We start from the raw sequence: 114557 nt of genomic DNA, 5'->3' as shown, positions 1-114557 counted from the left end.
ATTAGCGAACCGCTGGATGTCGCGTTTGACGCCGCCTTCAATCTGGCCTGTCCGGCTTCGCCTCCGCACTATCAGCGTCTGGCGCTGGAAACCATCGAAGCCTGCACTCTTGGCGTGCGCAACCTGCTGTCGGCGGCGCTGCGCCAGGGCGCGCAACTGGTGCATGCGTCCACTTCGGAAGTGTACGGCGATCCCGAGGTTCATCCGCAACCGGAACAGTACCATGGCAACGTGGGAACCTTGACCGAGCGGGCCTGTTACGATGAAGGCAAGCGCCTGGCCGAAACCCTGTGTTATGAATATCACAAACGGGGTTGCTCGGTCCGGATTGCCCGTCTGTTCAACACCTACGGTCCCTTCATGCATCGGGACGACGGCCGGGTGGTGTCCAATTTCATCGTCAGCGCTCTGAGCGGCCGCCCCCTGACTGTCTACGGCGATGGTTCCCAGACCCGCTCCTTCTGTTTTGTCAGCGACACGGTGGAAGCCCTGTTGCGTCTCATGGCGCTGCCGGCGGTGCATCTGCCGGTATTCAACCTTGGCAACCCCCGGGAAATGAAGGTGATCGACCTGGCCAGGCTGGTATTGCACCTGACCGGCAGCGACGCCCCAATCCATTTTCTGCCGCCGGCAGCCGCTGACCCCGGGCGCCGCAGGCCCTGTATCGAACGGGCCCGCCGGGCACTGGACTGGCAGCCGCGCGTGTCCCTTGAAACAGGCCTGCAGGAGACCATCGGGTATTTCAGGGAGGTTTTGCAGGTCGCTGGTGACGGCTTTGAAGCGGCATCTTTTGTGGCCTGCCCTTGAGAAAAGTCCAATAGTCCGACGGACTGTGCGGTGCTTTGTTGCTGGAGGGGGATATGTTTGTCTCGGTGCTGATCAACAATTACAATTACGCGGACTATCTGGAGGACGCTGTCGCTTCGGTGTTGCGACAGAGTCACGGGGATTTCGAGATCATTCTCGTCGATGACGGCTCCACGGATCATTCCCGGGATCTGATCGGGGAGCTCGTGCGCCGCGATGCGCGGGTCGTCTCCTGCCTCAAGGCCAACGGCGGTCAGCTGTCCGCTTTCAACGCCGGTTTTGCCCGGGCCCGTGGCGAGGTGCTGTTTTTTCTCGATGCGGACGATCGCTACCATCCGGATTACCTGGAAAAAGCCCTGGCCGTTTATCGAGAGCACACCACGTGCGACTTCCTGTTCTGCGCCTACGAATGTTTCGGCAGCGTCAATGAGCCGGTGTTGCTGGATTATCCCGCGTCGCTGACGGACCTTGGTTATACCGGGCTGCTCACCTATCATCGGCGCACGTGGATCGGAGCGCCAACCTCCACTCTGTCCCTGCGCCGCTCCCTGGCGAAGCGGTTTTTTCCCATCCCCTTCGAGGAGGACTGGCGGATCTGTGCCGATGAATGCCTGATCCTGCTGGCATCCCTCTACCATGGCCGCAAATTCTGCCTCAACGAGCCCTGTCTGGGCTATCGGACCCACGGCGGCAATCATTTTTTCGGCCGCGACAGGCACCGGGACGCCGAGCTGCGCCGTAAACTCAACGCGGCACGGCTTGTCGCCCGGGCTGGCGAGGACCTGGGACAGTACCGTTATCTTGGCGGTACCGACCTGGCCCGCTTGCTGCTGCAGGAGGCAGCCACGGGCAATAAGAATCGTCGCCTGCTGCAGGCCTATGCCCCGGTGCTCGAACCGCTGCTGCCGAAACCCTTGCTGCGCCCCTGGCGCCGCCATCGAAAGCTGCGCCAGCTTGTGCAGAAAGCTCCGCTTCCCTGACGGGACAACCTGGCGGAACGAAAATTCAAATCCTGGTAAAGCAGATTTTTACCTCTGCGGTTCGGTTCCGGTCTCGATCTATGTTTTATTCACCCGAAGGATTTTTATTCGGCAGTAGCTGATGCACTTTAAAGTGACTTGGGTCATTTGTATCCTTATTTTGAGGGCTGTGGTATGAGCATTTTTTGTTAAGAACAAAGGCTGCAAGATTTTAATCTTGCAGCCTTTGTTTACACTTTGGAAAAAACCGGGAATTAGAAGGGAATGTCGTCATCCGGGTTGAAGGGCGGCTCTTCATATTCAGTCTGCCGGGGCTGGTTGTTGCTGCCGCCACCACTGCGTTCCTGACGCGGCTCGCGGCGCTGGTATCCGCCGCCACCACCACCACTGTTGTCGTCCCCGGCGCGGCCGAGCATCTGCATCTGATCGGCGACGATTTCGGTGATATAGCGCTTGTTGCCGTCGCGGTCTTCGTAAGAGCGGGTCTGGATCTTGCCTTCGATGTAGACCTGACGGCCTTTGGTCAGGTATTTGCCGCAGATTTCGGCGAGTTGGCGCCATGCCACGATGTTGTGCCATTCGGTTTTTTCCTGGCTGTTGCCGTCGCGGTCCTTGAATCGCTCGGTTGTGGCCAGGGAGAAGTTGGCAACGGCCGTGCCGGACGCCGTGTAGCGCAGTTCGGGATCTTTGCCGAGATTGCCGACCAGGATGACCTTGTTTACCGACATGAGCTGTAGCCTCCATGAGTTTTTATTTACGTTTGGTTCGTCTCGCGAGTCTAGCGGAAACGGGCGGGGGTGTAAAGTTCAAAAAGGTTTGACTCCCCTTGGCGAGGTCTCGTAAACTGGCGCGATTAAATGCTTATCGGGAGAAGAGGCCTATGCTGCGTACCTTGTTTTATATTGTCACGTTTGTCCCCTGGACCCTGTTTATTATGGTGACGGGCATACCCTGTTCTTTCATCCATGCCAATCTTCTGCATAGTTATGCGCGGTTCTGGGCCAGGATCAGTCTGTGGCTGGCCGGTGTCCGAATGGTGGTGGAAGGGCGGGAAAACCTTCCCGGGGAGCTGTGGTGTATATGCCCAATCACCAGAGCAATTTCGATATTCTGGCGCTGTTTGCCGGGCTGCCCGGCCAATTTCGCTGGCTGGCCAAGGAAGAGCTGTTCCATATCCCCCTGTTCGGCCTGACCATGCGCCGCGCCGGTTATATTGCCGTGGATCGTTCCAACCGCAAGAAGAGTGTGGAAAGCATGCGCCGCGCCATCGAGCGCATTGCGCAGGGTACTTCGGTCGTGGTCTTTCCTGAAGGGACGCGCTCGCCGGATGGTCATCTCAAGGATTTCAAGGCCGGCAGCTTTACCCTGGCGATTCAGGCGCAGGTGCCGGTGGTACCCATCGCCATTACCGGCACGCGGGACGTCATGCCGAAGCACAGCTGTTGGATTCGGGGCGGCAAGGTGACGGTGACGATTCTGCCCGCCGTGGCGACTGCCGGCCGGGCGGTGCAGGAGCGCAATGAACTGATGCAGCAGGTGCGGGAGCCCATCGCGGCGCTGGTCGAAAAGGCCTTGCGGTCATGACCGACATGCCGAACACGGGCTGGGGCGAAATCCCGGCGGACGCCGTGCGGATTCTGCCTCTGGGCGGGCTGGGGGAGATCGGCCTGAACATGATGGCGGTGGAGTACCTCGGGGAGCTGCTGCTGATCGACTGCGGACTCATGTTTCCGGAACCGTATATGCCTGGCATCGATCTGGTGATTCCGGATGTTTCCTGTCTGGAAGGTCAGACCGGCCGCATTCGCGGCCTGATCCTCACCCATGGACACGAGGATCATATCGGCGCCGTGCCGTTTCTGCTGGCAAAGCTCGGGTTTCCGACGGTTTACGGATCTCCGCTGACCCTTGGTCTGCTGCGTCACCGGCTTGAAGAGCACGAGCTTCTCGGCCAGGCTTCTCTGGTGGAAGTGCAACCCCGCCAGGCCCTGGATCTCGGTGTCTTTCATGTCGAAGTGTTTCGCGTCGCCCACTCCATTGTCGATGGACTCGGAGTGGCGATCCGCACCGCCATGGGATGGATTGTCCACACCGGCGATTTCAAACTGGACCAGACGCCGGTTGATGACCAGCCGACGGACCTGGTGCGGCTGGCAGCTTATGGGGAGCAGGGCGTTCTGCTGCTGATGTCCGACTCCACCAATGTGGAGAAAAAGGGGTTTACCCTTTCCGAGCGGGAAGTCGCGGCAGCCTTCGCCGAGATCGTGCCCCGCGCCAAGGGAATGGTGGCGGTTGCGACTTTTTCATCGAATATCCACCGCATTCAGCAGGTCGTGCAGGAGGCTGTGCGCTGCGGGCGCAAGGTGGCGATTGCGGGGCGCAGCATGGTAGCCAACACCCGCATTGCCCGGGAGCTGGGATATCTTGACATCCCCGATGATGTGCTGATCGAGCTGCGCCAGGCGCGGGATCTGCCGCGACATCGGCTGCTGCTGCTCACCACTGGCAGTCAGGGGGAGGCGCAGAGCACCCTGGTGCGGATGGCCATGGAGGAATTCAGGGCGTTGCCGCTGGAACCGGGCGATACCGTGATCCTCTCCTCCAAATTCATTCCCGGCAACGAAAAGGCCATCAATCGCCTGATCAATCATCTGTACCGGCGCGGCGCAGAGGTTTTTTACGAAACCACCAGCGAGGTTCATGTATCGGGCCATGCCAGCCAGGAAGAGCTCAAGATTGTGCTGTCGCTGGTGTGCCCCCAAAACTTCGTGCCGGTGCATGGCGAATACCGGCATCTGGTCCGGCACGCTGAACTGGCACGCGGCATGGGGGTGCCCGCGGAGCGGGTGACGGTGCTGGAAAACGGCTGCCCGCTGGTGGTTTCCGCCGCCGGTCTTTCGCGGGAGCCTCGCCTTGAGACCGGCCGGGTACTGGTCGATGGCCGCGGCGTCGGCGATGTCGGCCTCATGGAGCTGCGGGACCGGCGCCACATTGCCAACCACGGTCTGGTGGTGGTGCTGCTCGCCGTCAGCCCCGTGGACGGCCGCATACTTTACGGTCCCGAGCTTTTGTCCCGCGGGTTTGTTGCCGAGGAGGAAACGGATATTCTCGATCTGGCCCGTCGGCAGGTTTGTGACATGCTTGCCGGCATGGCGCCGGAAACGGCGACCGAGCAGGAGACCCTGGAGGTGGAAGTGCGCAAATGTCTGCGGCGCTTTTTCAACCGTACGGTCGAGCGGCGACCTCTGATTCTGCCGATTATTCTTGAACAATAGTCCCGTCCGGCCGGGCGGCGATGTACCCTTCGAATCAAAAGAGAGTGTCAATGAGTTTTCTGCATGCTATGGTGTTGGGCCTGCTCCAGGGTCTGACGGAGTTTCTGCCGGTGTCCTCCAGCGGCCACCTGGTCATCGCGCAGCATCTGCTGCCGGGTTTCGATCAGCCGGGGGTCTTGTTCGACGTGCTGCTGCATGGCGGCACCATGGCGGCGGTGGTGGTCTATTTCTGGCGCGATTGCCGCAACCTGGCCACGGCTTGTTTTGTTCAACACGACGAGGCGCATCAGTATCGTCATCTGTTGCGGTTGCTGGTGATCGGCTCGATACCGGCGGCGATTGTCGGTCTGAGCTTCAAGGAGTTTTTCATCGGGGCATTTGACAACCTGTTGCTGGTGTCGAGCATGCTGATGGTTACCGGATGTCTGCTGTATCTGTCCGAGCGCTTTCGCAAAAACGGGCGCGACGCAGGCAGACTGCGTGTCCGGGATGCCCTGATTGCCGGTGTGGCCCAGGCCGGCGCCATCATGCCCGGCATTTCACGGTCTGGGTCGACCATATCCGCGCTGCTTTTCCAGGGGGTTTCCGGTGAAACGGCGGCGCGATTTTCCTTTTTGATGGCGCTGCCGGCCGTGCTTGGCGCGGCATTGCTGTCCCTGTCTGATCTGCAGGCGGTGCGGTCCGCCGATATCCCGGTCTATGCCGTGGGTACCTGCATGGCCTTTGTCAGCGGCCTGGCATCCATTCATCTGCTGCTGGGCGTGGTGCGCCGCCGACGCCTTTATGCTTTTGCTCTGTATTGCTGGGTGGTGGGAGGTATATTTTTTGCTGTATCCCTTTAAGGTCCCTGACGGTTCGATTTCCGTGGCCAGCTGCAAAGAAGCGGTTTTCGGCAATCACCAACCGCATCGGGACGGAGGAGTATCATGAGCAAGGAACAGACAGGCAAACAGGCGGCTACGTTCAGGGAGCGCTTCCAGCGGGAGTTGCTCGGCTTGTTCTGGCTGGCCACCGGACTGTTTCTGGCTCTCGCCCTTGTTTCTTTTCAGGCTGGTGATCCATCCCTCAACAACGTTTCCCGCGCGGGGGACGTGCACAATCTGGGCGGGTTTGTCGGTTCTTGTCTGGCCGACCTGTTGTTCCAGGGGTTCGGGTTTGCCGCGCTGCTGCTGCCCGTTGGCGCTTTCGGCCTGGCCTGGCACTCATTCGCCTGCAAGCCCCCCGCTTTCAATGGCTGAGGGTGGCGGCGTTTTTCTGCATGCTTCTGTCGCTGGACGGTCTTATCTCTTTGCAATTCCACGGTGCGTCCTGGTTCGGCGAGCCGATCGGCGAGGCGGGAGGGTTGGCCGGAAGGATGCTGGCCAATCTGTTTACGGCGGGGGTCAACACTGCTGGCGCGGTGATCCTGCTGACCGTCATGTTACTGGTTTCGCTGATGGTGGCGGTGCGCTTTTCCCTGGTTTTGATGGTGAGCCGGGGGGTCGACCGCTGGCGCGGCTTTCTGCAAAGCCTCCGGCGGCAATGGTCGGCACGCAAAGCGCGGATGCCGGAAAAACCGGCCAGGATTGTCGAGGGGCCGGTCATCGCGCCCATGGAGAAACCCGTTTCCTTGCCGTCGAAACCTAAAACAAAACCTCTTGCCAAGCCTGTCCAGGAGAGTTTCGATTTTATCGAGAGCACCGGCAGTTATCAGCGGCCGCCGCTGAATCTGCTGGATCATGAAGAGGACGGCGGGGTGCCGGTGGATCGCGAGGCGCTGGCCAGCAACGCCCGCACTCTGGAGAAAAAGCTCAAGGACTTCGGTGTCGACGGTGCCGTGACCGAGGTCAAGCCGGGGCCGGTGGTGACCATGTACGAGTTCGCGCCGGCGCCGGGGGTCAAGGTCAATAAAATTGCCGGCCTGGCGGACGATCTGGCCATGGCTCTGTCGGCCATCGCCATTCGCATCGTGGCGCCGATACCGGGCCGTCCGGTGGTTGGCATCGAAATCCCCAACAAACAGCGGGAAACGGTATATCTGAAAGAGATTCTCACCGCCGAGACTTTTCAGAAGTTCGGCGGGCGGCTGCCCATGGCGTTGGGCAAGGACATTTTCGGCCACACCGTGGTTTCCGATCTGGCCAAGATGCCGCATCTGCTGGTGGCCGGAGCTACCGGCAGCGGCAAGTCGGTGTCCGTCAACACCATGATTCTGTCCCTGCTGTACTGCGCATCGCCGGAAGATGTGCGGATCATTCTCATCGATCCCAAAATGCTGGAGCTGTCCATTTACGAAGGCATTCCCCATCTGCTGCTGCCGGTGGTCACCAATCCCAAAAAGGCGGCTCTGGCCTTTGCCTGGGCGGTGCGTGAGATGGAGCGGCGCTATCGGCTGATGGCCGACAAGGGCGTGCGTGATATCGACGGCTATAACAAGCGCTTGCAGCAGGAGGCGCAAAAGGCGCCAGCTGCCGAGGCGCAGGCGGAGGCGGAGGCGGAGGCAGAGGGTGCGGAGGAGATGCCGGTCGAGGTCGTCGCCGACGGTGAAGTGCTCGATCACGGTCATCTGCCGCGCATCGTGGTGATTGTCGATGAGCTGGCGGACCTGATGATGGTGGCGGGCCGCGAGATCGAGGAATCCATCGCCCGCCTGGCGCAGATGGCCCGCGCCGCCGGCATTCATCTTATCCTTGCAACGCAGCGCCCGAGCGTCGATGTCATTACCGGCCTGATCAAGGCCAATCTGCCGACCCGGATATCCTTTAAGGTCTTTTCCCGTATCGACTCGCGTACCATTCTCGACCAGATGGGGGCCGAAAACCTTCTGGGCATGGGGGACATGCTGTTTCTGCCGCCGGGCACCGGGGCGCTGCAACGGGTTCATGGCGCTTTTGTTTCGGAACGTGAGGTCAAGCTGGTGGTCGACTTCCTGTCCCACCACGGCAAACCCCAGTATGATTCCTCGATCCTCGAAACGCCTGCGGGAGATGCCGGTGGCGGTAGTGATGAAGAGGAGGTCGACGAAAAATGGGACGAAGCTCTGGCCATGGTGGCCGATACCCGCCAGGCCTCCATTTCCATGCTGCAGAGACGTCTGCGGGTGGGCTATAACCGGGCCGCGCGCATGATCGAAAAGATGGAGCAGGAGGGGATCGTCGGCCCCTCCGATGGCACCAGTCGGCCGCGCGAGGTGTATATCAACAAGCTTTAGACAGGTGCGCGTTCTTTAGTGGACCGGAGGGATCATGCAGCAGATTCTGTGGTGGTATTGGATAGCGTTCGGCCTGGCGCTGATTGCGCTGGAGCTGATTGTACCCTCGTTCACGATCATCTGGTTCGGACTCGGCGCCTGCTGCGTAGGGCTGGTGATGCTGCCCTTTGCGGGGTTGCCCCTTGCCGGACAGATGCTCCTGTGGGCAGCAGCTTCCACCGTCTGGACGGTGCTGTGGTTCCGCTGGCTCAAGCCGCGCATGGCCGATCGCACCAAGGCGGGTATGTCCAAGGATGCCATCATCGGCGAGATCGGCATTGTCGTGCAGGCCGTGCAGCCGCCGCACGTCAAGGGGCGGATCCGCTTTGTGGTGCCTGTGCTCGGTGATGACGAATGGCCCTGCATCAGCACCGAGGCTTTGCAGCCGGGAGACGAGGCGCGGGTGGTCGACATCGACGGCCATGTGCTGCGTGTTGTGCGCAAATAGGGTTGGCGAGAGGTGTTGCTCGGTTAGCGGTTTCGGCTTTTTTCTTCAAGGAGGATTACGCATGGGTTTCATTTTGGCCACCGTACTGATGTTTCTGGTTGTGCTGACCATTTTTCTGGGGGTGCGCATCGTTCCCCAGGGATACAAGTTCGTGGTGCAGCGCCTCGGGAAATACCACAAGACACTCAATCCCGGATTGAATTTTGTCATTCCGTATCTCGACACGATTGCCTACCGGGTTCTGACCAAGGATATTTCTCTTGATATCCCCAGTCAGGAAGTCATCACCAAGGACAATGCGGTGATTATGACCAATGCCATTGCCTTTATCAGCATCATCGATCCACCCAAAGCGGTCTACGGCATCGATAATTACCGCATCGCCATCACCAATCTGGTGCAGACTTCCCTGCGCAGCATCGTCGGCGAGATGAATCTCGACGATGCCCTGAGTTCGCGGGACATGATCAAGGCCCGCCTCAAGGAATCCATTTCTGATGATGTCGCTGCCTGGGGCATTGTTGTCAAAACGGTGGAGATTCAGGATATCAAGCCTTCCCAGACCATGCAGATCGCCATGGAGCAGCAGGCCGCGGCGGAACGTTCGCGGCGGGCGGCGATCACCGAGGCCGAGGGCAAGAAAGTGGCGGCGGTGCTCAATGCCGAAGGCGCCAAGGAGGCTGCCATCCGCGAGGCGGAAGGCAAGCTCGAGGCGTCCAGGCTGGACGCCGAGGCCAAGATGATCCTGGCGGACGCCACCCGCGAAGCCATCTCCCGGGTCACCGCGGCGATCGGCGACAACCAGCTGCCTGCAACCTATCTGCTCGGCGAACAGTATGTCAAGGCGATGCGTGATCTTTCCGCTTCCGGCAACGCCAAGACGGTGGTGCTGCCGGCCGATGTATTGCAGGCCGTGCGCGGTTTGCTGGGAAAGTAAAAAGGCCCTCTTTTTTCGGGCAACGCAAAAGGGGAACAGCCTGGCTGTTCCCCTTTTGCGTTGTTTGGCTGGTGCGGCCCTGATCCGGACGGCTTTGCGCGCCTTTGAACCGGATCAATTGGAAGAGGTCTCCTGGGTTTCCAGGGGGGCCTCGGTCGAGGTTTTGTCCGGCGGCTCGGCACGCGCAACCCGGCGCAGTTGATAGATCCGGACCGCCTCGTTGTGTTCTCGCAGGGTGCGTGAAAAAAAATGGGTGCCGTTGCCCTGCGCCACAAAATACAGATAAGACACGCGGGCAGGGTTTGCTGCCGCACGCAGCGCCCGGGCGCCGGGGTTTGCAATAGGCCCGGCGGGCAGGCCGCGTTGCGTATAGGTATTGTAGGGGGTATGGGTCCGCAGATCGCGGCGGGTGAGGTTGCCGTTGAAGTCCTCGATGCCGTAGATCACCGTCGGGTCGGCCTGCAGAGGCATGTTTTTTTTCAGACGATTATGAAAAACGGCCGAAATGACAGGCATTTCGGAGATCTGGGCGGTTTCCTTCTGGATGATAGAGGCCAAAGTCACCAACTGGTGCAGGTCGAATCCGAGTTTGGCCGCCTCGTCAACGAGGCTTTGCGGTACATGCTTGTGGAACTGATCCACCATGAACCGGAGCAGGTGTCGACTGGGGAGGCTGGCGCCGAAGCGGTAGGTTTCGGGAAACAGGTAGCCTTCGAGTGTGGCCGCCTCAACGCCGAGTTTTTGCGCGAAGTGGGGATCCGTTGCCAGCCGCAGGAATTCTTCATGATCGGCGTACCCTGCATCGCACAGGCGCTGGGCAATCTGCGCAACGGTCAGTCCTTCCGGCAGGGTGACCCGCAAGCGAAGCGTATCCCCCTGGATCAATCGGTCGAGAACCCGGCCGGGCCGGCTGGCCGCTGCGAAATTGAAGTCCCCGGACTGGATGTGGCGCGCGGCTCCGCGCAGCACCGCCAGGATTTTGAAGTTGAAAGCGCTGCTGATGATGCCTTCGCGTTCCAGTTTGGCCGCTACGCCACTGAAGGATTCGCCGGGCTGAATGGTGATGATTTTGGGGGTGTCCGGCAGCACCGGATGCAGCAGGAACAGCCCCAGCGGCAGTCCGAAGACAAAAGTCGCCGCCAGCAGCAAGGCGATGCCGGTTTTGATCAGAGATTGTTTTTTCATAGCTCCACGGGGCTTGCCCGGATGCGGTCGCTTCAGACGCGTTGTTCGCATCGGGGATCAGGCCTTGAAACGGTTTTCGCTGCCGTTAAGCAGGCGCGTGATGTTCTGACGGTGACGCCAGATGACAATCAGGCTGATGAACAGGGTTGTCGCCACCATGGCCAGCCTGCCGTCGATAAAGTAGATCAGCAACGGGATGGCGGCGGCGGCGGCAATGGACCCCAGGGAAACGTAGCGCCATTTCCAGAGAAGCACGGCGAAAATGGCAAAGGCTCCGAGTACGGCAAGGGGGCACAATACCAGGAAAATGCCGAGGGCAGTGGCCACTCCCTTGCCTCCCTTGAAGCCGAGGTAAACAGGGTAGCAGTGCCCGAGAAAGGCGGCGACGGCGACGACTCCGATATGAGCCGGCGCCAGCCCCGGCAGCTGCATGGCTGCCAGTACCGGGATCGCGCCCTTGAGGGCGTCTCCGACCAGGGTCAAAATACCCAGCTTTTTGCCAGCCACCCGGTAAACATTGGTGGCGCCGATATTGCCGCTGCCCGACTTGCGGATATCGGCGGCTCCGCTCAGCCGTGTCAAAAGGATGCCGGTGGGTATCGCGCCAATCAGGTAAGCGGCGATCAGCATCAGGTAAAAACTCACCATGCATGTCTCCATAAACAGCAAAAGCGGCATCAGCCGCTTTTGTCTATGTAAGTTCCCCGGAAGGCTGGATTGCGCCTGCGGCCTCCGGATATCGCTCTCCGTCAAGGGGCCGGAAAGCGATTTTTTCAATAAGGCGAACCCACCTTATACCATTTTCGGAATTTAAAAACAAGAAATATTGACTGACCCCCGTGGAAGGTCGCCCGTTCGTCATGCTTCCGCTTTTGCATACAAATAAAAAGCCCCACTCCCTGTCAGGGGGTGGGGCTAACCGTTTTCGGGAAAACGGAAAATTCTGGTCGGGATGACTGGATTCGAACCAGCGGCCCCCTGCTCCCGAACTTAGTGAAATCCTCGGTAATCGCGGCTGTTTTGCCTAGGTTGAAACAGGATTTTCGTACATGAGCATCGAAAAGGCAAGACTTTCCTTGGCTCTCGCTACGCACCCGTCGTAATCCTATTTCTTACCTATGAACTCCGGCCTAACACTCCGCACTGGCAGCTGTGACCGATTGCGACTCTTCCGACTTTCCAGAAGGGTTCGCCAGTTTCGTGAGAATACCCGGCACCTGTCTCCGGTTTCTGCACAACCAGGCGGCGGCGGAAGAGTGGCGGCAGCAGGCAAAACGCCCCGGACGGGGACCGGAGAAGGTATCAGGTGCCAGGCGATGCCTCGGGCGGGTGTGCCGTGCGCCGGCTACGGCAAGAAAGCGGCCGCCATGCACATCACATGGCGGCCGTCGTGGTCATGACTTAGCGAGTTGTCCCGCTAGCGCTGGTGGCGGGTTGTGACTGTGCTTTCAGGTCTGCACGAGAGCAGCTGTACCGACACTGCCACGCTCCCCGACGGAATCCCCCCCGGTTTCGTGGTTGCTGAGTGCCTGCTTCCACAGACCTGGCATTCCATCAAACCAAGGGTCGGTTCTGCCAGCTTCATTGGGCCTTTCATGGCGTCCCCATATTGGAAAGAGTTATTGGTAACTAACTCCTCGCCATGCCAAACCTCTCCACGCCAAACCTCTCCACGCCAAACCTCTCCACGCCTTGCTATGCCACTCAGATACCTATCGGCGCACGGTCCAAATATGTCAACCAGAAACCCATTTCTACAATCTTTAAGATTAGCCGGCCACTTTTCTAGATGACTAGCAGGTGGGCGCAAACATTTTCCGCTTTGAATTGAGCTATGCCAGCCTTAGTATTGCTAACCAGGCTGGTTGCGGAGGACGCTATGGATAGCATCAATGGACAGATGACTGTGGATATTCAGAGATCCCTTGGGCAAGCAAAGCTAAAGGCAGAAGGGTTTCTACCCCGTGCCCGAGGAGAAGACCTCAGGGTGTTGCTGCTTTCGATTCGGAATGCAATCGAGGATGAAGGTGTCATCCGGGAGGAGGTGACAGGTCAATCAGTTGATGACCGTCATCTGTTGTTTCAGAGTTTTCGTGAGTTCTACACTCACGATAACTTTTTCGAGGAGGGTGGGCCGCTGGATTCAACTAAGGACCCCCTCGGGGAGAGGATGTCGAAACGGCTTGCCGGATTCGCCCTGATACGTATTCTGGATGCCGAAGATGCCCTAACCACCGGAAGTCAGGTCCCCTCACTGAGTGGAGCAGGATTCTTGACAGTATCCTCTGCCCTGATTGATGCATGGCAGGCGCTCTCACTCGCACAGACCAGGATTGCCGGTAGTGCAGATCCTGACGAAGCGACGCTTGATAAAAAGTACAGGGTGAAGAATAAGAACCAGCCTGAAATTCAGGCACGGCGAGCCATAAGGCAGAAGCTACTGGTCCGAATACGTGAGCTTAGCGATGCCTGCGTAAAGAAAAATGCTTGGGCCAGGACTAATGTTGACATTGCTGGGGACATTTATGAAGAAGTCATAGCCTACGCCCAAGAGATTAAGTACCCGTTCAGGAAAGATGCTGCAGTAACGGAGGGCGATGACCAGCCTCTTGTCTACAGGATAGAGCGTCTGATCGGTGAGGCCAAACGTATGAAATAGAACTGTAGTACTGAAATAACTGCAAGTGAGAGCCGGACGATTCCATCGTTCGGCTCTTTTTTTTGTCGCTGAGTAATTCCTAAAACCCAGTCGCAGCAGGGAGATTTCGGGCGAACTATAGTCTGCTGGTCATGACACGCATCCAGGGATGATTGGCTATCATCAAACAGGGCGGAACTGGGGTGCCACTAACCTTCACTCAGCAATGAAAGGAACGACAATGGCAAAAAAAGACAACGGGTTCGACATCGCTAGCCTGAGGATCGGGCAGCAGCTGGCAGCAAAGTTGGCCCCGGCGGAGAAGGAGATCACCGTCGGATATCCCGGCAAATTGGATTTTTTCCGAACCCCGGAAGGCACCGATTACCGGGGAACCTTCCTCTTCATGGACGATCCGCGTACCCGTGACGGCTATCTGATCCATCCTGGCCTGGAGGAAGAGCTCGCCGGTGACGCCGCAATGGCTGAGGTCGGACTGGCAGCAAATCAGCACGGCGACCAGTTTGTCTGGGTGGTGAAGCACCCGGCGTACGACGGCGAACCATACGGGGAAAGCAAGCTCGACGCCCTCGATCGTGCCCGTACACAGTGGGTGCGGCTGCGCAAGCGGCAAGATCGGCAGGGGTACGACGTTCTGACGGCCCAAGGGACCTTTCCTGAACCGGAGTGGCCGGACAAGCCCTTCGATGACATCCTCGCCGCCGTTTTCGCCGGCCGCATCGTCACGTCACTCGACCACCCGATCATCAAGCGCCTGCGGGGGGAAGCGGCGTGATGGTCGATCTCGGTCGCTACAAAGTCGCCTGGGTCGTGGACGCCGAGTACCGTCAACACGGCGGCGAACAACCAATGCCTCATTGCATCGTTGCGAAGCGGATCAATAGCGGTCAAGTCACCCGTATCTGGATGGAGGAGGGGCAGCCGGCCCCTCCTCCTTTCTACGGGCCGAATGACCTGATTATCACATACCTGGCAAGCGCGGAGCTGAACTGTTTCCGCGCCCTCGGTTGGGCCATGCCGACGCATGTCCTTGACCTGTTCGCCGAATTCCGCAACCACACCAACGGCCTCTATGTTGCCGGTGGTAACGGTTTGGCGGCGGCTCTACGTTTCTTCGGGCAAGACATCCTCGACGTCATCGAGAAGGAGGAGATGCGCGGGCTGGCACTGCGCGGTGGCCCGTACTCCGATGAGGAGAAGGCCGCTCTGCTCGACTACTGCGGGCGCGATGTGCTCGGTCTGGAACGCCTTTTTCACTGCCTGAGGCCTGGCCTCGACATTGATCGGGCACTTCTGCGCGGTCGTTACATGAAAGCCGTCAGCCAGATAGAGATGACCGGCATTCCCATCGATACCGTGGCACTCAATTGCCTGAGGCAGAATTGGGAGCCGCTTCGACATTACATGATCGACACCATCGGGGCCAAATACGGGGTGTACATCAACGGTTCCTTCAAGCACGCAGCGTTCGATACCTGGCTCGCAGCAGAGGGAATCCCCTGGCCGCGAACCCGCACCGGCAAGCCGAAAACTGACGAAGACGCCTTCAAGGAAATGGCCGTTAAATATCCGCAGCTGAGGGTTCTCAAGGACCTGCGTTATCTGTTATCGAAGCTGCGCATTCACAAGCTTCAAGCCGGTTCAGATAACCGCAACCGCTACATGACCGGTGTCTTTGGATCTAAGACAGGGCGAAACCAGCCTTCCGCAAGTAACTGCGCTTTCGGATCGGCAAGCTGGCTGCGCGGACTTATCCAGCCTGGTCCCGGCTTTGGTCTCGGTTATCTCGACTTCGAGCAACAGGAATTCGGCTCTGCCGCTGCTCTGTCCGGGGACCGGGCGATGATGGACGCCTACGCCTCGGGTGACCCGTATCTGGCGTTCGCCGTACAGGCGGGTGCGGCACCGGTGACCGCCACCAAGGAATCCCATCGCCAGATACGCGATCAGTTCAAGACCGTGGCTCTTGGCGTGCAGTACGGCATGGGGGCAAAAACCCTCGCCTTGCGCCTGAACAGTCCTGTTTCGCGGGCGGAGGAGATGCTGGCCTTGCACCATCGTACATACCAAGGGTACTGGGCCTGGTTGGATGCGATAGAGGACGAGGCGATTCGGGATGGTTTCATCCAGACCGTATTCGGCTGGCGGCTTCGGGTTACGCGCCAGACCAAGGACCGCACTTTGCGAAATTTTCCAATGCAAGGTAATGGGGCCGAGATGCTGCGAATCAGCGTAATCTTGGCCACAGAACGGGGCGTGCGGGTGGTGGCGATGGTGCACGACGCTCTTTTGATCGAGGCACCGCACGAGGAGCTGGACGGCGCGATTGCGGTGGCTGCCGAGGCGATGACCGAAGCAAGCAGCATCGTCCTCGACGGTTTCCCACTGCGGACGGAGGTCAAGACGGTCTTCCACCCCGAACGACTGCTATCTGCTAATGGCCGGCCCATGTGGAACCGTGTCTGGCAAGGCATCAAAAACATCACCGGTGAAGTCCCCCCTGGTGTCTCTATTGAGGAGGAGAAGTGAGCGAGAAAAAGCATACCGAAAAACGGGTGGCAGCCGACCGATTGATCGATTTGGCTTCCGGGATCTTTCTGTTCAAATCGCCTGAAAAGGAACCGTACGCCATCTACCTGGTCGATGGGGCCAAACACTGTGACCCAGTCGAATCGAAGGCCTTCGGCCATTATCTGGCCCGCCTCTACTACGAGGCCGAAGGCTCCGCCATCACCGCCACGGCCCTCGATACGGCAGTACGACAGCTGGCGGCAAAGGCTCGCTTCGAGGGGCAGACGCTTCCGCTGTTCGTCAGGACCGCCCCCTGTCGGAACGGACTGGCCATCGACCTCGGCGATGACTCCAGGCTGGCCGTGCTGGTCACCCCCAACGGGTATCAGATCGGCGAGCCGCAGTTCCCGTTCCGTCGGGGGAGCAACACGGCGACTTTTCCGGCACCGGAGCCGGGCGGGGACCTCGCAGAGCTATTCGATTTCGTCAACATCACTAACCCGTCGGGGCAGCGGATGATCATCGCCTGGTTGCTCCACACGTTCCTCACCGGCATACCCCACGTGGTGCTGGTGCTGGAGGGAGCGCAGGGAAGCGCCAAGTCGACGGCATCCTGCCAGCTGGTCTCCCTGACCGACCCGAGTCAGGCCCCGTTGCTGGCGCTGCCGAGCTCGGAACGCGATTTGATGATTTCGGCGGCAACGAGCTGGGTGCTGGTTTTCGACAACCTGCGTCGCCTGCCGCCAGAAGTTTCCGACCAGATCTGCCGGCTGGTCACCGGCGGCGGACTGCGCACCCGCAAGCTCTACACCAATGATGACGAGATGCTGTTCACCGCAAAACGGGTGGTGGTTCTCAACGGAATTCACGGAATCGTCAAGGAACAGGACCTGCTCAGCCGGTCGCTGGTCGTGACCCTTGCCCCCTTCGGTGATGCCGGCACCCGTAGCGACGAGGAGGTAGCAGAAGCCTTCGAGCGGGTACGGCCGAGGATCTTAGGGGCGCTGATGACGGCTTTGTCCGGGGTACTGCGGGAGTTGCCCGCTGTGCAGGTCACCGACGCGCCCCGAATGGCTGACTTCGCCCGGGTCGGGGTTGCCGCAGAGCGTGTGCTGGGGTGGCCAGAGGGGGCGTTCCTCGCTGCGTACCGGCAATCGTTGGGGCACGCGGTCAGCGCCAGCTTGGAGGACGACGTCGTCGCCCAGTCTCTCGGGGAACTGGTCACCCGGGAGGAGGTCTGGGAAGGCACTACGGGCAAGCTCCTCCAGCGGCTTGGGCGGCTGGTGCCCAAAGACGTGCACCGCAGTCGGGAGTGGCCAAAGAGCCCGAACTGGCTGTCGAACCGTTTGCGCAGGCTGGCCCCGGGGCTGCCAGCTCTCGGCATCGCTATCGAGTTCGACCTCTGCCTCGGGGGCGAAAAACGGGTCCTGCGAGTGACCCGGGTGGAAGAAACGGCTTCGCGGCCAGAAGTCGCGGCTGACAACGAGGATGCGCCGGCAGTTGTGGCCGGCGACGAGACCTTGCAGACCAAGGAAACGGTCGCAACGGCCGCAAATACTTCCCCTTCCTTAGAGAAGGATAAAGGAGGTATCGCAGCACTACGTATCAGGAGGTGATAGTGGGCTAACGGGTGTTGTGGCCGTGACGAGGGAGATTCCAGTTCGGGCTTGGAGACCGTCACGATCGCAACGCCGGCCAACAAGAAAGGGCGGGCCGGAATCCTGACAGCAGGTTTCGGTCCTACGACAACCAACGAGCAACAGGAGATAAGACGATGATTACCAAAACATCAACGCGGCCGAACGGCGGCTGCGACCGGTGCGGTGCCTATACCGACGAAGGTCATAACGTTCTCAAAAACTATCTGGTCAGGGAAGACGACGTCTGGCTGTGCCGGTCTTGGGTGGCAGAACAACACAAATCAACCCAGACCAACAACGAAACCTGCTAGCGTGAAAGGAGAAAAAGATGAGCAATAGTGAACTTGTAACCTGCGAAGAGTGCGAACTCTTCGATGAGTGCGAAGGACAGAATCCGGAGTGTGAATCTCTCGAAGAGGAGGAGATCGACGATAGCGATCTGGTCGAGAAGTATGCGGCATACACAGCGGAGACGATGCTGACCGTGATCGAGCTGCTCAACGGGTTGGCGGATATGAGTGAGAATCGTGACCTGCTTTGGGATATCGCTAATCTGCACGGCGAGCTGGCCGAACGGTGCGAGACCGCCAACCGTATGGCCATGCAGCTGGGGCTTGCCTGTTACGAGTGATGGGGGAAACTAAGCACCCGGTCTGATAATGGATAGGATGCGCCGGTTCCACCGCGATGATATGACCGCCTCTAGATACTGCCGGGGGCGGTTTTCTTTTGGGGAATCGTGAGAAAAATGGTACTCTACCCAACGCAAAGTTGGCTTGTTTTTTCATGTGGTTAGGGGGGAGTATGGCATTTTTTGATAACCAGTCCCTGAAAATACCCAGACCAGATTCTGTTGCGGAGGGGGCGAGGGAATGAAAAATCCTCGCGGGCTTAGGAGCAACTTCGCTATTCTTCAGGAGCATGACGAGCAGCTTCTTCGCCTTGGCATGCTTGCTGAGAAATACTTCCCGGAAGATCCCAATACCTCAATTCTCAAATTGCGGCAGCTCGCCGAGCTGCTTGCACAGATGGTGGCGACGAAGGTCGGACTCTATCTTTCTCCCGAGGAATCCCAGTATGACCTGCTTCGCCGGCTCCAGGACCGAGACATCCTCCCCGGGAAATCGCACAGCTTTTCGGAGAGATTCGCCGCGTTGGGAACGCCGCCAACCATGCTATTGCTGGCGATCACAGGACTGCTCTTGCAGCGCTGAAGATTTCTTGGCAGTTGGGGCTTTGGTTTCATCGCACATTCCGGAACCCTTCGTTTCAGTCCGGCCCGTTCATTCCACCGCAATCACCGACGCAAGAAACTGATGACCTACGTGAGGAATTAGATCGCCTTACCCAGGCCCTTGATGATTATCGCATCGCGCACGAGGAGAAGACCCAGAAGCTTGAAGAGGCCGAGGCCAGGCTCGTCGAAGCCAAAAACGAGCAAGCATTTTGGGAGCAGATGGCGGCTGAGGTTGAATCGGAAAAGGCCGATTTGGCGAAGCGGCTTTCTTCTCAACAGGCACTGTCTCTTCTGCAGCCCAAAGAATCCTTTGCCAAATTTGTTCAAGCCTCTAACGCGGCTGCATCTGAGGTTCACCTGGATGAAAGTGAAACCCGTAAGCTTATTGACCAACAATTGCGTCAGGTAGGATGGGAGGCAGACTCCGCGACTCTTAAATACTCAGCCGGGGCTCGTCCTGAAAAAGGGAAGAATCTGGCTATCGCCGAATGGCCAACATTGACCGGGCCAGCTGATTACGTGCTTTTTGTCGGCTTGACGCCAATGGCTGCTGTCGAAGCCAAACGTAAAAATATCAATGTTTCTGGGTCCCTCCAACAGGCCAAACGCTATAGTCGAGGATTCAAGCCTTGCGATCAAACCTCAATGCATGCAGAAAACTGGGGCACTGAGAACGAGTACCGGCTTCCATTCGTATTTTCATCGAACGGTCGCCCTTACCTGCGCCAGCTTGCGACACACAGCGGAATCTGGTTCTGTGACGTTCGTCGACCCGAAAACCTTGGTCATGCCCTTGATGGTTGGTACACCCCGGAGGGGTTAACCGCTCTTTTGAAACGCGACGAAGAGCAAGCCCACAAACAACTTGTGGATGAGCCGTTCGACTATGGGTTTACCCTTCGGGATTATCAAAAACAGGCCATTCAAGAAGCAGAATCTGCTATCGGCCGAGGGCAACGCGAAATGCTGTTGGCCATGGCGACCGGCACCGGAAAGACGAAGACCTGTATCGCCTTGATCTATCGCCTGCTAAAGACGAAACGCTTCCGCAGAGTGCTTTTTCTGGTGGACCGCTCTGCACTCGGGGAGCAGGCCGCAAATGGATTCAATACCACGCGGATGGAAAACCTTCAGACCTTTGCCGACGTTTTCGGTATCAAGGAGCTGGGCGAGCAGAAACCCGATACCGATACGGCAGTACACGTAGCAACGGTACAGGGGATGGTGCAACGCGCACTCAATCCGGGCGAGGGAACCACCCCAGCGACAGTTGACCAGTACGATTGCATTATCGTTGACGAGTGCCACAGAGGTTACTTGCTGGACCGCGAATTGTCCGATACTGAACTCGGTTTTCGCAGCTACGATGACTACATATCCAAGTATCGGCGCGTTCTCGATTATTTCGATGCCGTCAAGATTGGCCTCACAGCGACGCCGGCGCTACACACTACTCAGATTTTCGGTAAGCCGATCTACACCTACAGCTATCGTGAAGCGGTTATTGATGGGTTTTTGGTCGATCACGAGCCGCCGGTACAGATAGAAACTGAACGGTCAAAAAACGGTATCAAGTGGAAGGTCGGTGAACAGGTGCCGGTCTATCACCCGCAGCGAAACAGGGTGGAGCTTTTTACGACTCCAGATGTGATCGATCTAGAAGTTGATGTTTTCAACCGCAAGGTCATCACTAAGCCGTTCAATGAGGTTATCTGTGCCTTTCTGGCGCAGGAGCTAGACCCTTCATCGCGGCAAAAGACCCTGATCTTCTGTGCCAACGATGCCCATGCTGACCTGGTTGTCGATCTCCTCAAGAAGGCATTCAAAAACCAGTATGGCAGTATTGATGACGATGCCGTGATCAAGATTACCGGTGCAGCTGATAAGCCGTTGCAGTTGATCCGGCGCTACAAGAATGAACGCAATCCGAATGTTGCCGTCACCGTGGATCTCTTGACCACCGGGGTCGACGTCCCGGAAATATGCAATATCGTATTTCTACGGCGCGTAAATAGTCGTATTCTTTTCGACCAAATGCTGGGGCGGGCAACCCGCCTGTGCGACGAAATCGGCAAATCAACATTCAGGATTTTCGACGCAGTAAAGATTTACGAGGCGCTCCAAGGGCTGACGGCTATGCAACCCGTGGTCGTCAACCCAGGTATAACCTTTAGCCAGTTGGTGCGTGAACTCTCCGAGGTCCCCAGCGATGAGGAACGTGCTTTGGTGCGGGACCAGTTTATTGCCAAGCTGCAACGCAAGAAATGTCATCTTAAAGAGCAAGCTGCTCAAGATTTTGAGACTCGCGCCGGCATGCCTCCTGAGGAATTCATCCAGCAGCTAAAGACAATGACATTGGCTGAGATTGGGACCTGGTTTACCCAGAATCCGGACCTCGGGGAAATCCTCGACCGAAAAAACGAAGCCGTTGCCGCTCCCGTGTTCGTGTCCAATCATGAGGACAAGCTTCTTGGTGTGGAGCGAGGCTACGGGAAGGCGAAAAAACCCGAAGACTACCTCAAAGAGTTCTCGGCCTTCATCAACAGTCATCGTAACGATATCCCGGCCCTGCTTACCGTGCTGACACGCCCGCGTGAACTGACCCGTAAGCAGTTACGAGAACTGGCCCTGGAACTTGACCGGGCTGGGTTCACCGAGGCCAATCTTTCCATTGCATGGCGGGAGATGACCAACCAGGACATCGCCGCACGCATCGTGGGCTATATTCGTCAGGCCGCTATCGGCGACCCGCTTATGCCTTATGATCGGCGCGTGGATACCGCGCTGCAAAAGATCCTCGCCTCGCGGGCCTGGACCACGCCGCAGCGCCAGTGGTTGCAAAAGATTTCCGCGCAGACCAAGGCAAACCTGATTGTCGATCATGCCGCGCTGGATGATCCCGATCTTATCTTCAAACGCGAGGGGGGTGGTTTCGATCGTCTTAATCGCATCTTCGACGGCCAGCTGCAACAGGTGCTGGATTCGTTCAATGAATCACTTTGGCAGACTCCTGCTGCCTGATACTGGAAAGGACCATAGAAGTACATGAGCAATGTCACTCACGACATCGTTGGTAAACTCTGGAATCTGTGTAACATTCTCAAGGATGACGGCGTTACCTACCATCAATACGTCACCGAACTGACCTATCTGCTGTTCCTCAAGATGGCAGAGGAAACCGGTACCGAAGACCAGATTCCCGAGGGACACCGCTGGCGAGATCTGGAGGCCAAAGCGGCCCCCGACCGGCTGGAAGCTTACAAAGTCACCCTAATCCACCTTGGTAGCCATGGGTCGACTCTGGTCAAAGAAATTTTCGCGAATGCCAGTTCTTTCATCAAGAAGCCGGCCACCTTGTCGACCCTGGTCGCCGAGATCGACAAGCTTGACTGGTATAACGCCCGTAAGGAAGGGATGGGGGATCTCTATGAGGGGCTGCTGGAAAAAAATGCCAACGAGAAGAAGTCCGGGGCTGGGCAGTACTTCACTCCCCGCGTGTTGATCGACAGCATGGTTGCGGTGATGAAGCCAACCCTCGACGACATCATCCAGGACCCGGCCGCCGGCACGGGTGGTTTCCTGATTGCCGCCAATCACTACCTGCGCGAGCACAGCGATCCCGACTCCTGGACCGAGGCACAGCAGCGCAAATACCGGCGCAATACGTTTTTTGGTATGGAGCATGTGCAGGATACCCATCGTCTGGCCTTGATGAATCTGATGCTGCACGGCATCGACTCCGACCCCAATGCCGGCGGTATCCACTACGGGGATACTCTCTCGCCCGAGGGGCAGGCTCTGCCCTTGTCAACGCTGATCCTCACCAATCCCCCCTTCGGGACGAAAAAAGGGGGCGGATTGCCGACCCGAACCGACTTCACCTATCCGACCAGCAACAAGCAGTTCTGCTTTTTGCAGCACATCTATCGTGGTCTCAAACCCGGTGGTAGAGCCGCCGTGGTGTTGCCTGACAACGTGCTGTTTGAATCGGGTATCGGTGCCCAGATTCGCCGCGACCTGATGGACAAGTGCAACCTGCACACCATACTGCGCCTCCCTACGGGAATCTTCTATGCCCAGGGGGTGAAAACCAACGTTCTCTTCTTCACCCGTGGCGAAAAGGACAAGGGAAACACCAAGGAAGTTTGGGTTTACGACCTTCGCGCCAACATGCCCCAGTTCGGCAAGCGCACTGTGCTGACAAAACAGCACTTTGCCGACTTCGAAGCAGCATACGGAGACGATCCGCTTGGGGGGCTAAGAGTCTCGCCAAACGTAAAGACACGGGTGAACTTGGCCGCTTCCGGCGTTTCATGCGGGATGAGGTCGCTACTCGTGGTGATAGCCTAGACATTGCTTGGTTGAAGGATGATAACGACACCAATGGTGACGAGCTGCCGGAACCGGCAATGTTGGCTCAGGAAGCGCTGATTGAGTTGGGTGCTGCAATGGAGGAACTGCGCGGAATTTTAGCGGAGTTGGGTGAAGACATTCTGGAGGTGGAAGGGTGAGCAAGCTTCCAGATTCTTGGACCGCCTGCCTTTTGGGCGATGTCGTTTCTTATGGGGTGACCCAAAAGGTTGAGCCGGGGATATCCCTGAGGATGCTTGGGTTCTTGAACTTGAAGATATCGAAAAGGGTACTTCAAAAATTCTTCAAAAGGTCACATTTGCGGAGCGTCAATCCAAGAGTACAAAAAATTACTTTGCTGCCGGAGATGTCCTTTACGGAAAGCTTAGACCCTACCTGAATAAAATCGTACGCGCAGATAGTGAGGGCTACTGCACGACCGAAATTGTGCCGCTATCTCCATCACAGTGGCTCGATGGCCGGTATCTTTTCTATTGGTTGAAACACCCGAAGTTTCTCGAATATGTCACTTCCGTTAGTCACGGATTGAACATGCCACGGCTCGGAACCGAAGCTGGTCGCGTCGCTCCCTTTGTGCTTGCTCCTTTCAACGAACAAAAACGCATCGCCGATAAACTCGATTCGCTCCTTGCTCGTGTCAATGTCTGCCGCGAACATCTCGACCGCGTACCCGCTATTCTGAAGCGTTTTCGTCAAGCTGTACTTGCCATGGCTACTTCAGGGAAGTTGACGGAGGTTTGGCGGAAAGGGAAACAACCTAAACACTCCTGGAAGGAAGTTAGACTAGTGTCTATCCGGAAAGTCATAAGCTGTTGTAATTACGAACAAAATACACGTTTTTGTACTTGAATTCTTGAGCGTGGCATGACAATATAACCCTCTAACTCGTTGAATTTATTCAACTTCAATACGGTCAGGAGGGCTTGTGAGGCGAAAAATCAATCGACAAATGTCCATCTTCGAGCTCATGCATACCAGCGCCATCGCCAAAGAGCTGCGCTGCATTTCGCAGATTCTGGATCACACGCCGGATATCCTCGATGCTGTTCACCGCGATCTGCTTCAGGGTCGGCGCGAGGATACCGGGCGCTGCGGGCTGACGGCTGACCAGGTGCTGCGCTGCGCCGTTCTCAAACAGTATCGCGAGCTGACCTATGAGGAACTGGCCTTCTACCTGGAAGATTCCGTCGCCTTCCGCTCTTTTGCTCGCCTTGAGATGGGCGTTTATCCCCGCAAGTCGATCCTCCAGGACAGTATCAAGAGCTTGACGGAGTCAACCTGGGAGGCCTTGCACCACCTGATCCTCGGCTACGCCGCCGGGACGAGAATCGAGACGGGCAAGAAGGTGCGCATCGACTCCACCGCCATTGAGACCAACATCCATCATCCCACCGACTCCTCGCTGCTGTGGGACGGTATTCGGATCATGACCCGTTGGATGGTCGAGGGCCATCAGCTCAGGCCTCGTCCGGATTACCCATTTTCCGATCATCGCCGGGTAGCCAAAAAGCGCGCCCTAACCATCCTCAATGCCCGCAAGCAGGAAACCCGCGTGGCCGCTTACCGCGACCTGGTGGAGGTAGCCCGCAAGGTCTGCGGCTATGCCCGGGAGGCGATCCCCGTTCTGGGCGCCTACCAGGGCGGCAGCTTCCAAGACGGCTGCACCGCGCACCTTCTGGCACAGCAGCTGGAGCGCGCCCTGCGCATTCTCGAAAAGGTCATCGACCAGACCGAGCGGCGTGTTTTTCGCGACGAAAAGGTTCCGGCCTCGGAGAAAATCATCTCCTTTTTCGAGAGCCACAGCGACATCATCGTCAAGTCGCGCCGCGAAACCGAGTACGGTCACAAGGTCTTTTTTACCGGTGGCGCCTCCAATCTGATTCTGGACTGCGTGATCGCCCGCGGCAATCCCGCCGACAGCGATCAATACATCGACATGCTGGAGCGCCATCAGCAACGTTTCGGCACCATGCCGCGCCAGGCCAGCGCCGATGGGGGCTTTGCCTCCAGGGATAATCTGTCGTTTGCCAAAGAGCATCAGGTCAAGGATGCCGTCTTCTCCAAGCGGCGCGGCCTTGGGGTGCTCGACATGGCCAAGAGCAATTGGGTCTACAAGCGCCTGAAGCACTTTCGCGCCGGGATCGAGGCCAATATTTCCGCCCTGAAACGGCGCTTTGGCCTGACCCGCTGTACCTGGAGCGGATGGCGCGGATTCAGGCGCTATGTCTGGAGCAATGTCGTCTCGTACAACCTGCTGGTTCTGGCACGCATCGAACTGGCCCAGGGCTAACGCGACAAAAAAGGCTGTAAAACTCGCCCCCGACAGGAATCGTGCGTCCTTATGCCGCACTTTTGGGATAAATCGGGGGTGCTATGAGACTCAACAATTTCGAAACCCTGCGGATCTGGCATTTGTCTTGCCGCCAGAGTGGCCACGCCTGACAAAAACCGGGGTTTCCGGATGGACACTAGACTAGCTGATGTTGGAGAGCTCGGTCGCGGGAAATCAAAACACCGGCCGCGAAACGATCCTCGATTGTATGGTGGCTCATACCCATTTATTCAAACTGGTGCCGTTGCGCAGTCAGGCGGTTGTATTACCCACCACGAACAAACATACAGCGAATTTGGCCTCTTACAGAGTAAACTGTGGCCCACTGGCACCGTCTGTATCACCATTGCGGCCAATATTGCAGATACCGCAATATTGACATATCCTGCGTGCTTTCCAGATAGCGTTGTCGGTTTTGTAGCGAATTCATCTAAATGTGTTCCAGAGTTCGTTAAATGGTCGATTGATGTAATGAAAGACAATCTGGAATCCTTTGCTCCCGCAACGGCACAGAAAAACATCAATTTAGCGGTACTCAACAATATAACGCTGAAGTGCCCACCAATAGATGAACAGCACGAAATTGTCCGCCTTGTCAAATCTCTTTTTGCTTATGCTGACCGGCTTGAAGCCTACTACGCAACGGCCAGTGCACAGGTCGAATGTCTGTCTCCTGCACTATTAGCAAAAGCATTTCGTGGCGAGTTGGTGCCCCAGAATCCCGAAGACGAACCTGTCGGACGCCTTTTGGAACGTATCCGAAATAATAGTGAGAAGGTAAGAGATAAGCGTGTATCACGAAAAGCTGTCGGCCGCCCGAAAAAAACAAAGAAAGCCGAGGTTATAATGTTGAATCGTAAAAATATTAAGGACTCCCACTTGTCCACCATCCTTCAGGATCGTGGCCCCCTCACTGCTGAGGCGTTGTGGTCAGCCTCAAAACTCGAAATCGATGATTTCTATGATCAGCTTAAAGATGAGGAAGAACGTGGCTTGCTCAAAGAATTCCGTCCTAGTGAACCAGATGGGCCCAGGTTGTTGGAGTCGGCAGCATGAGAATTGATCGGCTGCGTATACCAGATCGCAATAATCTCAAATCCTTTGAGATTGACTTTGATGAGGACCAATCCACAACGGTCCTTCTGGGTCGCAATGGTACCGGGAAATCAAATCTTATCGAGGCGATTGTTGAAATCTTTCGCGAGCTTGAACTAGGGCTACCGACCGCTTTCGCCTATGAACTTGACTATTCCTGTTTCGAAAAGACTATTCATGTTGAATGCGACCCCGAAAAGGCAACTCGTCGACTCACTATCAAGATTGATGGGAAGAATGTAACCGTTGCCAAGTTTCGAGATCAGGCCCATCAATATCTACCTCTCCATGTCTTTGGCTATTATTCCGGTTGGAGTAGCCGCCTTGAAAAACAGTTTGAACCTCCAACACGGCGTCGCTACCGTGCACTTCTCAAAAATGCTGACGATGATGCGCCACTAAGACGGTTTTTCTTCTGTCGTAAAGAATATAGTCAGCTAGCATTACTCGCTTTTTTCCTTTCCGAAAATGAAAAAGCTAAGAAGTTAATTACAGATTATTTGGAGATTGATGGTTTCGAATCAGCCCTTTTCGTCTTGAAACGGCCCTGGTGGGGTGGCAGTAAAAGCATCCGTTCAGGTGTTGACGTTGAGCCCCGGCTCTGGAATGCTACGGGTGCGTTTCTGCCGTTTTTTCGTCGGCTCTGGGATTCGGCTTTGGCTCCGATAAGGAGCAATGAAGAAGTCGAACGCCCAGTCCCACGTGACAAGGAGCCGACCGAAAGAATCTATCTATTTATAAAGAACCAAGAACAACTGGAGGAACTTAAGGCCCCGTTCGAAAGTGTCAAGTCCTTCTTCGCGAACTTGGAAGGCCTTTATCTGTGTGACCTTGTGGATGAAGTTCGGGTAGTTGTGCGGAAAAAGAATGGCACGAAAGTTCGGTTTGCGCAGCTAAGTGAGGGAGAGCAGCAACTACTCACGGTGCTTGGCCTTTTGCTCTTCACCCAAGACGACCAAGTATTGTACCTGCTTGATGAGCCCGATACCCATCTTAACCCAGTATGGACCTACGATTTTCTCAAACTCCTACAGGAGAATATCCACGCCGAGAATGGCCAGCTAATCGTTGCAACTCACAATCCTTTAATGATCGGAAGCCTGCATAAAAACCAAGTGCGTGTTCTTTCGCAAGAGGATGAACGTCTTTTAGCCTCAGCGCCGGATTATGATCCTCTCGGCATTGGCGTTGAGGGGCTTCTTAAATCAGAACTTTATGGGTTGCGGTCAACCCTGGCACCAGAAATTCTTCGAAATTTAGATCGGCACTATCTGCTACTTGGAAAGAAGGACAAGACCGAAGCTGAACAAAGGGAGTTAATGCAATTGGCCACGGAGCTAAATGATCTTGGTGTCTCTCGAACACACCCAAATCCGTATTTTGAGCTGTTCGCGAATGCGATGGCAAGACGAAGACTTCCTGAGAAGGAAGTGGCTCTTTCAAAGGAGGAGATTGCTGAGCAAACGGAACTTGCTGATGAAATTCTGAAGGAAATCATGGCCGAGGAGCAAGGCGATATAAAAGGAGGAGAAGCGTGAGGTATATTCCTCTTCTTGAACAAACTCCTGACCCAGCATGGATGGCGAAAGCAGACGCTCTTCTTACCTCACTTCGTTCTGCCGCAAATGATACGGCACGTAAAAAGATTATTGACGATAACGACCATGTCTGGGGGGAGCTAAAACAGTGGCTGTTGACTTTATCTCATCAAAAATGTTGGTTTTCAGAAGCAAAAGACTGTTTTAGCCACTGGGATGTCGAGCATTTTCGTCCTAAAAAATCCGCGAAGGATGCAGACGGAACTTTGCATGACGGATACTGGTGGCTGGCGTTCGCCTGGCAGAACTTCAGAATTTGTGGAAATGCTGGGAACAGAAAGAAGGGGACCTTCTTCCCTTTGCGACCAGGCTGCGCTCGATGTGCTCCTCTTGGTGATATCCGTAACGAAGATGCACAGCTTCTTGACCCAATTGATGAGGACGATCCCGGACTATTGTCGTTCAATATGGTCGGCCGCGCAATACCAGCTGCCCACATTAACGATCCATGGGAGAAGGCCCGGGTCGAATATTCGGTAATAAGATATAACCTCGATTTTCCTCCACTCATGGACAAGCGCAAAGCTGTTTGGGCTGATTGCTGGGCCGGGATACAAGAATATCTAAAAGAGCTAGCTCTTTATCAACAAGACAAGACCAATATTATTGCAAAAGATCGTTTCAAACAGGCAGCTAAGCGTGTTCGTGGAATGATGAATGAGAAGAAGGAGCTTTCATCTGTTGCTCGTGCCTGCGTCCTAAGTGCCGGTGACCAACGATTAGTGGGTTTGTTACAGTCGGCCTAGCATGGCACCTAATTCACAAAATCTTCAATCTGGTACGATCATACATCGGCAGGCATTTAATCTTAGGACATCTCATTTTCAGGGGAAATTTCATTACATGCCACCGAAGCCCTTTTACGAAATAAATTCCCAGGCCTACCTGTTTGGGAAAACAGACGAAACCCCCGAGGAAAAGGTCCGGCAGTGGGCATTATTTGAGCTTTTGTCGACCTACGGGATCTGCATCAACAACTTGGAGGTCGAGCGTCAGGTGAAGGTCGGCACCCGCTACCACCGTGCTGATATCGTAATCCTTCGCGAGAGCGCGCCGTACGTGGTCATTGAATGCAAAAAGTGGGAAGACAAGCACAAAGACAGGGGAATGCAGCAAGCGCTCAGCTACGCCGACGCCAACACGATGAAGGCCAGATACGCGGTCTATACCAATGGAGACGTGTGGGAAGTCCGGAGAAAGATGGGTGAAGAGTGGGTTGAGATTCCCGATTTGCCATCGAGGATCGATGACAATTACCTGGTTGAGCTAGATGAGCTGATTCGTTCCATCAATGACTTCAAGCCCGCTTTCTATTGGCTCAACCAGACCGTGCCAGCGACATCTGCTCGGGCCTACTTTTCTTGCTTGCAGGTGTTGTTCAATGGAACTCCTTATCCCTTGAATTGTCTCGACAAAGACCTGTGTTTTGGTACTGATAACTTGCTTAGGGTGATTTGTGCCAGAGGGGATCACCAGGGATATCTACACGAAAAAATGGTTGCGGCGTGTAAGAGCTTTTCGGCCTTTTTCGAAAGACGACTTAACCAGGGGTACAAGGAGGAATTTCTCAGTGATGACGATCTTCGACATCTAACCCTTATCTCCAAGATGAAGTTCGAGAGGATGGTTGAAAATACTCGTGGCCTGAAGGGGGCTGAGGCCCTCCATTTACGCTTCATCGCAACACTATTGCAATACCTCTTCAACCAAATTCATCTGACAAAGAAAAAAGAAAACTTTCTGGATGTCCCAGCAGTTCTGACCAGAGAATTTCAGGAGCTGGTTGGGTTTATATTTCAGATTCACCTCAAGGTCAGCTTTCCAGACCCGGTTCTTGAGGAGAGTGGTACCTACCTGCGACATTTCTGTTTGCCGGCCTGGGAAGAATTTAAGAAGGAAGATGACAGAACGGGGAGATAGCGCTTTTTCTCTGGATCTCAATAAGAAATTCGTCAAGTTTGGTTTGAAATGGAGGGACTCTTGAACATCACGCTTCTGAAACAACACATCGACAGCTACAAACAGGAACTCTCCAAAAATCCAGAACAGGCAACCGAAGCATTGGTTGAGCGCAAGGAGCGTTGCGCCTATTACCAAGGATGGACCCGGGAACGCATTCTTTCAATGTCGGAGGAAGATTTCTTGCAGTATATGGCAAAGCTTTGGGCCATGCTCATCTGGGGTAACAAGAAATATGTCGTGGATAAAATGATATTGGATAATGGCTTCGATGCGTTGCGGAAGGAGTTGGCGGATCTGGTGTGGGGTGACGCCCCTCTGTCCAAAAGGTGGGACACTTTCAAGAAAAGCGTCAAGGGATTCGGCCCCGCGATGATGAGCGAAATTCTTTGTCATGCCCACCCCGATCAATGCATGCTCTGGAACCGACGGGCGTACGTTGGATTTGACTATCTCGGAATCAAAGACCTTCCTCGCTACAACTATCAGATGGCTGGGAAAAAGTACGTGGAGCTTTCGGAGCAGGCGAAAAAGATTGCTGATATCTTGAAAGACTCTGGCATGCCCGAAGTCAATCTTCTTACCGTGGACTACCTGATCTGGGATGAGCTGCAGGTGGTCGACAACCTGAGCAAGATTCACGAAAAGGCCGCGACACAAAAGAGTGAGCCGCCACCTGCGATTGTCGACAAAGAGACGTCGACATTCATCCACAACGAGATCCGCGACAAACTGGCCACCATCGGAGAATGGCTGGGATTCAAGAGTAAGACGGAAATCAAAGTTGCCGATGGCTCGCATGTTGACACCATCTGGGAAGCGACTATTGGCAACATGGGGCGGGTCATCTACGTATTCGAAGTGCAGACCAAAGGGAGTATCGACAGCCTCATCGTGAACCTACTCAAAGCCCTCAATAACCCGGCCGTTCAGGGGGTCGTTGCCGTATCTGACAGCACCCAACTTGAGAAAATTCGCAAGCACGCCAAAGAAGTGCCCAATCTCGGGGCAAAGCTAAAATGCTGGGACTATGAAAAGGTATTAGAAACTCACGATGCCTTGGAAATGGTGAACGAAACGATCAATAGTCTGGGATTGGTTCCGCAGGGATTCTAGCGGGCATAGGCTAGGCGATGCGATGTGAGGGCTATGCGTTAGGGGAATTATGGGCGATCAATTTCGTATAGTTGACTCTGGGTGGAGGGTGCCTCAGGTTGAGTTGGATGAGCTTGACTGGCCGACAGTGCCAGGGCAGTGAGTGCCGCCTCAGGTAAGATTTCGATCCGCATTGTGGCCGCAGAAAAATATCTGATCTTAGGGTGTTAGGGGTCGCGGCCACAAAATCCGCAAAACATTCTTTTTCTGTAGAAAAAAAGAGAGGAAAGAAGAGGGTTTCTTTCCCTGATTCCTGCCGTTGTGGCCGAGAGGGTTGTTTCCTAGGAAAGTCACGAAACAACCAGGTCCACAATCTTGATCGGAATTCGACACGTCGAAACATTCCCGGAGCCCACTTGGGGCTCCGGGGTTCATTTCTATCCTGCCACCATATTGTCGATTACCTGGGCCATGTTGTCGGTAGCGCGCCGCTGGCTCTCGTCGACCATGTGGGCGTAGCGCTGGGTCATGGCGATGTCCTGGTGTCCCAGCAGCTTCTGCACGTCGTACAGGCTGGCACCTCCCTGGATGGCCAGGGTGGCGAAGCTGTGGCGAAGGTCGTGGATTCTCAGCCCTGTGATGCCAGCGGCCTTGCACACGTTGGCAAAGGTTTTGCGCATGTCCCGACGGTAGGGAAGCTTGGTCCCACTCCGGGAGGGGAATACGTACTCATCTTCTTTTCCGCAATCCTGCAATTCCTCCAGCACCTTTATTGCCCGGGGATTTAGCAGCACCGACCGACTCCGGTTGTTCTTGGTAATCGGCAGGTAGAGCCGCCCCTCGTCCAATAGTACCTGATCCCAACGCAGCGACATCACTTCGTTCCGCCGGCAACCAGTGTAGAGGGCTAGAGACAGGGCAGCGGCGGCCTCCCGATCCCGGAGGTCCTCCAGGGCCTTGAGGAAGCGCGGGAGCTCCTCCTTTGTCAGGTATCGCTCGCGGTGGGGCGGGGCCTTGAATTTCTCGACACCGGCCGCCGGGCTGCGTTCGAGAAATCCCCACTTGACAGCCAAGTTGAACATTCGCTTGATCAGGGTCAGGTGGTGGTTTGCTGTAACGGCCGAAGAGCGGGACTTCTCGGCACTGTGGAAGGCTGCCACGTCTCGTGTTGTGACGCTCGATAGACGAAGATGTCCCAAAATTGGGATGAGCCGGCGCTCGATCTTCCACTCGTCCTCCTGCCAGGTCTTCTTGTGCTGCTTTGCATGGGGCATGTAGTGGTCGCGGCCGTATTCTGCCAGGGTCGGCTCACTCCGCCTCTGTTCCCGCTCATCGGCAGGGTCGATGTCCCGTGCCAGTGCCGCGCGCTGTTCTCCCACCCTAGTACGGGCATCCTGGATGGAGACGTGCGGGTACTCTCCCAACGACAGGCAACGCTTGCGGCCAAGGTAGCGGTAGCGGTGCTGGAAGAATTTCCGGCCGTTCTTCGAGACCCGGAGTTGAAGGCCCACACAGGACTGGTCCGTGTACTCCGTCTCCCGGCTCGGGCTGTCCGGATCGTGGGGCGGAAGCGCATCGAGCGCCCGTTGGTTGAAGGTGAAGCGATTTGATTTTGGGCGGGAGTAGTTTCTCATTTCGTTTTCCTCTCTTCTTTTTGGCGGTTCCGGTTGACCTTTTTCCTGTTCCGAGTCTTAGGAATCCGGTGTGCTATCGAATGAGCACAAGAGCCCACAATATATTGTTCGCTTTTTCCGCAAAACTCCGGTCCCCTTCCGGTCCACAGGGGTGCTTTGGGGGGTGACTCGTCATCTCCGGGAGGCCGGGGCGAAAAAGTTTCCCGGTCATCCCGGTCTTTCCGGACTCATCACAGGGGGCGAATTTTCACCTCATAGACGCTCATGCGGTAGTAGATGCAGAAGTTGCGTTGCCAGAGGGCGAACAAGTCGGCGCCCATTTCTAGGGGGTAGTCCACGCCGCCTTGCTGGAACAGCCCCAGACAGGCATCGAAATCGAGCTCTTTTACAAGCTCAACGTAGGGCGGTTGGCCGACCAGGACGAAGTCTGTGATGTATAGGACTCGCCCCGTGCTGCTCAGAGCGATTTCTACGGGGTGGTAGCCGCCCCGGATCACGTCGTAGGTTCTGTCTCGGAAGGAGATAGTTAATCCCTGGTTGACGGGCAACTCCACCTTGGCCAGCTCTGTCTTCAGGATCATTTCAAGTTTGCGATCGATGGGAAGAGGAAACGATTGAGCATCGAGGTTCATGAAGTATCTCCTTGATGGGTATCAATGATGGACTAAGGCCCTCCACCCTCAAATCAGGCCCTGACTGGCAATGGCAATGAAGCCGACTCCAAGGATGATGTGGTCTGGAATGCCTAGGCGAAGCATCGCAATGGCCTGCTAAAACCAGGCGGTAATCGGATGATTGTTTGGAGATGAGGGAGGGGAGAGATTGGATTTTTACTGAATGTCAGTGTATTTACGCAGCCAGTCCAGCACGTGGCCGGGGACCCAGGGGAGGTGGGGTAACAGGTGGGTATCTCCAGTGTCATCATCCACAGCAACGAAAACTGCGAAGTATTCGCCTGTCTCAGTGACGATTTGCTCCACCTGTTCGGCTATCGGCAGGCGATACGACTCCCCGGGGATGGTGTAAAAGAGGCCGTGCGATGGGTTGAAAAGATCATCGAAACACTGGTGGACGATGAATCGACCGCCGTCAAGGCTTGGATCGCGATCAGGATATTCCTCTTCCAGAGTTCGCAGGGTCGGCTCCATATAGTCGAGTAGCTCAGGATGAAGCCGCTTCGACTGGCGCAGTTCGGTCAAGTCTTTAACGCTGGCAATGATCAGCACGACAGTTCTCCTTTCGGAAGCGGCAGGAAGCGCCTATTGGTCTCCGACTCAAGTACACTCCTAAGGCGTTGGTCGAGCCAGGGACCGTCAGGGAGGATGAGCGCCAGAGTCCGGTCGTTGTCGAGAGGGATGACTATCTCGTAAATCGTCCGACCGTTTTCATCGAATGCCTCTACGTAGTCAAAGCTGCCCCGCTCGCTGTCAATGATCTCAAAAAGTCCTCTGGGGCCAACCTCCGGAATCTTTGAGATATCATCTCTTTCTTGAATCACCATGATGTATCCGTGGACTTTTGGATTGTAGCGACCGTCCTTGCCCTCGAAGTGGACCATGCGTTGAACAGCCAGTTCTGGGATCGTGCCTCTTAAGTTGAGGGCTTGCCGTGCCGAAGTCAGTCGGATCATAGATTTTCTCCGTGTCGTTGATAGTATTCGAGAGGGATGAATTACATCTGCCCCCGGTCGGCGAAGGAATGGAAGTCGGAGCCACCGAGGACTAAGTGATCGAGTACGCGGATGCCGAGCAACTCACCGGCCTGCTGCAGTCTTTTGGTGATCTCCAGATCTTCGCTGCTTGGGCTCGGGTCTCCGGAAGGGTGGTTGTGCAGGAAAATCAGGGCGGCAGCCGAGGAAAGCAGGGCAGACTTGAAAACTTCTCTAGGGTGGACCATGGCGGCACTCAGGCTACCGATGGAGACTATTTCCAGGCAGATCAGGCGGTTCTTGCTGTTGAGGTGGAGAGCCAGGAAATGCTCCTTGGTCTCCCGGGAAAGGAATCCGAACAATTCAGCGATTTGAGCCGAAGAGGAGAGGGCCATGTTGTCCAGGTAGTCCGCTGCCACTTCGGCCACCTTGAGGGACTCGTAGATAGGACGAATTACCTTTAGCCGCAGGGCGCCACGCTTCTTGTGGTCAACTTCGGGGCCGAATAGGGTTTCGATAGTCATGGTTCTGCTCCATGGAAAAATAAAGGACCACTCCCCGGGAAAGAGGAGTGGTCCTTTGGTGTTGAGTCACGGAATTCGGGAGGGATTACGTTGTCGTTTGGGGCTCTTTTTCAATTAGACTGGCAGGCATCTTTTTAAGCGCTCGGGCACGTATGTCTTCGGTGACCAGGGTGTCCAGGCTGGCCAGGACGTATCCCATGGCGGCGAGGTCGTCGATGAACCCGACGCCGGGAATGAGGTCCGGAATCAGATCGAACGGCAAAATCAGATAACCGAGTGCGCCGATGATGGTTCCCCGGACCCACAGCGGGGTTGCTCCATCGAGGAGCAGCTCCCTCAAGAGCAGCGCTTTCTCAAGCACTTGTCTTATGGATGACCGGGGAATGGTCTGGAGTTTTCCCCAGAAGCTGGTTTCACTGTAGTGTTTGCCGTAAGACTCTACGTTCTCGGGAACAGGTGGTTGCTCGGCGTTGTTGGTGTCAGACATAAGTAGGTTCCTTGATTGAAAGGGTTGTCGGTTGGTATCGGTCGGGGACATTAGAGTTGATCGAGGAGCCAGGTCCGCCACTTATCGTCGAGCCATTCGGCGTCGGGAATGACCAGGGTGTCGCAGCGGGAGTTGTTACGGACCACATACGCGATGAAGTGCTCTTCTTCGGGATGGTGGAGGATTTTCTCGAATGGTAAGGCCATCAGAGGTGTCCCGAATGTTTTAGCTACCGATAAATCATTGTCCGTCTTTTGAAGGAGCCACACGCTGCCATCGTCGTCGGGGTTATAAGCTGGTCCGGCAATTTCCTGCTCGCCGCAAAGTGCGCGACGCAAGGCGCCGAAGACACCGCCCTGCAGTTGGGATTGCCGGAGCTCTTTCATGGTCGTAAATCGTTTCACTGAAGCCTCCTTAGTGTTAGTGGTGATCATCACTAAGGAAGTAATATGTGTTTGATTTTCGGGTTATTACGGGGGAGGGGCTTGGCAGGGACATACAGGCTGTTTCAAAGGATCCCTTCCAATCAGGCATAGACGCGACAAAATGGCGAATGTTTTGTCGGGGTTTCTTGGCGCACGGAGAAAATTGCTTTATCCCTGAGACTATTCGGGCAATTTTTTCGTATCCCCTCCAGTGGACCTATGTGATGGAAGCTTTGAAAGAGTTTTTCGTTGAGGGCAAGGTCGACTCTTTCAAGGGCTTTTTATTGACACCGTTGGCCCCAGGTTTGTACTTCCCGGCAGGTTGTCAATAAATTCAGCGGAAGCGCGACTTGAACGATAAGCTTGGTTTTTGCCATGGCACAGATTTGATGCAACTGGTAAGACAAATTGGCATTGATATGCTATAGATAAGGGCCTGGTTGACAATGGCTCATTTGAGTGGTTTTAATATGAGGATGCGCCCAGAAGTAAAGAGTGCTATTTGGGGCTTTAAGGAGGCTTAGTGATGAAATTGATAGGCATCGATCCCAAGACCGGCAATGAAGTTAACGTCCAGGTCGATAGAATTGAAGGCAGTTTTTTTGAATCGATGAGGAGTTTTGAGATGTCTGAGGATGCCATTAAGCGTCTGATTGACAAACTCGATATCTCTGCTGATGCCAAGTCGCTCCTCTATACCTTTTCAAAGGCGACTATTAAGGCAGGTGAGTATGTCATCAAGATTGGCCGGAAAATTCTCGATTATGTCTGTCTAGTATATCGAGAATATCCAAATGTCACGTTCGGTATCGTTTTCGGCGCTATCCTTGGTGCGCTGATCTCGGCAATTCCGTTTCTCGGGATTGTCTTGGGTCCAATTGTTACTCCCATTGCCATGGCTATCGGGTTGGTCGGCGGTCTTGCTCTAGACGTTCAGAATAAGGTGATTGAGCATCAAATTACTAAAATTGTTTCCTCTTTTGCTCCCCTTTCTGCGAAGTGATGCATTATGAGTGGTAATAGGCTGAATAAATGGTTTGAGGGCATTGAGACTGTCGTCGCAGAACCTTTGAAGTTTAAGGCAAAGCTGGCAATCGGAGAAGATGCCTATACCTCATTGCGTCTGAAGAACGCCACCTTTAAGCTATGGGATGTAGCAGGAGCTGCAAGTTCGGCAATGGCTGTCGCCAAATCATCAGCTGTAGCATCAGCTTTCTTTGCTCCGAAGGGCATTTTGGCATTAGGGGGCTTATTTAGTGCGGCGACAACTCCGATTGGCTGGGTTGTAGCGGCTGGGGTATTGGCTGGTGGTGGTTGGATAGGGATCACCAGTTACCTAAAGAACGCCACAAGTAGCAGAGTGACGGTCGTTCCGAACTTTATTAACACGCCAATGGATGTGCTTGCTTTGGGACTTTTTGATTTAATGGCTCCCTTGGCACTCAAGGTCGCATTGATTGATGGGGAAATTGATGCGGAGGAGAGAAATACAATAAGCTCATATTTTGTAGAAAAGTGGGGTTATAGCAATAATTTCGTTTGCGAAGGTATGGCTTACATCGAGAGTAGGCTGGTGGATTTTTCAATCAAAAAAGTTGCACAGTCGCTTGGAGAGTTCAAGAAACAAAATAAAGACTGCAATTCCAAGGAAATGTCCCGTGAAATCGTGTGGTTTCTGACAGAGGTTATTGAGGCGGATGGTCGTATCGATGAGCGGGAAGAGATGGCGCTTGAAAATGTTCAGAAAATTTTCGATGAAGCCGATCGGTTAAGCTTAAAAAAATTCACTAAAGACGGGATTAGTTCCTTCTGCGGTGTTGCAAAGAAAATCCCTCTCCCGAAAGTTTTAAACAAAAAAACAAACGATTAAATGGATGCAGCATTTTAAGCGTAAGTTTTTGAATCTGTCGGTATAAGCCAACTGGCGGTTTTTTGATTTTAATGGAGAGGTGCAGGGTTAAAAAGTCATTCCATATGTGGTTCTCAACCCCTATGGTTTTCGCCTAGGCGTTAACCAGTCAAAATGGAGGAAATAATGTTTGTGTCTATTCATTCTTACTCAAACGAAAGCTGGGACGGGAAAACGTACAAAGTCCAATCTGAGGCTTTCGACATTGAAAAGGAGAATAATGAAAAAATAAAAATAACTGCTTCAAACTACGAAGTTCCAAATACTGGAGCCAAGGGTGGCATATGTATTGAGCGCCATCGCGATTTAATTATTTTACTTTCAAATAAAGAAATCGCAAAGATTGCGCAATTTGCTATCGATAACAATATTCTTGAAATGAAAGCGGCGCCCAAAGAATAATTGGATAACAATTGAACAGATTGGGGGTCACTCCTCATGTTTACCATAAATCATAATTTCCAAAATGCCTAACACCCCAACCAAGTTTCCATTGGTTGGGGTGTCTTGCATTATGTTCTGAATTCAGTCCTGACTTATCTAAGATTTATCAGATGGTTTCCATGGCTATAACTGGCCGCTGCTTTTTGTTAATAGCTGGCGGCTGGCGTGAGATCAAGCGGTCCAAATACTAGGGCAGGGCCCCGTCATTTGAAACCTGCAGTGCCTGGGTGGATGTTCTGATCCCTCCCAAAATCTGTTCTTTCCGATCATCCGGACTTCCCGGGTATCCCGGACGCTTATGCTGGGTTCTTCCGCAACCGGGGCCTGCGCCCCGGAAGAAGCCCGGAGCTGTTTTGGCGTACCGGAGGCCGTAAGGTTGGCTGAAAGGATTGGGAAGGGTTGGTTCTAACCCTCTGAAAAAGTATATGAAAAATTACCTGTCGGGTCTTCCGGTTGGATGGAACGGAAGTGTCGCGGAGAAATGCCAATGGGCAAAAGGGAAAAAGGTGCGAGGACCGGAGGAAGACCGGAGGCTAAAAATAAAAAGCCCCACTCCCTGTTAGGGGGTGGGGCTAACCGTTTTCGGGGAAACGGAAATCTTTGGTCGGGATGACTGGATTCGAACCAGCGGCCCCCTGCTCCCGAAGCAGGTGCGCTACCAGGCTGCGCTACATCCCGTTTTGAATGGACGCAAATAACTAACATGGCCCGGCGCAAATTGCAACCTAAAATTTCCCTCTGGCCACACCGGCACGGAGTTGCCGGTCAAGGGAGATAACAGGAAAATAGCCGTCCTTTAACCATGCAATAACATGGAGTACGCATAGTCCACTCGCCCGGTGAGCGGATCGTGCCGCAAGGCGCAACCTTCCAATTTTGTGTTTTTGCATGACGAAAGGAGTACCAACCGTGAAAAAATGGCAAGTTCTGGCTGCGGCCCTTTTGGGGACGGCCCTGGCAACCCCGGCCATGGCCTTCGATGTGGAGTGGCACGGGGATTTGAACAACCGTTTTTCCTACAGCGATCAGGCCGATGTGTCGGTACGTACCGTCAAGGATAGCGCCAAATACGTCAGCATTGGCGGTGCCAGCAGTTTTTCCAGCCTGGCTGACTCGGGTTTGACAAAAAAGAGCGAAAATGACAGCGACTTTTTTGGTGAACTGAAGTATCGCATGACGTTGCAGGCTTCTGATGACGAAAAAAGGGTAAAGGGCGTGGTCGGGTTCGAATTCGGATCGTCCAAGTTTGGCGGCAGCGGCGCCGATTTCGGCGGAGATGACAACGTGTTCGAACTGCGATGGGCCTACACGGATTTACAGCTGCCGTTTGATCCGGCGTCCCGGCTGATTGTGGGCTTGCAACCGGTGACTTACAACGAGTTGCTCTGGTCGGACAATGCCGCCGGTGCCAGGTGGGCACGCAAGAGCGGTCCCTGGGCCTATTCGCTGGGCTGGTTCCGCAATGACGTGGCCAGCAATTCATCCTCGGGCGGAGATGCGAAATCCGACTACGATGATGCGTATGCAGCGGACCTGACCTATACCTGTGAGGGAGGTAGTGCGCTGAATGCCTTTGTCGTTTTCATGGACGCCGGAAAAGTCGATACCGATGTTAAAAATGTCGTCACCAACGCCCAGGATTCGGAAATCTGGCTGGGCCTTTCCGGTACCGGCAAATGGGGAGCCGTATCGGCTACCGCGACAGGTATTTATCTGGCCGGCGAACTGTCCGCCGATCAGGGCGATTATGACCGCAGCGCCTTTCTGTTCCATGGTCAACTGGATTACACCGTCGGTAAAAACACCTTCATCCTGGGCGGCATGTATGCTTCTGGCGATGACGATCCCAACGATAACGATCTGGAAAACTTCGATGTCATAGATATTTCCACGTCCATGTTCGGCTCGGTCGTTATCTTCGACAACTACGCCGACGACAACTCTTTCAGCCAGGCACCCTATCTTTTCGACCAGGGTTACAAGCTCATCTATGCTGGCCTGACCCACAAGCTGAATAAAAGCACCAAGCTGTGGACCCGATATCTGTGGCACAACACCGCTGAAGACACCTTGCTCGGTGACGACGAAATCGGCCACGAATTCGTGCTCGGTGCCAGCTATGTCATCATGAAGGGACTCACCGCTGATATCAACGTCGGTTATCTTGCCGGAGGCGATGCCTGGGATGCCATGGGCAGCGATGGCGACAGCGACGATGTATTCCGGACCGATGCCCGCGTCCGCTTCAAGTTTTGATAGCGGTTCCTCCATCCCTCAAGCCCGGTCCTCTTCTCATCCCTCCGGACCGGGTGGTTTTCCCGCCGTTGGCCATCCGCTTTGCGGATGGCCCTTTTTAGCTTGTATTCATCCTGAAACTCCGGAGGGATGCAAGCTTGTCTGTACCCGCAGTCAAGGATGCTCTTCGATAATTTTTTATGGTCGATGCCTGGCGTGAGCGGCGCGTGCGTATAATCTAATACGAGCCTAACAATTGTGGGGTAGAGATGCTGGAGATGGGGGCAACTGAGAGGGAGGAAAGAATTTCTGCCATGGCGAAAAAACACATTCTGGTGGTCGAGGACGAGGAGGATATCCTCGCGCTGCTGCATTACAATTTGTTGCGGGAAGGGTTTCGCGTCTCCCTGGCCGCATCCGGTGAAGAGGGACTGACGGTCGTCGCCGAGGACCCCCCGGACCTTGTGGTGCTCGATTTGATGCTGCCCGGCATGGATGGCCTGCAGGTTTGCCGCGCCCTGAAGGAAAATGCCGATACCCGGCAGATCGCCGTGGTCATGGTGACAGCCAAAGGCGAGGAAGCGGATGTGGTTGCCGGTCTGGAACTGGGTGCCGACGACTACGTTACCAAGCCGTTCAGCCCCAGGATTCTCATCGCCAGGATTCGCTCGGTGCTGCGCCGCAGGGAAGGTGTCGAGGAGGCCGCCGCAGACAAGGTCGTGCTGCACATCGATGATCTGGTCATTCATCCGGGACGCAATGAAGTGACGGTGGCTGGCGTCCCCGTCGATCTGACGTTTACCGAATTCCGGGTGCTGCATTTTCTGGCCAGTCGCCCGGGGTGGGTGTTTACCCGCTATCAGATCGTCAATGCGGTGCGGGGCGATGATTATTCGGTGACCGACAGGGCGGTCGATGTGCAGATTGTCGGCCTGCGCAAGAAACTGGGGGAATGCGGAAAATACATCGAAACCGTGCGGGGGGTAGGTTACCGCTTCAAGGGGTGATTATGCGAAGAAGGCCATTGTTCTGGCAGATTTACCCGTCTTACATCCTGGTAATTCTGCTGGCGATGATTGCGGCGTACTGGTTTTTTTCCCGGGAATTGCGCCTGTTTTACCTGAACGAGGTCAAGTCGGATCTCGAAATCAGGGCGGTGTTGTTCGAGGAGCGGATCCGCCCTTTGCTGCTCGCAAAAGATGAGGTTGCGCTCGACCGCCTCTGCAAGGAGCTTGGCACGCGAGCGGGCACCCGCTTTACGGCCATCGCTTTTTCCGGTGAAGTGGTTGGCGATTCTCTCGAAGATCCGGGCAGAATGGAGAATCATGCCGGGCGGCCGGAGGTGTCGCAAGCGTTGCGCGGCCAACGGGCGGACATGGTGCATTTCAGTCGCACCCTGCAGCAGAACATGATGTATGTGGCGGTGCCGATACGCAGTGGGGATCGGATTGTCGGTGCCGTGCGCGCTGCCCGGGCTGTGGAGGATATCCACTGGAACCTCGAAAAAGTCATGCGCGAGATCGTTTTCAGCGGTCTGTTGGTCGCATTCGCCGCCGCAGTGGTCGGCTGGTTTCTGTCACGCCGGCTGAGCCGACCCCTGGAGATGATGAAGCGCGGTGCCGAGGAATTTGCCCAGGGCCGCTTCTGTAACCGGCTGCCAGCCACGGGGTCCCGGGAGATTTGCGCCCTGGCCGGCGCCATGAACCTGATGGCTGCTCAGCTCGACGATCGTATCCGCACCATTAGCCGGCAGCGCAACGAACAGCAGGCGGTTCTGACCAGTATGGCGGAAGGAGTTCTGGCGCTCGATAACGACGAGCGCATCATTCATCTGAACCGTGCCGCGGCAGAGCTTTTCCAGGTGTCGCCGGAGGCGGTGCAGGGCCGGCGGATTCAGGAAGTTGTGCGCAAGGCCGACCTGCAGCGGTTCGTGGAGCGGGTTCTGACCAGCAGGGTGCCGGTGGAAGGCGACATCCTGTTGCCCGCAGCCACGGGGGATCGCCACCTTCAGGCCCATGGCACGCTGTTGCAGGACGGAGAAGGGAAAAGGCTCGGAGTGGTTGTCGTACTCAACGATGTCACCCGGCTGCATCGCCTGGAGAACCTCCGCAGGGATTTTGTCGCCAATGTGTCCCATGAGTTGAAAACCCCCATAACCTGCATCAAGGGCTCGGTGGAAACCCTGATGGGCGGCGCCATGGATCGTCGGGAGGATGCGGATCGTTTTCTCGGCATCATTGCCAAGCAGGCGGAGCGGCTCAATGCCATTATCGACGACCTGCTCGATCTGTCCCGCATCGAGCAGAACCAGAACGAGAAGGCGATCGAACTGGTGCCTTCGTCGCTGCGGCCGGTGCTGCAGGGGGCCATTTACGCCTGCGATATCAAGGCCCGGGACAAGGGGATCGAGCTGGTGCTGTCGTGTGCCCCTGAAATAACAGCCGACATCAATCCGCCGCTGCTGGAGCAGGCGGTGATCAACCTTGTGGATAACGCCATCAAATACAGCGATGCCGGTGGCACCGTGTGGATCGAGACCCAACGCGACGCAGATCAGGTCACCATCCGCGTTCGGGACCAGGGGTGCGGCATCGGGCAGGAACACCTGCCGCGCCTGTTTGAACGTTTCTACCGGGTGGACAAGGCCCGCAGCCGTCGTGTCGGCGGCACCGGACTCGGGTTGTCCATCGTCAAGCATATTGTTCAGGCCCACCATGGCAGGGTGACGGTTGACAGTGTGCCGGGGCAGGGCAGCACCTTTTCCATTGTGTTGCGCGCCCTGTGAAGCGGACCACAAGGTCTGCAGTGTCGGGATCGTGCCGCATCACGCTTGCGAACTCTTCATGGGCCGCTAATAGGACGCTAACATTTGGCAACCAGAATGACGCTCGTTTCAGACGCAAAAAAGTTTTCCTCGGATCGTCAAAAGCATTTACAAATTGCCAAAAGGAGAAAATGAAATGAGCATCGATGCAAGCAAGCGATGGAAAAAAGCCGTTGGCATGGTGTTGGCCGCTGCGGTCGCGGTGCCGCTGGTGGCGGTGGGCGGGCACGCCGAAACCATCAAGGTGGATCCCGGGCTTGGCGGATACGCCAAGGTGCAGGGTGTGTCGGGCAACCTGAACTCCATCGGTTCGGACACCCTGAACAATCTGATGGCGCTGTGGTCCGAAGGGTTTCGCAAAAACTATCCCAATGTCAATATCCAGGTTGAAGGCAAGGGTTCCAGCACCGCACCGCCGGCTTTGGTGGAAGGCACCGCGCAGATCGGGCCCATGTCCCGCAAGATGAAGCGGGAAGAGATCGAGGCTTTCGAGAAAAAACACGGCTTCAAACCGACCATGGTAGGGGTCGCCCTCGATTCGCTGGCTGTCTACGTCAACAAGGACAACCCGATCGGCAGCCTTTCCCTGTCACAGGTCGACGCGATTTTTTCCAAGAACCGCAAGGGAGGGTATCCCTCGGATATCGTCACCTGGGGACAGGCCGGCCTGACCGGTTCCTGGGCACGGCAGCCGATCAGCCTCTACGGTCGTAACAGCGCATCGGGTACTTATGGCTATTTCAAGGAAAAAGCCCTGTTCAAAGGCGATTACAAAGATATCGTCAAAGAACAGCCCGGTTCGGCCTCCGTCGTGCTGTCGGTCACCGAAGACCGTGGCGGTATCGGTTATTCCGGCATCGGTTACAAAACCTCCGGGGTCAAGGCTATCGCCCTTTCCAAGGAAACTGGCGCGAAGGCATACGCACCCAACTACGAAAATGTTCTGAATGGCCATTATCCGCTGGGCCGCATGCTCTACCTCTATGTGGCCAAGGCCCCCAACAAGCCGCTGCCTAAAAACGTCCAGGAATTTCTGAAATATGTCCTGTCGAAAGAGGGTCAGGAAATCGTGGTCAAGGATGGCTACCTGCCTCTGCCGGCGGATGTGGCAGCCAAACAGCTCCAGGCTCTGAAGTGAGTCGTTTTTCCTGATCGGCAATCCGCCGGATGGCACCTCGCTGAAGCCTGCCGGTCCCGGGGACCGGCAGGCACCATTGCGTTTTGACCGGATTTTCATAGGTAAGGCATCGATGAATCACAAAATCCTCAAGCGGGTAAAACGAAGGGATCGTATCGCGCGGCTGGTCATAACCGTGGGCGGCATGGGCATTATTTGCAGTGTTGTTTTGATCCTGTTTCTTATCGCCCGGGTCAGCCTTCCCTTGTTTTCGAAGGCGCGCGCCGAGCTGGTTGCCCAGTTTCCCCTGCCGGCATCGATGCCGGCAAAGCACCTTGTTGAAGCGGGCCTGGACGATTATCTGGAACACCCCTTTGTGGTGGATCAAAGCGGAATGGTGCTTTTTCTTGCGCCACCGCATGGCGATATCGGTCAAAGAATCAGCCTGCCGCCTCCCACGGCCGGGGCATCGGTGCGCAGCGTCGAGCGCTTCGCCGGGTTATTTTTCGGCGTTCTGTGGTCCGATGGTACCCAGACGCTGGAGCAGGTGCGTTTTACGACCCGTTTCGACGAGCAGGGGCAGCGTCTTCAGGGACAGGAGGTTGTACGCCTGGCTTGCTTCGCGCCCCCGGCTGACGGTGTCGTTTCCCGGGCCCGGGTGCGGCTGGCCGATGACGGTCGGCGCAGCCAGGTAGCTTTGCTGAAGGACGGCCGGTTGCTGGTGCGGCAACAGCTGGAGACTGAGAACCTGTTCGGTGAAACCGAATCGCTGAACCATGCATTTACCCTTTCAGGCTATCCGGACGAAGCGATTACCGCAGTTGCCTTTGACAAAAGCGGACATACCTTTTACGCCGGAACGGATCAGGGTACCCTGCTGCGCTGGGATCTTTCCGAGGCTGGCGACGCCGTGCTCGTGGATCGCTTGCCGGCCTATGCCAGCAGGCGCGCAATTACCGCGCTGGCCCTGGTTTTCGGGGATGTTTCGCTGGCTGTCGGCGACGCCGAAGGCGGGCTTTCCACCTGGTTCCCGGTCAGAGGGTCCGCGGGAGAAAGCCAAAAACATCTGCAGCGCATTCATACCCTGTCCAGCCACCCCTCCGCCGTGAAAACCATCTATCCTTCGCTGCGCAACAAGTCTCTGGTCAGCCTCAATGCCGACGGCGTTCTGCACCTCGATCACATGACCAGCGAGCGTCACCTGCTGCGTATTGCTGCCGGCAAGCCGTTGCTGCACAGCTGCCTGTCATCCGACGGACGGGGATTGTTCGGTATCGATGCCGATGGCATGGCCTACCTGTGGCGCCTGCAAAGTCCCCATCCGGAAGTCAGTCTGAAGACCCTGTTCGGCAAGGTCTGGTACGAGGGTTATGACAGGCCGGCGCATGTCTGGCAGTCGTCCGCCGCGACGGACGATTTTGAGCCGAAGATGAGTCTCACGCCCCTTATTTTCGGCACCGTCAAGGGGACCTTTTATGCCATGCTGTTTGCCGTGCCGCTGGCCATTTTCGGCGCCATTTATACCAGCCAGTTTGCCAATCCCCGCCTGCGCGGCATGATTAAACCGGCGGTGGAGGTAATGGCGGCGATCCCCTCGGTGATCATCGGTTTTCTGGCAGCCCTGTGGTTTGCGCCCCTGTTGGAAAAATCGATTCCGGCCCTGTTCATGAGCCTGGCCTTTGTGCCTGTGTTTCTGCTGGCGTCGATTCTTCTATGGCAGGTCGTCTGTAAACATCCATGTTTTAAAAAGCTCGATCGCGGTGTGGAATTTCTGCTTCTGGCGCCGGTGCTGGTGACCGCGGTGGTTTGCGCCATCAAGCTCGGGCCGGTGGCGGAAGCGGCTCTGTTCGGCGGCAATTTCAAACTCTGGTTGTTTGGCGAAACCGGCATCCGTTACGACGCGCGCAACAATATCATCATCGCTTTTGCGCTGGGATTCGCCGTCATACCGATTATTTTCACCATTGCCGAGGATGCGCTGTCCAATGTCCCGGGCAGTCTCAAGGCCGCTTCCCTGGCCCTGGGGGCCAGTCGCTGGCAAACGGTCTGGCGGGTGGTTCTGCCTTCCGGTAGCCCGGGAATTTTTGCCGGCACCATGATCGGCTTCGGGCGTGCCATCGGAGAGACCATGATTGTCCTCATGGCAACAGGCAATACCGCCATCATGGACTGGAGCATCTTCAACGGCATGCGGCCGCTGTCCTCCAATATCGCGGTGGAAATACCCGAAGCGCCGGTGGGCGGCACGCTTTACCGGGTGCTGTTTCTGTCTGCCGTCCTGCTGTTTGTGATGACCTTTGTGCTCAATACCGTGGCCGAGCTGGTTCGCCAGCACCTGCGGAAAAAATACGGCCGGTTCTGACAGGATCTGACATGAACAAATTCTGGAAAAATGGGGAACCCTGCGTCTGGCTGACCGCCGCGGCGCTTTCGATCACGCTGCTGATGGCTGCGACCCTCATTGTCGTGGTCCTGGTCAACGGGCTTGGTGTGTTCTGGCCGTCACGGGTGGCCACCGCCACCCTGGATGACGGCAGCATGGTCATGGGCGAGATCGTGCGTCGCGAGCCGGTTTATGAAGGCCGGGGCGAACGACTGCAATTCAAGGTCGGCAACCGGGATCTTTACGGACTGGATTTCCGGTGGGTGGATGAGACCGCTATCGCTGATCTCGACTATGCCGGGGATACCCTGGCGCTGGAACGCATGGAGTATGGGAATTTTTACGGACGACTGATCGCCCTGAGCGATGTGGCTCGAACAGGGGTGAGCGGCGCGACGCCGCTGGAGGCCCTGCGCCTTGCGCATCGCCATGTGATGGATAAGAAAAAAGAGCTGGCGGCGCTTAAAGAGCGGGTCACGGCCCTCAACCAACGCATGGACCGGATGGCTCGAAAAGAGCGGGATCTTTTATTCCGTGGCCGCACCGCGCAGGATCCGGCGATTCTGGAACTGGAACGGCAGCAGTCTGTGTTACACCGGGATTTTGAGGAGCTGCTGCAGGTCCAGTCGGAACTGACCGCCAGTCTGCTTGCCCATACGGCCACCTTCGCCGATGTATCGGGGCGCGAAAAGACCCTGCCGCTTCTGGAGCTTGTGCGGTTTTACCGGCCCAATAGCATGTCTTTTTTCAGCAAGGTACGCTACTACGCGGTCCGACTGGCGGAACTTCTGTTTGATGAGCCCCGTGAGTCGAACACCGAAGGCGGACTTTTCCCGGCCATTTTCGGCACAGTCATGCTGATTTTCGTCATGAGCCTGTTTTCCTTTCCCCTGGGCGTGCTGGCGGCGATCTATCTGCGCGAATATGCCCGTGACGGGCTGGTGGTGCGCATGGTACGCATCGCCGTTAACAATCTGGCCGGAATCCCGTCCATCGTGTACGGGATTTTCGGCCTGGCATTTTTCGTCTATGGCATCGGCGGCAGCATCGACCGCCTGTTTTTCCCCGAGCAGCTGCCCACTCCGACCTTCGGCACCGGGGGCATCCTCTGGGCAAGCCTGACGCTGTCGCTGCTCACGGTGCCGGTGGTAATCGTAGCCACCGAGGAGGCCCTGGGCGCCATCCCCAATGGCGTGCGGGAAGGATCTCTGGCACTCGGCGCCACCAAATTCCAGACATTGACCCGGATTCTGCTGCCCATGGCTTCGCCCGGCATCATGACCGGCCTGATTCTGGCCATGGCCCGCGCCGCCGGCGAGGTCGCGCCGCTGATGATCACCGGTGTAGTCAAAATCGCGCCGGCCTTGCCGCTGGATGGGCGTTTCCCCTTTCTGCACCTGGACCGCAAATTCATGCATCTGGGATTTCACATTTATGACATCGGTTTTCAGTCGCCGAATGTCGAGGCAGCCAAGCCCATGGTTTTCGTGACCACCTTGCTGCTGGTGCTGATTGTGCTGGTGATGAGCAGCGTGGCTATCCACCTGCGCAACAAGATGAAAAAACGCTATACTTACGGAACTTTTTAAATCAGGTGAGGCTATGAGTGAAACACGTGCCGTCACGGTGACGGATCCGATCGTTCAGGTCAATGATCTGGCCTTTTATTATGGCAGTTCCAAGGCTTTGCACGGCATTGACCTGGATTTTCCCCGCAATAAGGTTACGGCGTTGATCGGGCCTTCCGGTTGTGGCAAATCGACGCTGCTGCGCTGTCTCAACCGGATGAACGACCTGGTCGACGGCGGCCGTGTCGAAGGCAGCATTCTGCTCGATGGTACGGAAGTAAACACGCCGGCCATGGATGTTATCGAATTGCGCCGCCGGGTCGGCATGGTTTTTCAGAAATCCAATCCCTTCCCCAAATCGATTTATGAAAACGTTGTCTACGGCCTGCGCATCGCCGGGATAAAGGATCGGGCGCTGCTTGATGAAACCGTCGAAAAAAGCTTGCGCCACGCGGCGTTGTGGGATGAAGTCAAGGACCGTCTGCAGGAGTCGGCCCTCGGTCTGTCCGGTGGCCAGATGCAGCGCCTCTGTATCGCGCGGGCTATTGCTGTCAATCCGGAGGTGGTGCTCATGGACGAGCCCTGTTCAGCGCTCGATCCCAAGTCCACCGCCCGGGTCGAGGAACTGATCAGCGACCTGCGGGAAAAATACACCATTATCATTGTCACCCACAACATGCAGCAGGCGGCCCGGGTGTCGGACTATACCGCCTTTTTGTTCGAAGGGGTGCTGGTGGAGTTCGGCGTCACCGAGCACCTGTTTGTCAAGCCGCTGCACAAGCAGACCGAAGACTACATCACCGGCCGCTTTGGATGACCCGCGGTGCCGGGCCGGGGCAGAAAACCGCAAAGCTTTTGGCAAACAACCAGTGTTTGTCCGGATTTGCCGGATGAATACCCCCCAGACAGATAGAGGACAGGATGCACATAGCGCGGGAAATAGAGAATCTCAAAAAAAGATTGCTGGCCTTGAGCGCCATGGTCGAGGAAAGCTTTGAACGTTCGGTGCTGGCGCTTAACCGGATGGATGGCACCCTTGCGCGGCAGGTGATCGGCGGGGATGTTGTGGTCGATCAGACCGAAGTCGATATCGAGGAAGAATGCCTCAAGGTGCTGGCGCTTCATCAGCCGGTAGCCAACGACCTGCGATTCATTGTTTCCATCCTTAAAATCAATAACGACCTGGAACGCATCGCCGACCTGGCGGTGAATATCGCCGAGCGGGTCATCGATCTGCAGCAGATGGAACGGACGCCGCCCCCCTTCGATTTTGTCACCATGTCGGCCAAGGTTCACGACATGGTCAAAAAAGGCCTCGATTCACTGGTCAATCTCGATCCGCACCTGGCCAGGGAGGTTATCAGCCTCGATGACGAGGTCGATCAGATGCACCACGAAACCTACGGTCTGGTTATCGAACAGATCAAGCAGCATCCCGACAGGATTCACGGCCTGATCTGCTACCTGGTCATTTCCCGATACCTGGAACGGATTGCCGACCAGACCACAAACATTGCCGAGGATACCCTGTATCTCGTCGAAGGCAAAATCGTTCGGCACCAGCTGTAAGCGCCTCAACAGGTCATATCAACAGAAAAGCCCCGCTGCCCGGCGAGGCTTTTCTGTTGATAACCGCGCAGAAGCAAGCAGTTAGGCCTTTAGCGTCCCGCCACCTTGCCCCTTGCCCCTCATACCTGCCCGTTATAAATTATCCCTCCGCGTCGCCGGTATTCTTGCAACACGGCCACTGCCTGGTCGCGGCAGATGTCCCGCAATACACGGATACCGCGCTTTTCCAGGAGATCCGGCCAGTTTGACGGCTTGTCGCCTTCATCGAAGCCGACCGCGCGGGCGTCGGCATCGCGGGCGCCGCAGGCCAGTTGCCGGATGCCGGCCCAGGGCAGGGCGCCGAGACACATGGCGCAGGGCTCGGTGCTGCTGGTCAGTTCAACGTTGCGGCCGTCGGCAAGCAGGGAAAAGCAGCCAATGAGGCGCTGCGCCGTCATCAGCGCCATGAGTTCGGCATGGGCCACGGAGCAGTTGGCGGCGGTGACGATGTTGACACCGGCGGCAATAAGCCGACCGCTGTCAAGGTCGAAGACCGCAGCGCCAAAGGGCCCCCCTGTGCCATGGCGGATATTGCTTTGTGCCAGCGTAAGGGCCAACGTCATGCGGCTTTCGGGCGAGGTAAAGACCTGGTCGGGCGGCGGCAGCATGTCGGCAACCCAGGGCGGAAGGCTAAGGCAGATGGCAGGCAAAATCATGCGCCGTGCCGAGGCAGCTGTGCCTCGATTCCCTGCAACAGCTCGCATTCCTCGATACAGCGGGGGCTGTAATGACGTTTCAGCCAGAGGCTCAGTCCGTCGAGGCCGGGGAACATGACCCGCTCGGTGATGTTGGATTGATCGAGTTTGTCGCGGATTTCCCACTTCAACTCGGCGGGGATGATGATTTTGCGCCAGATTCCGGGATGTTCATGGAGAAAATCACACAGGGTTCGCTGCGGGTCGGACATCACCGAAAAGAACGCAAACTGGTTGACGATGCGGTCTTCCATGGATGGTGGTTCGAGAAACAGGGCGGCATTGTCGCGAGACAGAGCCTGCAGGTCCTGCAGGCTGGGGATCGCTTCATTGAGCATTTCGACGGTAAAGACGTTGGCTCCTTCCGCTTCGAGCCGGTCGCGCAGCGGTTGCGGCAGGAGCTGGTGGGTCTTGACGTAATTGACCGCCCAGATGGCGCCGTCAAGGTTAAACTTGCAGATGTTGGCGGTGGCGAAGTGCATCGCCACCAGGGGCGAATAGGTCCAGTCGAGCATCCGGGTAGGCAATCCGTAATGCTGGGCCACCGACATCCAGTTCCAGAAGGCGTCGGCGTCCACGGCCGAACGATGCGCGTACTTTTTGAAGTTGCGCATCAGGTGACGCTCCAGGGTGGCGTAAGGGCCGCCGAGGCGCATCAGGGTCGTTTTCAGGACATAGCGCGCATCCGACAGGCCGCGAAAGGCGAACCGCGAGCGAAACCGACCGATATCCCGGTTCCATGAGTCGGCAAACAGCTCCTTCTGCAGTTCGTCATAGCTGCGAACGCGGATTTCATTCATCGGCCGTTGCCCTCCGTCGGCATGCCGGGACCGCAACGGTCAGACGACTCCGAGAATGACGCTGGATTCCTGCACGACCGCCCAGGCTTCATCCCCCTCACGCAGGTCGAGACTCTGATCGCTCGCCAGGGTCAGGGTGGCGCTGACGGTGGTGCCACCGGGCAGCTCGAGGGTGACATCGCAGTCGACCTGCCCTTCGATAATGCGCTGGACCGTGCCTTGCAGGATGTTGCAGGCGCTGAGCCGGGCCTTGCCAAGCTCCTTGATGACCATCACCGCCGGCGCCTTGGCCATGGCCACCACCGGGGCGCCGATTTCAAGGCCTAGAGACTCGACGCTTTCATTGGTGATGAGGGAGCAGATATGGTCGCCACCTTTGAGGGCCACGGTTACCAGGGTGTTGATGGCCCCCTTTTGCATTTGCGCGATGTCGCCGGACCAGATGTTTCTGGCACTGACTTTCATGTTGATTTTCCTCAGAAATTGGTAAAACCCCTCGCCGTCTTGCAAATGGTTGCCGATGGAGTTCAAAAATCGTTCATGCTCCTGCTGAATCAAGCGGAAACGACGGATGACTTCCTCGCCGGCCTCGGTCAGCCGGGTGCCGCCACCTCCTCGGCCGCCGGTGGTTTTGACGACCAGCGGGCGGTCCGAAAGGTTGTTGAGCATTTCCACCTGCTCCCAGGCCGTTTTGTAACTGATGCCGACCGCTTTGCCGGCCTTGGTGATCGAGCCCAGCTCGCCGACCTTTTCCAGTAGCTGGATGCGGCGGCTGCCAAGAAATTCCTGCCCGGATTTCCTGAACCAGAGGTCTCCGGTCAGACTGATATCCATTGCTTTTTTCTTTTTCACGTGAACTCCTTGCTGCCGAGGCGGGTGCATGGCTTTTCTGATAATTTAGTGGTTTTGCAGCCAGAAGGCAAATGATAATCACTTTTTTAGCGGTGCAATTACCGTGCGATGCAGATGGCTGGCCCGGTATCAGAAGGGGGTGCAAGGTCCGTGCGGCAGGGCATCGCTGGCTGGTCCGGGGTGTCGTCGAGAAACGATGCCAGGGTGTTTTTATCGCAGGGTTTCAGGAACAGGTGCCCCTGCCCCTGTCGGCAGCCCATTGCCAGCAGCAGGTGATGCTGGGCCCAGGTTTCAATGCCCTCGGCAACGGGGGTCAGTCCCAGATTGCGTGCCATGGCCAGAATAGCGCCGACCATCGCGGCGTCGTTCTGGTCACTGGACAGATCCCCGATGAAATGCCGGTCGATTTTCAGGTAATCAAAAGGCAGGTCTTTCAGTTTCTGCAGGGAGATATAGTCCCGACCGAAATTGTCCAGGCCCCAGTGCAGTCCCAGTTGGCCGATGTCGTGCAGGATATCGCACGCACAATTTTCATGATTTTGCAGGGTTGATTCATCGACTTCAAGCTGCAGGCAGGCCGCCGGCAGATTGGCATTTTGCAAGGCGGCGACAAGACCTTGTTTCAGGCCGGGGTGTCCGAACTGGCTTGCCGACAGGTTGATGGCCAGCGGCAGGGGGGCTCTGCCGGGCACTTGCCAGGTCCGGCAGGTTTCGCAGGCCTGTTGCAAAAGCCCTTCGCCGAGGGGAACCATGAGGTCCAATTTCTCAAGCCGTGGCAGAAAGGATTCGGGATTGCGGGGCGTGCCGTCAGGATGCCGCCATCGCAACAGCGCCTCAACCGCTACAACCTGCCGGGTTTGAAGATCCAGACGCGGTTGGAAAAGCAGAAAAAAATCCTTCCGGCCGACAGCCTGGCGCAGTTGCGACTCGAGTTCGAGTTGCGCAAGCAGGGCAAGGTTCATTTCCGGGGAAAAGAACCGGTAACTGTCGCCGGCTTCTTTTTTTGCCACATACATGGCCGTATCGGCATGGCGCAGCAACTGCTCCGGGTTTTGGCCGTCTTCGGGGAAAAGGGCCAGTCCGATGCTGGCGTTGAGGCGAATCCGGTGTCCTTCGACGCAATATTCCGGTGCCAGGCTGGCGAATATTTTTCGCAGTATTCCCGGCATGTTTTCCGCTTCACGGAAGCCGGACAACACTACAATGAACTCGTCACCGCCGAATCGCGCAACCGTGTCATTGCCGCGCAGGCAGTCCTGCAGACGCTTTGCCGCCAGTTTGAGGACCTGATCGCCGACGGCGTGGCCCAGATTGTCATTGACCTGCTTGAAGTGGTCCAGGTCCAGAAACAGCACCGCCAGCGGATGCTTGAAACGCCTGGCTTCCGCCAGCGATTGCTGCAGACGTTCTTTCAGCAGTGCCCGGCTGGGCAGGCCCGTCAGGGGATCGTAGTAGGCAAGCTGTGGAATTTTTCCGGGATTGACGGAAATTTGCGCGGTCTCGGTGAAAAGAACGGCCGTATAGCTCCGCTGCCCCGTGGAAAACGGCGCGACGCAGAAGTCAAAGGATCTGACCGTCCCGTCCTTGCGCCGGCAGACCAGCGTGTGGCTGCCTTCCGTAAAAGCGGTCGTTTTCCGGTTTGGCTCCGTGGCGACTTGCAGAGGTGCAATCGCCGTTGGCTGTTCGGGGGCGAGGATGGCCGGCAACTGGTGCCGATACACCTCGGATCGGTTGTATCCGGAAAGCCGGGCAGCATGCCGACTCCAGTGCCGTACCTGGCCCTGTTCGTCGAGCAGGGCCACCGCGGTGCGGGTGTTCGCCGCCATTCGAACCAGTGTCCGCAGGTTTTGCCGGCACAGTTGTTTGTTGCGATAGCGGGCGGTGATATCGCGGAAACTTGCCTGGATGGCGGATTGCAGAACCGGCATGCCGGCTGAAAAGCGGCCATGGAGATAGCGGACCTGCCCACTCCGGTCCCGACAGGCGAACAGCGCCGAGGTGCCGGGCAGGCGGCGAAGTTTTTCAAGAACGCGCTGCCAACGATTTTCCTGCTCGGGCAGCAGGATATCGTGCAGGAAGGCAGGCGGAGGGTGGTCGAATTTATGTTTGAGAAAGAGCTTCCACGCCTGGTTGCCGCCAAGGATGAAGCCATCGCGGCGCAGAATGCATAACAGTTTGTCCGGATCTTTCATGGCAGTCATCCCGGCATCGGGGCATGTGGGGCGGCGAGAGTTTGAAATAACAAATACCTGAAAATTATCAGAAGTGTGATGTAAATAATAAGAAACAGCTAAGGGCAAATTATTTATGTTTGTCTGGCTCTTGTCAATAAAAAAGTCGGGCCTGGAACTGCCGCAGCCAACGGCCCGGGGCCTTGCGGTCCGGAACGATTCCCGATATGCTGCCGGGGGCTGCAAGGGAAGCAAGAAAGGGCAGAGAAGATGGTACAGAATGCGAAGAATGAGGCCGGAGCAAGGGGCAGGCACGACCAGACCGGTGGGGAGAACCTTCTGCAGGATTTTGAATTTCATCAATTGCAGTGCATCTTCTCCGCCACCACCAACCTGGTCATGGTCGCCGACCATCAGGGAATGGTTTTTCAGCTCAACCCCGCCGCCGAGCATTTTTTTGTCGAATATGCATGGTGTGGCGTGCCTTTCTGGGAGTTGCTCGAATTGCCCGCAGCTGATCTGGAGGCAGCCTTGCGCGCCTATGCGCCGGATACTCACCATGAGATTTTTCTTTCGCGGTCCGGGCAGTGGTTCAATCTGCGGCTGGTTGCCTATGCGCCCCATGCCGACGGGCCAAGGGGATTTATCCTTATCCTCAACGATATCACCTGGCTGGTCGACAACCGTCAGCATCTCGAGAAGCTGGTCGCGGAGCGGACCCAGGCTCTGGCCAATTCCGAGAAAATGCTACGCCTTATCTTTCAGTCCGTCGGCAACGGCATTGTGCTGCTTGGCGACGCTTACCGGATTGTCAAAGCCAACCAGCGCGCCGGCCAGATTTATGGTTGCGACCCGCAACAACTGCTTGGCCGGGATCTTAGGGATCTGATCGATAATCACGGCCGCTGGACGCTGATGTCCTGTGTCGCGGCGCTGTCTGGCGAATCGAGCATGAGCGCCGAAATGCAGGTGCGGCGCTGTGACGGCGGCATGCTTCCGGCCAGTTTTATGGTAACCCGCGTCGAGATCGACGGGCACTTGTTCTGGCCGGTGATCGTGCGGGACATTTCCCGCCAGAAAGCCCTCGAAAGACGTCTGCGGCTGGAAAAACAGCAGGTGGAAGAGATGAACGTTACCTTGCGCAACGTCATGAAGAGCGTCGACGGGCAGCGCAAGGAATTCGAGCAGAACCTGGCGCGACGCATCCGTTCCCATCTGCTGCCGGCGCTGGAACGCATTGCCAGTGAACCGTCGGAGGCCATCCGCTCCAGTTATATCGACCTGGTGCGGGAGCAGCTCATCGGCCTGACCAGCGGTACCGCGGCGGAACTCGATGCGGGGCTGATGAAACTGAGCAGAACCGAAATGCGCATCTGCCAGTTCATTCAGGCCGGATGCTCCACCAATGATATTTGCGAAGCCATGAATCTGGCCTTTGAAACGGTACAGACCCATCGGAAAAACATCCGCCGCAAGCTGGGGCTGCGCGGCAAAAATGTCAACCTGCACTCCTATCTTATCGGACGTCGTGTCTCTGCCGGCCAAGAAGATGCCGGCTGAGCAACATTGTTCGCCTGCCTGGCAAATCTTCCCATGGGCTGCATGTGACCCGCCAATGTATACACCATCGAACAGGTTATCCGGCGTATTTATGTTTGATCGGGTATGCTTTCATACCCTTAAAATCCCCGATTGATCACCTGTCGGGCCGATGCTCCTTGTGCTATAAAACCCCCGAACGATATATCTGGTCCCGATGTGTTTAACTGCCGTTGCGGATGCCGGAGATCGTTTCAATGTGCGCCAGTCTCCGAGCCAGTCTTGCCTAAGGGGAAGGCCCCCAGGGCAGGCGGCCAAAGGGTTCCGCTGGAAACGGCGGTGCCTCCCGCGCTTGGAAAGGAGATATGCCCGGAATTCCGTTCCATTTATTTATCGCATGGGGAGGAAAGATTTTATGCACATCGTTCGCGTCAACATGTCCGATCTGACGGTCAAGACGGAGGAAGTCCCGGCCGAATGGAAAACCCTCGGCGGTCGTGCCCTGACCACCACTATCGTGGCATCCGAGGTTGTCCCGACCTGCCATCCTCTGGGACCCAACAACAAGCTGGTGTTTGCGCCCGGCATGTTGTCCGGCACGCCGGCCGCCAACTCCGGCCGTATGTCCTGTGGCGGCAAAAGCCCGCTGACCTACGGCATCAAGGAATCCAACTCCGGCGGAACCACCGCCCAGCAGTTCGCCAAGCTCGGCATCCATGCCATGATTATCGAAGGCCGTCCGGCCGAGGATAAATGGTATCGGCTGCACGTGGACAAGGACGGCGTAACCATCCACGAAGAGACCGAGGTGGTCGGCATGCAGAACTTCGCCGTTATCGCTGAAATGGAAAAACGTTTTGGCGACAAGGTCGGCGTCATGTCCATCGGCATCCCCGGCGAAAAGCGCATGGCGGCGGCCAACATTTCGGTGAAGGACCCCGACCACAAAATCCGGTCTCATGGCCGGGGCGGCATGGGCGCGGTCATGGGCTCCAAAAAAATCAAGTGCATCACCGTCGACGGTACCGGCGCCGGCAAGGTCGAAATTGCCGATCCCGAGAAATTCAAAAAAGCCGCCAAGGTGTTTGCCAAGGCGTTGCTGGATCATCCCGTTTCCGGTCAGGGGCTGCCGACTTACGGCACCAACATCCTGGTCAATATCCTTCATGAAGCAGGTGGTCTGCCGACCAAGAACTTCCGTTACGGCCAGTGCGATCATCACGACAAGATTTCCGGCGAGACCATGCATGACACCATCGTCGAGCGCAAGGGACACCCCAAGCACGGTTGCCATGCCGGATGTATGATCCAGTGCTCGCAGGTCTACAACGACAAGGACGGCAACTATCTTACCTCCGGTTTTGAGTACGAGACTATCTGGGGACTTGGCGCCGACTGCCTCATCCAGGATCTGGACGATATCGCTACCTGTGACAATATCATGGATGACATCGGCATCGACTCCATCGAGGGCGTGGTCACCATGGGTGTGGTCATGGAGGCCGGCATCATCCCCTGGGGGGACGGTAAAGGGGCCATCCGCCTGCTGCGCGAAGAGGTCGGCAAGGGCACGCCGCTCGGTCACATTATCGGCAACGGTACCGGTTCGGTCGGACAAGCCTACGGACTGACCCGGGTTCCGGTGGTCAAAAATCAGGGGATCCCGGCCTACGACCCCCGTTCGGTCAAGGGCATCGGCATCACCTATGCGACCTCGACCATGGGTGCTGACCATACCTCGGGCTATTGCATCGCCACCAATATTCTCAAATGTGGTGGTTTCGTCGATCCTCTGAGCAAGGAAGGCCAGGTTGAGCTGTCACGCAATCTGCAGATCGGCACTGCCGTCATCGACAGCACCGGCATGTGCGTTTTCGTGGCTTTCCCGATGCTCGACATTCCCGAGTGCGCCGAAGCGCTGAATGATATGGTGGCCGCCCGTTTCGGCATTGAGCTGGATAATGACGGCGTTGTCGCGCTGGGCAAGAAAATTCTCAAGATGGAGCATGAATTCAATCTGGCCGCCGGCATGAGCAACGCTGATGACCGCCTGCCCGAGTTCTTTTCTCTTGAGACAGTGCCTCCGCACAATGCCATCTGGGATTTCACCGACGCAGAAATCGATGAATTCTGGAATTTCTGAACAAGCGGAAGCCTGATGCTTTCGCCAGGTCGAGGCAGGGGGGCCCTTCCGGGTGGGCCCCTTTGCCCCGGCTGTCTTGTGTTTCCTGTCGTACCACCGAAACCTGTTCTGGCCGTCCGGACCCCTGGTCCGGGCGGCATTTTTTTTAACATCCGCCATCTTTCATAAGCTTCGATTGTTGGCCCCGCATGCCGGAATCCCCTGCGCGGCCTGGCAGTGACTTGCATTGCCGGGCGAAATGCCGTAAAACAGCCTATTCAAACCCTACGAAGGAGCCTGTTTTGCCGATTGTCGAAGATAAGCTGTTTCGCAAGATAAAAAAACTGGCCGGCAGGGCCATCGGGGATTTCAACCTCATTGAAGAGGGGGACCGAATCGCGGTGGCCGTATCCGGCGGCAAGGATTCCTGGACCCTGCTGCATATTCTCGACAGCTTGAGGCGCCGGGCGCCGGTGCGTTACGAACTGGTTGCCGTCAATGTCGATCCCGGGTTTTCCGGTTATCGTACGGATATCATGGAAGCGCATCTGAAGGAGCACGGCTTCGCCTACCACATGGAGCGTACCGATTGCGCTGCCATTATCCGGGAGAAATTGCGTCCCGGGTCGTCTGTTTGCGCGTTTTGTGCCCGGTTGCGGCGGGGTGCTTTGTATTCGGTAGCCGATCGGCTGGGGTGCAACAAGTTGGCGTTGGGGCATCATCTGGACGATTTCATCGAGACGCTGCTGCTCAATCAGTTTTTTGTCGGCACCCTGGCCGCCATGAGTGCCAGACTGCTGGCGGACAACGGCCGACATACGGTGATCCGCCCGCTGGTCTATGTGGAGGAAAGCGATGTTGCCGCTTTTGCGCGGAACAACGACCTGCCCAGCATTCCCTGCGGTTGTCCTGAAGAGGTTCGCACCGACCTTAACCGCCGCCGTATGAAACAGCTGATTGGCCAGCTGGCGCAGGAAATCCCGCATCTGCGCAGCAGTCTTGTCGGCGCGCTGGGCAACGTGCAGCCCAGACATCTGCTGGATGCCAACCTCAAGGATTTCGGTAGTGACAAGCCGGGCTGATCACCGCCCTGGATTGCGGTAGAATAAACACAGGGCGGCCTGGCAGTCGTTGCGGTTTTTGACCGCGGGAGCCGGCCGTTTCTCTTTCGGCGTTGCGCGCCCGATTCAACTCGGGGCGGATCAATCAAGGGCGGAGATGATGACCACGCAGTTCCATAGCAAGGCAGATCTCGATCTGGCCAGTGAGGTTCAGCAACTGTTGTTCCCCAAAGGGTCGCCGCACTGCAATTGGTGCTGTATCGGTATCGAGAACCGCATGGCCCGTGGACTTGGCGGCGACTATTTCGATTTTATACCGCTCGCCGACGGCTGCGAGGTTATCTTTCTCGGAGATGTCACCGGTCATGGTTTGCAGGCATCGGTGATCATGTCGCTTTTGTACGGGTTCATACATCGCGGCACCGCCGACAACTGCGATCCTGTGGACATGGCCTCCCGGGTCAACGATTTTCTGTTTTCCTTTGCCCGGCGTTCCCACCGGCTCGATCATTTTTTTTCCACTACCCTGTTCTACGGGGTGATCGATCCTGCCACGCTGGAAATGCGCTATATCAACAATGGTCAGGTGCAACCCCTGGTAAGGCGCGGGCACAAACTCATTCATCTTGCTGCCACCGGGTCGCCATTGGGGTATTTCGAACACACGGAAATTGCCGAAGCCCGTTTCCATTTCAGACGCGGCGACCGTTTCCTGCTGTATACTGATGGCCTGGTCGAGGCGTTCAATCCCCGGGGGCAGGCTTTTGGCATGCCGGGGCTCGAACGGTTGATGCGCCATCACAAAGGCGGCCACACCGATTTTCTCGACAAGCTGTTCGGTGCCCTCGCAGCATTCGGCGCTCCCGATCCACCCCAGGACGATTGCACCGCGATCGCCATAGATTTTGGTCTTCCCGGGAGATAAGGCCGTTGCGCAGATCCTGCAAAAGGTTTTGTGCGGCCCGGTAACTTCTATTGGATCCGCGCCCGTTGCTTCCGGAGTCATGCTGGTGTGGTTTTTCACGGCCCGCATCGCCGGCCCGTCATTTCAACGATTACCGGCTATTACCGGTTTTTATCAAGGAGAGGCTTCATGGCAGAAAGTCATTATCGCGCAGGGGACCGGCAACACGGTTTTCTGATCACCGCCGTATCGCCGCTGCCGGAACTGCATGCAACGCTGGTGCAGTTGCAACACGAACGGACCGGAGCGCGCATGGTTCATCTCGACCGCGACGATGACAACAATCTGTTCGCCGTCGGTTTTCGCACCACGCCGCAGGATTCCACCGGCGTGGCGCACATTCTGGAGCACACCGTCCTGTGCGGCTCGCGACGCTACCCGGTACGGGATCCCTTTTTCACGATGCTCAAGCGCAGTCTCAGCTCCTTTATGAATGCGCTGACGGCCAGCGACTGGACCTGCTACCCCTTTGCTTCACAGAACCACACCGATTTTTACAACCTGATGGGGATCTATCTGGACGCGGCTTTTTTCCCGTTGCTGCGCGAGCGGGATTTTCGACAGGAAGGACATCGCCTGGAATTTGCTGATCCGGGAGACATGCGCTCGCCCCTGCAGTTTAAAGGAGTGGTGTACAACGAGATGAAGGGTGCCATGGCCGATCCTTCCTCGTTGCTGCACCGGCGCCTGACCCGCGCGCTTTATCCGACGGTGACCTACGGCTTCAACAGCGGCGGCGAGCCCGAAGATATCCTCGATCTGAGCTACGCTCAGCTCAAGACGTTCCATTCTACCTATTATCATCCCGCCAATGCCTGGTTTTTCACCTATGGCAATATGCCCCTGGAGGGCCATCTTCACGCCATTGAAGAGCAGGCCTTGCGCCATTTCGGGCCGCTGCAGGTAAACAGCGCGATCCCGGACGAAGTACGTTTCGAGGCGCCTCGCAAGGTGGTGGAATCCTTCCCTGCCGAGGCCGGGGATTCTCTTGCCCGGCGCTCCATGGTGCAGATCGCCTGGTTGAGTTGCCCGGTGTCGGATCCCTTCGAACGGCTGGGCATGACGCTGCTGGCCGAACTGCTGCTCGGCAACCCCGCCGCCCCGCTATACAAGGCACTGCTCGAATCGGGCCTGGGTCAGAACCTGGCGCCGGGGACCGGTTATCATGACGATTACCGCGAGACCTATTTTGCTGCCGGATTGCAGGGCACGGATCCGGAAGCGGTGGATGGCATCGAAACGCTGGTCCTGGAAACGCTGCAGCATGTTGTTCGCCAGGGGTTCGCTCCGGATCAGATTGAGGCAGCCATCCACCAGCTGGAATTTTCCTATCGTGAGGTCAGCGGAGACCAGTATCCCTACGGTTTGCTGTTGCTGATGCGCATGTTCGGCTCCTGGCTGCATGCCGACGACCCGGTGTCACCCCTGTGTTTCGAGGCGGATCTTGTACGGTTACGCCGGGAATTGGCAACCGGCCCGTTTTTTGAAAACCTGGTCCGCCGGCATCTGCTCGACAACCCCCACCGGGTGACTCTGCTGCTCAAACCCGATCCGCAAATGAAAATGCGTCAGGAGCAGCGACTGCGCGAGCGGCTGGCGGCTGTTGAAAAAAAACTCTCCGCCAGCGATAAAAACGACCTGGTTGAGCAGGGCCTGGCATTGCTGCAGGCTCAGGAGGGCAATGAAGACCTGTCGTCTTTGCCAACGCTTGACCTGACAGATATTCCCGCCCGGCCGGCGCCGGTCGATTTCCGCGCTGGCGAACTTCGGGATGTGCCGGTGAGCTGGTTTGATCAGCCGACCAACGGCATCGGCTATTTCGACGCCAGTCTGGCGATTGATGACCTGCCGGAAGAGTTGCTGTGCGATGTCCCCCTGTTTTGCTCCCTGTTGACCAAAGTGGGCGCCGCCGGCAGCAGTTACCTGGAAATGGCGGAACGCGTTTCCGCGGCTACAGGCGGGGTGCAGGCCAATCCAATCATTCTCGATAGCCCGGCCAGTCTGGACGATTTTCAGCTTGCTATCGAGTTTCGTGGCAAGGCCCTGTTGCGCAATCAGCGGCGGTTGTTTGAAATTCTCAGGGATTTTGCCTCGGCTCCCGATTTTTTTGATCTGAAGCGCCTGCACACCGTGCTCCAGCAGATGAAAACCTCTCTGGAGAATTCTGTACCCGGTTCCGGACACAGTTACGCATCGCGGGTTGCGGCCGGAGCCTTGACGGCGGCCGGCCGATTACGGGAGAACTGGAGCGGCCTGCACCTGATTCGCTTGGTCAGGGACCTGGCCGGTCGGCAACCGGAGCAGCTCGGCGACCTCGCCCATCGCCTGCAGCGTCTGGCCAGTCTGATTTTCCGCCGCGACCGTCTGCGCTGTGCGATAACCGCCGAACAATCCGGATTCTCTGAAATCGGCGCGGCTCTCGACGTTTTTCTCGCCGCCCTGCCGACTTGCCGCGAGCCGGCCGCCATGCTGCCGCGGCCGGCGCCTTTTGGTGACAAGGCTACCGGCTGGATAGCGGCTGTTCCGGTGGCCTATGTAGCTCGGGTTTTCCCCGCGGTTCCACTGGGGCACGCCGACGGACCGGCACTGCTGGTGCTGGCCAAGCTGTTGCGTGGCGGCTATCTGCATCGCGAAATCAGGGAAAAGGGCGGCGCCTATGGCGGGATGGCCAATTACGATGCACAAAGCGGCCTGTTTGCCATGCTTTCCTATCGCGACCCGCATCTGGTGCGCACCCTCGAGGTCTATCGGGATGCCGCCCGTTGGGCTGCCTCGGGCATGTTTTCCGCAGTCGATATCAAGGAAGCTGTTCTTGGCGTGTTCAGCCAGATTGACAGGCCCCTGTCTCCGGGGGGCAAGGCAGTGCGCGAGTTCCGTTATCTTCTCCAGGGGTGGTCCCCGGAAGCGCGGCAACTTTTCCGCGAGCGCATTCTGGCCGTGGATGCTGCGCGCCTCGCATATGTTGCCCGGACTTATCTGGTGGACGGCTGGGATGCCGGTGCGGTGTCGGTGGTGGCCGGAGAAGATATGCTGCTGGAAGCCAACAGCCGGCTCGGTACGGCAGCCCTGGCGCTTGAAAAGGTTTGACTTCTGCTGACAATGGAGACTTTGTTCCCTGGCTGAAGTGTGGTAACCTTCAGCTTTCCGTGAGCCATTTCACAATCTGACGATCGCGGAAAATTACCCCCGGAGCTTCGTTTGATGGAAAAACTGCTGTCCACGAAAGAAGTTGCCCAGCGTCTCGGTGTCAACGAAAAGATGGTCTATACGTTGATAACCGAAAAGGGGCTGCCTGCCACCAAGATTACCGGTAAATGGCTTTTTCCGGCCCATCTGGTGGAACAGTGGGTCGAGAGCATGACCATCAATTATCCGACCGGGTCTGCTGAATTGCCGCATAAGAGCGGATTGCTGATGATTGCCGGCAGCGACGATATCCTGCTCGACCGCTCCCTGTCGCTGTTCATGAAGCTCAATTCCGGGGATGTGGTGCTGTTCGGAGCGATCGGCAGCCTTGGCGGACTGAAGGCCCTGCGTCGGGGCATGTGTCACATCGCCACCAGTCACCTCGCCGAAGAAAATGAAAACGACTACAATTTTTCCTATGCCGCCAGCGAGCTGGATGCGTTGCCCGCGGTGGTCAATTTTTGCCGGCGCGAGCAGGGGTTGATCGTGGCAGCCGGCAACCCCCACGGGATTGCCGGCTGTGGTGACATTGCCGAAAAGGACCTTACCGTGGTCAATCGCGCGCTGGGGGCCAGCACGCGCATCATTTTCGACCAGCAATTGCAGGAGGCCGGTATCAAGCCGGCCCGGATCAAGGGGTATGGCAACGAAGTCGCGCACCATCTCGATATCGGACTGGAGATCCTCAGTGGGCGCGCCGATGTCGGTCCGGGAATTCGTCCCGCGGCAGCGTTGCTGGGACTCGACTTTCTGCCGTTGCGGTGGGAGCGTTTCGACCTTCTGATTCCCAAGGACAGTTTTTTCGATAAATCCATTCAACAATTTCTCGCCTTGCTTCACGAACCGGCCTTCCACAAACTCGCCGCCGCATTGCCCGGTTACGATCTGAGCCTCTCCGGCCGCATGCTGTTTCCCGGGGAGTCGCGCTGACGCGCTCGGCGGGGTACCTGACGGTGTTTTATAGTTCTGCTTCCTCTGCGCTTTTGTTGCACTGTCGTGATTTGAGTCAGGACGGAAAACGTGTCCGTTGACTCCACGAGGTTATTACGCTACAGTTATAACCACTTGGAACCTGTCCGCATGGCGCTTTTCGGGTGCGGGGCAGCTTTTTACATCTTTGGGAAAAAAGCGATCGCGTCAATACTGAGGAGGAAAAAATGAGGTCATCATTGCGGATTCTGAGCAGCGTTCTATTACTTATGGCGATTTTCTGCAGCGGCGCCATGGCTGTCGAACGTCTGAAACTCTCCACCACCACTTCCACGGAAAATTCGGGATTGCTGGCGGCCATACTGCCCGCTTTCGAGAAAAAACATGATTGCAAGGTCGATGTAATCGCAGTCGGGACCGGCAAGTCCCTCAAAATCGCTGAAAACGGTGATGTCGACGTGACCCTGGTTCATGCCCGCTCCCTGGAAGATGCCTTTGTCGCAGCCGGTTTCGGTGTCAACCGCCGTGACGTCATGTATAACGATTTCATCATTATCGGCCCCGCCAAGGATCCCGCCGGAGTTAAAAAGGCAAAATCAGCCGCCGAAGCCATGAAGCGCATCGCTGACGCAAAGGCGACCTTTGTGTCCCGCGGCGACGAGTCCGGAACGCATGTGATGGAGAAAACCATGTGGAAGGCCGCCGACGTGAGCCCCAAGGGCGCCTGGTATGTCGAAGCCGGCCAGGGCATGGGTGAGGTCATCATCATGGCCAATGAACGCCAGGGATACACCCTTACCGACCGCGCCACCTACATCGCTTATCAGAACAAGGTCAAGCTGCCCATCGCTTTTCAGGGCGACAAGGCTTTGTTCAATCCCTATGGTGTGATCGCCGTCAATCCCAAGCGGCACCCCCATGTCAAATACGACCTGGCCATGGCTTTTATCGCCTACCTGACCTCCAATGAAGGACAGAAGGCCATCGCCGATTTCAAGGTGAAAGGGCAGCAGTTGTTTTTTGTTTATGAATAACCCATGCCTACGGTAGAAAAAACGCCCTGCAGGGACTTTCCTGCAGGGCGTTTTTTCATCGTGATGCACCAATGGGGAAGGAATCCGTACGGGAGAGGGATGTGAAAATCGGAAGTTTTGAATTCAGCATGCGTGAACTCGGCGGGGCCATGGGGGATTTCGGCACGCTGTTTCCTCTTGCTATTGGTTATATTGTCGTGTGTGGCGTGCATCCGGCTGGCTTGCTGATCATGATGGGCCTTGCCAACGTGGTTACCGGTTTCTGCTACCGACTGCCCATGCCCATCGAGCCGATGAAAGTGCTGGCGGTGGTCGCCATCGCCGAGCAGTGGCCGCCTTCCATGGTTTACGCATCGGCCTTTGCCATGGGGGTGGTCTGGCTGGTCGTTTCCTTGTCGGGGTTGATGGAGCTGATAGCACGCATTACCCCCAAATCGGTCATTCGGGGCATCCAGATGGCTCTTGGTATACTGCTGGCCGTCAAAGCCCTGGAGATGATGTCCAGCGGCTGGATTCTGGGGCTGGTGTCCGTCGCCATTGTTTTGTTTCTGCGAAACAACCGGTTCACGCCGGCGGCGGTGGTGCTGGTAGTTCTTGGCGCTGTGATTATGTATGTCAACCGGCAGTTTCAGGGGCTTCCGGGGCCGACCCTGGCACTGCCCGACTTGCAGACCTTTACCCTGGGCCAGTCCTGGCAGGCCATGTTGCGCGGCGGCTTTTCCCAGCTGCCCCTGACCGCGACCAACGCCGTTATCGCTACGGCCGTACTGATCCAAGGTTACTGGCCGGATCGGCCGGTGAGTGAAAAAAAACTGGCCCTGAACATGGGCATCATGAATCTGGTGGTCCCGTTTTTTGGCGGCATGCCCATGTGCCATGGCGCCGGTGGACTCGCCGGTCAATATTATTTCGGTGCCCGCACCGGAGGCGCCAATTTGATCGAAGGTGGGTTGGAAATCGCCATGGGCCTGTTTCTGGCGGGATCGATAGCGGGCCTGTTTGCCGCTTTTCCGCTGGCGATTGTCGGTGCCATGATGCTGTTGGTCGGCATCGAGCTGACCAAATTTGCCAGGGGGCTGACCTGGGATTGGAACCTTTGGCCGATGGTGGCAACGGTACTGGTTTCCCTTGTTGTGAATATGGCCTGGGGGTTTGTGGTCGGATTGCTTTTGCACCATGGCTGGAGCCTTGCAGCGAGGAAAAAAGCCGCAACCTAGCCGCGGGCGTTTTGACGCGTGCCGCTTGTCATTATGTCTGTCATGGATATAATCGTAAGTGTGTAATAAAGACGGCATTACCCCAACGAAAGGAGGCTGTGAGATGCGAGTTCAGGATGGCGATGTGTTGATTGGCAAGGCTGGCGAATACGATGTGGAACTGACGGTGACAAAAGTGTGCAAAGGCGATGTCTGCTGGACCGAGTGCGACGCCGACCTGGTCTGCAACGGTGAGCCCATGGTTCCCGTCTCTTCCGGGGCGCGGCTGTCCGAGCGGCGGCCGGATCGCGTAAAAACCTGACAGCCGTTATATCACAGGCTGCAAAGACCGGGAACGGACCTCTGCCGGGTCCCGAAAGCTTCAGGTTTGTGCCTGCCGCATGAAAAGCGCAAGCTGTGCGGTATGGCAGTCTGGATATATTGAAGCCGCAAGACGCATGCCGTGCCCGATCGGGTGCGGTTTTTTTTGCTGGAAACCTGCCTTTGCGCTGTTGTCTGCGCAACTTCCTTTATTCAGGGGGTTGTAGCTTGGTGACCGTACCTGCCGTGGCGTGATAATTGCAAAATTACGCCGGGCGGCCGGTTGCCGCCACGCCGTCCCTTGTCCTGATAATCCGAAGGCCGGCGGACGCGATCCTTCCATGATCTAGGTCGTCTCCGGGAGTCTTTGCATGCTTTGCCGCAAGGCTGTATTGTCTGTCTGTTTCCTGTTGCTGCTGATGCCGGCTTCCGGTTGGGCGCGGGAGATGAAGCTGTTAATCCTGCATTCCTTCCATGCCGGGTTCGCCTGGACGGCGAACCAGCAGGCCGGTTTTCTGCAAGCGCTTGAAGGTCGCGCCGGCGCCGCTTCCGTCGACCTGCGTGTCGAGTATCTTGATGCCGGCGCCGGAACATTCGAACCGGCCGGTTTCGATGCACTTTTCAGCCACTTCAAGAATAAATATACCCATTTTGTTCCCGATCTGATCTATGCGACCGACCGCCAGGCCGTCGCTTTTCTGCATATGTATGGCTCTCGCCTGTTTCCGACGGTGCCGGTTGTTTTCAGCGGTCTGCACGATCTTGACCTGGACACACAGCTGAATCCCGACCGCTTTTTCGGAACCTTCGCATTGCCGGATATCGGCGCCACCGTTGACCTTGCCTTGCGACTGGAGCCCACGCTGAAAGAGCTGCACTTTGTCGGCGACGATTCCGTCGTTTCACGCGGACTTCGAAGTTATGTCCGCCGGGAGGTCGCCAGGTATTATCCGCAGGTCGCGGCAACCTTTTATGACAGCCCCCGCCTCGAAGATCTGGCCGCTCATCTGGCCGATGTGCAACCCGGGTTATGGGTTGTCACTTCCCTGGTCGGCGTGCGGGACAAGCATGGTGCTTTGGTGTCCGTTGCCGAAAGCCTGCAGCGCCTGTCGGCGTCCGGCCGTTTCAAAATTTTGGCAATGGAAGACATTTATCTGACGCCTGGCGTACTCGGCGGTGCCATGAATCGTGGGGCGGAGCAGGGCTGGCTGGCGGGCTGTCTGGCCCGCGAACAGGTTTTCAACGAAACTCTGCCAGACAACGTTTCCCTGCTGGGCAATACTTCGCGCTCCTACCTGTTCGACTACCTTCAGCTGCGGCAATTCGGCCTGAGCATGGAGGATCTTCCGCCAGGCAGTTCGGTAGTGAATCAACCCCGTTTTCTGTGGAAGCAGCGTGGGTTCCTGCCCGGCGTGCTAATCGGTCTGGTTGTTCTTCAACTGGGTTTTTTGTGGTTTTTGCTGCGTTTTTTTCGTGGAAGGGGCCGCGCCCGGCAGGCCTTGCTGGAGAAACAGGCGCAGTTTCATACCGTGATCGCCGCGACTCATGACGCGGTGGTAGCGATTGACGAACAGGGTCGTGTGACCCTGTTCAACCCGGCGGCCGAGCAGCTTTTTGGCTGGAGCAGCGAAGAGATGATTGGCGGCAGCCTGGATGCTCTTATGCCGGAAGGCTATCGTGGACAGCATCGCAAGGATGTGGCCAGCTTTTTCGGCACGGGCGAACCTTCCGAGGCGATTGGCCGCAGCCTGGAGCTCCTGGCGATACATCGCTCCGGGCGGGAGTTTCCGGTTGAGCTGAGCCTGTCGGTCGGCCAGTGTGGCCGGGAGCGTTTCGTGCTGGCCACGCTGCGCGATATTTCCAGCCAGCGGCAGGTCGAACGGGAAATCCGGCAGCTGGCATATTACGATGGATTGACGGGCCTGCCGAACCGGGCACTTTTCGAAGATCGGTTCCGCCGTGTTTTGAGCAGTGCCGATCGAACCGGCCAGTTGGCGGCCCTGTTATTTATCGGCGTGGACAATCTCAAGATCATTAACGACACGCGCGGGCATGCCTGCGGTGACCGGTTGTTGAAGCTGACCGGCCAGCGGCTGTCAAGTCTGGTCCACGGCGGCGTTACTGTTGTCCGCTGGGAAGGTGACAAGTTTGTCGTTTTGCTGCCGGGGTTGCAGGCGTTGGCGGAGGCCGAACAGGTGGCCGACGATATTCTCAAAACCTTTGGCGAGCCTTTCCCGGTGGACGAGCAGCGTTTTTTCATGACGGCAAGCGTGGGGGTGGCGGTTTATCCCCACCATGGCAGCGGCGGGGAGATGCTCCTTCAGCATGCCGATATGGCCATGTACGCCGCCAAGGAGCAAGGCCGCAATACCTATTGCATCTTCACCGAAGAAATGAACCGGTGTTTGCTGGAACGCAGCGAACTCGAGCATAATCTGCGGCAGGCGATAGCGCGGGAGGAGTTTTTTCTTGCCTTCCAGCCCCAGGTCGACCAGAAAACGGGGCGCGTCGTGGGCGCGGAGGCCTTGCTGCGCTGGCATCACAAGGACAAGGGCCTGATCCCTCCCGGGCAGTTCATCCCCCTTGCGGAAGAGAGCGGCCTGATTCTTCCCATTGGTTACTGGGTATTGCGCCATGCCTGCGCGCAGAACAAAGCATGGCAGTTGGCCGGTTACCCTCCCTTGCGCGTGGCGGTCAATCTTTCCGCCCGGCAGTTTCAGCAGCCCGATTTTTATGACCAGGTTGGCCGCATTCTTAAGGAGACGGAACTCGAGCCCCGTTATCTCGAACTGGAACTGACCGAGAGCCTGCTTATGGCCGATGCCAAGGCGGCCGCACAGACGCTGAGCGCACTGCGGGATCTTGGGGTGGGCATAGCCATTGACGATTTCGGCACCGGCTATTCCTCGCTTAGCTACCTGAAGGCGTTTCCCATCGACCGGATAAAGATTGCCCAGGAATTCGTTCTTGACATTGTTCGGGACCCAGGGGATGCGGCGATCGTGGAAACCATTATCGCTATGGCCCACGGGCTGGGCCTGGATATTGTCGCGGAAGGGGTTGAAACGGCTGATCAACTTGAATTTTTACGAACGCGACAGTGCCAGGTGATGCAGGGCTATTACTTCAGCCGACCGGTACCCGCGGAAATTTTCATCGAATTTCTTGCCGAAAACGTTGCCGGCGCCTGCAACGGTGTCCATGCAATGCTCTGAGCCGCTGGCCTGCTTATCATTCCTCGAGCTTTTTAAGCATGCGGCATTCCTGGTCGCGGTAGGTTGTCAATCTGTCGGCCAGCAGGTCGAAGTCGACCATGTGCCCATCGAATTCCGGCCCGTCCACACAGGCAAACTTCATCTCGCCATTGACCATGACCCGACAGCCGCCGCACATGCCGGTGCCGTCGATCATGATCGGGTTAAGGCTGACAATGGTGTGTACCTTCCAGGGGCGGGTCATTTCGGCGACGGCCCGCATCATGGGTACCGGACCGGCGGCAAAAACTGCCTGCGGCCTGCTTTCCTCCGCGCGTAACTGAGCGTCCAGAACCGTCGTCACCAGTCCTTCCTGCCCCAGACTGCCGTCTTCGGTGGTAATCAGCACCTTTTCGCAGAAAGCTGAAAATTCCTCGGCCATGATGATCAGTGAGGCGGTGCGGCCGCCAATCAGGGTCGTGACCCGGTTGCCGGCAGCAGCCAGAGCCTTGGCCACCGGGTAGAGAACGGCCGTGCCGACACCGCCGCCGGCGCAGGTGACGCGTCCCCATCGCTCGATGTGGGTAGGGCGGCCGAGCGGTCCGGCGACGTCGCGAAGACTGGCGCCTGCCGGCATGGCCACCAGGCGGCGGGTGGAGTAACCAACCGCCTGAACGAACAGCGTGATGCTGCCCTGCCGTTGATCGGCGTCGGCAATGGTAAGCGGTATGCGTTCTGCGTCCTCCTCGGCGTGCACGATGACGAATTGACCTGGTTTGCGGTGACTGGCAATGCGTGGAGCGGAGATGTCGAGACGGTGAAGGTTGCTGGTTACAGGCGTGTTGGCCAGAATTCGGAACATGTTTGAACCTCCCGGCGAAGCAATGGCAGTTTCCGAAAACCAGTGTAACACAGTTCGGCAAGCGCGGTCGAAAGGGCGGCGGACAGTGCCTGTTTATCCTGATGGCGAGGGCTGGACAAAGGCGCAGGGTGCGGTATCTTTGGAAGGCAATCCACAAACCCCATTGAGCAGGGAGGCAAGTTATGGGAACGCATTTTATTACGGATGATTGCATCAATTGCGGTGCTTGCGCGGAAGTCTGCCCGGTCGATGCGATCAGTGAAAAAGGCGAAATGCATGTGGTCGATCAGGCGGTCTGTACTGATTGCGGGGCCTGCGACGAAGTCTGCCCGGTGGATGCGATCAAGTGGGATTGACGCCGGACCGGCTCGAAAATCGTCCGGGCCGCAGATCCGGGCCCGGACAATATTCAGCGTTATTGGCAATCCCGTTGTCCCTCCCGTAGTTTTCCCCTTTTTGCGAGAAAATCCCGCAGTCGTTCAAGGGCCTGTGCAATGCGTTCCATGGAGTTGGCATAGGAAAAGCGCAGGTAGCCTTCCGCGCCTTGCCCGAAATCGATTCCGGGGGTCAGGGCTACGCCGGTTTCTTCGAGGATAGCCAGGGCCAGCGCTCTCGAATCCGTGCTGACGTGCCGGGCGTCTGCCAGCGCGTAAAAGGCTCCCGCCGGGCAGCTGTGGAGGGGCAGCCCGAGCTTTGGCAACTCCTCGATGAGATAGCGGCGCCGCTGGTCGTAGACTGCGCGCATCCGCGCGACGTCCTGCTGGCAGTCGCGCAACGCGGCAATTCCGGCCATCTGGACAAAGTTTCCCGCACAAATAAGGAAGTTCTGGTGCAGGCTCTGCAAGGTGCGCATGCAACCCTGAGGTACGATGAGGTAACCCAGCCGCCAGCCGGTCATGGCATAGGCCTTGGAGAAGCCGCCAAGCACGAAGGCGTTTTGCGTGTATTGCAGAGCGCTGTGCTCTTCCCCCTGATAGGTGAGGCCGTGATAGATTTCGTCTGAAATCAAGGGTACGGGAAACGTCGCCATTTCCGCCAGCCATGCCGGGGGTAGCACCGAGCCGGCTGGATTCGATGGCGAATTGATGAGAATGCCGCGACTGCGGGGTCCAAGCCGCTGCCGGACCTGCTCCGGACGCGGCTGAAACCCGTCTTCGGGCCGGGTGCGCAGGAAGCCCGGTACGCCGCCGGCAAAGCGGATGAAATTGGGATAACAGGCATAGGCAGGATCCGCGAGCAGAATTTCGTCCCCGGGGTTCAGGAGTGCGGAAAACAGCAGCAGCATCAGCGGGCTGGTTCCCGCAGAAACCAGGATGCGGGAAGGCTCTACCGAGACCCCGTAACGACTGAGGTAATGCCCGGCAATGGCTTCGCGTATCTCCAACCGCCCCAGGGAGTGGGTGTAGGTGGTGCCGCCGCTTCGCATGGCCCGGATGCCGGCTTGGATGATCGGCGCGGGGGTGGGAAAATCCGGTTCTCCAAGGCAGAGGTAGATAATGTCCTTTCCGCAGGCTTGCAGCTCATGGGCGCGTTCCATGATCTCCATGGCCAGAAAGGGCTTGACAAGGTTGGCGCGGCGTGAAAGCTCGATGTTCATAAGTGGAATCTCTGCTTCTTCAGACGGTTTTGCTGGCCGATACGGCGCGTTTAAAAGCCCAGGCCTCTATTTTTTTGATCTGTTCGGCCATGGTTATGGATAACGGAACGGTGCGGCCGATGGCTTCCATCACATCCTGCTGCTGCATGGGCCGGTCCGCGGCCATCGATTCAAACAGGGCGCTGGCCACGGTCTGCTCGATTTCGGCACCGGAAAATCCCTTGGCGGAATGCGCCAGCATGCCCAGCGAGAAGCTTTCAGTATCAAGGCCGCGTCTTTCCAGGTGGATGCGGAAAATATCCTGCCGTTCTTCGACGGAAGGCAGCGCCACATAAAATATTTCGTCAAACCGCCCCTTGCGCAGAATTTCCGCCGGTAGCATTTCGATGGCGTTGGCGGTTGCGGCAACGAATACCGGATGCTGCTTTTCCTGCATCCAGGTCAAAAAGTAGCCTAGAACCCGCGAGGCGGAGCCACCGTCTGCCTTGAAGCCCTGGTTGGAAATGCCGGCCTCGATTTCATCGATCCACAGCACGCACGGGGAAAGGGCCTCGGCCGTTCGGCAGGCCTGGCGCAGGCTGCTTTCCGGCGAACCATAGGTGCCTTCGTAGACCGTGGCCATGTCCAGACGCACCAGCGGCAGTCTCCAGCGGGCGGCGATGGCTTTGACGAACAGACTCTTGCCGCAGCCGCTGATCCCCATGATCAAAACCCCCTTGGGCAGGTTGCGTCCCTCGGCCAGATCGTCGCAACCAAAAACCTTTTCCCGCTTGGCGAGCCATTGCTTGAGGTTTTCCATGCCACCGACCTGCGCCGATGCCGGGGACACGTCCACCACCTCCATGATCCCGCTTTTGCGCAGCAATTGCTTTTTGTCCTGCAGCAATGCGTCGGTGAAGTCATCCAGCGAGGGGTCTCTGGCGGTGCGAAGCAAGCGGATGGTCTGGTCGATGTTGGTGTAATCGAGTCCCTGGGCGGCGCTGACAATCCGGGCCAGGTCCTTATCACCGGCGATCCATTGCTTCAGCAACGGGTCTCGCTGGCCGCGGCTTTCGATATGGGCCCGCATTTCGGCGCGGTCGGGCAACGGATGTTCGAATGTCTGGACACTTCTTTGCAGCGCCTCCGGAATGCGGGCCGGCGGGCCGATGAAAATCAGGGTCTTGGGATGTGTCTGTCTCTGGTTTGCAAAATCGGCCAGGGTTCTTTGCAAAAACGCATTGTCCTGCCAGAACCAGTGGAAATCCTTGAAGACGAACACCCCCCGGTACTCCTGTCTGATGGCCCAGCGCAGTCCTGCAAGGGGATCGGCAGTGCCTTCGACATTGACAAACCCGCAGGTGCAGGACCATGTCTGGGGCCCGGAGATACTTTTGAAGCCGCGCTCCACGGTGCGGCTGATCAACGCCTCGCTACGGTTTTCATTGTCCGTATTCAGATAGATCAGGGGGGTGCCTGCGGCTATCAGGCGAAGCAGATGACTGGCGGTGATGCGTTCCTGCATGGCTGGCTCCTTTGATGGGTCCGAAAACTGCTTCGCTACATTAAACCAATCCATTGAAAATGTCCATTGCGGGGAAGTGGCGGCGCTTGAGGTTTGCGGGTGGAGTTTCCTTGCATTATGGGAAGAAATAGGCTAGTTTTCATCCGAAAACGGCCCGTTCCCGTCGTGGTGGCATGAGTCCGCGGCTTTTCCTGTGCGGCCTGGCGTCGCGGGCCGGAGCGAAATCGCTTCCTTTGCCACGGCTTAAAATATTCGTTTCCTGCAAACGGCCGTGCCGGATCCATGCGAGGTTTGCGGATCGGCACCGGGCACTGCAATCCATCGACGAAGGGCTGCTTTCCGGGGGAGCCTTTTTCGCCTTTTCGAGGTTTATCGTATGCGTTACACCGAATACCTTCTGCCCACACTCAAGGAAACCCCTTCCGATGCGGAAATTGCCAGCCATCAACTGATGCTGAGAGCCGGCATGATTCGCAAGCTCGCCGCCGGCGTCTACAATTATCTGCCTTTCGGGCTGCGTTCCATTCGCAAGGTTGAACAGATCATTCGTGAAGAGATGGACCGTGCCGGTGCCATCGAACTTCTGATGCCGATGGTGATCCCTGCCGAATTGTGGCAGGAATCAGGGCGCTGGGAGCATTACGGCAAGGAATTGCTGCGATTTGCCGATCGCAAGGATGCGTCTTTTTGTCTTGGCCCTACCCATGAGGAAGTGATTACCGACCTGGTACGCAACACCGTACGATCCTATCGTCAGCTGCCCCTCAATCTTTATCAGATCCAGGGCAAGTTCCGCGACGAAATCCGGCCCCGTTTCGGATTGATGCGCGGTCGCGAATTCATCATGAAGGATGCCTACTCCTTCGATCTGGATGAGGCCGGCGCGGATGTGGCTTATGAGAAAATGTACCAGGCCTATCGGCGCATTTTTGAGCGATGCGGCCTCAAGTTCAGAGCCGTGGAGGCGGATACGGGCAATATCGGCGGTACTTCATCCCATGAATTCATGGTACTGGCGGCTTCCGGTGAAGATGCCATCGTGTCCTGCGACCGGTGTGAATATGCCGCCAATATCGAGAAGGCCGAAGTGGCTCTTGCGCCGCAGGAACCGGTTGCGCCCGGTGCCGAGTTGCAAAAAGTCGCAACCCCGGGTTGCAGGACCATCGACGAGGTGTCGACGTTTCTGCGGGTTGCCCCGGAACGCCTGGTTAAAACCCTGATTGTCCAGACCGATACCGGGGAGGTTCTGGCGGTTTTGCTGCAAGGTGGCCATGAGCTTAACGATATAAAACTCTGTCGGCTCCTCGGCTGCAACGAGGTGACCCTCGCCCCGGACGATGTGGTTGGCAGGGTGACCGGCGCCCCGCCGGGTTTTGCCGGGCCCGTTGGTCTGCAACTCAGGGTGCTCGCCGATTATGCGGTGCGGGGGATGGCCGATTTTGTCGCTGGAGCCAATGAGGCCGATGCCCATTTTGTCGGTGTCAATCTGGGCCGGGATTGCGCTGTTGAGCAGTTTGCCGATCTTCGTTCTGCCCGGTCCGGCGATATCTGTCCGCGTTGTGGCGGGGTTCTGGAAATCTGGCGGGGGATCGAGGTCGGCCATGTTTTCAAGCTCGGCAGCAAATATTCCGCTGCTCTTGGCGCGACGGTGCTCGATGACCAGGGGCAGGAGCGCGTGCTGTTCATGGGGTGCTACGGGATCGGTGTGGGACGTACGGTGGCTGCCGCCATCGAGCAGAATCACGATGAAAACGGCATTGTTTTTCCCATGCCCATTGCCCCGTTTCAGGTTCTGGTGACGGTGGTCAACCCGCGGGAAGCGGAGGTTCTCGATGCCGCGGAACGCATCTATGCCGACTTGCAGGCTCTGGGGGTGGAGGTTCTTCTGGATGATCGGGACGAGCGGCCCGGCAGCAAATTCAAGGATGCCGATTTGATCGGCATCCCCCTGCGGCTGACCGTGGGCGCGCGCGGCCTTAAGGAAAATGCCGTGGAATTGCAGGAAAGAGCGACCGGCGAGCGGCGCATGCTGGCCCTTGCGGAAGCGCCGGCAATGGTCAGGGATATGGTCGTGGCGGCCTGTAAAAAGAGCTGATGGCGGCGGTCTGATACACGAATTACAGGACGAGGTATGGGCAAGATAAATATCGACGGCAGTGGACGGTTGGAATTACCGGTATCGGTTATCAAGGAGATTGGAGCCGCATCCCTTGAGCTGGTCTGTCACTCCAACGCTCATTTGCTTTTTTCCAATGTTGAGAGCGGTTTCCAGTTGGCGGGCGTTCTGGGCGAAATCGCCATGGTGGACGTGCTTTCATTCCTCAATATGTTTCGGAAAACCGGAGTCCTGGTAGTCAACCTGGCCGGTGGCAAGAAGGAAGTAGGGTTTTTGCGGGGAGAAATCGTATCCGCGGCAAGCTCTTTTCCCGAGGAAGATATCTGTGGCGTTTTGCTGGAAATGGGACGCCTTGATCAGGAGGCCCTGCCCAAATACCGGCAGCTTGTTTGCGGGTGCGAAGGCAGCGGGCGCGTGCTGGTGGAAAAAGGTGTGATCGGCCCCAAGGATCTCTGGCTGGCTACGCGGCAACAGGTCGAGAGCATCGTGTTCAATCTTTTCGGTGCCGCACAGGGGAGTTTTTTCTTCCTTGAGAGAGAGCCGGAAAAGGAGAAGATGGTGCGCCTCGCCATGAGCACGCAGAATATGATCATGGAGGGGCTGCGCCGGGTTGACGAGCGGGCCTTGTTTATGCGCGTCATCCGGTCCATGGATGCTCTGCCCAAGCCCACCGGCAAGCCGGCTGATGGGCTGTCCGCCGAAGACGAGCGGCTCCTGGCCCTGGTTTCCAGAGGCGATCTCGATGTTCGCGGGGTTTTGAGACGCAGTGGCATGATCGAATTCGAGGGGCTGCGCGCTTTGTACGATCTGATCAACAAAGGGGTGGTTTCCATTGAGGATGCCCCGGCAACGGCCGTTGCCGGAGATCTTGGGGAAATCCTGCTGGTGTTCAACGGCGCTCTGACCGCCCTGTATCGCAGGGTTGCCGCGCGAAATGCCGGTTTTGTTAATGAAGTCAGTAATTTCATGAGACAGATGCCGTCTCCTTTTTCATATGTTTTCAAGGATGTGAGCCTTCGCGAGGACGGTACGGTTGACGGCAGGAAGGTGTTGACCAATCTGTCGGGGTTGGAAGATCAGGACAAAAAGCGCCTGCTGGCTGAAGCTCTCAGCGAATTGATTTACATGGAGTGCATGGCTGCCCAGAGGGACCTGGGGCAGGCTGAATCGGCGCGCCTGATCCAGAAAGTCCAGGAGGTGCCGCGAAGGGTCAAGAACCTCCTGGTCAAGAAACAGTTTTCCGAAGGGTAGGAGCATGCAGGCTGAAGCTCGCAAGAGATTGATATTTGCCCTTGATGTCGAATCACGGGTTGCGGCGGAAGAATGGGTACGTCGTTTGCGTGGAAAAGTCGGGATCTTCAAGGTCGGCAAGCAGCTTTTCACCCGCTGCGGTCCCGATGTGGTGCGCATGGTTCAGGATCATGACGGTGAAGTTTTCCTGGATCTGAAGTTTCACGATATCCCCAACACTGTGGCCAAGGCGGCTGTCGAGGCTTGCCGGCTCGGAGTGCGGATGTTCAACGTGCATGCGTTGGGAGGCCGTGCCATGATGACTGAAGCCGCGCAGGCGGTTCGTGAGTGTCATGCCGCGGGGGAGGGGGCTTCGCCGTTGCTGCTTGGCGTGACGATTCTTACCTCCGCCGACGACCAGGCGCTGCGTGAGGTTGGCATCGATCGTCCGGTGGCGGAAATGGTTCCCAGGCTGGCTGCTCTGGCCAGTTCCTCCGGGCTGGATGGTGTCGTTGCCTCGCCGCGGGAGGTCGGGCTGATTCGACATGCCTGCGGTAGCGATTTTACCATCGTAACGCCCGGGGTGCGTCCCTGCTTTGCCGAAAGCAATGATCAGCAGCGAATCATGACGCCTGCCCAGGCGATTGAGGCGGGTTCCGATTTCCTGGTTGTGGGCAGGCCGATCGCCGCGGCCGCCGATCCTGTGGTGGCGGCACAACTTATTGTCGAAGAGATGGCGGCAGCCTTGGCGAAGGATTGAAGCGTGGATAATCTTGTTTATGGCGTCAATCCGGTGCTGGAGGCGCTCAAGGGGCGGCAGCGCAAGCCGCTCGAACTGATTATCGTGCGCACCGCCGCCTCGCCGCGGCTGGCGGCGTTAAAAGAAGCCGCCGCAAAGCGGCATGTACCGGTAACGGCCGTGACCCGGCCGGAGCTGGACCGGATGGTTGACGGAGCCCGTCACCAGGGGGTGGCGCTGCGGGTTGAAGCGTGCGGCACGGTGGAACTGGAAGATCTTCTCGCGATTTCGCAGAGGACGCTGTCGCCCGTCGTTTTTCTGGTGCTTGATGGTATCATGGATCCGCATAATTTTGGAGCGATTGCCCGATCCGCCGAAGCGGCCGGTTGCCAGGGGCTGATTTTGCCCAAGGATCGCAGCTGTCCTGTTACCGCCGTTGTGGAGAAGGCGGCAGCCGGCGCGCTGTCACATCTGCCGGTCTGTCGGGTGACCAATGTCGCCCGGGCGCTGGATGCTTGCAAGTCGGCCGGGTACTGGGTTTACGGTCTCGCCGCGGAACCGGGCTCCCAAAACCTTTTTTGTGCCGATCTTTGCGGCAATGTGGTGCTGGTGGTCGGAAGCGAAGGGAAGGGACTCAGGGACAATGTCCGGAATCATTGCGACGCACTGCTGAAGATACCGATGCGTGGGGAGGTTTCTTCTCTGAATGCTTCAGTTGCGGCAGGGATTGCGTTGTTTGAGGTTGTTCGCCAGCAAACCATCTGATAGTGCATTGTTACATTATTATGTTCAGCGGATGACAGTGAACTTCGATCCTGTTGCCGGCCGCAGCCGAGATAATTTTATGCGGGATCGAGCGCAGTGCCAGAAAAGGGTTGACAGATTGCGGCGGATGGACTATACAGGTCCTCCGTTCGCGGGGCGAGGTGATTTAGAAAAAAACATCTTGCATTTTAAATTCGTAAGAGTTATAAAGCGCATCTGTGCCTGGCTGGCGTAGCTCAATTGGTAGAGCAGCTGACTTGTAATCAGCAGGTTGCGGGTTCAATTCCTGTCGCCAGCTCCATCGACTGCGAGAAGCGGGTGCATTGATAATTTAACGCGTCCCCTGGAGGGGTTCCCGAGCGGCCAAAGGGATCAGACTGTAAATCTGACGTCGTAGACTTCGGAGGTTCGAATCCTCCCCCCTCCACCATTTTGATACTTGCCGAATGAGACTGTGGCGGGGTTGCCAGGAGGCCCAAGGGCTGATTGTACTGGGGCTTTGGCTTTAGTTAGTTCAACAAAATAGCTTCGAATGAGGAATGGCTAGGCAGGGCGGGAGTAGCTCAGTTGGCTAGAGCATCAGCCTTCCAAGCTGAGGGTCGCGGGTTCGAATCCCGTTTCCCGCTCCAGGTCAGGTCGTTCCGCGCGTATGCAAATGATGATTGGCCCACATAGCTCAGTTGGTAGAGCGCATCCTTGGTAAGGATGAGGTCACCGGTTCAAATCCGGTTGTGGGCTCCATTTGTCGATCTTTCGCGCCGGTGGGTTTTGAAGTATACTTTGTTTCCGGTTCCAGCCACAATCCTGGTGGTCCAAAGACACAGACTATATCGCTAAGAGTTTTTAAAAGGGAGGTTGCTCCATGTCGAAAGCCAAATTTGAAAGAACGAAGCCCCATGTCAATATCGGGACCATTGGTCACGTCGACCATGGGAAAACCACGCTGACGGCAGCTATCACCAAGACCATGGCATCCCGGGGTCTGGCCGATTTCAAGGCCTTCGACCAGATCGACAATGCCCCCGAGGAGCGTGAGCGCGGCATCACCATCGCCACGGCGCATGTCGAGTACCAGACCGAAAAGCGTCACTACGCGCACGTTGACTGCCCGGGCCATGCCGACTACGTCAAGAACATGATCACCGGCGCCGCGCAGATGGACGGAGCCATCCTTGTCGTGTCGGCCGCTGACGGTCCGATGCCGCAGACCCGCGAGCACATTCTGCTCGCCCGCCAGGTTGGCGTGCCGGCCATGGTGGTGTTTCTGAACAAGGCCGACATGGTTGATGATGCCGAACTGATGGAGCTGGTCGAGCTGGAAGTTCGCGAGCTGTTGAGCTCCTACGATTTCCCGGGCGACGAGATCCCCATTATCGCCGGCAGCGCGCTCAAGGCGCTGGAATGCGGCTGCGGCAAAGAGGAATGCGAGGCATGCAAGCCGATCCTCGACCTGATGGACGCGGTCGACAGCTACATTCCGGAGCCGCAGCGCGACATCGACAAGCCGTTCCTGATGCCGGTGGAGGATGTGTTCTCCATTTCTGGTCGCGGTACCGTGGCTACCGGTCGCGTGGAGCGCGGTGTGGTCAAGGTTCAGGAAGAGGTGGAAATCGTCGGCATGAAGCCCACCACCAAAACCGTGGTGACCGGGGTCGAGATGTTTCGCAAGCTGCTCGATCAGGGGCAGGCCGGCGACAACATCGGCGTGCTGCTGCGCGGCGTGAAGCGTGAGGATATCGAGCGTGGCCAGGTTCTGGCCAAGCCCGGCAGCATCACTCCGCACACCAAGTTCAAGGCCGAGGCCTATATCCTCACCAAGGAAGAGGGCGGGCGTCACACGCCTTTCTTCAACGGTTATCGCCCGCAGTTCTACTTCCGGACCACGGACGTGACCGGAATCTGTGAGCTGGCCGAGGGGACCGAAATGGTAATGCCCGGCGACAATGCCAGCATGACCGTAAATCTGATCACCCCGATCGCCATGGACAAAGAGCTGCGTTTCGCCATTCGCGAAGGCGGCCGTACGGTCGGTGCCGGTGTCGTCAGCGAAATCATCGAGTAATCCTTTACAGCTGAGTTCCCCCGCCCTCGGGCGGGGGGGTCGAGGAACAGGCTATGCGTGACATAATTACCCTTGCATGCACTGAGTGTAAGCAGCGGAACTATACGACGACCAAAAACAAGAAAATCAAGCCCGAGCGGCTTGAGTTCAGTAAATACTGTCGCTTTTGTCGTAAACATACTCCCCATCGCGAAACCAAATAGGGCTCGGCGGGGGTAGTAAGACGGGCCGCAGGTGTCTGCGGCTTTTTGCATGCAGGCCAGTAGCTCTAATGGCTAGAGCACCGGTCTCCAAAACCGGGTGTTGGGGGTTCGAGTCCCTCCTGGCCTGCCAAATTTTCAAGTAAACTCTGGGAGTTGTTGTGGTCAACAAGGCGGGAGAATTCCTTGGCAATGTCAAGGTCGAGTTAAAGAAAGTGACTTGGCCTTCCAAGCGAGACGCCTACGGATCCACGCTGGCGGTCATTGTGCTGGTTCTTGGCGTTGCTGTGTATTTGTGGGGCGTTGACAGGCTGCTTTCATCCGCGATCGGCGTTCTTCTCAGGGGATAGGCGAAACGATAACAACGTATGTCTAAAAAGTGGTACGGGGTACATACATATTCCGGGTTCGAAAACAAGGTCAAGATGACTTTGGAAGAGCGTATACGTCAGCTTGGTGTCGAGGAACAGTTCGGTGAGGTGCTTATCCCATCCGAGACGGTCGTCGAGATGAAGAATGGCGAGAGGAAGACTTCCACGCGGAAGTTCTTTCCGGGGTATATCCTCGTGCAGATGGAGCTTAACAACGAAACCTGGCACGTGGTCAAAAATACCCCCAAGGTGACAGGGTTTGTCGGTGGAGGGTCGGCGCCGCCGCCGATTCCTGACGCTGAGGTGGCAAAAATCACTGCCCGCATGGAGGAGGATGTCGAGCGACCCAAGCCCAAGGTGGCATTCGAGGTCGGTGAGACGGTGCGGGTTGTTGACGGGCCATTTCTGAATTTCACCGGCGTAGTTGAGGATGTGAAGCCCGATAAGGGAAAGCTGAAGGTCATGGTCAGCATTTTCGGCCGGGTTACTCCTGTCGAGCTCGAGTTTATCCAGGTTGAAAAAACCAGCTGACGCTGGCTTTATGAAGGTTACAGTTCAAGGAGAAGCTCATGGCCAAAAAGGTTGTTGGATTGATAAAACTGCAGATTCCTGCCGGCAAGGCCAACCCTTCGCCGCCGGTCGGACCCGCACTGGGTCAGCACGGGGTGAATATCATGGAATTCTGCAAGGCGTTTAATGCCAAGACGCAGGCACAGGACGGGATGATCACGCCGGTTGTCATTACCGTTTATGCCGACAGGTCTTTCAGCTTCATTACCAAAACCCCGCCTGCCGCGGTTTTGCTGATGAAAGCCGCCAAGATCCCCAAGGGCTCCGCTGTGCCCAACAAGGACAAGGTTGGAAAGGTCACCAAGGCGCAGGTGCGCGAAATCGCAGAATTGAAAATGCCCGATCTCAATGCGTTTGATATTGAAGCTGCGGTGAAAACCGTCGAAGGCACGGCCCGTAGCATGGGGCTCGAAATCGTATAATTTCTGGCAGGATTCGGAGTACGCCAATGTCCATAGGAAAGCTGCACAAGCAAGCCAAGGAAAAGGTCGACCGTTCGCAGGTGTACCCCATCGGCGAGGCGCTGGCCTTGGTGAGGGAGGCTGCACACGCCAAATTCGACGAGACCGTCGAAATTACTGTTCGTCTCGGGGTTGATCCTCGCAAGGCTGATCAGATGGTGCGTGGTGCCGTGGTGTTGCCTAACGGCCTGGGGAAAAATGTCAGGGTTCTTGTTTTCGCCAAGGGTGAAAAGGCTATCGAGGCAAAAGAGGCCGGGGCCGATTTCGTCGGCGGTGATGACCTGGTCGCGAAAATCCAGGAAGGCTGGTTTGATTTCGATACCGCCATTGCCACTCCCGATATGATGGGTACGGTTGGTAAGATCGGTCGCCTCCTCGGACCTCGTGGGCTTATGCCCAACCCCAAGGTTGGTACAGTCACCTTTGAGGTTGGCAAGGCCACTAGCGAGGCCAAGTCCGGCAAGATCGAGTATCGCGTTGAAAAGGCCGGTATTATCCACGCGCCCGTCGGCAAGGTATCCTTTGATGTCGACAAGCTGCAGGAAAATGTCGTGGCGCTCGTTGATGCCCTGGTCAAAGCCAAGCCATCTACCGCCAAGGGTACCTATCTTCGCAAAATGAGCCTCTGCAGCACCATGGGTCCTGGCGTTCCCGTCGATCTGCCCACGGTACAGGCGCTGGTAAAGTAACGCACGGTTGTTTCACTATCCAAGCCGGCCCGCACTTTATGTGCGGGGCGGCCGATTGTGTCTTGAGTCCAGGTCAGAGACAGCAGGTACATTAAATGTTTAATGGTTGACCGCCTGCCGAGGCCGGAGCGAGTGGATGCGAATGCCTCCCTCCGTGGCCGTTGACTGGATATATGGTCCACACTGGTCCGGAAATCTACAGAAAGGAGGAGAGGCAGTGAAAAAGGAAGACAAATCACAAGTTGTATCTGAAATGGCTGAAAAACTGGCCAATTGTCAGGCAGCGTTTCTTGCGGATTATCGTGGTCTTACGGTTGAGCAGGTAAACCAGCTGCGTGGCGAGCTTCGCAAGGTAGGCGTCGAGTATCGGGTTGTCAAAAATACGCTTCTGCGTCTGGCAGCCAAGGGCACCAATGCTGAATGCCTGGATGAATATCTTCAGGGCCCCAATGCCATCGCCCTTGCCGAAAACGATCCTGTCGGGCCGGCAAAGGTTTTGACGGAATTTGCCAAGGCCAACAAGGCATTTGAACTGCGCGCCGCCCAGCTCAATGGTAAATTGCTGCGCCTTGATGAGGTGCAGGCCCTTGCTGAATTGCCCAGCAAGGAGGTTCTGCTTGGCAAGATGCTCGGATCGCTCAATGCGCCGGTTACCAATTTTGTCGGCGTTTTGGCCGCGGTGCCGCGTAGTTTCGTTCAGGTTCTTGCCGCTATCCAGCAGCAAAAAGAGGCCTGATTGCCTTGCTGCTGAAATTCACCTAAAAACAAGTCTGTCAGATATACGGGAGGTTATATAACCATGGCTGATATCACCAAAGAACAAGTCGTTTCCTTTATCGAAAGCATGAGCGTTCTGGAGTTGGCCGAACTGGTCAAGGAACTTGAAGAGAAGTTTGGCGTTTCCGCCGCCGCTCCGGTGGCCGTTGCCGCTGCTCCCGCTGCCGGTGCCGCTGCTCCCGCTGCCGAGGAAAAAGATGAGTTTGATGTTGTTCTGACCGCCGCCGGCGACAAGAAAATCAACGTCATCAAGGTTGTTCGGGCCGCTACCGGTCTCGGTCTCAAGGAAGCTAAGGATATGGTTGACGGCGCACCGCAGACGGTCAAGGAAGCCATGCCCAAAGCTGAAGCCGAAGAACTCAAAAAACAGCTCGAAGAAGCTGGCGCCACTGTACAACTCAAGTAGTATTCTTTGCATATTTAACACCTTAGCCAAGGCTGCCGTATGCGGCCTTGGCTATTCTGCTTTCGTTAGCTTCCCCTAGCTAAAGGAGAAACCATGGCTTATTCGATTGCGAATAACCAGCTTCTTAGGAAACATTTTAACACGATCAAAGGCATCATCGAGATCCCCAATCTCATCGATATCCAGAAAAATTCCTACAAGCGTTTCCTGCAAGCAGGGCTCCCTCCTTCTGCTCGGAAAAATATCGGGCTTGAAGCGGTTTTTCGCTCGGTTTTCCCTATTCGTGATTTTAGCGAAACCTGTTCTCTGGACTACGTTTCCTATTCTCTGGGAACTCCCAAGTACGATGTCAATGAATGCCATCAGCGGGGCATGACCTACGCCGCTCCCGTCAAGGTATGCGTGCGTCTTGTTTCATGGGATGTTGACAAGGAATCCGGCGTTCAGGCGATTCGCGATATTAAAGAGCAAGAAGTTTATTTCGGCGAGATCCCTCTGATGACCGAGAATGGTACCTTTATCATCAATGGTACCGAACGTGTCATCGTTAGTCAGTTGCACCGTTCTCCCGGTGTATTTTTTGACCACGATAAGGGTAAGACCCACTCGAGTGGCAAGGTTCTTTATAATGCGCGGGTCATTCCATATCGTGGCTCGTGGCTGGATTTCGATTTTGACCATAAGGATATCCTCTACGTCCGCATCGACCGCAGGCGGAAACTGCCCGCCACGGTGCTACTCAAGGCCCTCGGCTATAGCGCTGAAGAGCTTCTGAATTATTATTACCAGACGGAAACAGTCGTCCTTGATGGCGATTCCTATAAAAAGAGGGTCAATCTGGAACTGCTGTCCGGGCAGCGGGCTTCCGCCGATATTGTTGGAAACGACGGGGAAGTTATTGTCCGAGCCAACCGGAAATTCACCAAGGCGTCCATCCGCAAGCTTGCCGACAGCAATGTGGAATTCATACCGGTTTCCTCCGAGGAGGTTGTTGGTAAAGTTGCTTCAACGGACATCGTTGATGTTGCCACCGGCGAGGTCGTGGTCGAGTGCAACGAAGAGATCTCGGAAGCCAAACTCGAAGAGTTGCGTTCGCGCGGAATTAACGAGTTCAGCATCCTGTTCATCGATCATTTGCACGTCGGTCCTTATCTGCGGGAAACCCTGTTGATCGATCGCATGGCCACTCCCGAAGATGCGCGCATCGAAATATACCGGCGCCTGCGCCCGGGAGACCCGCCGACCATCAAGAGCGCCAACGCGCTGTTTGAAAGCCTCTTCTTTAATCCGGAGCGCTATGATCTGTCCGTGGTCGGACGCATCAAACTCAATTACAAGCTGCACCTGGACGCTCCGGAAGAACAGACAACGCTGACCAAGGAAGATATTCTGGAAGTCGTGCGATATCTGGTTGGCCTGCGCGACGGACGGGGCAACATCGACGATATCGATCACCTTGGCAATCGGCGTGTGCGGGCGGTTGGCGAGTTGCTCGAAAACCAGTATCGGGTGGGCCTGGTGCGCATGGAACGCGCCATCAAGGAGCGCATGAGCCTGCAAGAGGTCGACAGCCTGATGCCGCACGATCTGATCAACTCAAAGCCGGTTTCAGCAGTGGTCAAGGAGTTTTTCGGCTCTTCGCAGCTGTCCCAGTTCATGGATCAAACCAATCCGCTTTCCGAGATTACCCATAAACGGCGTCTTTCGGCCCTGGGACCCGGGGGTCTGACTCGGGAGCGCGCCGGATTCGAGGTGCGCGACGTACATCCGACCCACTATGGGCGTGTCTGCCCGATCGAAACGCCGGAAGGACCCAACATCGGCCTGATCGCTTCCTTGTCGACCTATGCGCGCATCAACGAGCACGGGTTTGTCGAGACGCCCTACCGGGTCGTGAAGGACGGAAAAGTAACCAACGAAATCCGCTATTTTTCCGCCCTTGAGGAAGGGGGCCATGCCATAGCCCAGGCCAATGCGCCTCTCGATGAAGAGGGCCGCTTTGTCAATGAGCTTGTCAACGCCCGGCAAAATGGCGAGTTTGTGCTCATTCAGCGCGAAGAGATCGGCCTTATGGACGTTTCTCCCAAGCAGCTCGTGTCGGTTGCGGCATCGTTGATTCCGTTTCTGGAAAATGACGACGCCAACCGTGCGCTGATGGGGTCCAACATGCAGCGCCAGGCGGTGCCGCTGCTTCGTTCCGATGCCCCCCTTGTGGGCACGGGCATGGAGCGGATCGTCGCTCATGACTCAGGCGCCGCTGTGGTAGCGCGGCACAACGGCATCGTGGAGTCGGTAGATGCTTCCCGTATCGTGGTGAAACTTGACGAGGGCGAGGTTGACGAAGACGGCACCGGTGTCGATATTTACAATCTGATCAAATTCGCCCGGTCGAATCAGAATACCTGCCTCAATCAGAAGCCGATCGTCAAGGTCGGCGACCGTGTCAGCCGCGGCGGGATCATAGCCGACGGGCCCTCGACGCAATGGGGGGAACTGGCATTGGGACAGAATGTCCTGGTGGCCTTTATGCCCTGGGAAGGTTACAATTTCGAGGACTCTATCCTGATCTCCGAGAAACTTGTCAAGGAGGACCGTTATACATCGATCCATATCGAGGAACTCGAGTGTGTCGCTCGGGATACCAAGCTTGGCAAAGAGGAAATAACCAACGACATTCCCAATCTTGGCGAGGACGCGCTCAAGGACCTCGACGAGAGTGGCATCGTGCGCATCGGCGCCGAAGTCAAGCCCGGTGACATCCTGGTCGGCAAGATTACCCCGAAAGGCGAAACTCAGCTGTCTCCGGAAGAGAAACTGCTGCGCGCCATTTTCGGCGAGAAGGCTGGTGACGTGCGGGATACGTCCCTGCGTCTGCCTCCCGGTGTGGAAGGTGTTGTCATCGGCGCGCGGGTTTTCTCCCGCAAGGGTGCCGACAAGGACAGCCGTACCGAATACATCGAAAAGACCGAGATCGAGAAATTGCTGAAGGATCAGCACGATGAAATCCGCATCATCCGGGAGTCGAGCCGCAGCAACCTTGAATCCCTGCTGCTCGGTCAGGTGTCGGCAACCTCGCTGTTTGATTCCGCCGGCAAGGAACTTCTCGGCCAGGGCGAGAAAATCACTGTCGAGGTACTCGATGGCTTGCCGTTCGCGCGATGGCGGGAAATCAGTCTTCTCGATGCGCCCGAAAAAGAGGAAAAACTGAGCAGCATCCTGGCAAGTCTGGCTCAGAGGGAAGAACTGATCCGGGAGGTTTTCGCGGACAAGATTGAAAAGATCAAACGCGGGGACGATCTTCCTCCCGGCGTTATCAAGATGGTAAAGGTGTATATTGCCATCAAGCGCAAACTTTCCGTCGGCGACAAGATGGCCGGACGCCATGGCAACAAGGGCGTTCTTTCCCGCGTGCTTCCAGAAGAAGATATGCCGTACATGGCCGATGGCACGCCGGTCGAAATCGTACTGAACCCTCTGGGGGTCCCCTCGCGCATGAACGTCGGCCAGATTCTCGAGACGCACCTCGGGCTGGCGGCAAGAGGTCTGGGGATTCAGATCCAGCAGCATCTTGACCGTCATTTCAGTCCCGATGCCCTGCGCGGCAAGATTGCCGATGCCTACCAGGACGATCGGGTTACCGATCTGGTAAATGGACTGTCAGACGATGAAGTCGTGCGGTTGTCGCGGCAGTTGGCCAATGGTATCCCCATGGCCTCTCCGGTATTCGAGGGGGTCACGGAAGAGCAGATGAAGGCCCAGATCGAACGTGCCGGATTTGCTTCTTCCGGGCAGATGACCCTCTATAACGGGAAAACCGGGGATCCTTTCAAGGAAAAGGTTACCGTCGGCATCATGTACATGCTCAAGCTGCATCATCTGGTCGACGACAAGATCCATGCCCGCAGTATCGGTCCCTACAGTCTGGTTACTCAGCAGCCGCTTGGGGGCAAGGCGCAGTTCGGCGGACAACGGCTTGGGGAGATGGAGGTATGGGCCATGGAGGCATATGGCGCCGCCCATGCTCTGCAGGAGTTCCTGACCGTCAAGTCCGACGATGTCACCGGACGCACGCGAATGTACGAGGCCATTGTCAAGGGTAAGCATACCCTTGAGGCCGGCCTTCCCGAGTCGTTCAACGTACTGATCAAGGAATTGCAATCTCTTTGTCTGGATGTTGAGCTCCTTGAGGAGCAGGAATAATTATCTCGATACCAACTCCATCCCCAAGGAGGGTATGTTTTGGAAGATATTTTCAGCCTTTTTGAGCGGCCGAAGGATCCTTTGAGCTTCAATGCCATTCGTCTTTCGCTGGTTTCGCCGGAAAAGATCCGTGAAAGATCCTTCGGCGAAGTTAAGAAGCCCGAAACGATCAATTACCGGACCTTCAAGCCGGAGCGGGACGGTCTGTTCTGCGCCAAAATATTCGGACCGACCAAGGACTACGAGTGCAACTGCGGCAAATATAAGCGCATGAAGCACCGGGGAATTGTTTGTGAAAAATGCGGGGTTGAAGTTATCCCCAGCAAGGTGCGCCGCGAGCGTCTGGGGCATATCGATCTGGCCTGTCCTGTGGCGCACATATGGTTCCTCAAATCGCTTCCGTCGCGAATTTCGACGTTGCTCGACATGACCCTCAAAGAGGTCGAGCGCGTACTCTATTTCGAGGCGTACCTGGTACTGGATCCGGGCGACACGCCACTGTTCCGCGGACAGCTGCTTACCGAAGACAAATATGCCGAAACCATGGATGAATACGCTGGGCAGTTTGTAGCATCCATGGGCGCCGAGGCGATTCGCGATTTCCTTGTAAGCATCAATATCGAAGAACTGTCCAATACGTTGCGCAAGGAGATGAGTGAAGCTGCCAGCGAAGCCAAGCGCAAAAAGGTCGCGAAGCGGCTGAAAGTGGTCGAGGCTTTCAAATTCAGCGGCAACCGTCCCGAATGGATGATTCTGGAGACCATTCCGGTGCTGCCACCGGAACTTCGGCCGCTGGTGCCTCTGGATGGCGGCCGCTTTGCCACCTCGGACCTCAATGACCTGTATCGGCGTGTGATCAATCGTAACAACCGCCTCAAGCGCCTGATGGAGTTGCGTGCTCCGGAAGTCATCATCCGGAACGAAAAACGCATGTTGCAGGAAGCTGTCGACGCGCTGTTCGATAACGGTCGCCGGGGGCGGGCCATCACCGGTCCCAACAAGCGGCCCTTGAAGTCGCTGTCCGATATGCTTAAAGGTAAAGGCGGACGCTTCCGCCAGAACCTGCTTGGCAAACGTGTCGACTATTCAGGTCGTTCGGTTATTGTCGTCGGTCCGGAACTCAAGCTGCATCAGTGCGGCCTGCCGAAGAAGATGGCGCTGGAGCTTTTCAAGCCATTTATCTACAACAAACTGGAAGAGCGCGGCTACTGTACCACCATAAAAAGTGCAAAAAAAATGGTGGAAAAGGAAAAGCCCGAGGTGTGGGATGTCCTCGAAGAGGTCATCAAGGAGCATCCTGTCATGCTCAACCGTGCACCGACGCTGCACCGCCTCGGTATCCAGGCATTTGAGCCGGTTCTTATCGAGGGCAAGGCGATTCAATTGCATCCCCTGGTTTGCACCGCATTCAATGCCGACTTTGACGGGGACCAGATGGCAGTGCATCTGCCATTGTCCATTGAAAGCCAGATCGAGACGCGGGTGTTGATGATGTCCACCAACAACATTCTTTCGCCCGCGCACGGCAAGCCGATCATCGTGCCTTCGCAGGATATGATTCTCGGTCTTTATTACATGACCCGGGAACGCGCTTTTGCACGCGGCGAAGGGAAGGTTCTTTCTTCCCGTGACGAATTGCGCATGGCCTATGACGCCGGTGAAATCGACCTTCAGGCGCGAATCAAGGTGCGCATGTCACGCGTGGCCGGCGAACCTGTAACCCTTATTGAAACCACGACCGGACGGGTACTGCTCAGGGACGTTGTGCCTGAGATCATCCCCTTTGATTACATCAATGTGGTCATGGCGAAAAAACATGTCGCCAATCTTATCGATGTATGCTTCCGGTTGGCGGGCAACAAGGAAACGGTGCTGCTGGCCGACCGTCTCAAGGATACCGGCTATCGGTTCTCAACCCTGGCTGGCATCTCCATCTGTCTTGACGACATGGTTATTCCCGATACCAAAGACGTCATGATGAAGGCAGCGGTTGAAGAGGTGACGGAAATCCAGAAGCAGTACACCGAGGGTCTGATCACCGATGGAGAACGGTACAACAAGGTTATTGATATCTGGGCCAAATGTACCGAGGCCATAGCCCAGACGATGCTCGAGACCCTGTCCAAGGACGAGATTGTGTCCCCGGATGGCGAAACGGTGCGGGTGCCGTCCTTCAATTCGATACATATGATGGCCGACTCCGGTGCCCGCGGCAGCGCACAGCAGATCCGGCAGCTGGCCGGCATGCGCGGCCTCATGGCCAAGCCTTCCGGCGAGATCATCGAGACGCCGATTACCGCCAACTTCCGTGAAGGCCTCACCGTGTTGCAGTACTTCATCTCTACACACGGTGCCCGTAAAGGTCTTGCGGACACCGCACTCAAAACCGCCAACTCGGGTTATCTGACCCGGCGCCTGGTGGATGTGGCGCAGGACGCCATCATTACCGAGCAGGATTGTGACACCCTCGACGGCATCATGATGACCGCCCTGACCGAAGGTGGGGAGGTTATCGAGCGTCTTGGCGACCGCATCCTCGGCCGCACCGCCCTTGAGGATGTGCTCGATCCGGTCACCGGGGAGGTGCTGGTGGAGGCAAACCAGCAGATCGACGAGACGCTGGTGGAGAAAATTGAAAACGCCGGCATCGAGCGTCTAAAAATCCGCTCCGTACTTACCTGTCAGAGCCATCGTGGCATTTGCGCAACCTGCTACGGCCGTGACCTGGCCAGGGGGCATCTGGTCAATCTCGGCGAAGCGGTGGGTGTCATTGCCGCCCAATCGATCGGTGAGCCGGGTACCCAGCTTACCATGCGTACCTTCCACATCGGTGGTACGGCTTCGAGACGCGCCGAGCAGACGTCTCTGGAAGCGCGGTTCGACGGTTTCCTCAAGTACCTCAATCTCAACTCGGTGCTGGATGCCGATGGCCATCACGTGGTCATGAACCGTAATGCCGAAATTGCGGTTGTCGATGAAACGGGGCGTGAGCGTGAACGGTACGGGGTTGTTTATGGAGCGCGTCTGCGGATTGGGCCGGATGGGCCGGTTTCCGCGGGAAGCCTGCTGGCTGAGTGGGACCCGTATACCATGCCCATTCTGACTGAAATCGCCGGTACCGTCCGTTACGGGGACATCCTTGAAGGTGTCACCATGGAGGAGCAGGTCGACGAAGTAACCGGTTTGTCTCGCAAGGTGGTCATCGAGTCGAAAGGTGCCGACAAGCGCCCGCGCATTACCCTTAAGGACGCCGAAGGCAAAACGGCCAAGCTGCCCAATGGCGCCCCGGCCAGATACATGCTGCCCGTGGGGGCCATCATCGTCGCTCCGGAGGAGGAAAAAGTGAGCGGCGGCTCCATCCTCGCCAAAATTCCAAGGGAGACCACGAAAACCAAGGACATTACAGGGGGTCTGCCGCGGGTTGCCGAGCTTTTCGAGGCCCGCAAGCCCAAGGAATACGCCATTATTTCGGAAATCGACGGGGTCGTATCCTTCGGTAAGGACTCCAAGGGCAAGCGCAAGGTGTATGTTACGCCCGAGGTCGGCGCGCCGAAGGAATATCTGATTCCCAAAGGCAAGCACATCAGCGTGCACGAGAATGATCATGTCAAGGCAGGCGAGGCCTTGATGGACGGCTCCAGCAACCCTCACGATATCCTGCGGGTGCTTGGCGAAAAAGAGCTGGCCAAGTACCTGGTCGACGAGGTGCAGGAGGTGTATCGTCTGCAGGGCGTCAAGATCAACGACAAGCACATCGAGGTTATCGTGCGTCAGATGCTGCGCAGGGTCAGGATCAAAGAGCCCGGAGACACCCGTTTCCTTGCAGATGATCAGGTCGAGCGCTGGGAATTCGAGACCGAGAACGGCAGGGTGGTTGCCGAGGGAGGCGCCCCGGCCGTTGGCGAGCCTCTTATGCTTGGCATCACAAAGGCCTCCTTGTCGACCGAGTCGTTTATCTCGGCTGCGTCTTTCCAGGAAACCACCAAGGTTCTGACCCAGGCAGCAATCGAGGGGAAAGTCGACTATCTGCGCGGACTCAAGGAAAACGTCATCATGGGACGCTTGATCCCTGCCGGTACCGGTATCTCCAAATATCGGAGCGCGCGATTGCTGATTGAGGAACCGGAGGAAATCGAAGAGCCGCTTCCCCTTGACCTGGACGACGAGAACGACATCGGGGAGGGGGACAAGGTTCTTGTTGGAGACGACTTTGACGAGGCCGATGATTAGTTCGGAGGAAAACATGGGGGCGGCCAAAAAGTGCTTGACAAGTCGCCCCCAACATTGATAATTTGAGCGGGTTTTTCGCCCGATGAAATCGTGTGGCCCTTTTTTAACTTTAAGGAATTAGAATATTCGGGAGTATGTAGATGCCGACCATCAATCAGCTGATTCGCAAGGGACGTGAAAAGAAGGTTCGCAAGTCCACTGCGCCGGCGCTCAAAAGCAATCCGCAAAAACGCGGGGTCTGTACTCGTGTTTATACGACAACCCCCAAAAAGCCGAACTCGGCATTGCGGAAAGTTGCGCGTGTTCGTTTGACCAATGGCATTGTGGTGACGTCCTATATCCCCGGTGTTGGACATAACCTTCAGGAGCACTCCGTAGTTCTTATTCGCGGCGGCCGTGTGAAGGACTTGCCGGGTGTTCGTTATCATATTGTTCGCGGGGCGCTTGATCTTGCCGGTGTCAAGGACCGTAAGCAGGGTCGTTCCAAGTACGGGGCGAAGCGGCCCAAGTAACCAGGTTTGTGAGGGGTAAACATGCCGAGAAGAAGAGAGATTGCCAAGCGGGTTGTTCTGCCTGACCCCAAATACAATGATCGTACGGTGGCGAAGTTTATCAATGCCATCATGCTCAAGGGGAAGAAGAGCACCGCCGAAGGTATTGTTTATGGGGCCTTTGACGTCCTGTCCGAGCGATCTGGCGAAGACGCGCTTGAGGTCTTCAAGAAGGCTCTTGAGAATGTGCGTCCGGTGCTGGAGGTCAAGTCCCGCCGCGTTGGCGGTTCGACCTATCAGGTGCCGGTTGAGGTTCGCTCCGACCGTCGCAACGCCCTGGCGATTCGCTGGCTTATCACCTATGCGCGTGGCCGTGGAGAGAAAACCATGGTTGAGCGTCTTGCGGGCGAGCTGCTCGATGCCGCTGCAAATCGCGGGTCGGCTGTCAAGAAGCGGGAAGATACGCATCGCATGGCCGAGGCCAACAAGGCGTTCGCCCACTATCGTTGGTAATTAGCGGTACGGAACTTTAGGAAGGAATTGATAGTTGTGGCACGCCAAGTTGCTTTAGAGAAGACTCGTAATATCGGCATTATGGCTCATATCGATGCCGGGAAGACCACCACGACGGAACGCATTCTGTATTATACCGGGGTTTCGCACAGGATCGGTGAAGTTCACGACGGTGCGGCGACGATGGACTGGATGGAACAGGAGCAGGAGAGGGGGATTACCATCACCTCTGCCGCGACGACCTGCTTCTGGAAAGAGCATCGCATCAATATCATTGATACCCCGGGCCACGTAGACTTTACCGTGGAGGTTGAGCGGTCGCTGCGTGTGCTGGATGGCTCGGTCGCAGTCTTCTGCTCCGTTGGCGGCGTCGAACCCCAGTCCGAGACGGTCTGGCGACAGGCTGACAAGTATCATGTTCCGCGTATCGCATTTATCAACAAGATGGACCGTGTCGGCGCGGATTTTGATCGTGGCGTCAATATGATCCGTGAGCGCCTTGGGGCCAATGCCATCCCCCTGCAGTTGCCGATTGGCAAGGAAGACACCTTTGCCGGTGTTGTGGATCTTGTCGAGATGAAGGCCATTGTGTGGGACGACGAAAGCCTTGGCGCCAATTACGAAATCATCGAGATTCCTGAGGAATTGAGGGAGCAGGCCGAGGCCGCCCGTGAGCTTCTCGTGGAGGAGGTTTCCACTCACGATGAAGGACTCATGGAAAAGTATCTCGGCGGCGAGGCGATCTCCATCGACGAGTTGAAGGCCGGCATCCGGACGGCAACCGTCGATATTAAGATGATTCCCGTGTTGTGCGGTAGCGCCTTTAAGAACAAGGGCGTTCAGAATCTGCTCGACGCGGTTATTGAATATATGCCGTCTCCGGTGGATGTGCCGGCCATTACCGGCGTGCTGCCTGATTCGGAAGAGGCCGTCGTCCGGCCCCCGGGCGACAATAATCCCTTTGCTGCTCTTGCCTTTAAGGTTATGACCGACCCCTTTGTGGGTCAGCTCACCTTTTTCAGGGTGTATTCCGGGGTGGCTGAGTCCGGCACGACGGTGCTCAATGCAACCCGCGGCAAAAAAGAGCGTTTTGGGCGTCTGCTGAAGATGCATGCCAACAAGCGGGAGGAAATCAAGCAGGTCTACTCCGGAGATATCGCCGCTGCCGTGGGGCTGAAGCTCACGACTACCGGCGATACGCTTTGTGATCCGGACAATCCCTGTCTGCTGGAGTCGATGGAATTCCCTGAGCCCGTGATTCATATTGCCGTTGAGCCCAAGACCAAAGGTGACATGGACAAGATGGGCCAGGCTCTCGGCAAGCTGGTGCAGGAAGATCCGACCCTGCGTGTGCGTACGGACGAAGAGACCGGTCAGACCATCCTGTCGGGGATGGGCGAGTTGCACCTCGAAATCATCATCGACCGTATGCAGCGTGAGTTCAAAGTGGACGCCAACATCGGGGCGCCGCAGGTAGCGTACCGTGAGACCATAACCAAGCAGGTTGAGGTGCAGGGCAAGTTTGTCCGGCAATCCGGTGGGCGTGGTCAGTATGGCGATTGCTGGTTGCGACTTGCGCCGCTTGAGCCCGGATCCGGGTTTGAGTTCGAAGATGCCATCAAGGGTGGTGTTATCCCCAAGGAATACATTCCCGCTGTCGGCAAGGGTGCCGAAGAGGCCGCTGAAAACGGTGTCCTGGCCGGGTTCCCCATCGTTGACGTCAAGGTAACCTGTTATGATGGTTCCTACCATGATGTCGACTCTTCCGAAATGGCGTTCAAGATTGCCGGCTCCATGGGTTTCAAGGCCGGTGCCGCGAAGGCTGCTCCGGTTCTGCTTGAGCCGGTGATGGCTGTCGAGGTTGTTGTCCCGAGGAATATATGGGGGATGTCATGGGCGACTTGAGCAGTCGGCGTGGCCGCGTCATGGGTATGGATACCCGCGGCGGAGCCCAGGTTATCAATGCCAATGTTCCTCTTGCCAGTATGTTCGGTTATGCCACCGAGTTGCGCAGTATGACTCAGGGGCGTGCTACTTATACCATGGTTTTTGATCATTACGAGCAGGTGCCCAAGGCTATCAGCGAAGAAATCATCGCGCGGGTGAAGGGCTAGTTGCCGTTTACGAACGGGAGGTTACTCCATGTCCAAAGCTAAATTTGAAAGAACGAAGCCCCATGTCAATATCGGGACCATCGGTCACGTCGACCATGGGAAAACCACGCTGACGGCAGCTATCACCAAGACCATGGCATCCCGGGGTCTGGCCGATTTCAAGGCCTTCGACCAGATCGACAATGCCCCCGAGGAGCGTGAGCGCGGCATCACCATCGCCACGGCGCATGTCGAGTACCAGACCGAAAAGCGTCACTACGCGCACGTTGACTGCCCGGGCCATGCCGACTACGTCAAGAACATGATCACCGGCGCCGCGCAGATGGACGGAGCCATCCTTGTCGTGTCGGCCGCTGACGGTCCGATGCCGCAGACCCGCGAGCACATTCTGCTCGCCCGCCAGGTTGGCGTGCCGGCCATGGTGGTGTTTCTGAACAAGGCCGACATGGTTGATGATGCCGAACTGATGGAGCTGGTCGAGCTGGAAGTTCGCGAGCTGTTGAGCTCCTACGATTTCCCGGGCGACGAGATCCCCATTATCGCCGGCAGCGCGCTCAAGGCGCTGGAATGCGGCTGCGGCAAAGAGGAATGCGAGGCATGCAAGCCGATCCTCGACCTGATGGACGCGGTCGACAGCTACATTCCGGAGCCGCAGCGCGACATCGACAAGCCGTTCCTGATGCCGGTGGAGGATGTGTTCTCCATTTCTGGTCGCGGTACCGTGGCTACCGGTCGCGTGGAGCGCGGTGTGGTCAAGGTTCAGGAAGAGGTGGAAATCGTCGGCATGAAGCCCACCACCAAAACCGTGGTGACCGGGGTCGAGATGTTTCGCAAGCTGCTCGATCAGGGGCAGGCCGGCGACAACATCGGCGTGCTGCTGCGCGGCGTGAAGCGTGAGGATATCGAGCGTGGCCAGGTTCTGGCCAAGCCCGGCAGCATCACTCCGCACACCAAGTTCAAGGCCGAGGCCTATATCCTCACCAAGGAAGAGGGCGGGCGTCACACGCCTTTCTTCAACGGTTATCGCCCGCAGTTCTACTTCCGGACCACGGACGTGACCGGAATCTGTGAGCTGGCCGAGGGGACCGAAATGGTAATGCCCGGCGACAATGCCAGCATGACCGTAAATCTGATCACCCCGATCGCCATGGACAAAGAGCTGCGTTTCGCCATTCGCGAAGGCGGCCGTACGGTCGGTGCTGGTGTCGTCAGCGAAATTATCGAATAAAGGGAATTGCCATGCAGAGCCAGAAAATAAGGATCCGTTTAAAGGCTTACGATCATAAATTGCTCGATCTCTCCGTTAATGAAATTGTTGATACGGCCAAGCGCACCGGGGCGCGCGTCGCTGGCCCTATCCCCCTGCCCACGGTGATAAACAAATACTGTGTGCTTCGCGGACCGCATGTTGATAAAAAGAGTCGTGAGCAGTTCGAGATGCGCACCCACAAAAGGCTTCTTGACATTGTCGAGCCGACACAGCAGACTGTCGACGCCTTGATGAAGCTCGACCTGTCGGCGGGTGTTGACGTCGAAATCAAGTTGTAAGACTTTTATCATAGGTAAGGGAAAGCATCATGACGAAGGGAATTTTGGGTAAGAAGCTGGGGATGACCCAGGTCTTCGCTGCTGACGGTAAGTGCATTCCGGTGACCGTGGTCGAGGCTGGTCCTTGCATCGTGTTGCAGAAAAAGACTCTGGAAAAAGACGGCTACAATGCCCTTCAGCTCGGGTTTGGGGCCAAGAAGACTCACCGCACCAACAAGCCTGCCATGGGTCATTTCAAAAAGGCCGGGAAGGGGGCATTTGTCTTCCTGCGGGAAGTCGAGTGCGACAATACCGATGAACATGCCGTTGGTGACGAAATTACATGTGGGGAGTTTTTCGCCGCCGGCGACATCCTTGATGTAACGGGGACCAGCAAGGGGAAAGGTTTTCAGGGCGTTGTAAAACGTTGGAACTTTGCCGGTGGTCGCGCCAGCCATGGCTCGATGTTCCACCGCAGGCCTGGTGGCATCAGTGCCAGTGCCTGGCCTTCCCGGGTATTCAAGGGTAAAAAGATGGCAGGCCAGATGGGGAACAAGCGCGTGACCACGCAAGGTCTGGAAGTGGTCGACGTGCGGTCCGAAAAGAGCCTGGTACTTATTAAAGGCGCCGTTCCGGGGCCTGTAAACGGCCTGCTGCTCATCCGGAAAAGCCGCAAGGCTTGATGGCCGGGCTGCAACTAGAGATTCTGGAGAAAAACCATGGCAAAAATTGCAGTTTATGACATAAACCGGAATCAGGTTTCGGAGCGAGAGCTGTCCGACGAGGTGTTTAATGCCGACGTCAAGGAATACCTGATTCATGATATGGTACGATATCAGCTGGCTGCTCGCCGTCAGGGCACTTCCGCTGCAAAGAACCGTAGCGCCGTTGCGGGTGGCGGTAAGAAGCCCTTTCGTCAGAAAGGCACTGGCAATGCCCGTCAGGGCTGCATTCGCGCGCCTCACTATGTGGGCGGTGGCGCCGCCTTCGGGCCGAGCCCTCGCGACTACAGTTTCAAACTGAACAAAAAAGTCAAGAAGGCTGCGCTGCGCTGTGCGCTTTCCGTTCGGTTCAAGGAAGAGCGACTGTCTGTGCTTAATGACTTCCAGCTGGAAAGCATTGGAACCAAGGGGGTGGCTGAAATCCTCCGGCGTTTCGAGCTGGACAACGTGCTGGTGTTGATTGATGGCGAAAACAGGAATCTCGAACTGTCGGCACGCAATCTGCCCCATGTCAAGGTGCTCAAGGCCGAAGGCGTGAATGTGTACGACCTGATGAACCATCGGAATCTGGTTGTTACCGAAGGGGCCGTTGAACAGTTGGAAGGAGCGTTAGGGTAATGAAACCGCTGCACGAGATACTTAAACGGCCCTTGGTTACCGAAAAGACCGTACAGAGGGAAGGCGAAGCCCAGATCGTTGCGTTTGAAGTCAAAAGGGATGCCAACAAGGTCGAAATCAAGAAGGCTGTTGAGCAGGCTTTTGAAGTCAAGGTAAAGAACGTCAATACCGTGCTTGTTGCTGGCAAGGTCAAGCGTCTGGGTCGCACGTTCGGCAAGCGTTCCAATTGGAAGAAGGCTTACGTAACCCTGGCCGAAGGTAGCTCGATCGATCTGTTCGGTGTTTAATGGGGTGCAATCAGGTAAAACGGAGTTACGATAATGGCAATCAAAAAGTATAAGCCGACTTCGGCTGGCCGACGTCATATGACCTCGGCCGATTTCGCCGACATTACTGTGGCCAAACCGGAGAAATCGCTGGTTGAAAAACTTAACCAAACCGGTGGACGGAACAATGCTGGCCGCATCACCAAGCGGCATACCGGGGGCGGGCACAAGCAGAAGTATCGCGTCATCGATTTTCGTCGGGACAAGAAAGACATCCCTGCCAAAATCGCCACCATCGAGTACGATCCGAATCGGTCGGCGCGCATCGCTCTTGCTTGTTATGCCGATGGCGAAAAGCGCTATATCCTGGCGCCTCTTGGATTGAATGTCGGAGATGTTGTGATTGCCAGCGAGCAGGCCGACATCAAGCCCGGCAATGCGCTCTCGATCCGGTCCATTCCTCTGGGCACCTGGGTTCATAACATTGAGTTGAAGATTGGCAAAGGCGGCCAGTTGGCTCGCAGTGCCGGAACCTACGCCATGATCGCTGCCAAGGAAGGCAAGTATGCGCAATTGCGACTTCCTTCCGGAGAGGTTCGGCTGGTGCTGCAGGACTGCTGTGCCACGGTGGGGCAGGTAGGTAATATCCATCACGAAAACGTCAAGATCGGCAAGGCTGGTCGCAATCGGTGGCTTGGTAAGCGTCCGCAGTCGCGCGGCGTGGCCATGAACCCTGTCGATCATCCGCATGGTGGTGGTGAGGGCAAAAGCTCCGGCGGTCGTCATCCCGTTACGCCTTGGGGTGTGCCCACCAAAGGGTACAAGACCCGCGTCAATAAGCGCACCGACCGTTTTATCGTTCGCCGGAAGAAGTAACATCGTTGAAATTTAGAGGAGACCACTGTGGCTAGATCGATCAAAAAAGGGCCGTATGTCGAGGCGAGCCTCCTTCGCAAATCCGATTTCGAAGGGGGGGCCGGTTCCAAGAAGGTAATCAAGACCTGGTCTCGGCGATCGACTATTATTCCCGAGTTTGTTGGATATACCTTCGCCGTGCATAACGGAAAAAAGTTTATCCCTGTTTTCGTCACCGAAAACATGGTTGGGCATAAGCTCGGCGAATTCGCTCCCACGCGCACCTACTACGGGCATGGCGCTGACAAGAAGAGCAAAAGGTAAGTAACAAGCGATTTCGCAAGAGGAGTTTCTATTCATGGAAGCTAAGGCCAAGCTTAGATATGTGCGTCTGTCGCCTCGTAAGACCCGATTGGTGGTCGATATGGTGCGCGGAAAAGGGGTTCAGGAGGCGCTGAATATTCTGAGGTTTTCTCCTCAGAAAGCGGCCGGCATCGTATATCAACTGGTTGGTTCGGCCGTGGCCAACGCCGAGCAGAAGGGGGTCGCCGACGTCGACCGGCTGTACATCAAAAGCATAGCCGTCGATCAGGGTCCCGTGCTTAAGCGGTTCATGCCGCGAGCACAGGGACGGGCTACCAGGATCCGCAAACCGACCAGCCACATTACCGTGGTTCTGAACGAAAAATAAGTTTAAGGAGGTGATGGTTTGGGCCAGAAAGTACATCCGACAGGATTTCGACTGGGAGTCGTCAAGACCTGGAGTTCCCGGTGGTACGCTGAGGGGGAATACTCCCAGCTTCTGCACGAAGATATAAAGCTTCGCAATTATCTTAAAAAGCGGCTTTATCATGCCGGCATCGCCAGGATCGAAATTGAGCGTGCCGCAAGCAAGGCCAAAATTAATGTGTATGCCGCTCGTCCCGGCATCATTATCGGCAAAAAGGGTGCCGAGGTTGAAGCCTTGAAAAAGGATCTGGCCCGGCTCACCGACAAGGAAGTGTTCATCAATATTCAGGAAGTGCGCAAACCCGAGGTCGATGCCCAACTTGTTTCCGAGAATGTGGCAACTCAGCTTGAGCGCCGTGTCGCCTTCCGCCGTGCCATGAAAAAAAGCGTGAGCATGGCTTTGAAGTTTGGTGCTCAGGGTATCAAGATTACCTGCAGCGGTCGCTTGGGTGGTGCCGAGATGAGTCGGACCGAGTGGTATCGTGAAGGACGTGTGCCCCTGCACACTCTCAGGGCCGATATCGATTATGGATTCGCCGAGGCCAAGACTACTTATGGTATTATCGGCGTCAAGGTTCTCATCTTCAAGGGCGAAGTCCTGTCGCAGGAATAACCACGGGAACCGAATAGGAGTATTCTGCCATGTTAATGCCCAAGAAGGTTAAACATAGAAAACAGTTTAAAGGCCGCATGAAAGGCGTAGCCTATCGCGGTAGCGAACTAAATTTTGGCGATTACGGGCTTAAAGCGGTCGAATGTGGATGGCTGTCTTCCAGACAGATTGAGTCCGCGCGTCGTGCCATGACAAGGCATGTGAAACGCGGCGGGAAGATCTGGATCCGTATTTTCCCGGACAAATCTCTGACCAAAAAGCCCGCTGAGACCCGCATGGGTAAAGGTAAAGGTTCGCCCGATAGCTGGGTGGCTGTTATCAAGCCCGGCATGATGCTTTACGAGATGCAGGGTGTAGACAGGGAAGTGGCCTGCGAAGCATTGCGGCTGGCTGCTCATAAGCTCCCCATGAAGACCAGGATTGTTGCACGGGAGGATGTGGCCAATGAAAGCTAGTGAGCTGCGCGACCTGACGGTCGAAGAGTTGGAAAAAAAAGTAGAGGAACTCAATCAGGAGCTGTTTAACCTGAAGTTCCAATTGGCTACCGGGCAATTGGAAAACAGCGCCCGGCTTCCCCAGACGCGCAGGACCATCGCACGGGTTCATACCATCCTGCGTCAGAAGCGAAGCTGATCGGTACGGGGAGATAAATTTCAATGAGTAAAATACGTGGCAATCGGAAAACCCGCGTCGGGGTTGTTATCAGCGACAAGATGGATAAAACCGTTGTGGTCCGTGTCGACCAGATGGTCAAGCATCCGGTCTACAAAAAATTTATCAAGCGCCGGGTTACCTTCAAGGCCCATGATGAAGAGAATCGCTGCAACATCGGGGACAAGGTTTCGGTCGTAGAAACCCGTCCGCTGTCCCGGGACAAACGTTGGCGGGTACGCGAAATCCTTGAAAAGAACGTAATCCTGTAGGAGATAACAGTCATGATACAGATGCAGACGATGCTTGATGTAGCGGACAACTCTGGTGCGCGTAAACTCTGCTGCATCAAGGTTCTTGGTGGCTCCAAGCGAAAATATGCCGGGCTTGGAGATATCATCATCTGCTCCGTAAAGGAGGCCCTGCCCAATTCCCGCGTAAAAAAAGGGGATGTGGTTAGAGCTGTCATCGTTCGAACCGCTAAGGAAGTACCTCGCCCTGACGGATCGGCGATTCGTTTCGATAAAAATTCCGCAGTGGTTGTGAACCAGGCCGGGGAACCTATCGGAACCCGTATCTTCGGTCCAGTTGCTCGGGAGTTGCGCGCACAGCGGTACATGAAGATCGTATCGCTGGCCCCCGAGGTACTTTAATTCGGAACTGGGAGTAAGAGAAATGGCAGCGAAAAAAATGCATGTCAAAAAAGATGACATGGTTATGGTTATAGCGGGCAAGGAGAAAGGCAAGACCGGCAAGGTGTTGCGTGTATTGCCGGGCAAAGGGCGTGTTGTTGTCGAAAGCCTTAATGTTGTCAAGCGGCACACAAGGCCCAACCGCGTCAATACCCAAGGGGGAATTGTCGAGAAGGAAGCCCCGCTGGATGCCTCCAATGTTGCACTCGTCTGCAGCGCCTGCAACAAGCCCACGCGGACCGGTGTGAGGATTCTCGAAGATGGGTCCAAGACTCGGTTCTGTAAAAAGTGCAACGAGACCTTGGACAAGTAACGGAGGATTTCCATGGGTGCGAGATTGAAGGAAGTATACACGAAGGAAATTGCTCCCGCGTTGGCTGAGCGGTTGCAGTTGAAAAATGTAATGGAAGTCCCCAGGGTGGAGAAGGTGGTCCTCAATATGGGACTGGGGGAGGCCATACAGAATATCAAGGTTCTGGAGTCCGCTGTGGAGGAGCTTACGCGCATCAGCGGCCAGAAACCCGTCGTCACCAAGGCGAAGAAATCCATCGCTCAATTCAAGTTGCGCGAAGGGATGCCGATCGGTTGCATGGTAACGTTGCGTCGCGACAAGGCTTATGAGTTCCTTGACCGGTTGGTCAACGTCGCTCTTCCCCGGGTGCGCGACTTCAAGGGCGTTTCCAAGAAGGGCTTTGACGGTCGCGGGAACTATACCCTTGGTATCCGCGAACAGCTCATTTTCCCCGAAATCGACCTGGAGAAGATCGATAAGGTGAAGGGCTTGAACATTACCATTGTTACCACGGCCAAGAACGATGAGGAAGGATATGCCCTGATGGAAGCCATCGGTATGCCCTTTCCCAAAAAAGCCCAAGACTAGGGGAGGACGACGTGGCAAAGAAATCTATGATGATCAAAGCCGCCCGGTCGAACAAGTTCAAGGTGCGGAAATATAACCGCTGTCCCTTGTGCGGGCGGCCTCGGGCTTATTACCGTAAGTTCGATATGTGCCGGATTTGCTTGCGGAAACTTGCGCTGGAAGGCAAGCTCCCCGGCGTGATTAAATCAAGCTGGTAAATCAGTAAGGAGTTGCATCCATGGCAATGACAGATCCTATAGCCGATATGCTTACCCGCATCCGTAATGCGGGACTGGCCCGGCATGCGAAGTGCGACGTGCCGGCATCCAATGTCAAGCTGGCCATCGTCACCGTGCTCAAGGAACTCGGCTATATCAAGAATTTCAAGCAGATAACCGACGAAAAACAGGGTGTGCTGCGTATCTATCTGAAATTCGATAACGATAGCAAACACATTATTAATGCCATCGACCGCGTCTCAACGCCGGGGCGCAGGGTTTATGTCGGCAAAGACGAGATCCCGGTAGTGAAAAATGGTCTTGGCAATGCCATCCTTTCGACTTCGAAAGGGGTTATGCACGATGTCGCCGCTCGTGAAGCACAATTGGGTGGCGAAGTTTTGTGCTCCATCTGGTAGAAAGAACTCGGCTAAGGAGCCAGAAAATGTCTAGAATTGGGAAAAAGCCTATCAACCTTCCCAAGGGCGTTACGGTGTCTCAAGCCGGAGACACGGTCACGGTCAAAGGGCCCAAGGGAGAGCTGGTCAAAAACATTGTTGCCGGGATACAGTTGGAAACCGCTGGCGACCAGATACTGGTGCAGTGCGCTGCAGAGGGTAAGCAGGAGGGCGCCTACAGGGGTCTTGTGCGGGCCCTTGTCGCCAACATGGTTGAAGGTGTGACCAACGGTTTCGAACGTGTTCTGGAAATTAATGGCGTGGGTTACCGCGCCGAAGTAAAGGGGAGTGCGCTCAACCTGTCTCTCGGGTATTCGCACCCGATCGAATATGCACTGCCCAAAGGGATCTCTGCCGAGGTTGAAAAGCAGACCAAAATCGTTGTTCGCGGTATTGACAAAGAGTTGGTTGGCGCCACTGCCGCCAAGATCCGCTCTTTCAGAAAGCCTGAGCCCTATAAAGGCAAGGGTGTAAAATACGCTGAAGAACGGATTCTGCGGAAAGCCGGTAAGGCCGGGAAAAAATAACGCAATACAGGGCAAGGAGATAGAGAGTGAACGCCGCATTGAAGAGACGCCAGGCGCGATTGAAAAGACAGGTACGTGTGCGCCGAAAGGTGCGTGGCACGTCGGATATGCCCAGACTCTGCGTGTTCCGAAGCGCCAAGCATGTTTATGCGCAGATTGTCGAAGATACGACCGGAAAAACTCTGGTCTCGGCTTCGACGGTCAACGCAGATGTCGCCGAAGGCCTGAAGTATACAGGGAATGTCGACGCAGCCAAGGCTGTCGGCAAGGCTATCGCCCAGAAAGCGCTGGCTATGAATATCAAAAACGTGGTCTTCGACCGGAACGGATTTCTCTACCACGGGCGCGTCAAGACCCTGGCAGAGGCCGCCCGGGAAGCCGGTCTGTCTTTTTAGTTAAGGAGGATATCTTTGCTTCGCATCGATCCCAATGAGTTGGAACTGACGGACCGGGTTGTACACATCAACCGGTGTGCCAAGGTTGTCAAAGGTGGACGGCGTTTCAGTTTTTCCGCGCTTGTCGTTGTTGGTGATGGTCAGGGAATTGTCGGCTACGGACATGGTAAAGCCAAGGAAGTGCCCGAAGCGATTCGCAAAGGGGTGGAGCAGGCCAAAAAGAACCTGATTCGCGTGCCCCTGAAGGATCGCAGTATCCCTTTTGATGTGATCGGCAAGTTTGGCGCCGGTCGGGTATTGCTCAAGCCTGCTTCGGCCGGTACTGGCGTCATTGCCGGTGGTGCCGTTCGCGCTGTGCTGGAGGTCTCCGGGGTTGGCGACATTCTGTCGAAATGCCTTGGTTCCAATAATCCGCACAACGTTGTTCGCGCGACCATCAACGCGTTGTCGCAACTCAAAAGCGCCGAAGAGTTGCGTGCTCTGCGCGGTGCCGATACCGAAGAATAACAGGAGCCGACTAGGAGGGTTTCATGGCCGGACAAATCAAGGTGACCCTGAAGAAGAGCGGCATCGGTCGCAAGGAATATTTCACAAAGGTTCTAAAAGGCCTCGGCCTGACCAGACTGAACAAAACAGTGGTGTTGCCCGACACGCCCGAAATCAGGGGTATGATCAACAAGGTGTCCCACATGGTTGTGGTTGAGGACTGAGAGCGCGAGGGATTTGAATATGGATTTGAGTAATCTGCGGCCGGCTATCGGCTCTACCAAGACTCGGAAGCGCATCGGGCGTGGACCAGGTTCCGGTAACGGTAAGACCGCCGGCAAGGGACACAAGGGGCAAAAAGCCCGCAGTGGCGGCAGCGTCAAGCCCGGTTTCGAGGGCGGCCAGATGCCGTTGCAGCGCCGTCTGCCCAAGCGTGGCTTTAAATCGCTCAATAAAAAGGTCTATGCTCTGGTCAACCTGCGCGACCTGCAGGAAATGTTCGAGGCCGGGAGCGTGGTCGATGTTGAGGCTTTTGGCCAGAGCGGTCTTGTTAAAAAGATTTGCGACGGTATCAAAGTGCTTGGTGATGGTGACCTTGACAAGGCTCTGACTGTCAAAGCTCATAAATTCAGCCAGGGCGCCGTTGCCAAGATAGAAGCCGCTGGCGGGAAAGCCGAGGTAATTTAAATTGTTCAAGCGCATCCAGAATATCTTCAGTATCCCGGAATTGCGTCGTCGCATTCTTTTTACCCTGGGGATGCTCGCGGTCTATCGTGTCGGTTGTCATGTACCGATTCCCGGGATCAATGGCGATGTGCTTGCAGACTTTTTCCAGAAATCCCAGAGCGGACTGCTCGGGATGGTAAGTGCTTTTACGGGGGGTGCGCTGGCGCGCATGACCGTTTTTGCGCTTGGCATTATGCCCTATATCAGTGCTTCAATTATCCTGCAGTTGCTCGGGGTTGTTTTTGAGCCAGTAGAGCGACTTGCCAAGGAAGGGGAACAGGGGCGTAAAACCATCACCAAGTGGACCCGTTACGGGACCATCGTGTTGTCCATTGTTCAGGGCGCCGGCATAGCGGTCGGACTTCAGTCGATGGTTGTCGATGGCGCAGCGGTTGTTTCTCATCCCGGTTTCGGATTCATTCTGCTTACCGTGATAACCCTGACGGCGGGAACCGCCTTTATCATGTGGGTTGGTGAGCAGATCACCGAGCGCGGCATCGGTAACGGCATCTCGCTGATTATCTTTGCCGGAATCATTGCCGATATGCCTGCCGCCATATTCAATACCGTGCGACTGGCTAATACGGGTGCGCTCGGCCCGGCGAGCATTCTGCTTCTGCTGGCTGTTGTTGTCGCGACGATCTGGGCGATCGTGTTCATGGAACTGGCACAGCGCCGACTGCCGATTCACTATGCAAAACGCGTTGTCGGAATGCGGAACTACGGGGGACAGAAGAGTCACTTGCCCTTGAAGATCAACATGAGTGGAGTGATTCCGCCGATCTTCGCGAGCTCCATCATTATGTTTCCTGCGACGGTCGCCAACCTGATCAATATCGCCTGGGTGCAGAAAGCGGCCAGCTGGATGACACCCGGGCATGCGATTTATTATTTCTTTTATGTTGCATTTATCATCTTCTTCTGCTACTTCTACACGGCTGTTACCTTCAACCCGGTCGATGTAGCCGACAATGTCAAAAAGCAAGGTGGCTACATTCCCGGCATACGTCCTGGCAAGGCCACCTCGGACTATATTGACTCGGTTCTTGGGCGGTTGACATTTGCGGGTGCCGCATATGTATCCGTTGTATGTGTGTTGCCGACCCTTCTGATAACCGGGTTGAATGTTCCTTTCTTCTTTGGGGGAACGTCTCTGTTGATCGTGGTTGGTGTGGGGCTTGATACCGCTTCGCAGGTGGAGGCCCATCTGATTTCGCGATCATATGAGGGGTTCATGAAGGGGGTTACCCTGCGTGGACGCCATGGCTAGGAAGTGTGAGGTAAAGATGAAGATGGTTTTGTTGGGTCCTCCCGGCTCCGGGAAGGGAACCCAGGCGAAAATGCTCTGTGATGTGTTGGGCGTGCCGCAGATTTCGACCGGTGATATGCTCAGGGCTGCAGTCAAAGAAGGCACTCCCATGGGTGTCAAGGCGAAGCAGAAGATGGAATCCGGGGCTCTGGTTCCCGATGAGGTTGTTGTCGGGATAGTCAAGGAGCGCCTTTCCAAGTCCGATTGTGTCAACGGTTTCATACTGGATGGTTTCCCGCGTACCTTGGCTCAGGCCGATGCGTTAAAGGCAACGCTTGCGGATTTGGGCAAGGATCTTGATGCGGTTATATCGCTGAACGTTGACAATGAGGCGGTTGTTGCGCGAATTGGCGGACGACGTACCTGTCGCGACTGCAGTAAGATGTATCATGTCGTATTTGATGCTCCAAAGGACGCGGACAAATGTGATAAGTGTGGCGGCCCGCTGTTGCAGCGTGATGATGACCAGGAAGCAACGATTCGTCGGCGCCTGGAAGTTTACGCTGAGCAAACCGCACCATTGATCGAATATTATCGCGCTGAAGGGTTGTTGCGCGAGGTTGATGGCATGCAGGATATAGCTGCTGTGCAACAGCAGATTCTTGGTGCTTTGGACTGCGGGCAGTGATACCGATTAAATCCAGCGACGATCTGCTCCGCATGCGTGAGTCGGGGCGTATGGTCGCGGAGATTCTTGCGCTGTTGGCCGAAAAGGTTGTTCCAGGTATCACGACGCTGGAGTTGGATCGCCTGGCGGAGCGAGAATGTAAAAAACGGGGGGCCAAGCCGGCCTTTAAGGGTTATGGCGGGTTCCCGTTCAGTATTTGCGCGTCTCCTGAAGATCGGGTTGTGCATGGCTTTCCGGATCGCCGTCCTTTGCTCGAGGGGGAAATTCTCAGTATCGACTTCGGGGTTGTCTGGAAGGGGTTTTACGGCGATTCGGCTATGACGCTGCCCGTCGGAAAAATAGACGCAGCGAAACAACGGTTGCTTGATGTTACCGGACAATCTCTGGCGCTGGGGATTGCGCAAGCCATTCCTGGCAACCGTTTGTTTGATATTTCGCATGCCATTCAGAGTTATGTCGAGGCTCAGGGATTCAGTGTGGTAAAGGAGTTTGTCGGGCACGGTATTGGGCGCGGATTGCATGAAGATCCGCAAGTTCCCAACTTCGGTCCGCCAGGGCAGGGTCCCTTGTTGCGCTGTGGCATGGTATTGGCTATTGAGCCGATGATCAATGCAGGTAAGTGTGGAGTCAAGGTTCTTGAGGATGGGTGGACAGCGGTTACGTCTGATGGCAAGCCGTCTGCGCATTTCGAGCATACCGTGGCGATTACCGACGAAGGCCCGCAAATATTGACCGCCGTTTAGGAATTCAACGTAATGTGAAAAGGTCTGTGCGTCATAGCTGAATGCGGCCTTTTCGGATTAACAGGCATCGTATTAAAAAGGGATGATCAATGAAAGTTCGAGCTTCGGTCAAGCCGATTTGTTCCAAATGTAAAGTAGTTAGACGCAAGGGAATTGTCAGGATCATCTGCGAGAACCCCAAGCATAAGCAAAAACAGGGATAAAGGGATCAGGAGGATACGACATTGGCACGAATCGCTGGTATCGATTTACCGAGAAACAAGCGGATCGAGGTTGCGCTTACTTATATTTACGGCATTGGCCGCTCCTCGTCCCAAAATATTTTGCAGAAAGCCGGGGTGGATCCCAACACCCGTACGGATGATCTGACGGAAGCGGAAGCCGGTCTCATTCGCGATGTCATCGACGGCCATTATCAGGTCGAGGGTGATTTGCGTCGCGTGGTGACCGGAAACATCAAGCGGTTGATGGATCTTGGTTGCTACCGTGGCTTGCGTCATCGGCGCGGGCTTCCTGTCCGTGGTCAGAAAACCAAAACCAATGCGCGTACGCGCAAGGGGCCGCGGAAAACCGTCGCCGGCAAGCGTAAGTAAAGGGAGGAACCATGGCTAAGGGTAAGCGAGTTGTACGGAAAAAAGTCGAGAAAAAGAATATAGCCAATGGTATCGCCCATATTCAGGCGACTTTCAACAACACCATTGTCACTATTACGGACGTTGCAGGCAACGTGATCTCCTGGTCCACCTGCGGGACGATGAGCTTTAAGGGGTCCCGTAAAAGCACCCCGTTTGCGGCTCAGATCGCTGCGGAAGACGCGGCCAAGAAGGCCATGGAGCACGGATTGCGGTCCGTTGAGGTTCGCGTCAAAGGGCCCGGTTCCGGTCGGGAATCGGCATTGCGCGCTCTTTCTTCGGCAGGTCTGAATATCAGCGTGATCAAGGACGTTACACCTATTCCCCACAATGGTTGTCGTCCGCCCAAGCGCAGAAGAGTTTAAACAACCAAGGAGGATGAACGTTGGCTAGATATACTGGGCCTGTCTGCCGGCTGTGCAGAAGAGAAACCACGAAGCTGTTCCTTAAGGGGGACAGGTGTTATACAGATAAATGTGCTCTTGAAAGACGCAACTACGCGCCTGGCCAGCATGGTCAGGGTCGTGGCAAAGCTTCCGACTACGGCACCCAGCTGCGTGAAAAACAGCGCATGAAACGCACCTACGGCTTGCTTGAGAAGCAGTTCCGGGCCTATTTTGACAAGGCGGATCGCATGAAAGGGGTGACCGGCGAGAACCTGCTGGTCCTGCTTGAACGTCGGCTTGACAGCGTCGTCTACCGGCTTGGATTTACCAGTTCGCGTGCCGAGGCTCGCGCCCTTGTGCGGCAGGGTCACTTCTTGGTGAACGGTCGGAAGGTTAATGTGCCTTCCTACATCCTGAGGGTCAATGATGTCGTTGAGCTGCGCGAGAAGTCTCGCAAGGTTGCCCGTATCAACGAGGCTCTTGACGGTGTCATGCGGCGCGGTCTGCCTTCCTGGGTTGAACTTGACCGGGATGCCTTCAAGGGTAGCCTCAAGACCCTGCCGGTGCGCGAGGAAATGACTACGCCGGCCTTCCAGGAGCAGCTGATCGTCGAGCTTTACTCCAAGTAATGGCCAATTGTAGTTGCTGCCACCTCATACGGAGGATGTGAATGTACAAAAACTGGAGAGATCTGATCAAGCCTAAGCGCCTCCAGGTTGATGTGGACTCCTTGTCGGATACCTATGGCAAGTTCACGGCTGAGCCTTTCGAGCGGGGATTCGGCACCACCTTGGGTAATTCCCTGCGGCGGGTGCTGCTCTCGTCTCTGCAGGGTGCGGCTATCACCTCGGTCAGGATAAAAGGGGTACTGCATGAATTTTCCAGCATCCCGGGTGTTACCGAAGATGTCACAGATATCATCCTGAATCTTAAAGGGGTGCTGCTCAAGCTGCACGGTACGGACAGTCGCAACATCCGGATTGTCAAAAAGGGCGCTGGCGTCATCACGGCAGGTGACATTATCACGGATTCCCATGTGGATGTACTCAATCCCGACCATCATATACTGACTTGCGGCAAGGATGCCGATCTTGAAATGGATATGGTCGTCGCCATGGGCAAGGGCTACGTGCCGGCTGAACGGAACCGGGATGAGAAGGCTCCGGTGGGAACGATCCCCATCGATGCGCTTTTTTCGCCGATTAAAAAGGTCAATTTCACGGTTACCAACGCCCGTGTCGGACAAATCACCGACTACGACAAGCTTAACCTCGAAATCTCCACGGACGGAAGCGTGCGTCCTGATGACGCGGTGGCTTTCGCTGCTAAAATTCTCAAGGAACAGTTGCAGATTTTCATCAACTTCGATGAAGATACGGAAACGGTTGTCGAAGAGGAGAGTGAAGAGAACCGCAAGATCAACGAAAATCTGTATCGCTCCGTTGAGGAACTGGAACTTTCCGTGAGAAGTGCCAACTGCCTGAAGAATGCCAATATTCACCTTATCGGCGACTTGGTGCAGCGGTCCGAAGCTGAGATGCTCAAAACCCAGAACTTCGGGCGAAAATCTTTGAACGAAATTAAGGATATACTGGCCGATATGGGGCTTTCACTCGGTATGGCTCTCGAGAATTTTCCCGATCCTGAATATCTTAAAATGATTCAGGAAGGGAAAGAAGATCTATGACGGCCCAGATTACGCATTGATAAAGAAAGGACCGTTGAACCATGCGTCACAATAAATCCGGTAAACGGCTCGGGCGCAATTCCAGTCACCGTGCTGCCATGATGCGCAACATGGTCACTTCGTTGCTCGAGCATGAAAAGATCACCACGACCGATGCGCGTGCCAAGGAATTGCGCAAGGTGGTTGACCGAATGATCACCCTTGGTAAACGCGGGGATCTTCATGCCCGGCGACAGGCCAGCCAGGTGATTCGGGAGCGCAAGGTTGTAGGGAAGCTGTTCGAAGTTATCGGCCCCCGCTTCAAGGACCGCCCCGGCGGTTATACGCGCATCATCAAGTTGGCTAACCGCCTTGGCGACAACGCTTCGCAGGTTATCATCGAACTGGTCGAGGAAGAGTTTTCCGCCAAGGTGCGAAAGACTTCCCAGCCTGCTGCCGAGGTGGTGGCAGCTGCGGTTACCGAAGCGGCCGATGCTTCGTCCGATGAAGAGACCGCAGAATAAGCAGGATTCGGCAGGGTTGCCGCTAATTGAAACGAAAAAAGGCAAGGAGTGAGCTCCTTGCCTTTTTTCGTTAAAGGCTGAGTCGGCTTGACCCATTCGATTGCTACATGCTAACCTGTGCCATTCGACTTTCGGAGGGGGCATGTATTATCCAGGTCTAGATGAATTCCGCCAATATGCCCGTCAGGGCAATCTTATTCCTGTTTATCGGGAAATACTTGCCGACATGGAGACACCGGTGTCGGCGTTTCGCAAAATCGATGATCAAAAGACCGGCTTTTTGCTGGAAAGTATCGCCGGAGGCGAAAAATGGGCGAGGTATTCTTTCCTTGGTAGTGGTCCATGTAAGATTTTCCGGTGCCGCGGACGGTACTGGGAACTCCACAATGGCGATAGCCTCATCGATGCAGGGGAAAGCGACAAACCACTGGAAATCCTGCAAGGATTGCTGCAGCAGTTCCGCCTGGTGCCGGTTCAGGGTTTGCCTCGTTTTTTTGGCGGACTGGTAGGATATTGCGGTTACGATACGGTTCGTTACTTTGAAGACCTGCCCGAGGTTGGTTGTCGAACCATCGGCACCGACGATGCCTGCTTTATTCTTACAGAAAAACTGCTTATATTTGATACCCTGCGCCAGGTCATCAAGGTTGTCTGCAATGTACACGTTGAGGATGGAGGTAGTGTCGAGGACGCCTACGCGCACGGTATTGCCGCCATCGATGAACTTGTGGGAAAATTGCGCCGGACCTTGCCTGCCACTGTCCCGGGTGGCAGCATGCAACCTGTCGAGTTTACATCCAACTTTACCCGCAAGCAATTCGTCCAGGCTGTGGAACGATGCAAAGAGTATGTCCGGGCCGGCGATATCATTCAGGTGGTCCTGTCCCAGCGGTTTTCCGGAAAAATAGGTGACTGCGAGCCTTTGGATATATACAGGGCCTTGCGCACGCTGAATCCCTCTCCCTACATGTTTTTTCTGCGCTTTGGGGAAACCCTGGTGATTGGTGCCTCTCCCGAAGTGCTTGTCCGCAAGGAAGGAGACATGGCCGAAGTTCGGCCCATTGCCGGGACCCGCCCGCGCGGGCGCACCCCGGCAGAAGATCTGTCGCTGGAACAGGAACTGCTCGAGGATCCGAAAGAACTGGCCGAACATATTATGCTGGTTGATCTGGGTCGTAATGATCTCGGTCGTGTCTGTTGCCCCGGGTCGGTGGAGGTCAGCGAATTGAAAGTCATTGAGCGCTACTCCCATGTCATGCATATTGTATCCAATGTCCGTGGCAGGCTTGCCCAGGGTCTGAACGCCTTTGATGTGTTGTCGGCGACTTTTCCCGCTGGAACTTTGAGTGGCGCGCCCAAAATTCGTGCCATGGAGATCATTGAGGAACTCGAGCCTTGCCGTCGCGAGATATACGGTGGTGCGGTAGGGTATTTTTCCTTTTCCGGCAATATGGACATGGCCATCGCCATCCGTACGCTGGTGGTTCATGATGGAAAAATTCATCTGCAGGCCGGCGCCGGTATTGTAGCCGATTCCGATCCCGAGTCCGAATATCTGGAAACGCTGAACAAGGCACGAGGTGCCATGAAGGCTGTTGAAATGGCTTGCAGGGGGCTCGATTGACATGTTGTTGATGATCGATAACTACGATTCCTTCACCTACAATCTCGTGCAGTACTTCGCTGAACTTGGCGAGGAGGTTGAGGTGTACCGCAACGATCAGATTGATATTGCAGGGATTATTCGGCGGCGGCCCGACCGGTTGGTGGTTTCTCCGGGGCCATGTTCTCCCAGGGAAGCCGGCATTTCGGTTGAAGTTATCCAGCAACTTGCCGGCAAACTACCGATTCTGGGAGTTTGTCTCGGTCACCAGTCCATCGGCTATGCCTTCGGTGGAAACATCATTCGGGCCGGATGCCTCATGCACGGCAAGACCAGCCCCATCCATCACGATGGTCGGGAACTGTTTGCCGGTTTGCCTAATCCGTTTGACGCGACCCGCTACCATTCCCTGGTCATCGAGCGTGCCACCTTCCCCGATTGTCTTGAGATCACGGCATGGACCGAGGACGGAGAAATCATGGGGTTGCGCCATCGCCAGTTGCCCCTGTGGGGCGTTCAGTTCCACCCCGAGTCCATCCTTACCGTGGCGGGAAAGGATCTGCTGCAAAACTTTCTGCATCTTGGATGATGCTGTATT

110 protein-coding genes, 6 tRNA genes, 3 pseudogenes and 1 riboswitch (1 of these 120 only partly in view) are annotated in these 114557 nt (G+C 56.3%); of the genes and pseudogenes, 101 read left to right on the top strand and 18 right to left on the bottom strand.

Annotated elements, in window-relative coordinates; genetic code table 11:
- Positions 1–807: the 3' portion of a UDP-glucuronic acid decarboxylase family protein gene (locus A6070_RS12610; protein WP_072287999.1), read on the top strand. Its footprint begins 195 nt before the window's first position; 807 of the gene's 1002 nt are visible here — the last part of the coding sequence; its start codon lies beyond the left edge, outside the window; its stop codon occupies positions 805–807.
- Positions 808–860: 53 nt separating this feature from the next.
- On the top strand, positions 861–1787 hold the full coding sequence (locus A6070_RS12605; protein ID WP_072286097.1) for a glycosyltransferase family 2 protein: 927 nt from the start codon (positions 861–863) through the stop codon (positions 1785–1787).
- A 254-nt stretch (positions 1788–2041) separates the two neighbouring features.
- Here A6070_RS12605 and A6070_RS12600 read toward each other — a convergent pair whose 3' ends face one another.
- Positions 2042–2515: a single-stranded DNA-binding protein gene (locus A6070_RS12600; RefSeq protein WP_072286095.1), complete on the bottom strand. Its 474-nt coding sequence runs from the start codon at positions 2513–2515 to the stop codon at positions 2042–2044.
- Between the two features lie 352 nt (positions 2516–2867).
- Here A6070_RS12600 and A6070_RS12595 point away from each other — a divergent pair, with 352 nt between their 5' ends.
- From A6070_RS12595 to A6070_RS12570, 7 genes and pseudogenes are all read left to right on the top strand, one after another.
- A complete protein-coding gene (locus tag A6070_RS12595; protein ID WP_145928213.1) occupies positions 2868–3371 on the top strand; it encodes a lysophospholipid acyltransferase family protein in 504 nt (167 codons plus the stop codon).
- Positions 3368–5062, top strand: coding sequence for a ribonuclease J (locus A6070_RS12590; RefSeq protein WP_083558478.1), 1695 nt, complete (start codon positions 3368–3370; stop codon positions 5060–5062). The genes A6070_RS12595 and A6070_RS12590 overlap by 4 nt, the downstream gene beginning before the upstream one ends.
- Positions 5063–5112: 50 nt before the next feature.
- On the top strand, positions 5113–5904 hold the full coding sequence (locus tag A6070_RS12585; RefSeq protein WP_072286092.1) for an undecaprenyl-diphosphate phosphatase: 792 nt from the start codon (positions 5113–5115) through the stop codon (positions 5902–5904).
- Between the two features lie 84 nt (positions 5905–5988).
- A pseudogene (locus A6070_RS16805) lies at positions 5989–6476 on the top strand (DNA translocase FtsK 4TM domain-containing protein); the annotation flags it as partial.
- 3 nt (positions 6477–6479) lie between these two features.
- Complete coding sequence (locus A6070_RS12580; RefSeq protein WP_461792037.1) at positions 6480–8252, top strand: DNA translocase FtsK; 1773 nt, start codon at positions 6480–6482, stop codon at positions 8250–8252.
- Positions 8253–8286: 34 nt separating this feature from the next.
- The gene (locus tag A6070_RS12575) at positions 8287–8739 is read left to right on the top strand and encodes an NfeD family protein (protein WP_072286090.1); all 453 of its coding nucleotides are present in this window, start codon (positions 8287–8289) and stop codon (positions 8737–8739) included.
- Positions 8740–8800: 61 nt separating this feature from the next.
- The gene (locus A6070_RS12570; RefSeq protein ID WP_072286089.1) at positions 8801–9676 is read left to right on the top strand and encodes an SPFH domain-containing protein; all 876 of its coding nucleotides are present in this window, start codon (positions 8801–8803) and stop codon (positions 9674–9676) included.
- Positions 9677–9790: 114 nt separating this feature from the next.
- Here the strand turns inward: A6070_RS12570 and mltG are convergent, their stop codons facing one another.
- Together mltG and plsY are read right to left on the bottom strand one after the other, a co-directional pair.
- Entirely contained in the window at positions 9791–10861 is a 1071-nt protein-coding gene (gene mltG / locus A6070_RS12565) for an endolytic transglycosylase MltG (protein WP_072286088.1), read from the bottom strand.
- Between the two features lie 57 nt (positions 10862–10918).
- Positions 10919–11509 (bottom strand): glycerol-3-phosphate 1-O-acyltransferase PlsY, encoded by a 591-nt coding sequence (gene plsY / locus A6070_RS12560; RefSeq protein WP_072286087.1) that lies wholly within the window; start codon positions 11507–11509, stop codon positions 10919–10921.
- Positions 11510–12740: 1231 nt separating this feature from the next.
- Between plsY and A6070_RS12555 the strand changes: the two genes are divergently transcribed.
- The 15 genes and pseudogenes from A6070_RS12555 (at position 12741) to A6070_RS12485 (ending at position 31379) form a co-directional block, all read left to right on the top strand.
- Entirely contained in the window at positions 12741–13520 is a 780-nt protein-coding gene (locus A6070_RS12555; protein ID WP_145926363.1) for a hypothetical protein, read from the top strand.
- Positions 13521–13740: 220 nt separating this feature from the next.
- Positions 13741–14295, top strand: a complete 555-nt coding sequence (locus A6070_RS12550) for a hypothetical protein (protein WP_072286085.1) — start codon at positions 13741–13743, stop codon at positions 14293–14295.
- Positions 14295–16049, top strand: coding sequence for a DNA polymerase (locus tag A6070_RS12545; RefSeq protein WP_072286083.1), 1755 nt, complete (start codon positions 14295–14297; stop codon positions 16047–16049). The genes A6070_RS12550 and A6070_RS12545 overlap by 1 nt, the downstream gene beginning before the upstream one ends.
- Entirely contained in the window at positions 16046–17647 is a 1602-nt protein-coding gene (locus A6070_RS12540; protein WP_072286082.1) for a hypothetical protein, read from the top strand. The genes A6070_RS12545 and A6070_RS12540 overlap by 4 nt, the downstream gene beginning before the upstream one ends.
- A gap of 158 nt (positions 17648–17805) precedes the next feature.
- Positions 17806–17982 (top strand): hypothetical protein, encoded by a 177-nt coding sequence (locus tag A6070_RS15630; RefSeq protein WP_158513976.1) that lies wholly within the window; start codon positions 17806–17808, stop codon positions 17980–17982.
- Between the two features lie 17 nt (positions 17983–17999).
- On the top strand, positions 18000–18302 hold the full coding sequence (locus tag A6070_RS12535) for a hypothetical protein (RefSeq protein ID WP_072286081.1): 303 nt from the start codon (positions 18000–18002) through the stop codon (positions 18300–18302).
- Positions 18303–18543: 241 nt separating this feature from the next.
- Positions 18544–18885, top strand: a complete 342-nt coding sequence (locus tag A6070_RS15830) for a hypothetical protein (RefSeq protein WP_201787904.1) — start codon at positions 18544–18546, stop codon at positions 18883–18885.
- Complete coding sequence (hsdR, locus tag A6070_RS12530) at positions 18795–21929, top strand: type I restriction-modification system endonuclease (RefSeq protein ID WP_201787923.1); 3135 nt, start codon at positions 18795–18797, stop codon at positions 21927–21929. The genes A6070_RS15830 and hsdR overlap by 91 nt, the downstream gene beginning before the upstream one ends.
- Positions 21930–21953: 24 nt before the next feature.
- Positions 21954–23419: pseudogene (locus tag A6070_RS12525) on the top strand (class I SAM-dependent DNA methyltransferase).
- Positions 23420–24204: 785 nt separating this feature from the next.
- Positions 24205–25569: an ISNCY family transposase gene (locus A6070_RS12510; protein ID WP_072286075.1), complete on the top strand. Its 1365-nt coding sequence runs from the start codon at positions 24205–24207 to the stop codon at positions 25567–25569.
- Between the two features lie 171 nt (positions 25570–25740).
- Positions 25741–26667 carry a restriction endonuclease subunit S gene (locus A6070_RS12505; RefSeq protein ID WP_072286074.1) on the top strand — a complete coding sequence of 309 codons (927 nt, stop codon included), beginning with the start codon at positions 25741–25743 and terminating at the stop codon, positions 26665–26667.
- Positions 26664–28244: an AAA family ATPase gene (locus A6070_RS12500; protein ID WP_072286073.1), complete on the top strand. Its 1581-nt coding sequence runs from the start codon at positions 26664–26666 to the stop codon at positions 28242–28244. Before A6070_RS12505 ends, A6070_RS12500 begins: the two co-directional genes overlap by 4 nt.
- Positions 28241–29050: an HNH endonuclease family protein gene (locus tag A6070_RS12495; RefSeq protein ID WP_083558476.1), complete on the top strand. Its 810-nt coding sequence runs from the start codon at positions 28241–28243 to the stop codon at positions 29048–29050. The genes A6070_RS12500 and A6070_RS12495 overlap by 4 nt, the downstream gene beginning before the upstream one ends.
- A 97-nt stretch (positions 29051–29147) precedes the next feature.
- The gene (locus A6070_RS12490) at positions 29148–30224 is read left to right on the top strand and encodes a type I restriction enzyme HsdR N-terminal domain-containing protein (protein ID WP_072286072.1); all 1077 of its coding nucleotides are present in this window, start codon (positions 29148–29150) and stop codon (positions 30222–30224) included.
- 60 nt (positions 30225–30284) lie between these two features.
- Complete coding sequence (locus A6070_RS12485) at positions 30285–31379, top strand: hypothetical protein (protein WP_072287996.1); 1095 nt, start codon at positions 30285–30287, stop codon at positions 31377–31379.
- Positions 31380–31795: 416 nt separating this feature from the next.
- On the opposite strand, the gene A6070_RS12480 is transcribed toward A6070_RS12485, so the two are convergent.
- The 7 genes from A6070_RS12480 to A6070_RS12450 all read right to left on the bottom strand — a co-directional run bounded on the left by A6070_RS12480 (position 31796) and on the right by A6070_RS12450 (position 36055).
- Positions 31796–32992: a tyrosine-type recombinase/integrase gene (locus A6070_RS12480; RefSeq protein ID WP_072286071.1), complete on the bottom strand. Its 1197-nt coding sequence runs from the start codon at positions 32990–32992 to the stop codon at positions 31796–31798.
- A gap of 230 nt (positions 32993–33222) precedes the next feature.
- Positions 33223–33624, bottom strand: a complete 402-nt coding sequence (locus tag A6070_RS12475) for a DUF2787 family protein (protein ID WP_072286070.1) — start codon at positions 33622–33624, stop codon at positions 33223–33225.
- Positions 33625–33822: 198 nt separating this feature from the next.
- On the bottom strand, positions 33823–34218 hold the full coding sequence (locus A6070_RS12470; protein WP_072286069.1) for a hypothetical protein: 396 nt from the start codon (positions 34216–34218) through the stop codon (positions 33823–33825).
- Complete coding sequence (locus A6070_RS12465) at positions 34212–34622, bottom strand: hypothetical protein (protein ID WP_072286068.1); 411 nt, start codon at positions 34620–34622, stop codon at positions 34212–34214. Before A6070_RS12465 ends, A6070_RS12470 begins: the two co-directional genes overlap by 7 nt.
- A gap of 41 nt (positions 34623–34663) precedes the next feature.
- On the bottom strand, positions 34664–35164 hold the full coding sequence (locus A6070_RS12460; RefSeq protein ID WP_072286067.1) for a JAB domain-containing protein: 501 nt from the start codon (positions 35162–35164) through the stop codon (positions 34664–34666).
- A gap of 85 nt (positions 35165–35249) precedes the next feature.
- Positions 35250–35651 (bottom strand): YkvA family protein, encoded by a 402-nt coding sequence (locus A6070_RS12455; protein WP_072286065.1) that lies wholly within the window; start codon positions 35649–35651, stop codon positions 35250–35252.
- 50 nt (positions 35652–35701) lie between these two features.
- Positions 35702–36055, bottom strand: a complete 354-nt coding sequence (locus A6070_RS12450; RefSeq protein WP_072286064.1) for a hypothetical protein — start codon at positions 36053–36055, stop codon at positions 35702–35704.
- A gap of 547 nt (positions 36056–36602) precedes the next feature.
- Here A6070_RS12450 and A6070_RS12440 point away from each other — a divergent pair.
- The 3 genes from A6070_RS12440 (at position 36603) to A6070_RS12430 (ending at position 38387) form a co-directional block, all read left to right on the top strand.
- A complete protein-coding gene (locus A6070_RS12440) occupies positions 36603–37079 on the top strand; it encodes a hypothetical protein (RefSeq protein WP_072286060.1) in 477 nt (158 codons plus the stop codon).
- Positions 37080–37085: 6 nt separating this feature from the next.
- Positions 37086–37946, top strand: a complete 861-nt coding sequence (locus tag A6070_RS12435) for a tellurite resistance TerB family protein (protein WP_072286059.1) — start codon at positions 37086–37088, stop codon at positions 37944–37946.
- A 171-nt stretch (positions 37947–38117) separates the two neighbouring features.
- Positions 38118–38387 carry a hypothetical protein gene (locus A6070_RS12430; protein WP_158515880.1) on the top strand — a complete coding sequence of 90 codons (270 nt, stop codon included), beginning with the start codon at positions 38118–38120 and terminating at the stop codon, positions 38385–38387.
- A 643-nt stretch (positions 38388–39030) separates the two neighbouring features.
- Here the strand turns inward: A6070_RS12430 and A6070_RS12425 are convergent.
- A tRNA-Pro gene (locus A6070_RS12425) sits at positions 39031–39107 on the bottom strand.
- A gap of 231 nt (positions 39108–39338) precedes the next feature.
- On the opposite strand from A6070_RS12425, the gene A6070_RS12420 reads away from it, so the two are divergent.
- The 8 genes from A6070_RS12420 to phoU all read left to right on the top strand — a co-directional run bounded on the left by A6070_RS12420 (position 39339) and on the right by phoU (position 50125).
- Positions 39339–40685, top strand: coding sequence for a histidine kinase (locus A6070_RS12420; protein ID WP_072286057.1), 1347 nt, complete (start codon positions 39339–39341; stop codon positions 40683–40685).
- A 293-nt stretch (positions 40686–40978) separates the two neighbouring features.
- Positions 40979–41671, top strand: coding sequence for a response regulator (locus A6070_RS12415; RefSeq protein WP_072286056.1), 693 nt, complete (start codon positions 40979–40981; stop codon positions 41669–41671).
- A gap of 2 nt (positions 41672–41673) precedes the next feature.
- Positions 41674–43449, top strand: coding sequence for an ATP-binding protein (locus A6070_RS12410; RefSeq protein ID WP_072286055.1), 1776 nt, complete (start codon positions 41674–41676; stop codon positions 43447–43449).
- Positions 43450–43624: 175 nt separating this feature from the next.
- Positions 43625–44626, top strand: coding sequence for a PstS family phosphate ABC transporter substrate-binding protein (locus A6070_RS12405; protein ID WP_083558469.1), 1002 nt, complete (start codon positions 43625–43627; stop codon positions 44624–44626).
- A 112-nt stretch (positions 44627–44738) separates the two neighbouring features.
- A complete protein-coding gene (locus A6070_RS12400) occupies positions 44739–46967 on the top strand; it encodes an ABC transporter permease subunit (RefSeq protein WP_072286054.1) in 2229 nt (742 codons plus the stop codon).
- An 11-nt stretch (positions 46968–46978) separates the two neighbouring features.
- Entirely contained in the window at positions 46979–48577 is a 1599-nt protein-coding gene (gene pstA / locus A6070_RS12395; RefSeq protein WP_072286053.1) for a phosphate ABC transporter permease PstA, read from the top strand.
- A 13-nt stretch (positions 48578–48590) separates the two neighbouring features.
- Positions 48591–49373 carry a phosphate ABC transporter ATP-binding protein PstB gene (gene pstB, locus A6070_RS12390; RefSeq protein ID WP_072286052.1) on the top strand — a complete coding sequence of 261 codons (783 nt, stop codon included), beginning with the start codon at positions 48591–48593 and terminating at the stop codon, positions 49371–49373.
- Positions 49374–49477: 104 nt separating this feature from the next.
- Positions 49478–50125, top strand: coding sequence for a phosphate signaling complex protein PhoU (gene phoU / locus A6070_RS12385; protein ID WP_072286051.1), 648 nt, complete (start codon positions 49478–49480; stop codon positions 50123–50125).
- Between the two features lie 119 nt (positions 50126–50244).
- On the opposite strand, the gene A6070_RS12380 is transcribed toward phoU, so the two are convergent.
- The 4 genes from A6070_RS12380 to A6070_RS12365 all read right to left on the bottom strand — a co-directional run bounded on the left by A6070_RS12380 (position 50245) and on the right by A6070_RS12365 (position 54703).
- Positions 50245–50820 (bottom strand): nucleoside deaminase, encoded by a 576-nt coding sequence (locus A6070_RS12380; protein ID WP_072286050.1) that lies wholly within the window; start codon positions 50818–50820, stop codon positions 50245–50247.
- Positions 50817–51659, bottom strand: coding sequence for an FRG domain-containing protein (locus tag A6070_RS12375; protein ID WP_072286048.1), 843 nt, complete (start codon positions 51657–51659; stop codon positions 50817–50819). Before A6070_RS12375 ends, A6070_RS12380 begins: the two co-directional genes overlap by 4 nt.
- A 39-nt stretch (positions 51660–51698) precedes the next feature.
- Positions 51699–52511: a TOBE domain-containing protein gene (locus A6070_RS12370; RefSeq protein ID WP_145926360.1), complete on the bottom strand. Its 813-nt coding sequence runs from the start codon at positions 52509–52511 to the stop codon at positions 51699–51701.
- Positions 52512–52609: 98 nt separating this feature from the next.
- Positions 52610–54703: a putative bifunctional diguanylate cyclase/phosphodiesterase gene (locus A6070_RS12365; protein ID WP_072502096.1), complete on the bottom strand. Its 2094-nt coding sequence runs from the start codon at positions 54701–54703 to the stop codon at positions 52610–52612.
- A 249-nt stretch (positions 54704–54952) separates the two neighbouring features.
- Between A6070_RS12365 and A6070_RS15460 the strand changes: the two genes are divergently transcribed.
- The 10 genes from A6070_RS15460 (at position 54953) to A6070_RS15170 (ending at position 70250) form a co-directional block, all read left to right on the top strand.
- Entirely contained in the window at positions 54953–56242 is a 1290-nt protein-coding gene (locus A6070_RS15460; protein WP_072286045.1) for a PAS domain S-box protein, read from the top strand.
- A 236-nt stretch (positions 56243–56478) separates the two neighbouring features.
- Positions 56479–56600, top strand: a riboswitch (molybdenum cofactor riboswitch).
- 36 nt (positions 56601–56636) lie between these two features.
- The gene (locus A6070_RS12355) at positions 56637–58364 is read left to right on the top strand and encodes an aldehyde ferredoxin oxidoreductase C-terminal domain-containing protein (protein ID WP_072286044.1); all 1728 of its coding nucleotides are present in this window, start codon (positions 56637–56639) and stop codon (positions 58362–58364) included.
- Positions 58365–58645: 281 nt separating this feature from the next.
- On the top strand, positions 58646–59425 hold the full coding sequence (gene ttcA / locus A6070_RS12350) for a tRNA 2-thiocytidine(32) synthetase TtcA (protein WP_072286042.1): 780 nt from the start codon (positions 58646–58648) through the stop codon (positions 59423–59425).
- A gap of 136 nt (positions 59426–59561) precedes the next feature.
- Complete coding sequence (locus A6070_RS12345) at positions 59562–60329, top strand: PP2C family protein-serine/threonine phosphatase (RefSeq protein ID WP_235605460.1); 768 nt, start codon at positions 59562–59564, stop codon at positions 60327–60329.
- Between the two features lie 168 nt (positions 60330–60497).
- Complete coding sequence (locus A6070_RS12340; protein ID WP_072286040.1) at positions 60498–63455, top strand: insulinase family protein; 2958 nt, start codon at positions 60498–60500, stop codon at positions 63453–63455.
- A 114-nt stretch (positions 63456–63569) separates the two neighbouring features.
- Positions 63570–64484 carry a helix-turn-helix transcriptional regulator gene (locus A6070_RS12335; RefSeq protein WP_072286039.1) on the top strand — a complete coding sequence of 305 codons (915 nt, stop codon included), beginning with the start codon at positions 63570–63572 and terminating at the stop codon, positions 64482–64484.
- Positions 64485–64711: 227 nt separating this feature from the next.
- Entirely contained in the window at positions 64712–65518 is an 807-nt protein-coding gene (locus A6070_RS12330; protein ID WP_072286038.1) for an ABC transporter substrate-binding protein, read from the top strand.
- Positions 65519–65619: 101 nt separating this feature from the next.
- The gene (locus A6070_RS12325) at positions 65620–66735 is read left to right on the top strand and encodes a putative sulfate/molybdate transporter (RefSeq protein ID WP_072286037.1); all 1116 of its coding nucleotides are present in this window, start codon (positions 65620–65622) and stop codon (positions 66733–66735) included.
- Between the two features lie 103 nt (positions 66736–66838).
- The gene (locus A6070_RS12320; RefSeq protein WP_072286035.1) at positions 66839–67036 is read left to right on the top strand and encodes a hypothetical protein; all 198 of its coding nucleotides are present in this window, start codon (positions 66839–66841) and stop codon (positions 67034–67036) included.
- A gap of 370 nt (positions 67037–67406) precedes the next feature.
- Positions 67407–70250, top strand: a complete 2844-nt coding sequence (locus A6070_RS15170; protein WP_083558466.1) for an EAL domain-containing protein — start codon at positions 67407–67409, stop codon at positions 70248–70250.
- A gap of 16 nt (positions 70251–70266) precedes the next feature.
- Here the strand turns inward: A6070_RS15170 and A6070_RS12310 are convergent, their stop codons facing one another.
- Positions 70267–71091 carry a sulfide/dihydroorotate dehydrogenase-like FAD/NAD-binding protein gene (locus A6070_RS12310; protein WP_072286034.1) on the bottom strand — a complete coding sequence of 275 codons (825 nt, stop codon included), beginning with the start codon at positions 71089–71091 and terminating at the stop codon, positions 70267–70269.
- 182 nt (positions 71092–71273) lie between these two features.
- Here A6070_RS12310 and A6070_RS12305 point away from each other — a divergent pair, with 182 nt between their 5' ends.
- A complete protein-coding gene (locus tag A6070_RS12305) occupies positions 71274–71447 on the top strand; it encodes a DUF362 domain-containing protein (protein WP_072286033.1) in 174 nt (57 codons plus the stop codon).
- A gap of 59 nt (positions 71448–71506) precedes the next feature.
- Here the strand turns inward: A6070_RS12305 and A6070_RS12300 are convergent, their stop codons facing one another.
- Together A6070_RS12300 and A6070_RS12295 are read right to left on the bottom strand one after the other, a co-directional pair.
- Positions 71507–72688 carry a pyridoxal phosphate-dependent aminotransferase gene (locus A6070_RS12300; RefSeq protein ID WP_072286032.1) on the bottom strand — a complete coding sequence of 394 codons (1182 nt, stop codon included), beginning with the start codon at positions 72686–72688 and terminating at the stop codon, positions 71507–71509.
- 19 nt (positions 72689–72707) lie between these two features.
- Positions 72708–74192, bottom strand: coding sequence for an AAA family ATPase (locus tag A6070_RS12295; RefSeq protein WP_072286031.1), 1485 nt, complete (start codon positions 74190–74192; stop codon positions 72708–72710).
- 376 nt (positions 74193–74568) lie between these two features.
- On the opposite strand from A6070_RS12295, the gene A6070_RS12290 reads away from it, so the two are divergent.
- The 55 genes and pseudogenes from A6070_RS12290 to A6070_RS12020 all read left to right on the top strand — a co-directional run bounded on the left by A6070_RS12290 (position 74569) and on the right by A6070_RS12020 (position 114548).
- A complete protein-coding gene (locus A6070_RS12290) occupies positions 74569–76287 on the top strand; it encodes a proline--tRNA ligase (protein ID WP_072286029.1) in 1719 nt (572 codons plus the stop codon).
- 36 nt (positions 76288–76323) lie between these two features.
- Positions 76324–77559, top strand: a complete 1236-nt coding sequence (locus tag A6070_RS12285) for a DUF4388 domain-containing protein (RefSeq protein ID WP_072286028.1) — start codon at positions 76324–76326, stop codon at positions 77557–77559.
- A gap of 4 nt (positions 77560–77563) precedes the next feature.
- Entirely contained in the window at positions 77564–78298 is a 735-nt protein-coding gene (gene pyrF / locus A6070_RS12280; RefSeq protein ID WP_072286027.1) for an orotidine-5'-phosphate decarboxylase, read from the top strand.
- 3 nt (positions 78299–78301) lie between these two features.
- A complete protein-coding gene (rlmB, locus tag A6070_RS12275; protein ID WP_072286026.1) occupies positions 78302–79042 on the top strand; it encodes a 23S rRNA (guanosine(2251)-2'-O)-methyltransferase RlmB in 741 nt (246 codons plus the stop codon).
- Positions 79043–79267: 225 nt separating this feature from the next.
- A tRNA-Thr gene (locus A6070_RS12270) sits at positions 79268–79343 on the top strand.
- A gap of 44 nt (positions 79344–79387) precedes the next feature.
- Positions 79388–79472: transfer RNA gene (locus tag A6070_RS12265), tRNA-Tyr, on the top strand.
- Positions 79473–79594: 122 nt separating this feature from the next.
- Positions 79595–79671, top strand: a tRNA-Gly gene (locus A6070_RS12260).
- A 36-nt stretch (positions 79672–79707) separates the two neighbouring features.
- Positions 79708–79783 (top strand) — tRNA-Thr (locus A6070_RS12255).
- 121 nt (positions 79784–79904) lie between these two features.
- Positions 79905–81104 carry an elongation factor Tu gene (tuf, locus tag A6070_RS12250; protein WP_072286011.1) on the top strand — a complete coding sequence of 400 codons (1200 nt, stop codon included), beginning with the start codon at positions 79905–79907 and terminating at the stop codon, positions 81102–81104.
- Between the two features lie 53 nt (positions 81105–81157).
- Complete coding sequence (gene rpmG, locus A6070_RS12245) at positions 81158–81307, top strand: 50S ribosomal protein L33 (protein ID WP_072286024.1); 150 nt, start codon at positions 81158–81160, stop codon at positions 81305–81307.
- A gap of 53 nt (positions 81308–81360) precedes the next feature.
- Positions 81361–81437: transfer RNA gene (locus A6070_RS12240), tRNA-Trp, on the top strand.
- Between the two features lie 28 nt (positions 81438–81465).
- Complete coding sequence (gene secE, locus A6070_RS12235) at positions 81466–81654, top strand: preprotein translocase subunit SecE (RefSeq protein ID WP_072286022.1); 189 nt, start codon at positions 81466–81468, stop codon at positions 81652–81654.
- 18 nt (positions 81655–81672) lie between these two features.
- On the top strand, positions 81673–82206 hold the full coding sequence (nusG, locus tag A6070_RS12230) for a transcription termination/antitermination protein NusG (protein ID WP_072286021.1): 534 nt from the start codon (positions 81673–81675) through the stop codon (positions 82204–82206).
- 38 nt (positions 82207–82244) lie between these two features.
- Positions 82245–82667, top strand: coding sequence for a 50S ribosomal protein L11 (gene rplK, locus A6070_RS12225; RefSeq protein WP_072286020.1), 423 nt, complete (start codon positions 82245–82247; stop codon positions 82665–82667).
- 26 nt (positions 82668–82693) lie between these two features.
- Positions 82694–83395, top strand: a complete 702-nt coding sequence (gene rplA / locus A6070_RS12220; protein ID WP_072286019.1) for a 50S ribosomal protein L1 — start codon at positions 82694–82696, stop codon at positions 83393–83395.
- Between the two features lie 217 nt (positions 83396–83612).
- Complete coding sequence (rplJ, locus tag A6070_RS12215) at positions 83613–84131, top strand: 50S ribosomal protein L10 (RefSeq protein ID WP_072286018.1); 519 nt, start codon at positions 83613–83615, stop codon at positions 84129–84131.
- Positions 84132–84194: 63 nt separating this feature from the next.
- Entirely contained in the window at positions 84195–84578 is a 384-nt protein-coding gene (rplL, locus tag A6070_RS12210) for a 50S ribosomal protein L7/L12 (protein WP_072286017.1), read from the top strand.
- Positions 84579–84671: 93 nt separating this feature from the next.
- Entirely contained in the window at positions 84672–88778 is a 4107-nt protein-coding gene (gene rpoB, locus A6070_RS12205; protein WP_072286016.1) for a DNA-directed RNA polymerase subunit beta, read from the top strand.
- Positions 88779–88817: 39 nt separating this feature from the next.
- Positions 88818–93008, top strand: coding sequence for a DNA-directed RNA polymerase subunit beta' (gene rpoC, locus A6070_RS12200; RefSeq protein WP_072502095.1), 4191 nt, complete (start codon positions 88818–88820; stop codon positions 93006–93008).
- A gap of 140 nt (positions 93009–93148) precedes the next feature.
- Positions 93149–93520, top strand: a complete 372-nt coding sequence (gene rpsL, locus A6070_RS12195; protein WP_072286014.1) for a 30S ribosomal protein S12 — start codon at positions 93149–93151, stop codon at positions 93518–93520.
- A 21-nt stretch (positions 93521–93541) separates the two neighbouring features.
- Entirely contained in the window at positions 93542–94012 is a 471-nt protein-coding gene (gene rpsG, locus A6070_RS12190) for a 30S ribosomal protein S7 (RefSeq protein ID WP_072286013.1), read from the top strand.
- Between the two features lie 36 nt (positions 94013–94048).
- Positions 94049–96126 (top strand): annotated as a pseudogene (gene fusA / locus A6070_RS12185) (elongation factor G).
- 28 nt (positions 96127–96154) lie between these two features.
- A complete protein-coding gene (gene tuf / locus A6070_RS12180) occupies positions 96155–97354 on the top strand; it encodes an elongation factor Tu (RefSeq protein ID WP_072286011.1) in 1200 nt (399 codons plus the stop codon).
- An 11-nt stretch (positions 97355–97365) separates the two neighbouring features.
- Positions 97366–97674, top strand: a complete 309-nt coding sequence (gene rpsJ, locus A6070_RS12175) for a 30S ribosomal protein S10 (RefSeq protein ID WP_072283665.1) — start codon at positions 97366–97368, stop codon at positions 97672–97674.
- 29 nt (positions 97675–97703) lie between these two features.
- Entirely contained in the window at positions 97704–98336 is a 633-nt protein-coding gene (gene rplC / locus A6070_RS12170) for a 50S ribosomal protein L3 (protein ID WP_072286010.1), read from the top strand.
- A 36-nt stretch (positions 98337–98372) separates the two neighbouring features.
- Entirely contained in the window at positions 98373–98993 is a 621-nt protein-coding gene (gene rplD, locus A6070_RS12165; RefSeq protein WP_072286009.1) for a 50S ribosomal protein L4, read from the top strand.
- Positions 98993–99280 carry a 50S ribosomal protein L23 gene (locus A6070_RS12160; RefSeq protein ID WP_072286008.1) on the top strand — a complete coding sequence of 96 codons (288 nt, stop codon included), beginning with the start codon at positions 98993–98995 and terminating at the stop codon, positions 99278–99280. Before rplD ends, A6070_RS12160 begins: the two co-directional genes overlap by 1 nt.
- 33 nt (positions 99281–99313) lie before the next feature.
- Positions 99314–100135: a 50S ribosomal protein L2 gene (gene rplB, locus A6070_RS12155; RefSeq protein WP_072286007.1), complete on the top strand. Its 822-nt coding sequence runs from the start codon at positions 99314–99316 to the stop codon at positions 100133–100135.
- Positions 100136–100162: 27 nt separating this feature from the next.
- Positions 100163–100438 carry a 30S ribosomal protein S19 gene (gene rpsS / locus A6070_RS12150; protein ID WP_072286006.1) on the top strand — a complete coding sequence of 92 codons (276 nt, stop codon included), beginning with the start codon at positions 100163–100165 and terminating at the stop codon, positions 100436–100438.
- 34 nt (positions 100439–100472) lie between these two features.
- Positions 100473–100805, top strand: coding sequence for a 50S ribosomal protein L22 (rplV, locus tag A6070_RS12145; protein WP_072286005.1), 333 nt, complete (start codon positions 100473–100475; stop codon positions 100803–100805).
- A gap of 18 nt (positions 100806–100823) precedes the next feature.
- Complete coding sequence (rpsC, locus tag A6070_RS12140; protein ID WP_072286004.1) at positions 100824–101456, top strand: 30S ribosomal protein S3; 633 nt, start codon at positions 100824–100826, stop codon at positions 101454–101456.
- A gap of 29 nt (positions 101457–101485) precedes the next feature.
- A complete protein-coding gene (rplP, locus tag A6070_RS12135) occupies positions 101486–101911 on the top strand; it encodes a 50S ribosomal protein L16 (RefSeq protein ID WP_072286003.1) in 426 nt (141 codons plus the stop codon).
- Entirely contained in the window at positions 101901–102089 is a 189-nt protein-coding gene (gene rpmC / locus A6070_RS12130) for a 50S ribosomal protein L29 (RefSeq protein ID WP_072286002.1), read from the top strand. Before rplP ends, rpmC begins: the two co-directional genes overlap by 11 nt.
- 23 nt (positions 102090–102112) lie before the next feature.
- Positions 102113–102379 carry a 30S ribosomal protein S17 gene (rpsQ, locus tag A6070_RS12125; protein ID WP_072286001.1) on the top strand — a complete coding sequence of 89 codons (267 nt, stop codon included), beginning with the start codon at positions 102113–102115 and terminating at the stop codon, positions 102377–102379.
- A gap of 12 nt (positions 102380–102391) precedes the next feature.
- Complete coding sequence (gene rplN / locus A6070_RS12120) at positions 102392–102760, top strand: 50S ribosomal protein L14 (protein ID WP_011340413.1); 369 nt, start codon at positions 102392–102394, stop codon at positions 102758–102760.
- Between the two features lie 22 nt (positions 102761–102782).
- A complete protein-coding gene (gene rplX, locus A6070_RS12115; RefSeq protein ID WP_072502094.1) occupies positions 102783–103112 on the top strand; it encodes a 50S ribosomal protein L24 in 330 nt (109 codons plus the stop codon).
- 12 nt (positions 103113–103124) lie between these two features.
- Positions 103125–103679, top strand: coding sequence for a 50S ribosomal protein L5 (gene rplE, locus A6070_RS12110; protein WP_072285999.1), 555 nt, complete (start codon positions 103125–103127; stop codon positions 103677–103679).
- Between the two features lie 11 nt (positions 103680–103690).
- On the top strand, positions 103691–103876 hold the full coding sequence (locus A6070_RS12105; protein WP_011340416.1) for a type Z 30S ribosomal protein S14: 186 nt from the start codon (positions 103691–103693) through the stop codon (positions 103874–103876).
- A 20-nt stretch (positions 103877–103896) separates the two neighbouring features.
- Positions 103897–104295, top strand: a complete 399-nt coding sequence (rpsH, locus tag A6070_RS12100; RefSeq protein ID WP_072285998.1) for a 30S ribosomal protein S8 — start codon at positions 103897–103899, stop codon at positions 104293–104295.
- 26 nt (positions 104296–104321) lie between these two features.
- Positions 104322–104861: a 50S ribosomal protein L6 gene (rplF, locus tag A6070_RS12095; protein ID WP_072285997.1), complete on the top strand. Its 540-nt coding sequence runs from the start codon at positions 104322–104324 to the stop codon at positions 104859–104861.
- Positions 104862–104887: 26 nt separating this feature from the next.
- Positions 104888–105256: a 50S ribosomal protein L18 gene (rplR, locus tag A6070_RS12090; protein WP_072285996.1), complete on the top strand. Its 369-nt coding sequence runs from the start codon at positions 104888–104890 to the stop codon at positions 105254–105256.
- Between the two features lie 15 nt (positions 105257–105271).
- Positions 105272–105763 (top strand): 30S ribosomal protein S5, encoded by a 492-nt coding sequence (rpsE, locus tag A6070_RS12085; RefSeq protein WP_072285995.1) that lies wholly within the window; start codon positions 105272–105274, stop codon positions 105761–105763.
- A gap of 23 nt (positions 105764–105786) precedes the next feature.
- Positions 105787–105966: a 50S ribosomal protein L30 gene (gene rpmD / locus A6070_RS12080; RefSeq protein WP_072285994.1), complete on the top strand. Its 180-nt coding sequence runs from the start codon at positions 105787–105789 to the stop codon at positions 105964–105966.
- Between the two features lie 19 nt (positions 105967–105985).
- Entirely contained in the window at positions 105986–106429 is a 444-nt protein-coding gene (rplO, locus tag A6070_RS12075; RefSeq protein ID WP_072285993.1) for a 50S ribosomal protein L15, read from the top strand.
- A gap of 1 nt (position 106430) precedes the next feature.
- Positions 106431–107738, top strand: a complete 1308-nt coding sequence (gene secY / locus A6070_RS12070) for a preprotein translocase subunit SecY (protein ID WP_072285992.1) — start codon at positions 106431–106433, stop codon at positions 107736–107738.
- Between the two features lie 16 nt (positions 107739–107754).
- Entirely contained in the window at positions 107755–108405 is a 651-nt protein-coding gene (locus A6070_RS12065) for an adenylate kinase (protein WP_072287992.1), read from the top strand.
- Positions 108402–109148: a type I methionyl aminopeptidase gene (gene map / locus A6070_RS12060; protein WP_072285991.1), complete on the top strand. Its 747-nt coding sequence runs from the start codon at positions 108402–108404 to the stop codon at positions 109146–109148. Before A6070_RS12065 ends, map begins: the two co-directional genes overlap by 4 nt.
- An 89-nt stretch (positions 109149–109237) precedes the next feature.
- Positions 109238–109351 carry a 50S ribosomal protein L36 gene (gene rpmJ / locus A6070_RS12055; RefSeq protein ID WP_011340426.1) on the top strand — a complete coding sequence of 38 codons (114 nt, stop codon included), beginning with the start codon at positions 109238–109240 and terminating at the stop codon, positions 109349–109351.
- 21 nt (positions 109352–109372) lie between these two features.
- Positions 109373–109741, top strand: coding sequence for a 30S ribosomal protein S13 (gene rpsM, locus A6070_RS12050; protein WP_072285990.1), 369 nt, complete (start codon positions 109373–109375; stop codon positions 109739–109741).
- A gap of 11 nt (positions 109742–109752) precedes the next feature.
- Positions 109753–110145 carry a 30S ribosomal protein S11 gene (gene rpsK, locus A6070_RS12045; RefSeq protein ID WP_072285989.1) on the top strand — a complete coding sequence of 131 codons (393 nt, stop codon included), beginning with the start codon at positions 109753–109755 and terminating at the stop codon, positions 110143–110145.
- Positions 110146–110165: 20 nt separating this feature from the next.
- Positions 110166–110795, top strand: a complete 630-nt coding sequence (gene rpsD, locus A6070_RS12040; RefSeq protein WP_072285988.1) for a 30S ribosomal protein S4 — start codon at positions 110166–110168, stop codon at positions 110793–110795.
- A 41-nt stretch (positions 110796–110836) separates the two neighbouring features.
- Complete coding sequence (locus A6070_RS12035) at positions 110837–111853, top strand: DNA-directed RNA polymerase subunit alpha (RefSeq protein WP_072285987.1); 1017 nt, start codon at positions 110837–110839, stop codon at positions 111851–111853.
- A gap of 41 nt (positions 111854–111894) precedes the next feature.
- Positions 111895–112356, top strand: a complete 462-nt coding sequence (gene rplQ / locus A6070_RS12030; RefSeq protein ID WP_072285986.1) for a 50S ribosomal protein L17 — start codon at positions 111895–111897, stop codon at positions 112354–112356.
- Positions 112357–112498: 142 nt separating this feature from the next.
- A complete protein-coding gene (trpE, locus tag A6070_RS12025; RefSeq protein ID WP_072285985.1) occupies positions 112499–113980 on the top strand; it encodes an anthranilate synthase component I in 1482 nt (493 codons plus the stop codon).
- 1 nt (position 113981) lies between these two features.
- Positions 113982–114548, top strand: a complete 567-nt coding sequence (locus A6070_RS12020) for an anthranilate synthase component II (RefSeq protein WP_072285984.1) — start codon at positions 113982–113984, stop codon at positions 114546–114548.
- Positions 114549–114557: the final 9 nt, after the last annotated feature.

Origin of the sequence: Syntrophotalea acetylenica, from assembly GCF_001888165.1 — a bacterium.
GTDB classification, from domain to species: Bacteria; Desulfobacterota; Desulfuromonadia; order Desulfuromonadales; family Syntrophotaleaceae; genus Syntrophotalea; species Syntrophotalea acetylenica.
The sequence above is the reverse complement of the archived record's forward strand: the minus strand, read 5'-3'. Positions and strand labels throughout refer to the sequence as shown.

Excerpts from the sequence above, each read along its gene's own strand:
- A6070_RS12605 (WP_072286097.1), top strand. The coding sequence starts at position 861 with ATGTTTGTCTCGGTGCTGATCAACAATTACAATTACGCGGACTATCTG.
- A6070_RS12600 (WP_072286095.1), bottom strand. The coding sequence starts at position 2,515 with ATGTCGGTAAACAAGGTCATCCTGGTCGGCAATCTCGGCAAAGATCCC.
- A6070_RS12595 (WP_145928213.1), top strand. The coding sequence starts at position 2,868 with ATGCCCAATCACCAGAGCAATTTCGATATTCTGGCGCTGTTTGCCGGG.
- A6070_RS12590 (WP_083558478.1), top strand. The coding sequence starts at position 3,368 with ATGACCGACATGCCGAACACGGGCTGGGGCGAAATCCCGGCGGACGCC.
- A6070_RS12585 (WP_072286092.1), top strand. The coding sequence starts at position 5,113 with ATGAGTTTTCTGCATGCTATGGTGTTGGGCCTGCTCCAGGGTCTGACG.
- A6070_RS12580 (WP_461792037.1), top strand. The coding sequence starts at position 6,480 with ATGTTACTGGTTTCGCTGATGGTGGCGGTGCGCTTTTCCCTGGTTTTG.
- A6070_RS12575 (WP_072286090.1), top strand. The coding sequence starts at position 8,287 with ATGCAGCAGATTCTGTGGTGGTATTGGATAGCGTTCGGCCTGGCGCTG.
- A6070_RS12570 (WP_072286089.1), top strand. The coding sequence starts at position 8,801 with ATGGGTTTCATTTTGGCCACCGTACTGATGTTTCTGGTTGTGCTGACC.
- mltG (WP_072286088.1), bottom strand. The coding sequence starts at position 10,861 with ATGAAAAAACAATCTCTGATCAAAACCGGCATCGCCTTGCTGCTGGCG.
- plsY (WP_072286087.1), bottom strand. The coding sequence starts at position 11,509 with ATGGTGAGTTTTTACCTGATGCTGATCGCCGCTTACCTGATTGGCGCG.
- A6070_RS12555 (WP_145926363.1), top strand. The coding sequence starts at position 12,741 with ATGGATAGCATCAATGGACAGATGACTGTGGATATTCAGAGATCCCTT.
- A6070_RS12550 (WP_072286085.1), top strand. The coding sequence starts at position 13,741 with ATGGCAAAAAAAGACAACGGGTTCGACATCGCTAGCCTGAGGATCGGG.
- A6070_RS12545 (WP_072286083.1), top strand. The coding sequence starts at position 14,295 with ATGGTCGATCTCGGTCGCTACAAAGTCGCCTGGGTCGTGGACGCCGAG.
- A6070_RS15630 (WP_158513976.1), top strand. The coding sequence starts at position 17,806 with ATGATTACCAAAACATCAACGCGGCCGAACGGCGGCTGCGACCGGTGC.
- A6070_RS12535 (WP_072286081.1), top strand. The coding sequence starts at position 18,000 with ATGAGCAATAGTGAACTTGTAACCTGCGAAGAGTGCGAACTCTTCGAT.
- A6070_RS15830 (WP_201787904.1), top strand. The coding sequence starts at position 18,544 with ATGAAAAATCCTCGCGGGCTTAGGAGCAACTTCGCTATTCTTCAGGAG.
- A6070_RS12505 (WP_072286074.1), top strand. The coding sequence starts at position 25,741 with ATGGACACTAGACTAGCTGATGTTGGAGAGCTCGGTCGCGGGAAATCA.
- A6070_RS12500 (WP_072286073.1), top strand. The coding sequence starts at position 26,664 with ATGAGAATTGATCGGCTGCGTATACCAGATCGCAATAATCTCAAATCC.
- A6070_RS12490 (WP_072286072.1), top strand. The coding sequence starts at position 29,148 with ATGCCACCGAAGCCCTTTTACGAAATAAATTCCCAGGCCTACCTGTTT.
- A6070_RS12480 (WP_072286071.1), bottom strand. The coding sequence starts at position 32,992 with ATGAGAAACTACTCCCGCCCAAAATCAAATCGCTTCACCTTCAACCAA.
- A6070_RS12475 (WP_072286070.1), bottom strand. The coding sequence starts at position 33,624 with ATGAACCTCGATGCTCAATCGTTTCCTCTTCCCATCGATCGCAAACTT.
- A6070_RS12465 (WP_072286068.1), bottom strand. The coding sequence starts at position 34,622 with ATGATCCGACTGACTTCGGCACGGCAAGCCCTCAACTTAAGAGGCACG.
- A6070_RS12460 (WP_072286067.1), bottom strand. The coding sequence starts at position 35,164 with ATGACTATCGAAACCCTATTCGGCCCCGAAGTTGACCACAAGAAGCGT.
- A6070_RS12455 (WP_072286065.1), bottom strand. The coding sequence starts at position 35,651 with ATGTCTGACACCAACAACGCCGAGCAACCACCTGTTCCCGAGAACGTA.
- A6070_RS12440 (WP_072286060.1), top strand. The coding sequence starts at position 36,603 with ATGAAATTGATAGGCATCGATCCCAAGACCGGCAATGAAGTTAACGTC.
- A6070_RS12435 (WP_072286059.1), top strand. The coding sequence starts at position 37,086 with ATGAGTGGTAATAGGCTGAATAAATGGTTTGAGGGCATTGAGACTGTC.
- A6070_RS12415 (WP_072286056.1), top strand. The coding sequence starts at position 40,979 with ATGGCGAAAAAACACATTCTGGTGGTCGAGGACGAGGAGGATATCCTC.
- A6070_RS12410 (WP_072286055.1), top strand. The coding sequence starts at position 41,674 with ATGCGAAGAAGGCCATTGTTCTGGCAGATTTACCCGTCTTACATCCTG.
- A6070_RS12405 (WP_083558469.1), top strand. The coding sequence starts at position 43,625 with ATGAGCATCGATGCAAGCAAGCGATGGAAAAAAGCCGTTGGCATGGTG.
- A6070_RS12400 (WP_072286054.1), top strand. The coding sequence starts at position 44,739 with ATGAATCACAAAATCCTCAAGCGGGTAAAACGAAGGGATCGTATCGCG.
- pstA (WP_072286053.1), top strand. The coding sequence starts at position 46,979 with ATGAACAAATTCTGGAAAAATGGGGAACCCTGCGTCTGGCTGACCGCC.
- pstB (WP_072286052.1), top strand. The coding sequence starts at position 48,591 with ATGAGTGAAACACGTGCCGTCACGGTGACGGATCCGATCGTTCAGGTC.
- phoU (WP_072286051.1), top strand. The coding sequence starts at position 49,478 with ATGCACATAGCGCGGGAAATAGAGAATCTCAAAAAAAGATTGCTGGCC.
- A6070_RS12380 (WP_072286050.1), bottom strand. The coding sequence starts at position 50,820 with ATGATTTTGCCTGCCATCTGCCTTAGCCTTCCGCCCTGGGTTGCCGAC.
- A6070_RS12375 (WP_072286048.1), bottom strand. The coding sequence starts at position 51,659 with ATGAATGAAATCCGCGTTCGCAGCTATGACGAACTGCAGAAGGAGCTG.
- A6070_RS12365 (WP_072502096.1), bottom strand. The coding sequence starts at position 54,703 with ATGAAAGATCCGGACAAACTGTTATGCATTCTGCGCCGCGATGGCTTC.
- A6070_RS15460 (WP_072286045.1), top strand. The coding sequence starts at position 54,953 with ATGGTACAGAATGCGAAGAATGAGGCCGGAGCAAGGGGCAGGCACGAC.
- A6070_RS12355 (WP_072286044.1), top strand. The coding sequence starts at position 56,637 with ATGCACATCGTTCGCGTCAACATGTCCGATCTGACGGTCAAGACGGAG.
- A6070_RS12345 (WP_235605460.1), top strand. The coding sequence starts at position 59,562 with ATGATGACCACGCAGTTCCATAGCAAGGCAGATCTCGATCTGGCCAGT.
- A6070_RS12340 (WP_072286040.1), top strand. The coding sequence starts at position 60,498 with ATGGCAGAAAGTCATTATCGCGCAGGGGACCGGCAACACGGTTTTCTG.
- A6070_RS12335 (WP_072286039.1), top strand. The coding sequence starts at position 63,570 with ATGGAAAAACTGCTGTCCACGAAAGAAGTTGCCCAGCGTCTCGGTGTC.
- A6070_RS12330 (WP_072286038.1), top strand. The coding sequence starts at position 64,712 with ATGAGGTCATCATTGCGGATTCTGAGCAGCGTTCTATTACTTATGGCG.
- A6070_RS12320 (WP_072286035.1), top strand. The coding sequence starts at position 66,839 with ATGCGAGTTCAGGATGGCGATGTGTTGATTGGCAAGGCTGGCGAATAC.
- A6070_RS15170 (WP_083558466.1), top strand. The coding sequence starts at position 67,407 with ATGCTTTGCCGCAAGGCTGTATTGTCTGTCTGTTTCCTGTTGCTGCTG.
- A6070_RS12310 (WP_072286034.1), bottom strand. The coding sequence starts at position 71,091 with ATGTTCCGAATTCTGGCCAACACGCCTGTAACCAGCAACCTTCACCGT.
- A6070_RS12305 (WP_072286033.1), top strand. The coding sequence starts at position 71,274 with ATGGGAACGCATTTTATTACGGATGATTGCATCAATTGCGGTGCTTGC.
- A6070_RS12300 (WP_072286032.1), bottom strand. The coding sequence starts at position 72,688 with ATGAACATCGAGCTTTCACGCCGCGCCAACCTTGTCAAGCCCTTTCTG.
- A6070_RS12295 (WP_072286031.1), bottom strand. The coding sequence starts at position 74,192 with ATGCAGGAACGCATCACCGCCAGTCATCTGCTTCGCCTGATAGCCGCA.
- A6070_RS12290 (WP_072286029.1), top strand. The coding sequence starts at position 74,569 with ATGCGTTACACCGAATACCTTCTGCCCACACTCAAGGAAACCCCTTCC.
- A6070_RS12285 (WP_072286028.1), top strand. The coding sequence starts at position 76,324 with ATGGGCAAGATAAATATCGACGGCAGTGGACGGTTGGAATTACCGGTA.
- pyrF (WP_072286027.1), top strand. The coding sequence starts at position 77,564 with ATGCAGGCTGAAGCTCGCAAGAGATTGATATTTGCCCTTGATGTCGAA.
- tuf (WP_072286011.1), top strand. The coding sequence starts at position 79,905 with ATGTCGAAAGCCAAATTTGAAAGAACGAAGCCCCATGTCAATATCGGG.
- rpmG (WP_072286024.1), top strand. The coding sequence starts at position 81,158 with ATGCGTGACATAATTACCCTTGCATGCACTGAGTGTAAGCAGCGGAAC.
- nusG (WP_072286021.1), top strand. The coding sequence starts at position 81,673 with ATGTCTAAAAAGTGGTACGGGGTACATACATATTCCGGGTTCGAAAAC.
- rplK (WP_072286020.1), top strand. The coding sequence starts at position 82,245 with ATGGCCAAAAAGGTTGTTGGATTGATAAAACTGCAGATTCCTGCCGGC.
- rplA (WP_072286019.1), top strand. The coding sequence starts at position 82,694 with ATGTCCATAGGAAAGCTGCACAAGCAAGCCAAGGAAAAGGTCGACCGT.
- rplL (WP_072286017.1), top strand. The coding sequence starts at position 84,195 with ATGGCTGATATCACCAAAGAACAAGTCGTTTCCTTTATCGAAAGCATG.
- rpoB (WP_072286016.1), top strand. The coding sequence starts at position 84,672 with ATGGCTTATTCGATTGCGAATAACCAGCTTCTTAGGAAACATTTTAAC.
- rpsL (WP_072286014.1), top strand. The coding sequence starts at position 93,149 with ATGCCGACCATCAATCAGCTGATTCGCAAGGGACGTGAAAAGAAGGTT.
- rpsG (WP_072286013.1), top strand. The coding sequence starts at position 93,542 with ATGCCGAGAAGAAGAGAGATTGCCAAGCGGGTTGTTCTGCCTGACCCC.
- tuf (WP_072286011.1), top strand. The coding sequence starts at position 96,155 with ATGTCCAAAGCTAAATTTGAAAGAACGAAGCCCCATGTCAATATCGGG.
- rpsJ (WP_072283665.1), top strand. The coding sequence starts at position 97,366 with ATGCAGAGCCAGAAAATAAGGATCCGTTTAAAGGCTTACGATCATAAA.
- rplC (WP_072286010.1), top strand. The coding sequence starts at position 97,704 with ATGACGAAGGGAATTTTGGGTAAGAAGCTGGGGATGACCCAGGTCTTC.
- rplD (WP_072286009.1), top strand. The coding sequence starts at position 98,373 with ATGGCAAAAATTGCAGTTTATGACATAAACCGGAATCAGGTTTCGGAG.
- A6070_RS12160 (WP_072286008.1), top strand. The coding sequence starts at position 98,993 with ATGAAACCGCTGCACGAGATACTTAAACGGCCCTTGGTTACCGAAAAG.
- rplB (WP_072286007.1), top strand. The coding sequence starts at position 99,314 with ATGGCAATCAAAAAGTATAAGCCGACTTCGGCTGGCCGACGTCATATG.
- rplV (WP_072286005.1), top strand. The coding sequence starts at position 100,473 with ATGGAAGCTAAGGCCAAGCTTAGATATGTGCGTCTGTCGCCTCGTAAG.
- rplP (WP_072286003.1), top strand. The coding sequence starts at position 101,486 with ATGTTAATGCCCAAGAAGGTTAAACATAGAAAACAGTTTAAAGGCCGC.
- rpmC (WP_072286002.1), top strand. The coding sequence starts at position 101,901 with ATGAAAGCTAGTGAGCTGCGCGACCTGACGGTCGAAGAGTTGGAAAAA.
- rpsQ (WP_072286001.1), top strand. The coding sequence starts at position 102,113 with ATGAGTAAAATACGTGGCAATCGGAAAACCCGCGTCGGGGTTGTTATC.
- rplN (WP_011340413.1), top strand. The coding sequence starts at position 102,392 with ATGATACAGATGCAGACGATGCTTGATGTAGCGGACAACTCTGGTGCG.
- rplX (WP_072502094.1), top strand. The coding sequence starts at position 102,783 with ATGGCAGCGAAAAAAATGCATGTCAAAAAAGATGACATGGTTATGGTT.
- rplE (WP_072285999.1), top strand. The coding sequence starts at position 103,125 with ATGGGTGCGAGATTGAAGGAAGTATACACGAAGGAAATTGCTCCCGCG.
- rpsH (WP_072285998.1), top strand. The coding sequence starts at position 103,897 with ATGGCAATGACAGATCCTATAGCCGATATGCTTACCCGCATCCGTAAT.
- rplF (WP_072285997.1), top strand. The coding sequence starts at position 104,322 with ATGTCTAGAATTGGGAAAAAGCCTATCAACCTTCCCAAGGGCGTTACG.
- rpmD (WP_072285994.1), top strand. The coding sequence starts at position 105,787 with ATGGCCGGACAAATCAAGGTGACCCTGAAGAAGAGCGGCATCGGTCGC.
- rplO (WP_072285993.1), top strand. The coding sequence starts at position 105,986 with ATGGATTTGAGTAATCTGCGGCCGGCTATCGGCTCTACCAAGACTCGG.
- A6070_RS12065 (WP_072287992.1), top strand. The coding sequence starts at position 107,755 with ATGAAGATGGTTTTGTTGGGTCCTCCCGGCTCCGGGAAGGGAACCCAG.
- rpmJ (WP_011340426.1), top strand. The coding sequence starts at position 109,238 with ATGAAAGTTCGAGCTTCGGTCAAGCCGATTTGTTCCAAATGTAAAGTA.
- rpsK (WP_072285989.1), top strand. The coding sequence starts at position 109,753 with ATGGCTAAGGGTAAGCGAGTTGTACGGAAAAAAGTCGAGAAAAAGAAT.
- A6070_RS12035 (WP_072285987.1), top strand. The coding sequence starts at position 110,837 with ATGTACAAAAACTGGAGAGATCTGATCAAGCCTAAGCGCCTCCAGGTT.
- rplQ (WP_072285986.1), top strand. The coding sequence starts at position 111,895 with ATGCGTCACAATAAATCCGGTAAACGGCTCGGGCGCAATTCCAGTCAC.
- trpE (WP_072285985.1), top strand. The coding sequence starts at position 112,499 with ATGTATTATCCAGGTCTAGATGAATTCCGCCAATATGCCCGTCAGGGC.
- A6070_RS12020 (WP_072285984.1), top strand. The coding sequence starts at position 113,982 with ATGTTGTTGATGATCGATAACTACGATTCCTTCACCTACAATCTCGTG.